A 110133-nucleotide genomic window follows, 5' to 3' on the forward strand; every position below is an offset into this window, starting at 1 on the left:
CGTGTGCGACCAGGCGTCCGGCGGCGCACCGAAGACGGTGTGCACCTCCAGCTGCCGCACGACGAGGTCGGTCGGGTCGAGACCGTCGGCGCCCGGCGCCGGGATCCCGGTCAGGACCAGGCGTCCGCCGCGCCTGAGCAGGGAGGCGGCGGTCCGCGCGGCGGACGCGGAGCCGGCGGTCTCGATGACGACGTCGAAGTCGTCCGGGAGCTCCTCGTCCTTCAGCCGGAAGTCGGTCGCGCCGAACTGCCTCGACAGCGCCTCCCGGTCCCCCCGGGTGCCGACGACCAGCAGCTCGGCGGGGGAGACCGCCTTCAGGAACTGCACGGCGAACATCCCGAGGGTGCCGGTGCCGACGACGGCCATCCGCTCGCCCGGCTGGGCGTTCCCCTTCAGGGCGGCGGCCGCGATGCAGGCGGCCGGCTCCAGCAGGGCGGCGGCGGTCAGGTCGGCTTCGTCCGGCAGCGCGTGCAGCAGCCGGGCCGGGAGTGTGAGCGTGGTGGCCATCGCGCCCGGCTGGGTGAAGCCGGTCTCCTCGTATCCCGCGCTGCACAGGGTGGTCTCGCCCGCGTGGCAGCGGTCGCACACCTGGCAGTTGCGGAACCCCTCCCCGACGACCTTGCGGCCGACCAGGGAGGAGGGGACCCCGGCGCCCACCGCCCGCACGGTCCCGGACCACTCGTGGCCGGGCGTCAGTGGGTAGCGGACGTACCCCTCGGGCCGGTTGCCCTGGTACACCTCGCGGTCGCTTCCGCAAATGCCCACGGCGTGCACGGCGACCAGCGCCTCGCCGGGACCCGGCTCGCGCGGCTCGTGCGGGACGACCCGATGGGTGCCCGGTGCCTCGATCAGGACAGCGGAGCTCACTTGGTGCCCTTCGGCTTGCGCTGTTCCCAGCCCTCGGCCCACAGGTCGAACCGGGCCTGCTGCTGCGGGAACTCGGCCGCCGCGTCGGTGTCCAGCTCGACACCGAGGCCGGGCTTGTCGGAGAGGTGGAAGTAGCCGTCGACGACCTCGGGAGCGCCCTTGACCACCTTCTTGATCTCCGCGTCGGCGAAGTCGTTGAAGTGCTCCAGGATCTTGAAGTTCGGGGAGGTGAAGCCGACCTGGAGGCTCGCGGCCGTCAGGACCGAGCCGCCCACGTTGTGCGGGGCCACCAGCATGTAGTGGGTCTCGGCGGTCGCGGCCAGCTTCCGGGTCTCCCAGATGCCGCCGATGTGGCCGACGTCCGGCTGGATGATGTCGACGGCCTGGCTGTCGAAGAGCTCGCGGAACTCGATGCGGTCGTGGATGCGCTCACCGGTGGCGACCGGGATGTCGACCTTGGCGGCGACCTTCTCCAGCGCCTTCAGGTTCTCCGGCGGGCAGGGCTCCTCCAGCCAGGCCGGCTTGAAGGGGGCCATCTCCTTGGCCAGACGGACGGCGGTGGCGGGGGAGAAGCGGCCGTGCATCTCCAGCATCAGCTCGGCGTCGGGGCCGATCGCGTCCCGTACGGCCTCGATGAGGGAGACGGCGTACAGGGTCTGCTCGTGGTCCAGCTCGAAGTGGCCGGTGCCGAAGGGGTCGATCTTGAGCGCCTTGTAACCGCGTTCCATGACGCCCTGGGCGGCCTTGTGGTAGGCCTCCGGGGTCCGCTCGGTCGTGTACCAGCCGTTGGCGTAGGCCTTCACCTTGTCGGTGACCTTGCCGCCCAGCAGCTGCCAGACGGGGACGCCGAGCGCCTTGCCCTTGATGTCCCAGCAGGCCATCTCGATGACCGCGATACCGGACATCACGATCTCACCGGCGCGGCCGTAGTCGCCGTACTTCATCCGGCGGGTGAGGTCCTCGACAGCGAACGGGTCGGAGCCGAGAATGTGATTGGCCTCGGCCTCCCTCAGGTAGCCGATCAGCGCGTCGGTGTGACCGAGCATCCGGGTCTCGCCGACTCCGGTGATCCCCTCGTCGGTGTGCACCTGGACGTAGGTCAGGTTGCGCCACGGCGTGCCGACCACGTGTGTGCTGATTCCGGTGATGCGCACGGCGATTGCCCCTCAGGTGTTCGAGATTTCGTCACACGTTCGAAATGCTGGCGTGACAGTAAGGATGGGGTGAGGTGAGTGTCAATGGGGCGCACAGGTAACGGTTTCGACAAGGCTTTCGAGAACTCTTTCGGTCCCCTACGAAACCTTCACAGAGGCGCCTAGGAACGTTACCGTCCGGGAACTTAGTCTTCCCGCGTCATGGACTACTGCGACCCGTGCCGACGGCACCTCAACGGCGCCCTCGCCTGCCCGGGGTGCGGCGCGCCGGCTCGGACCTCCCACACGTACGCGCCTCAGGGCACCGCGACGCCGTACGAGCCCCAGGGCGCCTACGAGCCCCATGAGGCCTACGAGGGCGCGGTGGACCGCCACGCGCGCGGGGACGCCGAGGAGTCCTCCGCGGACGGTGCGGACGCCGAGGCCGAGGGTGAAGCGCGGGGGCGGGCGGCGGCCCGGCGCCGCGGCGGGGACGACGAGGGGCCGGCGGGTACGGCCGCGAGCCGTCGCGACCGCAAGGCCGCGGCGCACCGCCGCCGACGGCGGCGCACCCTCCTGGTCGCGGTGGGCTTCGTCCTCGCGGCGGGCGGCCTGAGCCTCGCCGAGCTGGGCATCGACGCCCCCGGCTTCTCGAACCCGAACCCCGCGACGGCCGGCGGCGAGGCGCCGGACGGCGGTGCGTCGACCGCCGGTCCGGCACCGACGGCCCGCCCCCTGGGCGAGGCCTCGCGGGGCGGCACGAGCACCCCGACGCGGGACGCCTCCTCCTCGCCCTCCGCCTCCAAGTCCCCGAAGGACAAGGCCTCGCAATCCCCGGACGACGGCAGCACCGCCAGTGCGCGGCAGTCGGCGCAGCCCGGTTCGGCCGGAACCACCACGACCCCGACCTCCCCGGCGACGACCGGCCCGCCGGCCACCCCGACCACGGCCCCGACGACCTCCGGCCCGACTCCGCAACCGTCGCCTTCGCAGACATGCAAACGATTCCTGTGGTGGTGCTCCTGACCGAGGCGACCTGGCCACCGGACCCCACGCGTGCATGGCCGAAGGGGCCGCGGCCCCGCCCGCGCCGGCGTCCCCCGCTGGGAGCCTCACGGCGGCGCTCCTGGCGCCGGGTGCCGCTGCTTCGGGTTCCCTGCGTCGGGTGGGCGGTCCCCGTCGGGCGGTCTCCCGTCAGGCGTCCCCGTGCCGGGCATCCCCGGTCGGCGTTGCCGCGTAGGCGTTACCGCGCCGGTGGCTACGCCTGGGTCACCGCCACCACCACTCCCCGGTCGGCCGCCGGGCTGACCGCCGCCGACATGCGTACCGCCACCGCCCGGGCGGCGCGGCCCGTGTGGGAGGCGGTGGCCAGGAGCAGGGGCTGGAGTTGTTCCAGGCCCGCCACGAACAGTTCCTCGCCCGCGACCAGGGCCGGCCGGGCCGCCTTCGTCGCCGCTGCCGCCGCCTCCGTCAGGTCGGCGAGGGGCGGCAGTGTGGCCCGGGCGACGTCGGCGGCGACCGCGGCCGCGCGTTCGGCCAGGGCGACCTGGAGGGGCAGCGCGGGGGCGAGCGCGGCGGTCAGCGCGTCGGCGATGCGGCGCAGCTCGGGGGCGGAGTCCCGCATGACCTCGGCCGCCGCACGGAGCACCGGGATCAGGGCGAGCAGCAGACCCGCGGCGAGCCCCGCCGCCGCGGGCAGCAGCGGGGACAGCGCCTCGGCGAGCTCCCCGGCCACCGCCGCGCACTCCTCCACCGCCGGCTCCACCGCGTCCAGCACCGGCAGCAGACTGTCGCCGAGGGCGGCGAGCAGGACCTGGGCCGGTTCGCTGACCGGGTGCGTCGCCAGCGGGGCACCGGTCGTGCCCAGCCGGGTGAGGGTGTCCACGATGCGGTGGAACGTCTCCTGAGCCTGCGGTGAGGCACTGGCCTCGGCGAGTTCGGCGGTCGTCCGGCGCAGCACCCGCAGCAGCTCGGGGCCCGAACCCGCCCTCGGGTCGAGGGTGTTGACCGCGATCCGGGTGATGTTGCCGGCCGTGTCGAGGAGCTGGCCGGTGATGTCGGTCGTGCCCCGCAGCATGCGCAGCACGTCGTTCCCGCTGGGGAGCGAGGAAATCGTCGCCATGGCCCCTCCCGCCTGTCCGCTGCCCGCCCCGGGCCCGGCCGTCACCAGCATGCCCCCTGCCGGCCGTCCGCAGGAGACATCGCGGCGACAACGACGGCAACAGATGGGTGGGCCGTCCACCGGTTGAGTCGAAGGGACGCGTCGCGCCGTATTCGATCTAGGGAACCATCCCGGAGGAGGCACGCGGATGACGCAGGAGATCACCGTCCACGGCACGGTCGCCGACGGCTTCGAGGCGGTGCGCGAGGAGTTCGCCGCGTTCGTGGCGGCGGAACGCGACGACTACGAGGGTCAGTTGTGTGCGTACGTGAACGGACGGCGGGTCGTCGACCTGTGGGCGGGCGAGGGCGTCGACGGGAGCTCCCTGTACGGGGTCCACTCGTCGACCAAGGGAGCCGCCCATCTCGTCGTGGCGCTGCTCGTGCAGGACGGCACACTGGAACTGGACCGCAAAGTCACCTACTACTGGCCCGAGTTCGCCGCCGAGGGCAAGGGTGCACTGACCCTGCGCGACCTGCTGGCCCACCGGGCGGGCGTGGTCGGCACCGACACCGGCTTCAGCCGGGCGGAACTGGCCGACGACCGAGCGATGGCCGAACGCCTCGCCGACCAGCGGCCGTTCTGGCGGCCCGGCACCGGCTTCGGCTACCACGCCCTGGTCCTCGGCGCCCTGACCGGCGAGGTCGTACGGCGCGCGACCGGCCGCACGATCCAGGAACTGCACGAGGAACGGGTACGCGCCCCCCGCGCCCTGGACTTCCACCTGGGCCTGCCCCCCTCCCACGAACCCCGGTTCCGCAGCGCCCAGCCGATGCTGCCGACCCCGAAGCAGCAGGCACTGGTGGACGCGATGCCGACCGGGCCGCACACGCTGGTCTCCATAGCACTCAACCGGCACACTGCCGAGCCCACCGACGTGCAGGAGTTGCCCAACGACCCCGTGGTCCGCGCCAAGGGCCCGGCCTCGGTCGGCGGAGTCGCCTCGGCACGCGGGCTGGCGGGGCTGTACGCCGCGATGATCAGCGAGGTCGACGGCGAGGCACCGCTGCTGAAACCGGACACGGTGGCGGAGTTCGGGCAACTGCACTCCGTCGGGTACGACCTGGTGGCCCGCGCCCACAAGGCGTTCGGCCTGGGCTTCCAGGCGACCGCGGACGCCTGGCACCACTTCCTCGGCGCGGGGACTTTCGGGCACGCCGGCGCGGGCGGCTCCCAGGCCTTCGCGGACCCGCGCAGCGGCCTCGCCTACGGCTACACCCGCCGCCGGTGCGCCTTCCCGGGCGGTGCGGCCCCGGAGAACGACCGGCTGGCGGGGGTGGTGCACCGGGCGGCGCTCGCGCGCTGAGCGCAGGAGCCGGGAAGAGGCGGAGGCCGCACCCCACGTCCAGGGGTGCGGCCTCCGCCGTACGCAACGACCGCGGCCGGCGGGCGTCACGGCGACGACGTCAGAGCTTGACGATCATCTTCCCGGTGTTGTCGCCGCGCAGGACGCCGAGGAACGCCTCGAGGTTGTTCTCGATGCCCTCGACGACCGTCTCGCGGTACTTCAGCTCGCCGGAGCGGACCCAGGCGCCGACCTCCTGGACGAACTGCGGCTGCAGGTCGTAGTGGTCGCCGACCAGGAAGCCCTCGATGCGGCCGCGGGTCTGGATGAGGCGGGCGAGGTTCCTCGGGCCGGGGGCGGCCTCGGTGTTGTTGTAGACCGAGATCATGCCGCAGACCGCGATCCGGCCGCCCTGGTTGAGCTGGCCGATGGCCGCCTCGAGGTGGTCGCCGCCGACGTTGTCGAAGTAGACGTCGACGCCGTCCGGCGCGGCCTCCCGCAGTTGCTCGCTCACGGGGCCGTTCTTGTAGTTGAAGGCCGCGTCGAAGCCGTACTCCTCGACGAGCAGCTTCACCTTCTCGTCGGAGCCGGCCGAGCCGATGACCCGGGAGGCGCCCTTGAGCTTGGCGATCTGGCCGACCTGGCTGCCCACGGCGCCGGCCGCGCCCGACACGAAGACGGAGTCGCCCTCCTTGAAGGAGGCGGTGCGCAGCAGACCGGCGTAGGCGGTCAGACCGGTCATGCCGAGGACACCGAGGTACGTCGAAAGGGGAGCGGCCTCGGGGTCGACCTTGACGGCGTTCTTGGCGTCCAGGACCGCGTACTCCCGCCAGCCGAAGAAGTGCAGCACGTGGTCGCCGACGGAGATGCCCTCGGCGTTGGAGGCGACGACCTCGCCCACCGCCCCGCCCTGCATGACCTTGCCCAGCTCGAAGGGGGCGACGTACGACTTGGCGGCGCTCATCCTGCCGCGCATGTACGGGTCGACGGACAGGTACTCGTTCCGCACCAGCACCTGACCCTCGCCCGGCGTCGGGACCTCCGCCTCGACCAGGGCGAAGTCCTCGGGCTTCGGCCAGCCGACCGGACGGCTGAGCAGGTGCCACTCGCGGTTGATCATGACAGCGCCTCTCGCTTTCACTTCAGGATTTACTTCAGTACCTGAAACAACGATGCTCCTGAATATTTCAGGATGTCAAATAACGGGGGTACCCTGGAGGACATGTCCACCCCACCGAAGACCCGGCAGATCCGGCAGACCCGCCGGCCCGACGCTCTGACCATGGAGGTCGTCGAGCTCATCGGGGACGTCGTGGCCCGGTTCTACGCGGACTACGAGGAGGCGGCGGGCGAGCACACGCTCACCGGCGCGCAGGCCCGGCTACTCAGTCTGCTTTCCCTGGAGCCGCTGCCCATGCGCAAACTGGCGCAGAAGCTGAAGTGCGAGCCGTCGAACGTCACCGGGATCGTGGACCGGCTGGAGTCCCGCGGCCTGGTGGAGCGCCGCCCCGACCCGGCCGACCGCCGGGTGAAGCTGGCGGCGGCGACCGAGGACGGCCGCAGGGTCGCCCAGGACCTGCGCGAAGGCCTCCGCTTCGCCCGCGAACCGCTGGCCGGGCTGTCCGACGAGGAACGGCTGTCCCTGCGGGACCTGCTGCGCCGGATGCTGGACGCCTGAGGCACCCGCCCGGCCTCCGACATGCCCCGATAGGGTTCCCCCATGCGTGATCTCGGGGCGGGTTTCGGTTATCTCCTCAAGGGCCAGCGCTGGGTGGCCCGGCACGGCAGGAGCTACGGCTTCGGACTGCTCCCCGGCCTGATCACCCTGGTCCTGTACGCGGCCGCCCTGGTCGCCCTCGCCCTGTGGGGCGAGGACTTCGTGGCCTGGGCCACCCCGTTCGCCGACGACTGGTCCAGCCCCTGGCAGGGCCTGTTCCGCGGCTTCCTCACGGCGGTCCTGTTCGCCCTCGGCCTCCTGCTCTCCGTCGTCACCTTCACGGCCGTGACCCTGCTCGTCGGCCAGCCCTTCTACGAGAGCCTCTCCGAGAAGGTCGACCGGGACGTCTCACCCGACGGCACGGCCCCCGAATCCGGCCTCCCGCTCTGGCGCGAACTGTGGATGTCCGCCCGCGACAGCCTGCGGATCGTGGTCCGCGCCGCCGTGTGGGGCGTACTGCTGTTCGGCCTCGGCTTCCTGCCCTTCATCGGCCAGACCGTCGTCCCGGTGATCGGCTTCTTCGTCACCGGCTTCTTCCTCACCGAGGAACTCGCCGGCGTGGCCCTGCAGCGCCGCGGCGTCGAACTGCGCGCCCGCCTCGCCCTGCTCCGCTCCCGCAAGACCCTGGTCTGGGGCTTCGGCACGCCCCTGGGCCTGGCCTTCCTGGTTCCCTTCGTCGCGGTGTTCCTGATGCCGGGCGCGGTCGCGGGCGCCACGCTCCTCGCCCGCGATCTGCTGGGCGAGGAGAACGCCGGGGAACCGGACGGGTCCGGCACCGCTTCCGACGAGCAGAACGCCACTCCTTGACCCGGACACTCCCCGCCGGCGCCGGCCTCGCGCTCGCGGCGTCGCATCAGGCGGGCATCCGGGCCGCCGCTTCCCGCAGCGCCGCCAGGAACGCCCGGGCCGCCGGGGAGGCGGACCGCCCCCGTGCCGTCGCCGCGTACACCGCCCGGGCCGGGGCACCCTCGTCCAGCACCCGCAGCAGGGTGATGTCGGGCCGTACGGACTCGGCGGCCGGCGCCGGAACCAGGGCCACGCCGAGACCGGCGGCGACGTAGCCCTGCTTGGCGGTCCACTCGGCGACGACGTGCGCCACGCGGGGCCGGAAGCCGCGGCGCAGGGCGGCGTCCACCTCATCGACCGCACCTGAACCGCGCCCGAAGGAGCCCCGTGAAGATCACCCTGGACCACCCCGCCTCCGCGCCCCAGCCCCTCAGCCCCTACTACTCCCAGGTCGCCCGGGTCGAACAGGCCGACGGCGGCGTCCTGTTGTTCCTCTCCGGGCAGATCGCCGAGGGCGCGACCCTCGCCGAGCAGACCCGGGGCGTCTTCGAGGCGATCGCCGCGCTGCTGGAGGCGCACGGCGCGGGCCTCGCGGACGTCGTCAACATCCGCACGTACCTGACCGACATCTCCCGGCTCGACGAATACGGCGCCGTGCGCCGGGAGTTCCTCACCGGCGCCCCGCCCACCGGCATGACGTTCGAAGTCCCGCGGCTGTTCCGGCCGGAGGCGCAGGTCGAGATCGAAATCGTGGCGGCGGTGCCGGCCGGCAGGTGATACTGCCGACCATGAAGCCAGCCAATCTCGGCGTGTTGTTCCTCATCGAACTGGGCGCCCTGGCGGCCGTCGCTTACTGGGGGTTCACCCTCGACGTCGCCACTGTGCTCGCCTGGCTGCTCGGGCTCGGCGCGCCCGTCGTGCTGGTGGTGCTGTGGGCGCTGTTCGGGTCGCAGAAGGCCACGTACAAGACGCACGGCGCGGTCCGTGTCGGGTTCGAGCTGGTGTGGTTCGGCGCCGGTGTGGCCGCGCTCGCCGGCGCCGGGGCGTGGGGGTGGGCGGTGGCCTTCGCCCTGGTCTGTCTGCTGAGCAAGACGCTGGCCGTCGTCTGGGGGCAGTAGGACGGGGCTTCCAGACCTGGGGGGGGAGAACGGTCGGGCCTTTGTGAAGGGTTCGTACGAAATCCAGGCCGGCCGCCCGATCACCGGCCGCCGGCTCACCACGGCGGTTACCGTCTGATCCGGGACACCCCCCCACGAGCAGCCCCGGCCCGGGCCCTGACCTCCGGGCCGGGGCTCACCATGCCCGGTGCCGCTCGGCGAAGCCGTCTAGGCAGGGCCCTGGACCCGCACCCCGAAGGCGTACACCGTCTCCGAGCGGTACACCCCGCCCGGCCGCAGCTCCGTGCTGGGGAAGTCCGGCCGGTTGGGGGAGTCCGGGAAATGCTGGGTCTCCAGGGCGATGCCGGCGTTGGGCGTGAACGGGGCGCCCAGATGGTCGGCCGTGTACACCTGGAGGCCGGGTTCGGTGGTCGCGATCGTGAGCAGCCGCCCGGACACCGGGTCGTGCAGCTCGGCGACCTCCTCGGGGCTGTCCGTGACGCCTTTGTCGAGCACGAAGTTGTGGTCGTAGCCGGTGCCGACGTCACGGGCCGTACGGAAGTCGAAGCGCGAACCGGTGACGTTTTCCAGGGCGCCGGTCGGGATCAGGTCGGCGTCGACGGGGGTGTACCGGGAGGCGGCGAGGCGGAGTTCGTGGCCGGTCGGGCCCGTGCCGCCGCCGAGGTCGAAGTAGCTGTGGTTGGTCAGGTTGACCACGGTCGGCGCGTCCGTCACCGCCTCGTACGCGATCCGCAGCGCGCCGGACGCGTCCAGGGTGTACGTCGCCGAGACCTCCAGCCGGCCCGGGAAGCCCTCCTCGCCGTCCGGGCTGACCCGGGTCAGGCGCACCCCGTGCTCCACCGGCTGCGCGTCCCACACCCGCTTGTCGAAGCCGCGCTCGCCGCCGTGCAGGGAGTTCGGTCCGTTGTTCGCGGCGAGCGGGCGGGTGACGCCGTCGAGGGTGAACCGGGCGCCGCCGATCCGGTTGGCGTACCGGCCCACGAGGGCGCCCAGATACGGCTCCGGGTGGCTGAGATAGCCGTCGAGGCCGGCGAACCCCAGCACCACGTCCGCCGTCCGCCCCTCCCGGTCGGGGACCTCCACCGACTGCACGATCCCGCCGTACGTCAGGACCCTCACCCGCGTCCCGGCCCGCTCCAGCGTCCAGCGATGGACCCCGGTGCCGTCGGAAAGTGTGCCGAAAAGTTCGCTCATGTGGGAAACCCTAGGTCACGAAGCTGAGGGTAGGACCTAGGAGACCGGCTCCTTCCCCGTCACCGTCCGGTACGCGATCGCCGCCAGCCGGGCCTGGCCGTCCGTGCTCGGGTGGAACCAGTCCCAGCGGCTGAGCTGGCCGGTGCCGAACCGGTAGTCGAACACGGCGTTCCCGTCGAAACGGCACCGCTCGTCCTTGGCGCAGACCTCCGCGAGCACCTTGTTGTAGGCCCGCACCCGCTGCTGCACCGTGTCCCGGCGCAGGGTGGCCGCGCTGGTCAGGTCGTCGGCGTCACCCAGCATCGACGGGCAGATGCCCAGCTTCCACACCTGCTTGCCCAGCGGGCTCGTCCGGCCCTCGGACCACAGCCGCTTCAGGTTGGGCACGCTGGCCACGTACACCTGCGTCTTCGGCAGCGCCTCGCGCAGCGTGCTCATCGCCTTCTCGAAGGAGGCCCGGAAATCCGCCACCGAGGTCATGGCCGAGGTCGTCGTCCGGCAGGCGTCGTTCGCCCCGGCCATCACCGTCACCAGTTGCGGCTTCCGGGTGACCGCATGGGCCATCTGCCCGGGCAGGTCGGTCATCCGGGCGCCGGTCACCGCGTAGTTCCAGCTCCGCTCGGCCGCCCCGGCCCGCCCCAGCAGCCGGACCGCGAGGCTGTCGACCCGGGTGTTCGTGCCGGTCGCCCAGGACACCTCGGGGCAGTCGGAGAGCACCGTGCACGCGTCGAAGCCCCGGGTGATGGAGTCGCCGACGGCGGCGATCGAGGAGGGGCTCGAGTCCCACACCGGGACCGGCCGCGACGTCCTGCCGGACTTCGGCGCGGGGGAGGCGCCGCCCAGTGTGTCGCAGCCGGCCACGCCCAGGACCGCTGCCAGTACGACCGTGAGCGCCGTCCGTGCCCGCCGGCGTCGGTTTCGCATGCTTGAGGCCCATCCCCTCGTCGTGCCGTCAACGTCCCCAACCCATGACAACCCGCGAGGGTTCCCGACGGCCGGCATGGAACGGCTCACACCCGTACAAGCGTCCCCATGGGTGAATGGTGGGCGTTTCCTGGCACCGGGACAGACAGTACGTCACACTCCTTGCGCCGCCGCACGGTAGCCTCGCCATCAACGCGGCCGTCGCGTCACTGCCGCCAGCCAGCCAGCAAGATGTCCCGCTCTGCCCGGAGGTTCCGGTGACGACACGTGGAGTTCTGTACGTGCACTCCGCGCCGCGCGCGCTGTGCCCGCACGTCGAGTGGGCCGTCGCCGGGGTGCTCGGCACCCGGGTCAGCCTCGACTGGATCCGGCAGCCCGCCGCACCCGGCACCTGGCGGTCGGAGTTCTCCTGGCAGGGCGAGGCCGGCACCGCCTCCAAGCTCGCCTCGGCGCTGCGGGGCTGGCACCTGCTGCGCTTCGAGGTCACCGCCGAGCCCTGTCCCACCGCCGAGGGCGAACGCTACAGCTGCACCCCCGACCTGGGCATCTTCCATGCCGTCACCGGTATCCACGGCGACATCCTCATCCCGGAGGACCGGCTGCGGGCGGCGCTGACGCGTTCCCAGCGTGGCGAGACGGACCTGGAGGCCGAGATCGCCAAGCTGCTGGGCAAGCCGTGGGACGACGAACTGGAACCGTTCCGGTACGCGGGCGAGGGCGCCCCGGTGCGCTGGCTGCACCAGGTGGTCTGAGCGGCCCTGTCCTCCACGCCGAAAAGCGGCCCTGTCCTCCACGCCGAAAAGGGCCCCCACCAGCCGGTGGGGGCCCTTTCACGTGCCTGGTGGAAGGTCTCAGACCGTCCGGAACGCCAGGACCACGTTGTGGCCGCCGAAGCCGAACGAGTCGTTCAGCGCGGCGACGGGGCCCTCGGGAAGCTGCCGGGCCTCGCCGTGCACGACGTCCGCGTTCACCTCGGGGTCGAGCTGGTCGAGGTTGATCGTCGGCGGAGCCGTCCGCTTGGTCAGGGCGAGGATCGACGCGACCGTCTCGATACCGCCGGCGCCACCGAGCAGGTGACCGGTCATCGACTTGGTCGCGGAGATCGCCATGTGGTCGACGTCGTCGCCGAACACCTTGCGCAGCGCCTTGACCTCGGCGACGTCACCCTGCGGGGTGGACGTGGCGTGCGCGTTGACGTGCACGATCTCGGCCGGCTTGAGGTCGGTGTTGTCCAGCAGGTTCTGCAGCGCGTGAGCGATGCCGTTGCCGGACGGCTCGGGCTGCGTGATGTGGTGGCTGTCGGACGAGATGCCCTGGCCGACGGCCTCCACGTAGATCCGGGCGCCGCGGGCCTTCGCGTGCTCCTCGGACTCCAGGACGATCACGCCCGCGCCCTCGCCCATGACGAAGCCGTCACGGCCGGAGTCGTAGGGACGCGAGGCGCCCTGCGGGTCGTCGTTGTTCTTGGACATCGCCATCATGTTGCCGAACGCGACGATCGGCAGCGGGTGGATGGCCGCCTCCGTGCCACCGGCGACGACGACGTCGGCGCGGCCGGTGCGGATCATCTCGATGGCGTAGCCGATGGCCTCCGCACCCGAGGCACACGCCGAGACCGGGGTGTGCACGCCGGCGCGGGCGCCCAGCTCGATGCCGACGTTGGCCGCCGGGGAGTTGGGCATCAGCATCGGCACGGTGTGCGGGGAGACCCGGCGCACGCCCTTGTCCCTCAGGACGTCGTACTGGTCGAGCAGGGTCGTCACGCCGCCGATGCCGGAGGCGATGACCGTTCCCAGCCGGTCGGGGTTCACGGACGGGTCCTCGCCGGCCTTGGCGGTGAAACCGGCGTCCTTCCAGGCCTCCTGGGCGGCGATCAGCGCGAACTGCGCGGACCGGTCCAGCTTGCGGGCCTGCGGGCGGGGGATGATCTCACCCGGTTCGACGGCGATCTGCGCGGCGATCCTGACCGGCAGTTCGGCCGCCCAGTCCTGTTCCAGCAGGCTGACGCCGGACTGGCCGGCGACCAGGGCCTCCCAGAACGAGGCTGCGTCGCCACCCAGCGGTGTGGTTGCGCCGATACCGGTGACGACCACGGTGCGATTGGTCGGGCTCACGGGAATTCTTTCTCCAACGGAATGGGGATTCAGCGGCGCCACCGCCGGGTGGCGGGGCTTTGCAGCCTGACGGCCTAAGCGGTGACTCAGGCCTGGTGCGTGAGGATGTAGTTGGTCGCGTCGCCGACGGTCTTGAGGTTCTTGACGTCCTCGTCGGGGATCTTGACGTCGAAGCGCTCCTCGGCGGCGACGACGACCTCGACCATGGACAGCGAGTCGACGTCCAGGTCGTCGGTGAAGGACTTGTCCAGCTGGACGTCCTCGACCGGGATGCCGGCGATCTCGTTCACGATCTCGGCGAGACCGGCGACGATCTCCTTCTCAGTGGCGGCCATGTCAGGCGCTCCTTCGTAGTAATCCAGAGGGTGTGGCGGTGTTTCGTGTTTCCGCACCGGACCCGATGATGATCCGGCACGGAGTGCCTAGGGGAGGGTAACGACCGTCGCGGCGTACACGAGACCCGCCCCGAATCCGATGACGAGTGCGGTGTCGCCGCTCTTCGCCTCGCCGGTCGCCAGGAGCCGCTCCATCGCGAGCGGGATCGAGGCGGCCGAGGTGTTGCCGGTGGTACGCACGTCACGCGCGACCGTGACGTGCTCCGGCAGTTTCAGCGTCTTCACCATCGAGTCGATGATCCGCTCGTTGGCCTGGTGCGGAATGAAGACGTCCAGGTCGTCCGCGCTGATCCCGGCCGCGTCCAGCGCCTGCTGGGCGACCTTCGCCATCTCGAACACGGCCCAGCGGAACACCGCCTGGCCTTCCTGCGTGATCGCGGGGAACTTGACGGTGCCCGCGCTGTCCAGCGGGAGCTGGGAGACGTCGCCGATCCGGAAACGATCCCACGGCACCGTCTGCTTGATGGTCCCGGCCTTGTCGCCCTCGGAGCCCCACACGGTCGGGCCGATGTGCGGTTCCTGCGACGGGCCCACGACGACCGCGCCCGCGCCGTCACCGAACAGGAAGGCCGTCGCCCGGTCCTCCAGGTCGGTCAGGTCGGACAGCCGCTCGACACCGATGACGAGTACGTACTCCGCCGAGCCCTCGACGACCATGCCCTTGGCGAGCGTCAGGCCGTACCCGAAGCCCGCGCAGCCCGCCGAGATGTCGAACGCGGCGGCCTTGCCCGTGCCCAGCCTGTCGGCGATCTCCGTGGCGATCGCGGGCGTCTGGCTGAAGTGCGAGACGGTGGAGACGACCACGGCGCCGATCTGCTCGGCGGAGATCCCCGCGTCGGCGATGGCCTTGCCGGACGCCTCGATCGACATCGCGGCGACGGTCTCCTCGTCGTTCGCCCAGTGCCGGGTCTCGATGCCGGAGCGCGAGCGGATCCACTCGTCGGAGGAGTCGATCTTCTCGAGGATCACCTCGTTGGGCACCACCCGGGTCGGGCGGTAGCCGCCCACACCGAGGATGCGCGCGTACGGGGCGCCCTTGCTGGGCTTGATCTTCGCCATCAGGGCTCCTTAGGCGGCGTGCTCGGCGACGAGCTCGCGGGCCGCGTCGAGGTCGGCGGGGGTCTTCAGCGCGAGCGTCTGCACGCCCGGCAGGGCGCGCTTGGCCAGGCCGGTCAGCGTGCCGCCGGGGCACACCTCGATCAGCGCGGTGACGCCGAGTTCCTTGAAGGTCTCCATGCACAGGTCCCAGCGGACCGGGTTGGCGACCTGGCCGACCAGCCGTTCGAGCACCTCGGGGCCGGAGGCGACGGTGCGCCCGTCCTTGTTGGAGACGTAGGTGACCTTCGGGTCGGCCGGCGTCAGGGCCGCGGCGGCCTTGGCGAGGGCGTCGACCGCGGGGGCCATGTGGTGCGTGTGGAAGGCGCCGGCGACCTTCAGCGGAACGACCTTGCGGACGCCCTCGGGCTTGTCGTCGTTCAGCACGGCCAGCTGCTCCAGCGTGCCCGCGGCGACGATCTGGCCCGCGCCGTTGACGTTCGCCGGGGTCAGCCCGAGCTTCTCCAGGTGCGCGACGGACACCTCGGGGTCGCCGCCGAGCAGCGCCGACATACCGGTCTCGGTGATCGCCGCGGCCTCGGCCATGGCCAGCCCGCGCCTGCGTACGAGACCCAGCGCGGCGGTGTCGTCCAGCACTCCCGCGAACGCGGCGGCGGTGATCTCACCGACGCTGTGGCCGGCGACCGCGCCCGGCAGTACGTCTCCGAGTGCCGCGGCGGACAGCAGTCCGGCGGCGACCAGCAGCGGCTGGGCCACCGCGGTGTCGCGGATGGCGTCCGCGTCGGCCTGCGTGCCGTAGTGGGCGAGATCCAGCCCGAGGGCCTCCGACCAGGCGGCCACGCGGTCGGCGGCGCCTGGCAGTTCGAGCCAGGGAGTCAGGAAGCCGGGCGTCTGGGCGCCTTGGCCGGGAGCGACGAGTACGAGCACTCTCACACTCTCTCTTGGGTACGGGCACGGCCGCCCGTGAGGACAGGGACGAAGAACGGAAGGGGGTTTTGTGGACCTCCGACAAAAGCCTAGGGCTGAGTATCCCCATCGGCCAGACGCCCCAGGATCAGTGCGATCCGCAGCGTGAAGGCGGATCGTACATCGGAGGGCGACCAACCGGTGACGTCAGTCACACGTCGGAGCCGGTAGCGAACGGTGTTGGGGTGAACGAAGAGCATCCGCGCGGCTCCTTCCAGACTGCTGGCCTGCTCCAGATACACGCTCAGGGTCTCCAGGAGAGCGGACCCGGCCTCCTCCAGCGGTCTGTAGATCTCCTCCACCAGTTGCTCGCGCGCCCCCGGATCACCGGCGATGGCGCGCTCCGGCAGCAGATCGTCCGCCAGGACCGGCCGCGGCGCGTCCTGCCAGGCGGTGCAGGCCTTCAGCCCGGCCGCCGCGGCCTGCGCGGACCGGGTCGCGGCCAGCAGGTCGGGCACCACCGGCCCCGCGACGACCGGCCCGGCGGCGAACGGGCCGATGAGCGAACGGGCCACGGCCAGCGGATTGTCGCTGCCGCCCGCGATGACGACCAGCCGTTCCCCGAGAACTCCCGTGAGCACCTGCAGCTTGGCGTGTCGCGCGGCCCGCCGGATGGCCTCGACGGTCAGCTCGCTGTCCCCGTCGGGGGCGGTGCCCAGCACCACGCACACATGTTCGGGCGAGTTCCACCCGAGCGCCGCGGCCCGGCTGACGGCGCCCTCGTCGGCCTCGCCGCTCAGCACGGCGTTCACCACCAGCGACTCCAGCCGCGCGTCCCAGGCACCGCGTGCCTCGGCGGCCTGGGCGTACACCTGGGCGGTGGCGAAGGCGATCTCCCGGGCGTAGACGAGCAGCGCCTCCCTCAGCACCCCCTCGTCACCGGGCGCCGCGACCTCGTCGATCGCGGACTCCATGACCTCGATGGTGGTCCGCACCATCTCCACGGTCTGACGCAGCGTGATGGCCCGGGTCAGCTCGCGCGGCGCGGTCCCGAACACGTCCGTGGAGATCGCCTGCGGCGCGTCCGGGTGCCGGAACCACTCGGTGAAGGCGGCGATGCCCGCCTGGGCCACGAGTCCGATCCAGGAACGGTTCTCCGGGGGCATCGCCCGGTACCACGGCAGGGTCTCGTCCATCCGCGCGATGGCCTGTGCGGCGAGGTTCCCGGAGGACTTCTCCAACCGCCTCAGGGTCGCGTGGTGCCGGTGGACGTCGGGCGCTGCGTGTTCGGACTTGCCGGTTTCTGGTTCGGGCACGGGACAAGACTGCCTTATCGGGACGGGCCCCTGCGCCGCCGGGTCTACGGTGGTCCACGTGATGGACGTACGGCGCGCGGCGGAGCGCTACCGCGGAGGGGATCCGGAGGCCGGGATCGACTCCCGCCACGCCTTCTCCTTCGGCCCGCACTACGACCCCGACAACCTCCGCTTCGGCGCGGTCATCGCCTGCAACGAGGAACGGCTCGCGCCCGGCGCCGGTTTCGACGAACACCCGCACAGCCACACCGAGATCGTGACCTGGGTGGTGGAGGGCGAGCTGACCCACCGCGACTCCACCGGCCACGAGACGGTCGTCCGCCCCGGGGACGTCCAGCGCCTCAGCTCGGCGTCCGGGGTCCGCCACATGGAGCGCAACGCCGGCGCCGGGCCGCTGACCTTCGTCCAGATGTGGCTGGCCCCTCTCCGCCCCGGCGGCACCCCGTCCTACGAGATCGTCCGCGGCATCGCCGACTCCACCCCCTACGCCGTCCCGGAGGCCGGCGCCCTGCTCCACGTACGCCGTCTGGCGGCGGGGGAGCGGACGCCGGTGCCGGACGGCGGGTACGTGTACGTGCACGTGGTGCGCGGCGACGTGCGGCTGGAGCGGGAGCGGCTGGGGCCGGGGGACGCGGCGCGCATCTCGGACGCCAAGGACATGGAGGCGGTCGGGGTGACGGGGGCGGAAGTGCTGATGTGGGAGATGACCGCCGGGTGAGCGGGCGCGGCGGCCTCGGCCGGGCTGCCACCTGCGGCCCCGGCCGCGTTGCCCGCGGCTCCCGGTCCCGGCCGGCTCAGCGGCGTTCGCGGTCGGCCCTGCGCTCCCTGGCCGCTGCCCGGCGGACCTCCTCCTGGTCCCACAGCGCCTTCAGTTCAAGCGTCCGTTCGTCCAGTTCGACCGGCGCGTCCTCGTCCTCCTCCTTCCACAGCCCCTGCTCCTTCAGTTGCCGCACATGGACCTCCACCGGCGGCTCCGGGTCGAAGTCGCTGGGCCGGGGCCCCTCCGGGCCTTCGGGCCCGACCCGGACCAGCCGCTCGACGCGGGTGACGCGGAACCGGATCCCGTCGACGCTCAGGCTGTTGCCGCGCTTCTCGTCCAGCCTGTCGGCCGCTCGCGCGTATTCCGCCTTCTTCTCGTCCGACAGCCGCAGCGTGAACGGCGCCATCACCCGCAGCCATGCCGCCAGGGCGTCACGTGCTCCCTGCGGTGTGGCGTGCGACGCTCCGGGGTTGTGCGACCGCCACTCCCCGTCCACCCGCTCGGAGACGGTGAACACCGCCGGCAGCAGCACACCGCCCGGGTAGGCCTGAGCGGCCCGCCGTGCGTCGTCCCGTACGTCGTCCGGTGTGCCGGAGGCGGCCCCGACGAGCCGCAGGAGATCCAGCTTCAGCAGGCTGTCGGACAGCCCGGTGCTGGTGTACGGATCGACGACGAAGCCCTTGGTCCGCGACCGCTCACGGTGCGCCTCGCCCACCTCCGCGGGATCGGGATCGGAGGGCCGGGGCGGTTCGGGTCCGCTGCGCCCCATACGGATGAACTTGCAGGCCCGCACGATCCGGAACCGCTCGCCGCGGACCCGGAGGTCGTCGACGACCTCCCGGTCCATGCGCAGGGCCGCCGACATCCACGCCTTGTGCGCCTCCGCGTCCCCGGCGTCCTCGGCTTCCCTGGCACGCATCCGGAAGTGGGACCCGAGCGAGTCCCTGGCGCCCTGCGGGGTGTCGGAGCCGTACTCGGACAGCTCCCAGCCGCCCGCGTCACGCTCCCGTGCGTGGAAGAACTCCGCCAGGCCCATCCCCATCAGTTCGGGATACCGCTCCCGCGCCTGCCACGCCTCCTGCTCGGCGAAGGCCGCGATGGGCCCTTCCTGCGGGGCCACCCGGAAGGTCAGATAGCCGGGGACCCTGTCTTCGTAACCGGTCACGTACCGAATGTGCCCGATCACGGGGTGTCTTCGTAGCGGAACGCGAAATCACACCGAATCGGCGAGTACCGCGTCCGTGAACACGGGCCACGCCTCGACCGCCCAGGGCCCGAACGCCCGGTCGGTCAGTGCCACGCACGCCGTCCGCGCGTCGGGATCCACCCACAGGAACGTGCCGGCCTGGCCGAAGTGGCCGAACGTCCGCGGTGACGACGAACTCCCTGTCCAGTGCGGGGATTTACCGTCGCGGATCTCGAAACCCAGCCCCCAGTCGTTGGGGTTCTGATGCCCGTATCCCGGCAGCACGCCCTTGGTCCCCGGGTAGTGGACGGTCAGCGTCGCCTCCGCGACCGTCCGGGGGTCCAGCAGCCGCGGCGCCTGCACCTCCGCCGCGAACCGCAGCAGGTCCTCCACCGTCGACACCCCGTCCTTCGCGGGGGAACGGCTGCCCTCCAGCGACGTCGACGCCATCCCCAGCGGCTCCAGCACGGCCTGCCGCAGATACTCGGCGAAGGCGATGTCCGTCGCCTTGGCGACATGGTCCCCCAACTGTTCGAACCCGGCGTTGGAGTACAGCCGCCGCTCCCCGGGCGGAGCCGTCACCCGGTGCTCGTCGAACGCCAACCCGGAGGTGTGCGCCAGCAGATGACGGACCGTCGAGCCGGCCGGCCCCGCCGGTTCGTCCAGCTCGATCGCCCCCTCCTCGTACGCGACGAGCACCGCGTACGCCGCCAGCGGCTTGGTGACCGAGGCCAGCGGAAAGCGCTGCCCGGCCGGTCCATGGGTCCCCAGGACCGTCCCGTCGGCCCGCACGACACCCGCCGCGGCGGTCGGCACGGGCCAGTTCTCGATCGACGCCAAGCTGCTCAAAGCCATGCCCCGAGCCTATGCGGCTCAGAGCGCCAGCCGCATCGAGGGGTCGGGCTTGCGCACGAAGCCCAGCGCCGCGTACAGCGGCTCGGCCTCGGCGGACGCGTTCAGGTCGACGTGCCGGGCACCCCGCTCCCGGAACCACTCCAGCAGCTCCTCCATGCACGCGCGCGCGTACCCCCGGCGTCGCGCGTCGGGGTCGGTGGCGACACTGAAGACGTGCCCGACCCGCCCGTGCGGGTTGTCGGCCCGCCCGATCCGGTACTCCAGCGTTCCCGCCACCAGCGCGGCCAGCGCCCCCGGCCGCTCGGGGTGGTCCACCACGAAGGCCGCGAAGTCCCCGTCGGACCCGGCGAGTCGGGCGCGCAGGGTGGGCAGGGACTCCGTGTGCCAGTCGGCGGCGCCGCCGGCCGCTCCGGCGAACACGGAGTCGATCATCACCTGGCGCAGCCGCAGCACTTCGGCGGCGTCCTCGGGCGTGGCACGGCGCACGAGACTCATGGTCGGCACGCTAACGACCGCGCCCCGGTCCGTCCTCCGGATTTCTTACCGCCATCCGCTTGCTTGGAGTGCACTCCAAGGTCATAGCGTGGGGGCCATGACGGTGATGCAGACCACGCCAGCGGCCATCGAGCAGGAAGCGAACGCCCCAGCCGACATCTGCTCCGCCCCACCCCGCCGGCATCCTCGTCCCGACGGCCAGGACAGATACACGATCAGCGAGGTCGTGGCCTTCACCGGCCTCACCGCCCACACCCTGCGCTGGTACGAGCGGATCGGCCTGATGTCCCACATCGACCGCTCGCACACCGGCCAGCGCCGCTACTGCAACCGCGACCTGGACTGGCTGGACTTCGTGAGCAAGCTCCGGCTGACCGGTATGCCGGTCGCCGACATGGTGCGGTACGCGGAACTGGTGCGCGAGGGCGACACCACCTACGGGGAGCGGCGGGACCTGCTGGAGGCGACCCGCCAGGACGTGCTGGCCCGGATCGCCGAACTGCGGGACACGCTCGCCGTGCTCGACCGGAAGATCAGTTTCTACGCTCAGGAGGAGACCACTCGATGACCGACGCCAGGATTCCGACGGTACGGCTCGGCGAAGGCGGACCGGAGGTGGGTGTCCAGGGCCTCGGCTGCATGGGCATGAGCTTCGCCTACGGTCCCGCCGACGCGGGGGAGTCCCGTGCCACGCTGGAGCGGGCGCTGGAGCTCGGCGTCACCCTGTACGACACGGCGGACGCGTACGGCGCCGGGGAGAACGAGAAGTTCCTCGCCCTCTTCTTCAAGGCGCACCGCGACGAGGTCGTCATCGCCACCAAGTTCGCCCTGTCGATCCCGCCGGACGATCCGACCAAGCGGATCATCCGCAACGACCCGCCCTACATCCGCCAGGCCGTCGAGGCGAGCCTGAAGCGGCTGGACGTCGACGTCATCGACCTCTACTACATGCACCGCCGCGATGTGAACGTCCCCATCGAGGAGAGCGTCGGGACGATGGCCGAGCTGGTGCGCGAGGGCAAGGTCAAGCACCTCGGCCTGAGCGAGATCACCGCCGACGAACTGCGCGCGGCCCAGGCCGTGCACCCGATCGCGGCCGTCCAGTCGGAGTGGTCGCTGTTCAGCCGTGACATCGAGGCCAAGGTGGTGCCGGCGGTCCGTGAGGCGGGCGCGGCCCTGATCCCGTACTCGCCGCTCGGCCGCGGCTTCCTGACCGGCTCCTTCGCCAACGCCGAACAGGACCTCACGGACGGTGACTTCCGCCGCCAGCAGCCCCGCTTCACCGGCGACAACGCGGCGGCCAACGCGGCCCTCCTGGAGCCGATCCGCGAGATCGCGCAGGCCCACGGCGTCTCCGTCGGCCAGATCGCCCTCGCCTGGGTCCAGCAGCAGGCGACGGTCCACACCCTCCCGGTCATCCCGATCCCGGGCACCCGCAAGGCCACGAGGGTGGAGGAGAACACGGCGGCCACCCGGGTGGTCCTGACCGAGGAGGAACTGTCCCTCCTGGAGCCGATAGCGGCCAAGGTCGCGGGAGACCGCTACGCGGACATGAGCTTCACTTCTGCCGGCCGGGAGTAAGGAGCGCCCCGCAGGGACGCGGGGCTGTGTCGATATGCGGCTCCGCCGCGGGGGCGCGAACAACCCCCACCGACCCGCGGCCGACAAAGAACCGCATTCGGCAGACGCGCACTCGCCCCCGCTAGAGCTCCGCCAGGAGCTCCGCCTTCTTGGACGAGAACTCCTCGTCCGTAACCAGCCCAGCCTGATGCAACTCCCCGAGGTGCCGGATCCGCTCAGCGACATCCGCAGGATCCCGCCGCCCCGCCGCGGCAGGCGCCGCAATGGGTACAGCGGCCCCCGGCCGCCGATCCCGCACCGCCGCCAACACGGCCGCAGCGAACGGCAGGGACTCGTGGACCGGCCCGTAACCGAGCCCGAGCACCACCGCCGCCGGATCCTGGTCCGGCGGCGCCGGCCGCTCCGACACCGGTTCGCGGGGCACGAGGTGGAGATGGCCGTCGAGGCCCTCGGGTGAGCGCCACTCGATCCCGTCGAGGCCGGCGACCGGGAAGTTCTGGTCGCCGGCCTTCCACTTGGCCGAGGACGCGCGGGTCGAGAACCAACGGAACCCCACCGAGGTGCCGTCGAAGTACGCCTTGCCGTCGTACCCCTTGAACTGCAGCGGCCCCGAGGGTGGCGCCACCAGGTGCCGGTCGGCCGGCCCGGACTCGGTCAGCAGGGCTCGCAGCTCGTCCGCGTAGTACTGCGCCCGCGTCTCCCGCTCGGCGGGCAGCACCAGCCGGTAGGGGTCGTAGGCCTCCTTCAGCTGCCCGGCCGCCGCCTCGATCAGCGGATCGGCGCCGGGGCGGGGTTCGGCCCGCAGGACGACGGTCCCGCGTCTGCCGGGCGTCAGCGTCACGCCTTCGAGCGCCGCCAGGGGGATGCGTCTCCCACCCAGCGACTGGAACAGCTTCGGTGTCCGGATCCCCCGCTCGTAACGGATGAGCACGGAGTCGGACTCGAACTCCCAGGCGGCATGAAATCCGGCCAGTACGTCACCCATGCGGCTCATCGTATGCGGCACAGACTCCTCACGTCCCTCCCCGTGCGGACCGCACTTCCTGCTGTCTCTACGCGCGTCCGGCCGTCGTCACACCGGACAAACCCACCCGGCACCCGTCATCGCCATGGGCGCACCGCACCGCGTCGTACGCGCCGACCCCGATGTCGGCGAAGTTGCGCAGGCTGTCCGTGCCCGGCTCGAAATAACCGGCGTGGCCCTTGGCGTCCCGCGCCGACAGCACCCGCGCGCCGAACGCCCGGGAGACCGGGTCGGCGCCGTGCCCGAGCCCGCCGACCTCGAGGTACGGCACGTCCTGGATCCAGTCGTCGGCGTCCCGCATGGCCCACACCCGCGCGGGGGTGCCCAGGTTCGCGGCCTGGGAGGCGTGCATGCCGGGGCTGGCGGCCACCGCTATGTCGGTCACCCGGCGCGGCATCGCGCGCGCGGCCACCCCGCACAGCACGGAACCGTAGCTGTGGCAGAACACGGAGACGGGCGCGTTGCCGGGCAGCGCCCACAGCAGCGCGTTCAGGCGTACGGCGCCCTCCTCGGCCCGCATCGCGGTGGCCGCGTCCACGCCGAGTCCGCTGGGCGCGGTGTAGTCGGCCCAGGCGATCACGGCCGTACGGGTCGTCCGGCTCGCCGCGCGCTCGGCCCCGTACAGGGCCTTGGCCATGCCGACCGGCGCGGTGTACTGGCGGTTCGTCTTCTGGAAGGTGAGCAGGTCGGTGTCGACACCGGGGACGACTACGGAGATCCGCTCGGCCTTGTCGAGGTCGCCGAACACCTCGGCGACCCGGCCGGAGCCGTCGGGGTCGAAGGCGAGGATGTGACGGTCCCCGCGCAGGAGCGACTCGAAGCGGTGCATACGGCGGCCCGCCTGCTGCTGCCCGGCCGCGGAGAGCCGGGTGTCGTGCATGCGTCCGAGGTCCGCCCTGCGCGCCTTCTCCAGGGCGACGCGGTTGGCGCGGTAGCGCAGCTCGACGGGAGCGCCGTTCATGTTGCCGACCGCGAGCGGATAGCGGTGGGCGAGGCCGGCGCTCTGCCGTGCGGTGAGCGAGGCGAAGAAACGCGCGAGCCGGGTGGGGCTCTCGTCGGGGTCCGGCAGCCGGTGCCCGTCGACGCGGCCGTGCTGCCAGGCGGCCAGCGAGGCCTGCAGCGGGGTCGTCCTCCGGTGACCGTGCAGGGCGGTCCAGCCGGTGGTCGCGAGCATCACGAACACGACGGCCAGCGCGAGCAGCGCGCGCCAGACATTGAGTTGCGGGGAGGAGTCGAAGGAAGTCACTGGGAGGACACACTAAGAGAACGAGAGGGTCTCGCGGTAACCGAGTGACAGGGATCACGTTTCGCCGGGTGTGACGGGGAACTCAGACGGGTCGCCAGTTTCCGGCCAACGCCGGGCCCACCTGGTCGAGGTGGCGTGCGGTGAGTTCGCGGATCGCCTCGATGCTGCACTCCTCGCCCACCGACCAGGTCCGTTGGGTGACCCGCATCACTCCGCCGAACAGGGCCACCAGGAGCCGGGGGCGCGGGTCGGCGTCCACGTCGAGGCCCTCGCGCTCGGCCACGATCCGGGCGATCTCCTCCTCCAGTTCCTCCTGGCGCCGCAGATGGGCGGCGAGCAGCGCGGGCGTGGCCTCGATCATCTTGTGGGCGCGCAGGTGCAGTTCGACCGGTGCGACCTGCTCGATGGCCTCCCCGATGGTGTCCCAGCTCCCCAGGACGGCCTGCCGCAGCGCTTCCAAGGGAGCCTCTCCCGGCGGGCGTTCACGCAGCGCCCGGACGTAGTGCGACTCCGCGAGCCGGGTGACGAAAAAGGCCGCGTCCTCCTTGCCGGCGAAGTAGCGGAAGAAGGTGCGCTGGGAGACGCCGACGACCTCGGCGATCTCGTCGACGGTCGTCCGCTCGTACCCCCCTGCGACGAACAGTTCGAGCGCGGCTCGCACCAGCGCGTCCCGGGTGCGCTGTTTCTTGCGCTCGCGCAGCCCCGTTTCACTCATGTGCTTCTCCGTGTAACTGGAATGTTTTGTCAATTGTCAGCGACTGACATTAGCCTCGCACGTATGACTAGTCAGACCATCGACTCGACGGGGCCGGGGGACAAGGCGCCGGAAGCCCCGTCGGACCCGACCGCGGCCGGAGGGCTGCGCGGTCACCCGTGGTTCACCCTCATCACCGTGGCCGTGGGCGTCATGATGGTGGCCCTCGACGGCACCATCGTGGCGATCGCCAACCCGGCGATCCAGAAGGACCTCGGCGCCACCTTCGCGCAGGTCCAGTGGATCACCAACGGCTACTTCCTCGCCCTCGCGGTCTCCCTGATCACCGCGGGCAAGCTCGGTGACCGGTTCGGCCACCGGCAGACCTTCCTGATCGGCGTGGTCGGCTTCGCCGGCGCCTCCGGCGCGATCGGCCTGTCCAGCAGCATCGCCGCGGTCGTCACCTTCCGCGTCTTCCAGGGCCTGTTCGGCGCGCTGCTGATGCCGGCCGCCCTCGGTCTGCTGCGGGCCACCTTCCCGGCCGAGAAGCTGAACATGGCGATCGGCCTCTGGGGCATGGTGATCGGCGCGTCCACCGCGGGCGGCCCGATCCTCGGCGGTGTCCTGGTCGAGCACGTCGACTGGCAGTCGGTGTTCTTCATCAACGTGCCGGTCGGTCTGCTCGCCCTCGTCCTCGGCGTGCTGATCCTGAAGGACCACCGTGCGGCCCTCGGGCGGAGCCCGCTCGATGAACACAGCGCGCCCCGGTCCTTCGACATCGCCGGCATCGTCCTGCTCTCCGGCGCGATGTTCTGCCTGGTCTGGGCGCTCATCAAGGCCCCCGCCTGGGGCTGGGGCGATGGTAGGACCTGGGCCTTCATCGGCGGGTCCGTGCTGCTCTTCGCCGCCTTCTCCGTCTGGGAGACCAAGGTGAAGGAGCCGCTGATCCCGCTGGGCCTGTTCCGCTCGGTGCCGCTGTCGGCGGGCGTGGTCCTGATGGTCCTGATGGCCATCGCGTTCATGGGCGGCCTGTTCTTCGTCACGTTCTACCTGCAGAACGTGCACGGGATGAGCCCGATCGACGCCGGCCTCCACCTGCTCCCGCTCACCGGGATGATGATCGTCGGCTCACCGCTGGCCGGCGCCATGATCACCAAGCTGGGCCCGCGCATCCCGCTCGCCGGCGGCATGGCGGCCACCGCGATCGCCATGTACGGCATGTCGACCCTGGAGACGGACACCGGCAGCGCCCTGATGTCCCTCTGGTTCGGCCTGCTGGGCCTCGGCCTGGCGCCCGTCATGGTCGGCGCGACCGAGGTCATCGTCGGCAACGCCCCGATGGAGCTCTCCGGTGTGGCCGGTGGTCTGCAGCAGGCCGCGATGCAGATCGGCGGCAGCCTCGGCACGGCCGTGCTGGGCGCGGTGATGGCCTCCAAGGTCGACAGCGACCTGCCGGGCAACTGGGCCGACGCCGGCCTGCCGGGGCTCACCCCCGCCCAACTGGGGCAGGCCTCCGAGGCCGTTCAGGTCGGTGTGGCACCGGTGGCCAAGGGCACGCCCCAGCCGCTGGTCGAGAAGATCACCGGCGTGGCGCACGACACCTTCATCTCCGGCATGAGCCTGGCGTCCCTGGTCGCCGCGGGCGTGGCGGCGGTGGCCATCCTGGTCGCCCTGCTCACCAAGCGCGGCGAGAACGCGGAGGCGGGCGCGGGCGTCGGCCACATCTAGACCACCCTCGCCGCCGGGCGGAGTTCCCTCTTCAGGGTGACTCCGCTCAAGATTCCTCGCCCCCGGCACGCGCCGCAGGTCACAGTGGGTCAAGTCCTCCGCAGGGCATGGGAGGACGCCCGGGACCGCGGCGCGCTGCCGGAGGGGGGCAGCGCGCAGGTCTGCGGACGCGGAACCGGGGTACCCGCACTTCCGAACCCGAATTGTCCAAGAGAATCAAGGAGTTGATGATGGCGGGCTTCGGGCACGGAACGCGCGGGTACCCCCGTTCACGCGGCCGGACGTGGCAGCGGAGCGGGCCGGACCGCGCCACGCTCGGGATCATCGGCTGTATCTGCGCGATCGCCGGTTTCTTCGTCCTGGGCATCATCCTGGGCCCGGTCGCAGTCGTCTGCGGCTGGCTCTCCATGGGCCGTCAGTGGTCCTCCGACCGCAACATCCCGGCCCTGGTGGCCGTTGTCCTGGGCGCCATCGACACCCTGCTGGCCCTCGTCTGGCTGGCCGGGCCGGCATCGATGGGCAACGGGTTCTTCTGAGGGTACGAGGGTACTGGGGGCACCGCCCCCAGGCCCCCGCCCCCAGGCCCCCGCCTAAAAGCGCCGCTGCTCCTCCCGCGAGACCAGCGCCGCCACCTCGGCCCGCAGCAGCCGCACCTCCTCCGCCAGATGGGTGATGGCCTCCGTCTGGCGCCGCTCCTCCACGTCGTCCTTCTCGAAGCGCGAGATGAACCACGCCGCGATGTTCGCGGTGACGACACCGAGCAGCGCGATCCCGGACAGCATCAGCCCGACCGCGATCATCCGCCCCAGCCCGGTCGTCGGCGCGTGATCCCCGTACCCCACGGTCGTCATCGTGGTGAAGGACCACCAGACGGCGTCACCCAGCGTCCGGATGTTCCCCCGCGGTGACTCCCGCTCCACGGACAGCACCGCGAGCGAGCCGAACATCAGCAGCCCCACCACCGCACCGCCGACATACGTCGTCAGCCGGATCTGCGAGGCCATCCGCGCCCGCCGCCCCACCAGCAGCAGCGTCGCCACCATCCTGAGCAGCCGGAGCGGCTGCAGCATGGGCAGGACGACCGCGCACAGGTCTATCCAGTGGGACCGTACGAACTCCCGGCGGTGCCGGGTGAGCGCGAGCCGCATCAGGTAGTCGACGGCGAACGCTCCCCACACCACCCACTCCGTCAGCGTGCACAGGGACGTCAGGAGCTGATCGGCGGGATTGTCCACGATCGGCACGGCGTAGGCGACGGCGAACGCCACCGCGAGCACCAGCAACGGCCGTTGCGTGCGTCGTTCCCAACAGGCCTGCCCCGACTGTTCGTTCATGGCGCAATAGTAAAGAACAGGTAAGGGCGGCGGGGCCGAGCCCCGCCGCCCGTCACCCGGTCAAGCCGTGCGCCGACCGTGCGCCGACTACGCGTCGCCCCCGGCCGCTCCCGGATCCGCCGCCGACACGTCGAGCAGCTGGTACCGGTCGATGGCCTGCTTCAGCACCGAACGGTCGACCTTGCCCTCACGCGCCAGCTCGGTCAGCACGGCCACCACGATCGACTCCGCGTCGATGTGGAAGAACCGCCGGGCCGCACCCCGGGTGTCGGCGAAGCCGAAGCCGTCCGCGCCCAGCGACTGGTACGTGCCCGGCACCCACCGCGCGATCTGGTCCGGAACCGACCGCATCCAGTCGGACACGGCCACGAACGGACCCTCGGACCCGCTCAGCTTCCGGGTCACGTACGGCACCCGCTGCTCCTCCTCCGGGTGCAGCAGGTTGTGCTCCTCCACCGCAACGGCCTCGCGGCGCAGCTCGTTCCAGGAGGTCGCCGACCACACGTCGGCCTTGACGTTCCACTCCTCGCCGAGGATCCGCTGCGCCTCGATCGCCCACGGCACGGCCACCCCCGAGGCCATGATCTGCGCCGGGATCGAACCCGAGGTGCCCGTGCCGATCCGGTGGATGCCCTTGAGGATGCCCTCCACGTCCACGTTCGCCGGCTCGGCCGGGTGCTGGATGGGCTCGTTGTAGACGGTGAGGTAGTAGAAGACGTCCTCGCCGTGCGGGTGCTCCGCGTCACCGCCGTACATCCGGCGCAACCCGTCCTGCACGATGTGCGCGATCTCGTACGAGTACGCCGGGTCGTAGGCGACACAGGCCGGGTTCGTCGAGGCGAGCAGCTGCGAATGGCCGTCCGCGTGCTGCAGGCCCTCACCGGTCAGGGTCGTACGCCCGGCGGTCGCGCCGAGGACGAAGCCGCGCGCGAGCTGGTCGGCCATCTGCCAGAACTGGTCGCCGGTGCGCTGGAAGCCGAACATCGAGTAGAAGACGTACACCGGGATCAGCGGCTCGCCGTGCGTGGCGTACGCCGAGCCCGCCGCGATCAGCGAGGCCGTGCAGCCCGCCTCCGAGATGCCGTCGTGCAGCATCTGCCCGGTCGGCGACTCCTTGTAGGCAAGGAGCAGCTCCCGGTCCACCGACTCGTACTGCTGGCCCAGCGGGTTGTAGATCTTCGCACTCGGGAAGAAGGAGTCCATGCCGAACGTGCGGTACTCGTCCGGCGCGATCAGCACGAACCGCTTGCCGATCTCCTTGTCCCGCATGAGGTCCTTCAGGAGCCGGACGAAGGCCATGGTCGTCGCGATGGACTGCTGGCCCGAGCCCTTCTTCACCGTCGCGTACGTCTTGTCGTCCGGCAGCGCGAGCGGCTTGGAGCGCACGACGCGCGTCGGGACGTACCCGCCGCACTTCTTGCGCTGGTCGTGCATGTACTGGATCTCCTCGGAGTTGCGGCCCGGGTGGTAGTAGGGCGGCGCGCCGGACTCCAGGTCCTTGTCCGAGATCGGCAGGTGCAGACGGTCGCGGAAGCGCTTGAGGTCGTCGACCGTCAGCTTCTTCATCTGGTGCGTGGCGTTGCGGCCCTCGAAGTTCGGGCCCAGCGTCCAGCCCTTGATCGTCTTGGCCAGGATGACCGTCGGCTGGCCCTTGTGCTCCTGGGCCGCCTTGAACGCCGCGTAGATCTTCCGGTGGTCGTGACCGCCGCGGCCCAGGTGCAGAATCTGGTCGTCGGTCATGTTCTCGACCATCGCGCGCAGCCGGTGGTCGTCGCCGAAGAAGTGCTCGCGGATGTAGGCGCCGGTCTCGGTGGCGTACGTCTGGAACTGGCCGTCCGGCGTGGTGTTCATCCTGTTGACCAGGATCCCGTCCCGGTCCTGGGCGAGCAGCGGGTCCCAGGTGCGGTCCCAGACCAGCTTGATCACGTTCCAGCCGGCGCCGCGGAACTGCGACTCCAGCTCCTGGATGATCTTGCCGTTGCCGCGCACCGGGCCGTCGAGCCGCTGGAGGTTGCAGTTGACCACGAAGGTCAGGTTGTCCAGGCCCTCGCGGGCGGCGATGCTCAGCTGGCCGAGCGACTCCGGCTCGTCCATCTCGCCGTCGCCGAGGAACGCCCACACGTGCGACTTGGAGGTGTCCGCGATGCCGCGTGCCTCCATGTAGCGGTTCATCCGCGCCTGGTAGATCGCGCCGAGGGGGCCGAGGCCCATGGAGACCGTCGGGAACTCCCAGAAGTCCGGCATGGAGCGCGGGTGCGGGTAGCTGGAGAGGCCGTTCGGGTACTTCGACTTCTCCTGGCGGAAGCCGTCCAGCTGCTCCTCGGTGAGCCGGTCGAGCAGGTACGCGCGGGCGTAGATGCCCGGGGAGGCGTGGCCCTGGAAGAAGACCTGGTCGCCGCCGTCGCCCTCGTCCTTGCCGCGGAAGAAGTGGTTGAAGCCCACGTCGTAGAGGGAGGCGGAGGAGGCGAAGGTCGCGATGTGCCCGCCGACGCCGATGCCGGGGCGCTGGGCGCGCGAGACCATCACGGCCGCGTTCCAGCGGGTCGCGTTGAGGATCTTGCGCTCGATCTCCTCGTTGCCGGGGAAGAACGGCTCGCTCTTGGTGGGGATCGTGTTGACGTAGTCCGTGCTGCGCATCTCGGGCACGGCCACGCGCTTCTCGCGGGCCCGCTCGATCAGGCGCAGCATGAGGTAGCGGGCCCGTTCCCGGCCTCGCTCGTCGACGGCGGCGTCCAGGGAGTCGAGCCACTCCTGGGTCTCTTCGGGATCGAAGTCAGGAACCTGACTCGGAAGGCCGCCAATGATGATCGGGTTGCGATCGGATCCGGAAGCCACGCTGTTCCTTACCTGTCAGAGGGCCACTTCTTGTTGCTCGTGTCTACACCGTTCCCCATCGTGTACCTCGGAAAGGCGTACGTCATCTCTACCGCGAGGTAACCGAGGCGTCCGTACGGCCCCTTCGGGCGGCACTCGGGCAGGCCCGGCCAAAACGCAACGATACGCCCGAGGGCCTGACAGGCTTGGCAAACTCGTTCGAGGCTCGTAACGACGGATGATTTTGAATGATTTCATTCCTCGCAAACCGGGCACAAAGGTGAGGTGTACGTCCGCCGGGCTCGCGATACGGTGCCATGAGTTGCGGCGACACGGCCGGGATCGTCACTGTTTCGGCGGTCTGGACGGCCGGGTACTTGCGCGATCCGCCCCGCCCGTGTGGACTACGGCCAATGCTTCGCGCACGCGCGTGGCTGAGATACTCAACAAGACATGATCAGGAGGCAACCCGTGAGCGCGACCGCGGACCACGCGGAGGAGCGGACGAGCCCTGCCGTCAGGCTGGGGTTCCAGCCCGAGCAGGTGGTCCAGGAGATCGGCTACGACGACGACGTCGACCAGGAGCTCCGCGAGTCCATCGAAGAAGTCATCGGCAGCGAGCTGATGGACGAGGACTACGACGACGTGGCCGATGCCGTCGTGCTGTGGTTCCGCGACGACGACGGCGACCTGACGGATGCGCTGGTCGATGCCACCACGTACATCGAGGAGGGCGGCGCCATCCTGCTCCTCACGCCGAAGACCGGCCGTTCGGGGTACGTGGAGCCGAGTGACATCTCGGAAGCCGCGACCACCGCCGGACTGACGGCGTCCAAGAGCGTCAGCGTCGGCAAGGACTGGAGCGGCTCGCGCCTGGCGACGCCGAAGGCCGCGAAGTCCAGGAAGTAGATCTCGTCGAAGTAGATCTCGTCGCGGACGGCGGGCGGGCACGGGCCGACTCGGCCCGTGGCGCCCGCCCGCCGCCCGTGGTGGGCGCTGCGTAGGGTGTTCCCACCCGAACAGCCCCACCGAAGGGATGCAGGACGATGGCGATCCAGGTCGGCGACAAGGCCCCCGACTTCGAGCTGAAGGACAACCACGGCAGGTCCGTGAAACTGTCGGACTTCCGCGGTGAGAAGAACGTGGTGCTGCTCTTCTACCCCTTCGCCTTCACCGGCGTGTGCACCGGCGAGCTGTGCGAGGTGCGGGACAACCTGCCGCAGTTCGACGACCGCGACACCCAGGTGCTCGCCGTCTCCAACGACTCCATCCACACACTGCGCGTCTTCGCCGAGCAGGAGGGCCTGGAGTACCCGCTGCTGAGCGACTTCTGGCCGCACGGCGAGGTCTCCCGCGCCTACGGCGTCTTCGCCGAGGACAAGGGCTGCGCCGTGCGCGGCACCTTCGTCATCGACAAGGACGGTGTGGTCCGCTGGACGGTCGTCAACGCGCTGCCGGACGCCCGCGACCTGAACGAGTACGTCAAGGCGCTCGACACCCTCCGGTCCTGAACCCCCCGTTCCTCAACCCTCCGGTCCTGACCGACACCCTGCGATTCTTCGGTTGCAGGGACTGCGTGGGGCGGGAACCCGTCACTAGGATCGACTCGTTGATCCGGTATCCGACGCACGCGACGGGGCTCCCCGCCCCAGGACACCAATGGAGGACTCGTGGGAGTCAGCCTCAGCAAGGGCGGCAACGTATCGCTGACGAAGGAGGCCCCGGGCCTGACCGCCGTCATCGTCGGTCTGGGGTGGGACGTCCGCACCACGACCGGCACCGACTTCGACCTCGACGCCAGCGCGCTGCTGCTGAACAACTCGGGAAAGGTCGCCAGCGACCAGCACTTCGTCTTCTTCAACAACCTCAAGAGCCCGGACGGCTCGGTCGAGCACACCGGTGACAACCTCACCGGTGAGGGCGAGGGCGACGACGAGCAGATCAAGGTCAACCTCGCCGGCGTCCCGGCCGACGTCGACAAGATCGTCTTCCCGGTGTCGATCTACGACGCCGAGAACCGCCAGCAGTCCTTCGGCCAGGTGCGCAACGCGTTCATCCGCGTGGTCAACCAGGCCGGCGGACAGGAGATCGCCCGGTACGACCTGAGCGAGGACGCCTCCACCGAGACGGCGATGGTCTTCGGCGAGCTGTACCGCAACGGCGCGGAGTGGAAGTTCCGCGCCATCGGCCAGGGCTACGCCTCCGGCCTGCGCGGGATCGCCCAGGACTTCGGCGTCAACGTCTGAGGCACCCCGCCCGCTTCCTCCGGCGCCGCACCGTTTACGGTCGGCGCCGGACGTGCAGGACAACCGAAGAAGCAGCACCGGGCCGGGCAGGCCCCAAGGGGAGGACCAGCAACATGGGCGTCACGCTCGCCAAGGGAGGCAACGTCTCCCTTTCCAAGGCCGCACCGAACCTCACGAACGTCATGATCGGACTCGGCTGGGACGCCCGCTCCACCACCGGCGCCCCCTTCGACCTCGACGCCAGCGCGCTGCTCTGCAGCGGTGGGCGGGTGCTCGGCGACGAGTGGTTCGTCTTCTACAACCAGCTCAAGAGCCCCGACGGCTCGGTCGAGCACACCGGTGACAACCTCACCGGTGAGGGCGAGGGCGACGACGAGTCGATCCTCGTCGACCTGCCGAAGGTGCCCGCCCACTGCGACAAGATCGTCTTCCCTGTCTCCATCCACCTGGCGGACGAGCGCGGCCAGACCTTCGGCCAGGTCTCCAACGCCTTCATCCGGGTCGTCAACCAGGCCGACGGCCAGGAACTGGCCCGCTACGACCTGAGCGAGGACGCCTCCACCGAAACCGCCATGATCTTCGGCGAGCTCTACCGCTACGGCGGCGAGTGGAAGTTCAGGGCCGTGGGTCAGGGGTATGCGTCGGGACTGCGGGGCATCGCTCTGGACTTCGGGGTCAACGTCTCCTAGGCCTGGCCGGAACGCCCCTCCTGGCCCGGCTTGAGGGCCACGTTCTAGACTTCGTGGTCAACAGTTAGTAAAGCCGAGTACGGCCCGGGGCGGACTCGTACCGACACGATGGGGTAAGCAGTGCTTCTCAAAACCTTCGGCTGGTCGTTCGCGGTCACCGCGCTCGGTCTGGTCGCGGCGATCTTCTACGGGGGGTGGGAAGCCTTCGGCATCGTGGCGATCCTCGCCATCCTGGAGATCTCGCTGTCCTTCGACAACGCGGTGGTCAACGCCGGGATCCTGAAGAAGATGAACGCCTTCTGGCAGAAGATCTTCCTCACGGTCGGCGTCCTCATCGCGGTCTTCGGCATGCGGCTGGTCTTCCCGGTCGTGATCGTCGCGATCAGCGCCAAGATGGGACCCGTCGAGGCCGTCGACCTCGCGCTCAACAACAAGGACCACTACCAGCAGCTCGTCACCGACGCCCACCCGGCGATCGCGGCCTTCGGCGGCATGTTCCTGCTGATGATCTTCCTCGACTTCATCTTCGAGGACCGCGACATCCAGTGGCTGCGCTGGATCGAACGCCCCCTCGCCAAGCTCGGCAAGGTCGACATGCTGTCGGTCTGCATCGCGCTGATCGTCCTGCTGATCACCGCCTTCACCTTCGCCACCCACGCCCACCAGCACGGCGGCGCGCACGTCGACAAGGCGCAGACCGTCCTGATCGCCGGCATCGCCGGCCTGATCACCTACATGGTCGTCGGCGGGCTCTCCGGCTACTTCGAGGACAAGCTGGAGGAAGAGGAGGAGCGCGAGCACGAGGAGGAGGAAGAGGCCGCCCGCACCGGCAAGAAGAAGTCGGCGGTGGTCCTGGCCGGCCAGGCCGCGTTCTTCATGTTCCTCTACCTGGAGGTCCTGGACGCGTCCTTCTCCTTCGACGGCGTGATCGGCGCGTTCGCCATCACCAACGACATCGTGCTGATGGCACTGGGCCTGGGCATCGGCGCGATGTACGTCCGGTCGCTCACCGTCTACCTGGTCCGCCAGGGCACCCTCGACGACTACGTCTACCTGGAGCACGGCGCCCACTACGCGATCGGCGCGCTGGCCGTGATCCTCATGGTCACCATCCAGTACGAGATCAACGAGGTCATTACCGGTCTCGTCGGCGTGGTCCTGATCGCCTGGTCCTTCTGGTCCTCCGTCCGCCGCAACCGCGCCCTGGCGGCCGCGGAGGGAAAAGCGGACGACAAGGCTGAGGTCTCGTCCGGGGTGTGACACCGCCCCGAGTGAGGAACGCTCTGAGCGGGGCGGCCGTCGATGGCGGCCGCCCCGCTCACCTATGTGACCCGAGGACCTGGGGGCGGGAATGGGTTTCTTCGACGGGCTGCTGGGAGCCCGTGCCGACGACTTCGACTCCGGCAGTGCCGCGAGCGGCTCCATCAAGCTCACCAAACGGCATCACCAGGTGTCCCTCACCAAACAGGGAGCGGCCACCGGCCATCTGCGCGTCAACCTGACCTGGCGGATGCGGACGTCCGACCTGGACGGCGCCGGACCGCGCACGAGCCTGTTCCGCGACCCCTTCAAGGCGCTCAAACCGGCGGAGGTCCTCGGGCACGGCCAGAGCATGGTCAACGTCGACCTCGACCTGGGCTGCCTGTACGAGCTGATGGATGGCACCAAGGGCGTCGTCCAGCCCCTCGGCGGCTACCTCGGGGACGTCAACGCCCCGCCGTACGTGAAGCTCAGCGGCGACGACCGGTTCGGCTCGGCGTCGGGAGAGACGATGTACGTCAATCTCGACCACCGGGAGGACATCAAACGGCTGCTGGTCTTCGTCTACATCTACGACCAGACCCCGGCGTTCGACCGCACGCACGCGATCGTCACCCTCTACCCGAGCAACGGCCCCCGGATCGAGATCGGCCTGGACGAACGCCACCAGCAGGCCCGCTCCTGCGCGGTGGTGATGATCGAGAACGTCAAGGGCGAGCTGGTCGTCCGGCGCGAGGTGAAGTTCGTGTACGGGTTCCAGGCCGAGCTCGACCGGCTGTACGGGTGGGGGCTGCAGTGGGGGCGCGGCTACAAGACCAAGGTGGAGAAGTGACCCGCGCCGCGCCCGGTCAGCGCCCGACGAACTGCGGTCCCTGCGGCGGCAGCCGGAAGTCCGGGTTCAGGTCCGGGAGGGCCGTCGCCGCGGGCGGGTAGCCGTACGTCGGCCTGCTCGCGGACTGCGGGTACCCGTAGGCCGGCTGTGTGGTGGCGGGCTGCGCCTGCGGATAGCCGTACGCGGGCCGGGACGGTCCCGGGTTCGTCGGCTGCTCCGGTGGCAGCGGCTGGGACGGGGAGGGATCCTCCTCGTCCGCCGCCTCCGACTCGTCCACCGAGATGCCGAAGTCCGTCGCCAGGCCCTTCAGGCCGTTGGAGTAGCCCTCGCCCAGCGCGCGGAACTTCCAGCCCTCGCCGCGCCGGTACAGCTCACCGCAGATCAGCGCCGTCTCGGCGCCGGTCTCCGGCTTGATGTCGAAGTGGGCCAGCGGCTCCCCTTCGGGGACGGCGGCGTCGTACAGCAGGATGCGCAGCGCCTGTACGTGGTCGAAGGGGACGCCGTCCGCCGAAGCGACCAGCAGAATCCGGCCGACACCGGACTCGACACCGGCGAGATCCGTCTGGATCGTGTCGGTGAGGCCCTCGGTGACACGCTTCTTGCCGAGCCGCCACACCTTCCCCGAGGGGTGCCGGGGCTGGTTGTAGAAGACGAAGTCCTCGTCGGAGCGCACACGACCGTCGGGGCCGAGGAGCAGCGCCGAGGCATCGACGTCCGGGACCCCCTGCCCGGGCGCCCAGCGCAGCACGGCGCGCACCGTCGTGGCTTCGAGCGGGACGTTCGACCCCTTCAGCATCGCGTGCGTCATGCGGTCATCCTGCCCTCTCGGTCCTGGTCACGACAATGCGGGGTCCGACTGCGGAAATGAACGCGCACGCCCGCCGTAACTTGAAATTCATGGCCCGGGGGAACTCGGGCCATGGAGAACTACGTACTATTACCGGCCACCTGTTCGCCAGATCACAGGTTCACCTTGCGCCACGGGGGAGTTCCATGCGTCATTTCGGGCACATCGCCCCTGAGGTGCGGCAGCGCCTCTTCCACCAGGAGCCCTGCGAGTTCACCGCCGACTCGCCGGCCCGGCTGCTGTCGGCCGCCCTGGGCGCCACGCTGTACAGCCCGGCCACGCGGCCGCGGCTCGCCGACGACATCGTCAAGCAGGCCGGCAACGGCGTGGTCTCGATGGTGCTGTGCCTGGAGGACTCGATCGACGACGCGGACGTCGGGGCGGGCGAGGAGAACCTCGTACGGCAGTTCGCCGACCTGGCCGCCCGGGACGGCGCCGAGCCGCCCCTGCTCTTCATCAGGGTGCGGGCACCCGAGCAGATCCCCGACCTGGTCCGCCGCCTCGGGCCCGCCGTCCGGCTGCTGTCCGGCTTCGTCATGCCCAAGTTCACCGAGGAACGCGGCATCCCCTTCCTGGAGGCGCTGGCCACCGCCGAGACGGCGAGCGGACGGCGGCTGTTCGCCATGCCGGTGCTGGAGTCGCCCGAGCTGCTCTACCTGGAGTCACGGGTGGACGTTCTGGCGGGGATCTTCCGCGCGGTCGACAAGTACCGCGACCGGGTGCTCGCCCTGCGCCTCGGTGTCACCGACTTCTGCTCCTCCTACGGGCTGCGCCGGGCCCCCGACATGACCGCGTACGACGTGCAGATCGTCGCCTCCGTGATCGCCGACGTGGTGAACATGCTGGGGCGGGCCGACGGCACCGGGTTCACGGTGACCGGGCCGGTGTGGGAGTACTTCCGGGTGCCCGAGCGGATGTTCAAGCCGATGCTGCGGCACAGCCCCTTCCTGGAGGGGCAGGCCGTGGAGCTGCGCGAGCGGCTCATCGAGCACGCGATGGACGGGCTGCTGCGGGAGATCTCCCTGGACCAGGCCAACGGGCTGCTCGGCAAGACCTGCATCCACCCCTCCCACGTACTTCCCGTGCACGCGCTGTCCGTGGTCAGCCACGAGGAGTTCAGCGACGCGGCGGACATCCTGCGGCCGGAACGGGACGGCGGGGGTGTCCTCCGGTCGGCGTACACGAACAAGATGAACGAGGTGAAGCCGCACCGCGCCTGGGCCGAACGGGTCATGCTGCGCGCCGAGGTGTTCGGCGTCGCCAACGAGGACGTCGGCTTCGTGGAGCTGCTCGCCGCCGGGATCCCCGGCTGAACACAAGGGACGCATGAACAAGCCAGTGAACGACGAGGTCTGGTCCGGCGCCTGGGTCACCGAGCGGCTCGGGGTCGAGCTCAGGGGCGACGACGCGCTGAGGGGCCTGCTGGGGCTCGCCCTGCGCCGCAACCCCAAGCGGGCCCACCTGCTGGTCTCCCATGTGCTGGGCAAGCACATACCGCAGTCGCCCGCGGTGGTGTACGGCCACGGGGTCGCCCTGGGCCGCCGGGTCCGGGACCTGCTCGGGGACGAGGAGGCGGCCCGGGCGGTCGTGCTCGGTTACGCGGAGACCGCCACCGGCCTCGGCCACTCGGTCGCCGACGGGCTTGGCCTCGCGCCCTACCTGCACTCCACCCGTCGCCCGGTACCCGGCGTCGCCCCGGCGGGCGGCTTCGAGGAGGCCCACTCGCACGCCACGTCGCACCTGCTGCTGCCCGAGGACCCGGCCCTGCTGGCCGGCGACGGCCCGCTGGTCCTCGTCGACGACGAGTTCTCCACCGGCAACACGGTCCTGAACACCATCCGCGAGCTGCACGAACGTCACCCCCGGGGGCGGTACGTCGTGGTCGCGCTGGTCGACATGCGCTCCCCGCGGGACACGGCCCGCCTGGCCGCCTTCGCCGACGAGATCGGCGCCCGCGTGGACCTGGTGGCCGCCGCCTCGGGCACGGTGCTCCTGCCGGAGGGGGTACTGGAGAAGGGCCAGGCCCTGGTGACGCGCTACGAGTCGGCTGCGCCGGGGGTGTCCGGCGGGGCCGGTGCCGACGGTCTGCCGGACGGCCTTCCGGCCGGCGGGGACGAGGCGGGTGCGCCGGGTGAGGCCGCAGTGCCGGGCCTTCCGGCGCGTCCCGGAGCGGCCGTGGCGGGCCGGCGGGCTGAGCCGGTCGCACCCGGGGTGGGTGCTGGGGCGGCGGAGCGGGTGGCCCGGGTCGCCGCGGCGGCGGACCGTGGGGCGGCGGCCGCGGGGATCGCGCCGCAGGCGCCGGTTCCGGGGGGCCGGGCGGTCGGCGCTGCGGGCCTCGGTGACGTGACCGGCGGGGCTGGGACGGTCGACGCCCCGGGGACCGGGCCGGCCGGCCCTGAAGCGGGTGCCCGAGTGGCCGGCGCGGGGCCGTGCGGTCGCGTCCGGCGCGTGCCGCTCGGGTGGCCCGTCGGGCTGCCCGACGGGGGTCGGCACGGGTTCACTCCCGCGCACCGGGACCGGCTGGAGGAGGCGCTGCCCGCCATGGCCGCCCGGGTCGCCGAGGCGCTGCCCGGTGACGCACGCCGGGTGCTCGTGCTCGGGTTCGAGGAACTGATGTACGCCCCGCTGCGGCTGGCCGAGGCGCTGGAGCGGACGGCGGAGGGCGAGGTGCGGTACTCCACCACCACCCGCTCGCCCGTCCTCGCGGTCGACGACCCCGGCTACGCGATACGCAGCCGAATCGTCTTCCCCGCCCATGACGACCCCGCCGACGGCCCCGGCGAGCGCTACGCCTACAACGTCGCGGGCGCCGGCTTCGACGCGGTCGTCGCCGTCGTCGACTCGGCCGCCGACACCCCCGCACTGCACGCCCCGCAGGGCCTGCTGGCCCGGCTGGCCGAGCACGCCCCGCACGTCCTGCTCGCCGTCGTACCGTCGTACGCCCCCGAAAGGCACCCCATGCTGCCCGAGCCCCTCCGCGGCCCCGCCTTCTCCTCGTACGCGCCGGAGGAGGTCGGCTGGCTGTTGCAGGACCTCTCGGACGTGACGCTGGAGGCGCCGACCGAGGAACGCGAGGAGGCGATCCAGAGCGGCGGGGCGCACTACGCCGAGTCGCTGCCGGTGGAGTACCAGCCGAGCGAGCAGTACCAGGCCCTCTTCCACGCCGCCCTGGAGACCTCGGCCGCCCGGATCGCCCACGCGGTCGGGGTCGTGACCGAGACCGTGATCGCCGAGCGCTCACCGCGGCCCGTCCTGGTCTCCCTGGCCCGCGCGGGCACGCCCGTCGGCGTGCTGATGCGCCGCTGGGCGCAGTTCCGGCACGGCCTGGAGCTGCCGCACTACGCCGTCTCGATCGTGCGCGGCCGGGGCATCGACGCCAACGCCCTGCGCTGGCTGGCCGCCCACCACGACCCCCGGGACGTCGTCTTCGTCGACGGCTGGACCGGCAAGGGCGCCATCACCCGCGAGCTGGCCGACGCGCTGGCCGCGTTCGAGGCCTCCGACGGGATCACCGGCTTCGACCCGGAGATCGCGGTGCTGGCCGACCCGGGCTCGTGCGTGCGGACGTACGGCACCCGCGAGGACTTCCTCATCCCCTCCGCCTGCCTCAACTCGACCGTCTCCGGTCTGATCTCCCGCACCGTGCTGCGCGCCGACCTGGTCGGACCGCACGACTTCCACGGCGCGAAGTTCTACCGCGAGCTCGCCGGCGTGGACGTGTCCGTGGCCTTCCTGGACGCGGTGTCCGCCCGCTTCCAGGCCGTCGCCGACCGCGTGGACGAGGCCGTCAAGGACCTGGCGGCCGGTGACCGCACGCCCAGCTGGGAGGGCTGGAAGGCGGTGGAGCGCATCAGCGAGGAGTACGGCATCCACGACGTGAACCTCGTCAAGCCCGGCGTCGGCGAGACCACCCGCGTGCTGCTGCGCCGCGTGCCGTGGAAGATCCTCGCCCGGGCCGGGGCGGGCGCCGACCTGGACCACGTACGCCTGCTGGCCGAGCAGCGGGGCGTGCCCGTCGAGGAGGTCGACGAGCTGCCGTACACCTGCGTCGGCCTGATCCACCCCAAGTACACGCGCGGTGCGACCGGCGCCGACGGCAGGGCGGTGAACGTCTGATGCCGGTGCTGGTGGCGAGCGACCTCGACCGGACCCTGATCTACTCCGCGGCGGCCCTGGCGCTGACCATGCCGGACGCCCGGGCGCCCCGTCTGCTGTGCGTGGAGGTGCACGAGAGCAGACCGCTGTCGTACATGACGGAGACGGCGGCCGGACTGCTCACCGAGCTCGGGGACACGGCGGTGTTCGCGCCGACGACCACCCGTACCCGGAAGCAGTACCAGCGCATCAATCTGCCGGGCCCGGAGCCCGAGTACGCGATCTGCGCCAACGGCGGCCATCTGCTGGTGGACGGCGTCTCGGACACCGACTGGCACCGGCAGGTCACCGACCGGCTGGCCGGCGAGTGCGCGCCGCTCGACGAGGTCCAGGAGCATCTGCTGAGGACCGCCGACCCGGTGTGGCTGCGCAAGCACCGCGTCGCCGAGGATCTCTTCGCCTACCTGGTCGTGGAGCGCGAGCTGCTCCCCGAGGAGTGGGTGAAGGAGCTCGCCGCCTGGGCGGAGAACCGCGGCTGGACGGTCTCCCTGCAGGGGCGGAAGCTCTACGCCGTGCCGGGGCCGCTCACCAAGAGCGCCGCCGTCCGGGAGGTCGCCCGCCGCACCGGCGCCGACCTCGTCCTCGGCGCGGGCGACTCGCTCCTCGACGCCGACCTGCTGCTCGCCGTGGACCGGGGCTGGCGCCCGGGCCACGGCGAGCTGGCCGACACCGACTGGACGGCCCCCGGGATCACCGCACTGCCCGAGCGCGGGGTGCTGGCGGGGGAGCGGATCACCCGGGAGTTCCTCAGGACGGCCAGGGCTCACCGCTAGGTCGGCTCAGCCGCAGCAGCCGCCGCCGCAGCACCCGCCGCCACCGCCGCCCGCGCGGGGCGCGGGTGCCGGGGCGGCCGCCGATCCGCCGACCGCGACGGTGGACAGCAGCTTGACCGTGTCGTCGTGCCCGGCGGGGCAGGTGGCCGGCGCGGCCGACTCGGCCATGGGGCGGCTCATTTCGAAGGTGTCTCCACAACTGCGGCAGCGGTACTCGTAACGAGGCATGCGGCTAGGCTAACCGGCAGCAGCGTGACATTCGCAGCTCAGAGTTTCATGAGTGTTGGTTTCCGTCCCGCACTTGTGAGGAGATTCTGCGAAGATCGCTGCTAATTTGTGAGTGCCGCGAGGAGCCGCAAGACCGGAGCAAGACCGGGGGAAGAGGGGGGCCGGACGTCGCGTGAGCGGCGGTCAAGTCCACACCCGCTGAGTCTCACCCGCGCGCAAGAACGTAGTGCGGAGGGAGACAGGAGTGACCCAGGCAGGTCAGGGGGAGGGCGTCCCGGGGCAGGGCCGTCGCCCCCGGGGGCGCCGGGCCGCGCCGGACGTACGGCCGTCGGCCGACCGGGCGATGCCGCCCGACGAAACCATGCAGCTCAACGTGGACGCCCTGCGCAGGAACACCCCCGGTGAGGACGCCGGCGCCCCCGCGCCGCCGAAGCCGGACCAGACCATGGCGTTGCGTGTGCTCCGGTCCAACGACCTCCCCCGCACGCCCGGCCGGCGGGCCGACCGCCGCAAGCCGCGCGGCAAGGCCGCCCCGCCCCCGGCCGTTGCCCGTGCCACCGCCACCGCCGCACGGCACCTCGCACCGCTCGCCGCCCGAATATCCCCGTACGCCCGGAAACTGAGGCCGGTCTACCCGCGCCCGGGCCGCACCGGCTGGCGCCGCTGGACGCCCTCCTGGCGGCAGTGGCTGGGAGCGTGGCTGACGGCCTTCGGCCTGACCGGTGTGTTCATGGTCGCCGCCTACGCCACCACCGACATACCGGAGAACCTCAACACGTACGCCACCCAGCAGGACAACGTCTACTTCTGGTCCGACGGCACGCCCATGGCCCGCACCGGCTGGGTGCAGCGGCAGGCGATGCCCCTGAAGGACATACCCGAGGACGTCCGCTGGGCGGTGCTCGCCGCGGAGAACGAGAACTTCTACACCGACCCCGGCATCTCCTTCAAGGGCATCACCCGGGCCCTGTGGCGCACGGTGGGCGAAGGGGACACCGAGGGCGGCTCCACGATCACCCAGCAGTACGTGAAGAACGTCTACCTGACCCAGAACCAGACGGTCAGCCGCAAGTTCACCGAGGCGATGATCGCCCTCAAGCTCGACAACAGGATGAGCAAGGACGACATCCTCGAGGGCTACCTCAACACCAGCTGGTTCGGCCGCGGCACCTACGGCATCCAGCGCGCGGCCCAGGCCTACTACGGCAAGGACGTCAGCAAGCTCAACGCCTCCGAGGCCGCCTGCCTCGCCGGCCTGCTCAAGGGCGCCGGCCTGTACGACCCCACGCTCAGCAAGGCCAACCACCAGCGCGCCGTGGAGCGCTGGTCCTGGATCCTCGACCGGATGGTCAAGATCGGCAAGCTGTCGCCGCAGGAACGGGCGAAGTACACGAAGTTCCCCGACCCGCTGAAGAGCAACCCGCTGTACGACACCGGTGAGCAGAGCGACTACCTGGTGGAGCTCGCGTCCCAGTACGCCAAGAAGGCCGCGCACATCACGGACAAGCAGTTCGACCTCGGCGGCTACCAGATCTATACGACCTTCGACCGCAAGCGGGAGAACGCGCTCACCAAGGCCGTCACCCAGGCCCGCGAGCAGGCGAAGAAGGACCACCCCGCAGAGGCGAAGGCCGCGCACTACGGAGCCGCCTCGGTCTCCGCCGACGGCCGGATACTCGCCGTCTACGGCGGCCCCGACCACCGCACCCAGGGCTACAACGAGTCCAACGCGACCACCGTGCAGGCCGGTTCGGCGTTCCAGCCGTTCGTCTACGCCGCCGGCCTGGAGCACGGCGTCGTCAAGGAACGCAACGGAATCCCGGCCCCCATCACACCCGAGACGGTCTACGACGGCGACGACGGCCACATCGTCACCACGCCCGAGGGTCCCTACTGGGACCGCAGCGGCAAGCGGGTCAAGGCCCACAACGACGGCGGCAAGTCCTATGGCGACATCACCCTGGACCAGGCGCTCGCCCGGTCGGTGAACGCACCCTTCATGCAACTCGGCATGGACGCCGGCCTGGCCAAGGTGACCCGGACCGCCGAGGCGGCCGGGCTGCTCCCCTCCAGCATCGGCCCGCAGGTGCCCGCCCTGTCCATGGGCAACTCCACGCCCAGCGCCATCCGGATGGCCGGCGGGTACGCCACGTTCGCCGCCTCCGGCAAGCACACCGAGCCGTACTCGGTGCGCCGGATCACCCGCAACGGCGCCGAGGTCGCCGTGGCCACCCCGCGCGCACACCTCGCGGTCGGCACGGAGGTGGCCGACGACGTCAGCCGGGCGCTCAGGGAGTCCTTCCGCATCGCGCACCCGAACGGTGCGCCCGCCACGGCCCAGGTGGCAGGGAAGGCCGGCACCACCGGGAACGACACCGCCTCCTGGTACGCGGGCACCGCCTCCTCCGTGTCCACCGCGGTCGTCGTCTACCGCATCGACCTCGCCAAGTCCCTCGAACCGCTGCCGCTCAAGGGACTCGCCGGCACCACGACCGACAGCGTCCCCTACACCGTCTGGTCGGGCGCCATGGGATTCGGCTGACCCGTCGGTCGCCTCCCGCAACCCCGCCGCCCCGCTGCCCCGCGCCACGCCGTCCCCCGCGTTCCGCGGTCCCCCGCGTTCCGTGGTCCCCCGCGCCCCGCCGTCCCCCGCGCCCCGCCGTCCCCGCCTCGCAGAATGAGCCCGCGCATGACCCGCACGAAGTCGTCGACCGGCCACCGCCGCAAAGCCCGCCCCCGCCGCACCCCACGGGCCACCCGCCCGCAGGTCATCACCCTCGCCGCCCTCCTCGTCGTGGCGTCCGTGGTCGCGGGCTTCCTGGTCCTGACCCGGCCGGACGACACCACGCCCACCGCCGCCACGGGGCCGAGCAAGAACGGCAAGGCCGCCCCCAAGAGCACCCCGGAGCCCGAGTGGGACGGCAAGACCAAGATCCTCGGGGACGGCTCCACCTCCTACACCGGCCCGCAGAAAGGGCAGTTGAAGCCGGTTCCGCTCAAGCCCGGTGAGCGGCCGCCCCAGTTCGTCGTCTTCTCCTGGGACGGCGCGCTGGAGGGCAGCGACCACCTCTTCTCCCACTACCGGGAGCTCGCCAAGGAGTACAACGCCCACATGACCTTCTTCCTCACGGGCATCTACCTGCTGCCCAAGAGCAAGAAGGACCTCTACCAGGGCCCGATGCACCAGCCCGGCGACGCGGCGATCGACTACGCCACCGACGAGCACATACGCACCACGCTGGAGCAGCTCCGGCAGGCCTACAACCAGGGCAACGAGATCGGCACCCACTTCAACGGCCACTTCTGCGGGGCCAAGGGCGGCGGCGACTGGAGCGTCCAGCAGTGGAAGAGCGAGATCGACCAGTTCTACTCCTTCGTGGAGAAATGGAAGACCAACACCGGCTTCAAGGACATCCCCGCGCTGCCCTTCGACTTCCGAAAGGAGGTCACCGGCGGACGCGCGCCCTGTCTGGAGGGCCAGCCGAACCTGCTGAAGGCCATGAAGAGCTACGGCTGGCGCTATGACGCCAGTTCTCCCGGCAACTTCCAGATATGGCCGACGAAGAAGAACGGCGTATGGGACTTCCCGCTCCAGATGCTCCCGTACTCGGCGAACAACCAGGGCCTGTCGATGGACTTCAACTTCCTCTACAACCAGTCCGAAGGAGAGGTCCACGGAGACCCGGCGCAGTACGCCAAGTGGGAACAGCAGACCGTCGACTCGTACATGAACGGCTTCAACCGCGTCTACTACGGCAGCCGCGCACCGCTGTTCGTCGGCAACCACTTCGAGGACTGGAACGGCGGCATCTATATGAAGTCCGTCGACCAGGTCATCAAGAACGTCTGCACCAAAAAGGGCGTCAAATGCGTCTCCTTCAAGGAACTGGCCGACTGGATGGATGTACAGAAGCCCTCGACCCTGGCCAACCTGCGCGCCCTGGATCCGGCACAGAACCCGGACTGGTCGACGGTCGTCAAGTGACGCCTGTAACCGCTTGATTCCACTTGTGCATCCCCCTTCACAACCGGCTCGCATGCCGTGCGAAGATGCCATCTCCCGGTAGGAGTACCGGTGTAGAGGGGAACTTCATTGAAATCCAGAAAACTGAGCCGTAAGCGGAGCCGCGCCGCCATAGTGGGGGCCGCGGCCGCTTCGGTGGTCGCCGGAGTGGCCCTGGTGCCCAACTGGAGCGCCGGCGCGGCGGTCGTCGACGACCCGACCGTGGACGCGGCGACCAAGGCGACCTTCCAGCGGCTGGCCGACGCGGTCTTCACCGACCGCACGGAAGCCCTGGTGCAGGGTGCCGGCACGAAGCAGGCCACGTCCGGATTCACCGGCGACGTGAAGATGTCCGCTTCGCAGTCCCGCTCGGAGAGCTCGGCGCTGACCGAGCTGCGCGGCCGCAAGACCCGCCTGTCGAAGCTCGGCGAGAAGTACAGCGCCGGCAGCACCCGGGTCACGCTGGACGCGACGCGCGTGACCGGCCGCACCGCCAAGGCCGACGTCACCGAGACCACTACGCTGACGTACGCGAAGGTCAAGGGCACCGAGCCGAAGACCACCGGCTTCCAGGCCCACCACGAGCTGACCTTCAAGGCCGACCGGCAGGGCACCTGGCAGCTCACCAAGGTCCAGGACACCGACAACGGCTACATCGCGGTGAACCAGGTCGCCAAGCAGCCGACCGTCGCCGTCAAGGCCAGCCCCGCCCCCGCCGACGACGGCCCGCCCGAGGCGGCCAGGGCGGCCACCACGTGGCCGGCGCCGGCCAACGCCAAGAACATGACCGCCAGTGGCTACGACTACAAGGCCATGGTGGCGTACGCGACGAAGTACTGGAACAACTACAACAAGGACTACCCGGACTTCAACGGAGCCGGTGCCGGCGGCGACTGCACCAACTTCGTCAGCCAGGTCCTCAAGGCGGGCGGCTGGAAGCACGTGCCCGGTGACGGCACGGACTTCCACAAGTGGTTCGGCAACTCCGAGATCCAGTCGGACTCGTTCGTCGGCGTCAACGAGTTCTCGTGGTTCGCCCTGTCCTCCAAGCGGGTCACCAGCCTCGCCAACGTCTACCAGGCGGACCTCGGCGATGTGATCCAGATGGACTTCAACAAGGACGGGTCCAAGGACCACACCATGATCGTCACGAACCGCAGCCAGGGCGTGCCGTACGTGTCGTACCACTCCACCAACACCTTCAACAGGTCGGTGGCGAGCCTCGTCGCCTCCTACCCGAACGCGGCGTTCTACGCCTACCGCACCTGATCCTGCGGTCCCTCCCGGTCCCGCTGCTCCAGCGTCAACCGCTCCTCCTGCGGCGACGGTTCGGCGTGGCGGGCCCGCCAGTAGGGGTTGTCGTGCGGCAGGGACGTACCGACCCTGCCGTACATCCCGAACACCATCAGCAGCAGCCCGACCACGAAGCTGAACAACACGTTCTGGATCCTGAAGGCCAGGAAGTTGTAGTCGGTGTCCAGCAGGCCGAGGTTCAGGAAGCCGTTCAGGAGGAACAGCACACCGAGGACCATGTTGAGCGTCGACGCGAAGTTCCCGCCGACCACCATGCCGACCAACAGCACCAGCCCCACGACGATCGACAGGACGCTCAGCGTGCCGTTGGTGTTCAGGCCGAGGACGGAGTTCCCGCCGGTGTCGAAGAACCCGATGTGGTGGACGACGCCGAAGACGCCGAAGACCAGCAGGAAGAGGCCCATCAGACCGGCGCCGATCCGGTAGACGGTGTTCAGCCGGTGGTCGACCGGCAGGTGCTCGTCAAAGCTGATCCGCCGGCGGCTCCCCGGGCGCACTGTGTGGGGCGAGGCCATCTCCGCCTCCCTGTGGTGCGGGCGCAGAACGTACGTATCTCCCAATATCCGCCCGCCCGGCCCCGGCGGCAACGGCTCAGTGGCCGGCGCCCCGCTCCTCGCGGATCTGGGCGACCACCCGGGCCACCGTCTGCCGGACCGCCTCGGTCTCGGTCAGGAAGTGCCAGTAGTCGGGGTGGCGGCCCTCCAGCGTGGCGACCGCGCGGTCCAGGCGGCCCACGGCGTCGTCCAGCGGCCGGGCGTGCCGGGGGTCGGGCGTCGTGCGGCCCGTCATGGCCAGCCGCTGCGCGTCCCGGATCGCGAACCGGGTCCGCTCGATCTCCGCCTGCGGGTCCTTCTGCACGGCGTTCAGCCGGGCCAGCCGGTCCCCGGCCGCCGACACGGCCTCGTCGGTGGCGTTCAGCAGCGCCCGCACGGTCGACAGCAGCGAGGTGGCGTCCGGCCAGCGCTGGGCGTCCCGGGCGGCCTGCGCCTCGGACAGCTTCCGCTCGGCCTGCCGCACGTTCTCGGCGGCCTGCCCGGGCACCTGCTGCAGGTCCTGCCAGCAGGCCGCGGCGAACCGGCGCCGCAGCTCACTGAGCACCGGCTCCACCTGACCCGCCCGGGTCGTCAGGGCCTGCGCGCGGGTCCGCAGACTCACCAGCCGGTGGTCGATCTCGGCGGCCCGCTCCGGCAGCCGCGCGGCCTCCGCGCGGATCGCCTCCGCCTCCCGCTGCACCCGCTCGGCCCGCTCCAGCGTCTGGGGCACGCCGTGCTGCCCGGCGCCCTGGTTGAGCCTGGTCAGCTCGGGCGAGAGGGCGGCGAGCCGGGCCGCGAGGTCGTCGGCCCCGAGCCCGGACTCCCGTACGGCGTCGAGGGCGTTGGACGCGGCCAGCAGCGCCTGCCGGGCCCGTTCGACGGCGGGTGCCAGCCGGGCCAGCTGGGTCTCGGCCTTGCCGAGCAGCGGCCCGAGCGAGCCGCCGAAACGGTCCAGTTCCTGCTTGACCCGCACCAGCTCGTCCTTGGCGGCGCTCAGCTCGGCACGGGCCCGGCCGGCCGCGGACGCCTCCAGGTCGTCACGGTCGAGATCGTGGGCGTCGACCGCCTGGATGTAGCGCTGACTGACCTCGTCGATACGCCGCCCGAGCGCCTCGAAATCGGCGGCCACGCGACGGGCCGCCGGGGAGTCGTCCACGGCGCCGATCGTCTCGATCGAGATCCGCAGGTCACGCTGGGCGGTGTCCAGCTCGTAGAACGCGGCGGCGGCGTCGTCCTTGGCGGCCTGCGCCTCCGCCCGCTGTGCCTCGGACCGGCCACCGAACCAGCCACGGACCGGACCAGCAGTCCTTCGGGGTGTCGCCGCCACATCCCTCTCCCGTGCCGTGGTTCGCCCTGCGGGGTGCCATTGTCCCACCCCTTGAGGACGAACACACGGGCCGGTCAGTTCGCCGTTCGCACCGTGATTCTCCCGTCCGCGGTGGTGGCGGAGACCACGTGGGGGCTGCCGTCGCCCGCCGAGGCCCCGCGGGCGGAGAGCGCGGCGGTGAGCGGGACGAGACCGCCCCGGGCGGCCCGTACGGCGGAGGCCACCGGAACGGGTTTGCGGGAGAGGGCTCCCGGCAAGGTAGGCTGTCGACTCGTCGCGGGTGCGTAGCTCAGGGGTAGAGCGCCTGCCTTACAAGCAGGATGTCGGCGGTTCGAAACCGTCCGCGCCCACCGTGAGAGGACCCCGGCCGCCGCGGCCGGGGTCCTCTGCTTGTCAGTCCTCTTCTTTCTCTTCCGCTTGTGTCTCGCGTTGGGTCTCGCGCGCGTGCTTGAGCTGGGTGCGGGCGTCCACGCGGTCGCTCGCGGCCACCTCCGCCCAGAAGCGGTGGCAGGTGACGAAGACCGCGAGTTCGTGCTCGCGGCGGCGGAGCTTCTCCACCTCGGCCTGTTCGTCGGCCGACCAGCCCGGGGAGGCCGGGCGTTCCACCTTGCGCCAGCCACCCTCGTCACTGAAGCCGTCCAGCGGCTCCACCGACCAGGGCAGCCGCTTCAGCAGGGCCGACAGCTCGGCCCTGACCTGGTGCAGCTCCTCCTGACCGGCGAGAAGGTCACTCGGAAAGTCATAGGTCGCAGCCACAAGCCAATGATACGCCTGTTCGATTTTGGGTGGTGAGTTCGTTTGAGGGATTCAAGTGAAGGCGTGAACGCGTGAACGGGTCAGTGACCGCGGGCCGCCTCCTGCTCACCCAACTCCCGTACCAGCCCGGCCGTCACGGGCACGGCGATGTCGTACCGGTCCGCCGCGCGCAGCAGCGCACCGCCGATGGCGTCCAATTCCATCGGTCGGCCCGCCTCGGCGTCGCGCTGCATCGACGACTTGGTCAGGGGCGGGAAGGAGTCGTACCGGGCGAGTGCCTGGACCGGGTCGGCGGGACCGCCGCAGGCACGGCTGACGGCGGCCGTCTCCGCGACCAGGGCTGTCAGCTCGGCGCGGTGGCGGGTCCGGGCCTCGCCGATCGGAACGGCGTAGCGGGTGGTCAGCAGCGCGAAGGGGGCGAGGAAGGACATCTTCGCCCAGAGGGTCGCGGACTCGTCGGCGGTGACCCGGGCGTTCGGGCCGGCGGCGGTGAGGGTTTCGGCGAGGGCGTCGAGGCGGGGGCGGGGGACCTGGTCACCGGACAGGTCGATCTCGGTGAAGGGGGTGCCGTGCTCGATCACGCCGGGAGCGAGGCGGGTGGACTCCACGCGGATCACCGCCGGGGCGACGAGTTCGGGGCGGTGGTGCGCGCGGAGCAGGGCGGGGTGTTCCACGCCGTTGAGGAACGGTACGAGGAGGGCGTCGCCGAGGACGGTGGCCGGGACGCGGGTGAGGGCCGCGTCGAGGGCGGTGTGCTTGACCGTGACCAGGCAGGCGTCGACGGGTTCGCGGAGCCGCGTGTCCGCTTCCACCGGGGCGGTGAAGTCGCCGAACTGGGCACTGCGGACGCGGATGCCGGTGGTGCGCAGGGCGCGGGCCGTGTCGGTCCCGGCCAGGCAGATCACACGGTGGCCGGCGCGGGACAGGAGGGCGGCGAGCAGGCCGCCGGTCCCTCCGGGGCCCAGGACGGCCACGGTGAGCTTCTTCGCCATGTCAGGTTGTTCCTCTCGTCGGTCGGCCCCGGAAAGGTGGCCGCCTCGGTGGGATCATCGCAGACAGGGAGCGCGGGCTGAGGGACACTGGTGACATGTGCCGGAGTATCAAGACGCTGCGTCCGCCCGCGCTGGCCGAGGAGGCCACGGAGGACGAGATTCGGGCCGCCGCGCTGCAGTACGTGCGGAAGGTTTCCGGGTTCCGGGCGCCCGCCGCCCACAACCGGGAGGTGTTCGAGCGGGCCGTCGAGGCGGTGACGGAGGCCACCGCCCACCTGCTCGACGGGCTGGAGGTGCGCGGGCGGCGGCCCCCGGTCGACGTGCCCTGACCGGATTACGCCGGCTGCCGCCGCATCACGTACGCCGCTCCGGCGCCCGCGAGGAACAGCGCCGCCAGGGACACCCCCGTCGCCAGCCAGGTGGCGCCCAGCCACTGCGCGCCGAAGTAGCCGAGGGCGACGCTGTAGACGGCCCAGGAGAGGCCGGCCAGGGCGGACCAGGGGAGGAAGTCACGGGCGCGGCGGTGGGCGGCGCCCGCGCAGAAGGAGACGACCGAGCGGCCGGCGGGGGCGAAGCGGGCCAGGACCACCAGGGCTCCACCGCCCCGGGAGAGGGCCGCGCCGAGACGTTCCTGCGCCGTGGTCAGGCGCCGGGAGCGGGCGATCGCACGGTCCAGGCGGTCCCCGCCGCGCCAGGCCAGCCGGTAGGCCACCAGGTCGCCCACGAGTGAGGCGGTGGCCGCGGAGACGATCAGGGTCAGGATGTCCGGCACGTCGTGGGGCACGCCTCCCGCGGCCGCGTTCGAGCCGGCCGCCGCCGCGGTGGCCGCGCTGATCACCAGCACACCGCTCGGCAGTACCGGCAGGAAGACGTCGAGCAGGACCGACAGGGCCACCATCGCGTAGATCCATGGCCCGGCGGCCGCCACGGCTGCCAGTGACCCCACGCTCTCGAACACGACGACTCCCGTTGCTCCCCCGATGACAGCCATACAGCGTACGCCGAGGCTGTGACAGCGGGGGCATAAGGGGTCGTTGTGGCCGGCTTGTTACCCGGACGCCCGCGGCGCCCGGGTAATGGACGAGGTCAGGCCGCCACCGTGGCCCGCTCCGGCGTGCGCTGCTCCGTGCCGGCCGTGCGCCGTGCCAGCAGCCGGTCGAGGCCGAAGGCGCCCGAGCCGGTGAAGACGAGCAGCAGGAACGACCAGCAGAACAGCACCGCCAGCTCGCCGCCGTTCTGGATCGGCCACAGGGCGTGCTTCTGGTGGATGTCGAAGTACGCGAACGCCATGGAGCCCGAGGCGAGCAGCGCCGCGCCGCGGGTGCCGAGGCCGAGCAGGGCCAGGCTGCCGCAGACGAGCTGGATGACGGCCGCGTACCAGCCGGGCCAGGTGCCGGCGGAGATCGTGCCGCCGTTGGTGCCCATCGCGCCGCCGAGGACTCCGAAGAGCGAGGCGGCGCCGTGCACGGCGAAGAGCAGGCCGACGACTATCCGGAACAGGCCGAGGGCGTAGGGCTGAGCGGTGTTGAGACGTGCGGACATGGGGGGTTGCTCCTTCGGTTTCGATCGGACCGGCGGGGGAGCGACCGGTCGGTGGGGGAGGCGGTACCGAATGAGGGACCCAGGTTAGGAGGGCCTAAGGGGTGCTTGCAAGTTCAACATTTGGCCATGGTTCCGCTTCCGTTTGCGGTTCCGTTTCGGCCTCCGCCCCATGTGGGGCGGCTGCCGCGGTCGCTCCGGGGGCTGGGAGCGTGACGCGATACACACCCGGCCGGACCCCGTGGGAGATCATCCGATGTCCACCCTCGGTGGTCACGGACAAGTCCAATTGCCTTGTACATGACTAAAGTTGACGGCTCATCAGAAAGCAATACCTCCTGCGCCGCCCCTTTCGGTACGGGGGGGCGCAGGAGGTGGCTGGGTGGCGGGCCGGCGGGAGGTTCCGTCAGCAGTTCGCGAGGTAGTTCGTGAGCGCGGTCTTCTCGGCGGAGTCGACGGAGAGGCCGTAGTAGTACTTCACCTGGACCCAGGCGCGTACGTAGGTGCAGCGGTAGGAGGTCAGCGAAGGCATCCAGGTGGCCGGATCCTGGTCGCCCTTGGCCTGGTTGACGTTGTCGGTGACGGCGAGGAGCTGGGGCCGGGTGACGTCGTTGGCGAAGGCCTGCCGCTGGGCGGTGGTCCACTTGCTCGCGCCGGAGTCCCAGGCCTCGGCGAGCGGGACGAGGTGGTCGATGTCGACGTCGGAGGCGGCGGTCCAGGTCGCGCCGTCGTACGGGGAGTACCAGCTGCCGCTGGTGGCGGTGCAGGCGGAGTCGGTGACGACGTTCGTACCGTCCCGCTTGAGGATGTACTCGCGGGTGTTGCAGGTGCCGCTGATGGTGATCCAGGTCGGGAAGAGGTCGCGGCTGTAGCCCGTGCGGTTCTCGGTGGCCACGGTGAGCGAGGCGAGGTAGCCGCGGGCGGTGGCGGCGCTGACCGGGGTGGGGAGGGCGGCCGAGGCGCTCGGGGAGTCGAAGAGGGCGGCGGAGGCTATCAGGCCTATGAGGGCCGCGAGTGTGCTCAGGCGTCGACGCGCGTAGACCTTTGAGCGGCGGGTCATGTGAACTCCCTGGTGGGGTGGGGGTGTTGGGGCGCGAGCGAGGGAATGCTCGCGGCACCGCGTTGCGGGGAGGTGTGCGCCCGGTAAGAAGTTAATGACGTGTGCATGACACGACAAGGTGCGGGGCGGAACTTTCGCGTCCCGTACGATGGGGGACGCAGAAGGGGAGTAGCTCTCCGCCGGACCGTCGACATACTGCTCAGCCAGCCTGAGCCGGCGCCCGGAGGCGGATCCCGCGCGGACCGCCCAGCGAGACCTTCGGCAAGCAGTGCACGCCCGTGCTCCATGGCACGGGCGCCGATTGCGCTGCCGTGCCGAGGTGTCTCATGTGAGGTTCAGCACCCTCGGCGGGGCGGCCCCGACCGATTGAGGGACTTTGATCAGCATCACCGTGACGGCGCTCGTGTTCGGCGTCATCTTCCTCGCCGAACTGCCGGACAAGACGGCGCTCGCCGGGCTCGTCCTCGGCGCCCGCTACCGCGCGTCGTACGTCTTCGTGGGCGTCGCCGCAGCCTTCCTCCTGCATGTCGTGCTCGCCGTCGCGGCGGGCAGCGTGCTCACCCTGCTGCCCCAGCGGATCGTGCACGCCCTGACGGGCCTGCTCTTCCTCGGCGGAGCCGCCGTGCTGCTGCTGAAGAAGGACGACGACGAGGAGGAGATCCGGAGGCCCGCCGACCAGTCCTTCTGGAAGGTCGCCGGCACGGGCTTCACGCTCATCCTGGTCGCCGAGTTCGGCGACCTCACCCAGATCATGACCGCCAACCTCGCCGCCCGGTACGACGACGCGCTGTCCGTCGGTCTCGGCGCGGTGCTGGGACTGTGGGCGGTGGCCGGACTGGGCATCGTCGGCGGGCAGGCGCTGATGCGGCGGGTGCCGCTGCGGCTGATCACGAAGGTCGCGGCGGTGCTGATGCTGGGGCTCGGCGCGTGGAGCCTGTACGAAGCGGTGGCCGGCTGAGTTGAACGCGCGGTGAATCCTCACCGCGGCGGTGGCGGGAGCGGCACATGTTTTGTACCGTAGAGAAACAAAGTGGCTCCCGCCCGCTTCCCCTGACCGGCGGGCGGGGCGCTTTGTCTTCTTCGTCGCGTCCTGGAGCTGCCGATGCCGGCCACCGTCCTCACCGCCCGCGCCCTCCTGCTCGACATGGACGGCACCCTCGTCAACTCGGACGCCGTCGTCGAGCGGATCTGGCGGCGCTGGGCCGAGCGGCACGGACTGGACGGGGACGAGGTGCTCCAGGTCGCCCACGGGCGGCAGGGGCACGCCTCGATGGCCCTGCTGCTGCCCGGCCGGCCGGCCGAGCAGAACCTCGCCGAGAACGCCCGCATGCTCGCGGAGGAGACCGCGGACATGGACGGCGTCGTCGCCGTGCCGGGCGCCGTGGAGTTCATGGCCGCACTGCGGACCGCGGGGCTGGCGCACGCACTGGTGACCTCCGCCGACGTTCCGCTGTCCACGGCACGGATGGCCGCCGCCGGACTGCCGCTTCCGAACGTGCGGATCACCGCCGAGTCGGTGGGCGCGAGCAAGCCCGACCCCGAGGGTTTCCTCAAGGGCGCCGCCGAGCTGGGTGTCGACCCCGCCGACTGTGTGGTGTTCGAGGACTCCGGGGCGGGCATCACCGCCGGGCGCGCCGCCGGGATGCGGGTGGTGGGAGTCGGACCGCGAGCCGGGCACCACCGGCCCGACGCGACCGTCCGGGACCTGCGGGACGTCCGGGTGGAGGCGCTCGGGAGCGGGGGGATCCGGCTGTACGCCGGCGCGTAGGGGCCGTACGGGCCCCTACGGCTGCGACGTCTCCGACTCGAGCTTCGCTCGCGTCGGGGCGTCGTACACGCCGGGTTCGTCGGCCTGGATGCCCCGGGTCCACTGGTAGGTGCTGACGGACGTCTGCACCTGGGCGGTGTAGTCACCGTCGATCTTGCCGGCGTAGAGACCGAGCTGGCGCAGCCGGAGCTGCAGTTCGGTGACCTCGGCGCCCCGGTCGCCGGGGCGCAGCACCGGACTCGGGGACGCACTCGCCGGGACGGGGGCGTGGGCCGCCGTGACGGTCTCGGTCGGCTCGGCGGAGCGGCTGGGGCCGGGGGACCGCGTGGGCGTGGACGAGGCCGGGGCGGACGGGGACGAGGACGGGCTCGCGCTACGGGACGGGGTCGCCGGCGCGGACGTCCGGGCGGACGCGGAGGCGGTCGCCGGACTCGGCCTCACCGGGGCGCTCGACGACACGTCCGGGACCTTCTCCCGCACCTCCTCGGGGGCCGCCCCGTCCCGCGACGGGGTCGCGTGGGAGAGCAGGCCACTGGCGAAACCGGCCGCCGCGACGAGCGCGACCAGCGCGGCGGCCCCGGCCAGGAGCACGGTGCGGCGGCGGCGCACCGGCTCCTCCCCACCGTCCACGGCCCCGGGCCGGTCGAGCCGGTCCTCCGGCCCGTCGGACTCCTCCGGCCGGCCCGGCTCCCGCGGAGGCTGCCCGGCCCGCGGCGGCACCGGAGCCGAGGCGGCCTCCGTCAGGCGCAGCGGCATCGTGGAGTCGGCCGGGGCGTCCAGGTCGACATACGGCCGTATCCGCAGCGGATCGAAGTCCTCCGCCGCGGCCGCCTCCGCGGTCCGCGTGTCACGCAGGGCTTCGGACGCCCGCTGGGCGCAGCCGCACGACGGGGCGTTGCGTGGCCCCTTCGGCGCGCCGCATTCCGGGCATGAGTGGCCCTTCGGTCCTGCCACGTGTTCGGTCCCTCCCCGTACGAATCACCGGCCCCAGGGCTCCACAGATTATGCAGACCTTCACCACAACTTCGGTCGGCGGCCCCCGGCAATGTCGGCGACCCCCGGCGATACCGTCCCCGAGAGGACTCAACGGGCCATAACGGGTGACACCGTTGACGATGGAAGGTGTCACACGAGCCCCGGGAGGTCTCCATGGCCCTGGATGCGCACGGCACGACGAGGAAACCGGAGAGCCCCGAGGACGCCGAGCACGTCCCCGGCAACGTCCTCGTCTCGATCGGGGCCCTGCTCCTCGGCCTGCTGCTCGCCGCCCTCGACCAGACGATCGTGTCGACCGCGCTGCCCACCATCGTCAGCGACCTCGGCGGGCTGGAACACCTGTCGTGGGTGGTCACCGCCTACCTGCTGGCCTCCACCGCCGCGACCCCGCTGTGGGGCAAGCTCGGTGACCAGTACGGACGCAAGAAGCTGTTCCAGACCGCGATCGTGATCTTCCTGATCGGCTCGGCGCTGTGCGGCATGGCGCAGAACATGCCCCAGCTCATCGGTTTCCGCGCGCTGCAGGGACTGGGCGGCGGCGGGCTGATGGTGCTGTCGATGGCGATCGTCGGCGACATCGTCCCGCCGCGCGAGCGCGGACGCTACCAGGGGCTGTTCGGGGCCGTCTTCGGCGCGACCAGCGTGCTGGGACCGCTGCTCGGCGGGCTGTTCACCGAACACCTGAGCTGGCGCTGGGTGTTCTACGTCAACCTGCCCGTCGGCGTCGTCGCCCTCGCCGTGATCGCCACCGCCCTGCGCATCCCGCGCAAGGGCGCCCGCCACGTCATCGACTACCTGGGCACCTTCCTGATCGCCGCGGTCGCCACCTGTCTGGTGCTGGTCGCCTCGCTGGGCGGCACCACCTGGCGCTGGGCCTCACCGCAGATCATCGGGCTCGCGGCGCTGGGCGTCGTCCTGGCCGTGGCCTTCGTCGCCGTGGAACGCCGGGCCGCCGAACCCGTACTGCCGCTGAAGCTGTTCGGCATCCGCACCTTCACCCTCGCCGCCGTGATCAGCTTCATCGTCGGCTTCGCCATGTTCGGCGCGATGACCTACCTGCCGACCTTCCTCCAGGTCGTGCACGGTGTCTCACCGACCATGTCCGGCGTGCACATGCTGCCGATGGTGTTCGGTCTGCTGCTGTCCTCGACCGTCTCCGGGCAGATCGTCAGCCGTACCGGCCGCTGGAAGGTGTTCCCGGTCGCGGGCACCGGCGTGACCGTGCTGGGGCTGCTCCTGCTGCACCGCCTCGACGAGCACAGCTCCACCGCCGTGATGAGCGTGTACTTCTTCGTCTTCGGCCTCGGTCTCGGCCTGGTCATGCAGGTCCTCGTCCTCATCGTGCAGAACGCCGTCTCGTACGAGGACCTCGGCGTCGCGACGTCCGGTGCCACCTTCTTCCGGTCCATCGGGGCGTCCTTCGGCGTCGCCATCTTCGGCACGGTGTTCGCGAGCCGGCTCGGCGACAAGCTCACCGACGCCTTCCGGGGCGCCCGGCTGCCCGCCGGCCTGTCCGCGGACGCGCTGAAGTCCGACCCGCGCGGCATCGCCGCCCTGCCGCCCGCGCTGCGGCCGGCCGCCCTGCACGCCTACGCGTCGTCGATCACCGACGTGTTCCTCTACGCGGCGCCGGTCGCCCTGCTCGGTTTCGTGCTGGCGTGGTTCCTGAAGGAGGACCGGCTGCGCGGCTCGGTCACGGCCCCCGACGTGTCGGAGACCATCGCCCCCAACCCGGTCGAGCGGTCCTCGTACGACGAGGTGTGCCGGGCGCTGTCCCTGCTCGGCACCCGCGAGGGGCGGCGGGAGATCTACCGGACCATCACCGAACGGGCCGGATACGACCTGTTGCCCGGGGCGAGCTGGCTGCTGCTGCGGATCAGGCGGTACGGCTCGGTGGAGCCGGGCATGCTCGCCGAACGCAGCTCGGTGCCGCTGAACGTGATCCTCGAGGCCGCCCGGCAGGTCGAGGAGCGCCGGCTCGCCCTGCGCCAGGGCCCCGACCTCGTCCTGACCGAGGGGGGCCGCCTGGTCGCCGAACGGCTGGCCCGGGCCCGCGAGGAGTCGCTGGCCGAACTGCTCGGCGACTGGTGGGGCCCCGAGCGGCCCACCGACCTCGACCGGCTGGTGAAGGAGCTGACCGGCGAGCTGTGCGGCTCGGAGCGGGAGCGGCCGCACAACGGAACCGCCGTCAGGGCCGGTTGAGGTCCTTGCGGAACCAGTGCTCGGCGTACACGTCGTCGTTGTGGGGCTCGGACTCCGCGTAGCCCAGCCGGGCGTACAGGGCGCGGGCCTCCACCAGGTCGGTACGGGTGTCGAGGACCATCCGCCCGGCGCCGAGCGAGCGCGCCGCCTCCTCGGCGGCGGCCACGAGGAGCGCCGCGCCGCCCCGGCCGCGCAGCCCCTCCCGCACGAACACCCGGGTGAGCTCGGCGGTGGCGGGGTCCAGGAGCCGTACGCCCGCGCTGCCGACCGGTTCACCGTCGTACCGCGCCACCAGCAACCGCCCGTCGGGAGGCGCGAGTTCGGCACCGGTACGGGCGGCGATCTCCCTCTCCAGCTCCTCCGCCGCGGTCCGCCGTCCCTCGTGCAGCAGGTACCAGCGGTCGCTGACCTCCGTGTAGTACGCACGCCAGAGCGCCGCGGCCACCGGGGAGTCGAAGGGTTCGGGAGCGATGGTCCAGGTCATGCCCGCATTGTCGGGAGACGGCGGGCATCCGGCGCAAGCGAATATGCGGGGCCCCGGTGACCGGCGCGCGTCGCTTCGCTGACTGAGCGTCGTTTGTGGGCTCCCTTCCGGGCAACCCGGGCATAGAACCGGCCCACGGGGCCGACACACCGGAAGGCAGACATGTCCACAGGCTTGATCATTGCCCTGATCGTGATCGTGGCGGCCGTGGTCGTTGTCGGGGCCGCCATGACCCTGCGCGCCCGCGGCGGAAACGGCGGGCGGAACCTGCGGCGGCGCTTCGGGCCCGAGTACGACCACGTGCTGGCCCGGCACGACGGCGACACCAAGGCCGCCGAGCGCGAGCTGACCGAGAGGCTGGAGCGGCACGGCGGGCTGCACGAGCGGCCCCTGGAACCCGCGGAGCGCGAACGGTTCGAGGCCCGCTGGGCGGCCGCCCAGGAGCACTTCGTCGACTCGCCGCGCGAGGCGGTCGCCGAGGTCGACCGGCTGATCTCCGAAGTGGCCGGCGCGCGCGGCTTCCCGGACGGCGGGCAGTACGAGGAGCAGCTCGCCGCGCTGTCCGTGCACCACGCCGGTCATGTGCAGGGCTACCGGCGCGTCCACCGTGCCGTCGCCCCGACGACCGGTACCGGCACCTCCGCCGACGGCACTCCCGGCGCCGACACCGAGGAGCTGCGCGCGGCGATGCTGGAGGCGCGGGCGCTGTTCGAGGAACTGACGCGTTCCGAGCCGCGTACCCCCGTCTCCCACAAGGCACAGCACGCCCACCGGCCCAACCGCTTCTTCCACCGCCACCAGGTGGCGGGGAGGTGACAGACATGACCGATGCGAGCCGACGTGACACGACGACACCCGCGACCGCGACGCCCGGGACCGAGAATCCCGGATCCGCATCCGAGACGCCCCTGACCGAGACCACCGGAACCCGGGCACCCTGGGACGCCGAGTCCGGCACCGCGAGGCCCGGGACCGGGGCATCCGGCATGGGGAGGACCGACACCGGGACCGCCGGCATCGGGAGGACCGGCACCGGCGAGACCGACACCGGGGCTGCCGGCATCGGCGAGACCGACACCAGGACTGCCGGTATCGGCACGCCCCACACCGGGAAGACCGGACCCACCGCGACGGCGACCCGGACCACTCCCGCCGCCTCCACCCCCGCCTCCGCCTCCTCGGTCTCCTCGACCTCCTCGCCGCTCGTCGCGCACGAGGAGAGCGACAAGCTCGGGCTGCGGCTGCAGCAGGCGGTCTCCGGGTTCGTCGACGGACCCCGGGACGCCGTCGAGGAGGCCGACCGGGTGATGGAGGAGGTCGCCGCCCGCTTCACGGAGGCGATCACCCAGCGGCGCCGCACGCTGCGCCAGTCCTGGCACTCCACCGACGGCAAGGCCGGCGCCAAGGCCGACACCGAGCAACTCCGGCTGGCCCTGCGGGACTACCGCGAACTGGCGGAGCGCCTGCTACACCTCTGAGACCCCGGCCGTACCCGTCCTGTCCGCAGTCCTGTCAGCCGCCGCCCGGCGCTCCCGCCACTCACGTACGACCTCCTCGACGTCGTACGGCTTCTTGCCCAGCGGGGGGCCGGGCGGCGGCTTGTACATCATGTCGCGGATCTTGACGTTGACGTCGTCGATGATCTTCCGTGCGATCCGTTCCGAGGGCGCCGCGTACGCCGCCGCGAGCGCGTCCTCGGCCTCCTTGCGCAGGGCCAGCGCCGGCGGCAGGACCGCCAGGCCCTCGCGGGCCAACTTGCGCTTCACCCACCACAGTTCGTCGTAGGAGGTCTCCAGGTCCCTCGGCAGCGGCTTGCCCGCGCCGGGCAGATGGTCGAACTCGCCGCGCCCCTCGGCGTCATGGATCTGCTTGTCGACCCAGGACTCGAACGGCACACCCGGTGGCTTTCGCTCGGTCATGAGGCCATTGTGCCGGACGCGGCCCGGCCGGGCGTTTTATCATGCGGCGGCGGAGGGCCGTCCGGCCGCCGTACCAGCACAGTCCAGGGGGAACGCACGTGCTCGAACTCACCATGGCCACCGTCTCAGCGGCGGACGCGGGCGCCACGGCCGGCATGACGATGGCCGACGCGCCCAGCGAACCGGGCGCCGTGCTGCGGGTGGGCCGGGACGGGGCCGTGTGCCGCCTGGTGACGCCCGAGGACTGGCTGTTCGTCTCCCGGGTCCACCTGGAGTTCCTGTGCGGGCCCGACGGCGGCTGGCAGGTGTCCTGGCTGCGCGGCTCACAGGCGGACCCGTCCTCCGAGGTGCGGCTGACCGTCGGCGAGTACGCGCAGACCATCGCCTACGGAGGCACCGTACGGCTGCCCCGGGGCGGCTCCGGCGAGATCATCATCCAGGACCGCACCGAGCCGCGCAGCGTGAACGTGGGCTTCTTCCACGAGGAGTGAAGCCGGGGGCGGGGTGGCCCGGGCCGGAGATGACCTAGGCCAGCACCCGGGCCATGGCGAAGCCGTCGTACCCCTTGCTGCCGACCGTCTGGACCGCCGTGCCGCTCAGCCTCGGGTGGGCGGCGATCAGCTCGATGGCCGCGCGGGTGCCGCGTACGTCGGGCTCGATGCTCTCGGCGTCCACGACCCGCCCGCCGCGTACGACGTTGTCGACGATGATCAGGCTGCCCGCGCGGGTGAGCCGCAGCGCCCATTCGACGTAGTGGGCGTTGTTGGACTTGTCGGCGTCGATGAAGACCAGGTCGAAGGGGGCCGGGTTCTCGTCGGCCAGCTTGGGCAGCGACTCCAGGGCCGGGCCCACCCGGACCTCGACGATCTTGTCCAGACCCGCTCGGGCGATGTTGCGGACGGCGACCTCGGCGTGCCTCGCGCTGTACTCCAGCGAGATCAGACGCCCGTCGGCGGGCAGGGCGCGGCCCAGCCAGATCGTGCTGTAACCGCCGAGCGTGCCGATCTCCAGGATGGTGCGGGCGTTGTGGATCTCGGCGAGGAGCTGGAGCAGCTTGCCCTGGTTCGCCGTGACGTTGACGTGCGGGAGCTGGGCCGCCTCGCTGTCGCGCAGCGCCGCCTGGAGCACCTCGTCGTCGGGCGAGAGGTGGCTGGAGAAGTAGAAGTCGACGTCGTCCCAGAGCTGTGACCCGCTCATGCTGCGTCCACTGCCTTTCCGTGTCCCGGTACTGACTCGCATACCCCGGCGGCACCTGGAACAGCCGCCGTGACCGCCGTACGGCGAACACGGTCGCCCCCGCCACGGCCACCGCCAGCATGCCACCGATGCCCACCGCCCACGCCGCCCCCGGCCCCGGCGAGCCCCAGAACCGGACACGGGGAGTGGGGACCGGAGACCGCGATGCCGGGGCGCCGGGGTCTGCCCCGGGCTCAGGACGCAGCCCCACCGGGGCGTGGAGGTTCTGTGCCCGGTTCGGACGCAGCCCCACCGGGGTGCAGGGGCGGAGCCCCGCCGGGGGGCCGGGGGTCTGCCCCCGGCTCAGGACGCAGCCCCACCGGGGTGCAGGGGCGGAGCCCCGCGGGGGGTTCAGGGGGCGGAGCCCCCTGGTGGGGGCCGCCCCTACCCGTTCCCGTCCCCAGGGGCTCCGCCCCTTCGCGGGGGCGAGGAAACCCGTACAGCTCCCACCGCCACCGCCCCCTGGGGCCCGGGGCAGGGTGGAGGGGCCGAGCCCTGGGGGCAGCGAGCGGGGCACTGCCCACCCGCCGGAGGCAATCAGCCCTGTTCCACCGACGGCGCAGACCCTGGCAGCGGCCGCCCCGCGGACTCCGTCATCCGCCACACCGCGAACCCGCCGACGACGGCCGCGGCCATCATGTAGTACGCGGGCATCATCATGTTCCCGGTCGCCCCGATCAGCGCCGTGACCACCAGCGGAGTCGTACCGCCGAACAGCGACACCGACACGTTGAACCCGATGGACAGGGAGCCGTACCGCACCCGGGTCGGGAAGAGCGCGGGCAGCGCGGACGGCATGGCCGCCGTGAAACAGACCAGCAGCAGCCCCAGCGCCCCCATGCCGAGCCCGACCGCGAGCAGGCTGCCCTGCCGGATCAGCAGCAGCGCGGGGATGGAGAGGAACAGGAAGCCCGCACACCCCGCGGCGATCACCGGCCGACGGCCGACGCGGTCGGACAGCGCACCCGCGAGCGGCTGGACGATCATCATCAGCGCCATCACGCCGAGCACCACGAGCAGCCCGTGCGTCTCGTCGTACTTCAGCTCGCTGGTGAGGTAGCTCGGCATGTACGACAGCAGCATGTAGTCCGTGACGTTGAAGACCAGCACCAGACCCATGCACAGCAGCAGCGCCTTCCACTGCCCGGCCACCATCTCGCGCAGCGGCACCCGCGGGCGGCTCGCCTCGGCCTTCTCGGCCTCGGCCGCGAACGCCGGCGTCTCCTCCAGCCGCAGCCGCAGATACAGGCCGATGATGCCCATCGGGCCCGCGACCAGGAACGGGATCCGCCAGCCCCAGGTCAGCAGGTCGTGCGTCGACAGCAGCGCCGTCATCACCGTGACCAGACCCGCACCGCCGATGTAACCCGCCAGCGTGCCGAACTCCAGCCAGCTCCCGAAGAACCCGCGCTTCTTGTCCGGCGCGTACTCGGCGATGAACGTCGACGCGCCCGCGTACTCACCGCCGGTGGAGAAGCCCTGCACCAGCCGCGCGGCCAGGAGCAGCAGCGGCGCGCCGACGCCGATCGTGGAGTACGACGGGATCAGGCCGATCGCGAAAGTGCCGGCCGCCATCATGATCATGGTGACCGCGAGGACCTTCTGCCGGCCCACACGGTCGCCGAGTGGGCCGAAGACCAGGCCGCCGAGCGGCCGGACCAGGAAGGCCGCGGCGAAGGCGCCGAAGGTGGACAGGAGCTGGGCGGTCGCGTTCCCGGAGGGGAAGAAGACCTTGCCCAGGGTCACCGCGATGTAGCTGTAGACACCGAAGTCGAACCATTCCATGGCGTTGCCCAGCGCGGCGGCCTTCACGGCACGCTTGACCAGCGCGGGTTCGGTCACGGTGGCCTTGGGGGCCCGGGAGGTCTGCACAGGGGTGGACAAAGAGGCGGCTGTGGCACTGGCCAAAGCTTCGCTCGCCTGCCTTTCGACGGGGACTGGGACACGGTCCGCACGTCGGCGGGCGGGCCGAAAACCGACCCTAGGGGCATCAGTGCACGTCACGGGGCGTACGCATCTCGATGCATGCAGCATCTAAATGCGCCGTGTACAGGCACGTCCCGTCGCTGGTCAGCCGGTTTCCGGCCACCCGAATGTGATCCTTCTCGCGCCCGGTCCAAGGAACCGCACCGCCGGTCTCCCGCTTTCGCGCCGTGAACAGGGCGGGAGACCAGGGTGGCCGGCCCTTGCTCACTCGGTGCGCAACACCCGGGCGATGGTCTGCCGTGCCGCCATGCGTGCCGGGATCACCGCGCCCAGTGCCGCGATCGCCACCCCGGCCAGCACCATCAATGTCATCGACCCGGGGTGCCAGACGTCCAGCATGCGTGCCGGGAAGGTGAGCTGGGCTGCGTGTTCGGTCATCGGGATCACCACGTGGTACGCCGCGACTCCGAGGGGCAGCCCCAGGATCCCGCCGAGCAGGCCGAGCCCGGCCATGGACACCACCATCATCACCGTGACCTGGCGTGGCGTCATGCCGATCGACTTGAGCATGCCGAGGTCGCGTCGGCGCTCCCGGGCGCTGAGCACGACGGTGTTGAACACGCCCATGGTGGCGACCAGCGTCAGCATCAGGGTCAGTGCGGAGGCGGAGCCGACGGCGGTCACGGCGTCCGCGCTGAGCGTGGTGTTCCTTTCCGGGTAGAGCCCCGGGTCGGCGGCTCGTACGGCCCTGGTGTAGGCGTCGAGGTCGGCGCCGCGGCTGAGCCGCACCCAGTACTGGTTGGCCTGCGCGTCCGGTGCCAGCGCCGTCACCGTCGCCCAGTCCGCGCGCATCCAGTTCTCCGGCGTGCCCAGGATCTCCCCGACCAGGGTCGCGCGCTCCTGCCGGCCGTCCGCCGCGGTCACGCTGAAGGAGTCACCCAGCCGCAGTCCCTGCTTGGCGAGGAACCTGCCGGAGGCCACCACCTCGCCGGGCCTGTGCGGCCAGTGCCCCCGGGCCAGGCTGTCCGGGAAAGTCGACCGTCCCCCGCGTACGCCTTGGATGGCCACTCCTTCGCTCCGGCCGGGGATCCGTGCGTTGGTGAAGCCCACCGCGGCCACGTCCGCGACATGCGGCAGTGAGCGCAGGAGCCTCTGTGTCGCGGCGTCGTCGTGGTGCGGGGCGGTCTGACCGACCCTGGTCTGTCCTCGCCAGACGGTCGACTGTGCCTTGCCGAAGTCCTGTGCCGCGTGGCCGTAGCGGACCATGGTGGCCGACAGCCCGGTGGCGAAGGTCACCGTCGCCACTCCGAGCAGCACCGAGGCGACGGTGAGCAGGGCCCGTCCAGGCCGGGCGAGGGGCAGGCCGAGGCCGAGGGTGACCGGGCGGGGCAGCCGGACGCCGGTCAGCCACCGCTGGACGGCAGGTGCCCGTCCGGTGTGCGGTGCGCTGCCCGCGCTGACGGCGCGCGCCGCGGAGAGCCGGTGGGCGCGCAGGGCCGGGATCAGCGCGGCCAGCAGCACGGTGACGGGCGTGCCGAGGGCGGCGGTCGCGTACGCCCAGGAGCCGACCGTCGGCGCCACGTTCGCGGTGCCGAGCTGTGCGCCCTGGAAGACCTGGTGCAGCAGCGGCCGTGCCACCACCCCGCCCAGGGCCGTGCCGACCACGGTGCCCGCCGTGGCCGGGACGCAGACCATCACCAGGTAGACGGCGAGGACCTGCCGCGGCGTGAAGCCCAGGGACTTGAGCACGCCGATGTGCCGGAAGCCGGAGACCACGGCACCGCTCACCACATTGCCCACGATCAGGATCGCCACCAGCAGGCCGAGGATCCCGAAGGCCGTCAGGAACGGCACGAAGGTGTTGGGATCGGCCGCGATCTGCGCCTTCAAGGTCAGGTACGACTGGTGGGCGACCATCGCCCCGGACGGCAGGCCGGCGCTGACCACCGCGGTGTCCGCCGCGACCTGACGGGGTGTCGTGGCCCGGTCGAACCGGTACAGCATCTGGTACGCCGTGGGGTGCAGGGCCGTGATCTGCCGCGGGGAGACCCAGCCTTGCGCGGTCCCGCTCAGGCTGGACGCGAGCCCCACCACGGTCAACGGCCGCTGCCCGGGCAGTCGGATCCGCTTGCCGAGCGGCGAGTGCGGCCCGCTGCCCATCCCGGGCGCGTCCGGCAGCGACAGCACGATCTGGCCGGGTCCGGTGGCCCAGTGCCCGGCGAACAGGTCCAGCCGGTCGACCGGGCCACCGGGGTCCGCGCGCCCCACGACCGTCAGCGGGCCCGGCGCCATCCCGGGCATCTCGGACGCCGCGTTCTCCGGCATCCGGATCACCGCTTGCGGAAACGGCCCGGCCGAGGCACGTACACCGGGACGGTGCGCGGTCCGGGCCAGTTGTGCGCCGGAGACCTTCGTCGCGTCGAAGGTGGCGATGACGTGCGCGCCGTGCACCCGGCCGAAGAGCTGGTCGAAGGGCCCGGACACGACGTCCAGCAGCCCGAGCGCGACCACCAGAGCCATGCTGGAGACCAGCGCCACCACCGCGATCACCGAGGTCTGCAGCCGGCGGCGGCGCACGGCCGCGAGGGAGGCCCGCCACACCGCGGTCATGCCGTCCGCTCCGTCAAGGGCGCCGGCCCGGTCTGGTTGATCACGCCCATGACACCCCGTTCAGGGCAACGGTGTCCCCGTGCTCCTTGGGTGATCCGCTCCCCCGGACAGCCGCCTCCCGCATGGCGACCGCCCCGGCCTCTGTTCCCGTGCCGCTGATCTCTTCGCTGGTCATGACAGGGACGCTAGGCGCTGCCGCCCGGCCCGGTCGTCAGCCCGCGGATGTAACCCGGGGCGGTGCTCATCCCGGGGATGTACCTGACGCCGCACATCCCCCGGGGCAGGCAGGAACAGGGCGTAGGGGCGTTCCTGCCTCCCCGGGTCGGGCCGGCGGCGCCGGGAGCCGCCGGCCCGGGCATGTGGGGGGTCAGGCCGTGGTGACCCGGAGTTCCTTCACACCGTTGATCCAGGCGGAGCGCAGCCGGCGGGGGTCGGCGGCGAGGCGGAGGTCCGGCATCGCGTCGGCTATGGCGTTGAAGATCAGGTCTATCTCCAGGACCGCCAGGGACTTGCCGAGGCAGTAGTGGGGGCCACCGCCGCCGAAGCCGAGGTGGGGGTTGGGGTCGCGGGTGATGTCGAAGGCGCCGGGGTCGGTGAAGACCTCGGGGTCGTGGTTGGCGGAGGCGTAGAAGAGGCCGACGCGGTCGCCCTTCCTGATCTGCTTGCCGCCCAGTTCGGTGTCCTGGGCCGCCGTGCGCTGGAAGGAGTTGACCGGGGTGGCCCAGCGGACGATCTCCTCGGCGGCGGTCGACGGGCGCTCGCGCTTGTAGAGGTCCCACTGCTCGGGGTGGGTGAGGAAGGCGTGCATGCCGTGGGTGATGGCGTTGCGGGTCGTCTCGTTGCCGGCCACCGCCAGCATCAGCACGAAGAAGCCGAACTCGTCGGAGTTGAGGTTCCCCTCGTGCTCCGCCGCCACCAGCGTGGTCACGATGTCCTGCGCCGGGCACCGCTTGCGGTCCGTGGCCATGTTCATCGCGTAGGCGATCAGTTCGGCGGCGGACTCCTGGCCGATCTCCTCCGTGATCGCGTACTCCGGGTCGTCGTACGCGATCATCTTGTTCGACCAGTCGAAGATTTTCGCCCGGTCGTCCTGCGGGATGCCGATCAGCTCGGCGATGGCCTGCAGGGGCAGTTCGCAGGCGACCTGGGTGACGAAGTCGAAGGGGCCGGAGCGGGCGCCGGCAGCCGCGACGATCGCCTCGGCGCGGGCGCGCAGCCGGTCCTCCAGGGCGCGGATCGAACGCGGGGTGAAGCCGCGCTGGATGATCTGGCGGACCCGGGTGTGCTCCGGCGGGTCCATGTTCAGCAGGATCAGGCGCTGCGCGTCGATCGCCTCGCGCCGCATGTGCTCGGTGAACCGGATGATCGCCGTGTTGAGGTAGGAGGAGAAGATCTCCGGGTGGGTGGAGACGTACTTGACGTCCGCGTGCCGGGTTACGGCCCAGTAGCCGTCGTCCGCGAACCCGGCCAGGCCGTGCCGCTGCGGGATCCAGCGGACCGGTTCGGCCTGCCGGAGTTCGGCGAACTCCGGGAGCGGGACACGGTGGTGCAGCAGGTCGGGGTCGGTGAAGTCGAAGCCGTCGGGCAGCGCGGGACAGGGCATGAGCGACTCACTCCCACCATTCTGACGGTTCATCAGGAAATCACGGTTGCCGTGAAGGTAGTAACGGGTTCTACAAGTAGCAAGGGGCGTGGCCACCTCAATTGCTTGCATCCCCCTTGCGGTTGCGGACCCCCTGTCCGCAGACTGCACACAGAACTAGAACGCGTACTAGTTCTGCGTGGCGGGCGGCCGGGACGCCCGCGCCGCGCGGGTTGACCGGGCCTGCCCGCCGGGCAGGCCCCAGGGAGAGGACGCATCCCATGGCCTCGGAGCCCGTGATCGTCGAAGCCGTACGCACGCCCATCGGCAAGCGCGGCGGCGCGCTCGCCAATCTCCACCCCGCCTATCTCCTGGGCGAGACCTACCGTGAGCTCCTCGGCCGCACCGGCATCCCCGCCGACGCGGTCGAGCAGATCGTCGGCGGCACCGTCACCCACGCCGGTGAGCAGTCCATGAACCCCGCGCGCACCGCCTGGCTGGCCATGGGGCTGCCGTACGAGACCGCGGCCACGACCGTCGACTGCCAGTGCGGCTCGTCGCAGCAGGCGAGTCACATGGTCGCCAACATGGTGGCGGCCGGCGTCATCGATGTGGGCATCAGCTGCGGCGTGGAGGCCATGTCACGCGTGCCGCTCGGCTCCGGGTCCAAGCACGGGCCCGGCAAACCCTTCCCCGACGAGTGGAACGTCGACCTGCCCAACCAGTTCGAGGCCGCCGAGCGCATCGCCCGCCACCGCGGCCTGACCCGCGCGGACGTCGACGCCCTCGGGCTCCGCTCTCAGGAACGCGCCGCCGCCGCCTGGTCCGAGGAGCGCTTCAAACGGGAGACGTTCGCCGTCCAGGTCCCGACCACCGAGGAGGAACAGCGCGCCGGGCAGGGCATGTGGCGCCTGGTCGACAGGGACGAGGGCCTGCGGGACACCTCCCTGGAGGCGCTGGCCCGGCTGAAGCCGGTGATGCCGACGGCCGTGCACACGGCGGGCAACTCCTCGCAGATCTCCGACGGTGCGGCGGCCGTCATGTGGGCGTCGAAGCGGATGGCCCGCGCGCTGAAGCTGAAGCCCCGGGCGCGGATCGTCGCCCAGGCCCTCGTCGGCGCCGACCCGCACTTCCATCTCGACGGCCCCATCGACGCCACGCGCGCCGTGCTGGGCAAGGCCGGGATGTCCCTGAAGGACATCGACCTCGTCGAGATCAACGAGGCGTTCGCGTCCGTGGTGCTGAGCTGGGCGAAGGTCTTCGAGCAGAACCTCGAGAAGGTCAACGTCAACGGCGGCGCCATCGCCCTCGGACACCCGGTGGGCGCGACCGGGGCCCGCCTCATCACCACCGCCCTGCACGAACTGGAGCGCGCCGACAAGGAGTTCGCGCTGGTGACCATGTGCGCCGGGGGCGGACTGGCCACCGGGACGATCATCCAGCGGCTCTGACCTACTCTGGTCTTCTCTGATCTGTTCTGACTGACCAGGACCGGATCTGACCGGCCCTGTGTCGACCGCCCGGCCGGGGCGGGCACCGGTCACCCGCCCGCCCGGCCGCCGAACCAGCCCATACGGCCTCGTATCGAACGTCTGACCCACTCGACCTGTTTCCCGGACATCCCCGCCAACCCGCCGCTATCGTCACCGCAACGGTACGGCGGTCGGGGGAACAGGCATGGCACGGCGATCGATCACACCCGGCCGCGGATGCGGTGGCTGCCTCGGGCTGCTCTTCGGCTGGCCGTTCGTCGGCTACCTGCTGCTGCTGCCGATCACCCTGCCCGCGCTGCTCGCCGACCAGAAGCACGGCCCGCGCACCACGACGCCCGCCCAGGAAGCCGTCCTGTGGCTGGTCTCCGCGCTGGTGGTACTCGCCCTCGCCTGGGCCGCCCAGGGGCGCCGCCGCCCGAAGCCGCTTCTGCTGCTGACGCACACCGCGTTGCTCTCCTGCGCCGCCGCCCTGGCGGCCTGGGGTGCCACGCGGGTCAACCGGTCGATCACCGCCAACCTCAGGGCGCACCCCTCCGGCGGCGCCGGTTCGCCCACCGAGCTGCCGTGGTCGTTCACCGCCACGCTGGAGACGGTGGCCGCCGCCTTCGCCGTGGCGATGACCTTCCACGCCATCCGCTGGTGGTGCCGTCGCGACGATCCGCCGCCGCGGGTGGTGATCCATGGCCCGCGCCCCGGCACGGATCGCCCCGGCAGCACGGAGCGGGAGGTGCGCCGCCCGCGGCCCGGCGAGATCTGGCTGGCCCACATCCCGAAGCGCGAGGACGAGAGCGACACGCTCCGGCACTACTGCGTCATCGTGCGCAATCGTGCCTCGTACGCCGAGGTCATGCAGATCACCAGCCAGGACAAGACCGGTTGGCGGGACTTCATCCCGTTCCCGAACGACGGTTGGGACCACACGGAGCGCGAGCACTGGCTGGAGGTCGCCCTGCCGCCCCGCCGTGTTCCCTACGGCAGCTTCCTCAAGCCGACGCCGCAGGGCGACTGTCCGGAAGGGGCGTGGGAGGCCATCACCCAGATCATGAGCCGAGCCGAAGGACGTCACCGGACCACCAAGAACCGCGCGGGCCGCTCCACCGGCGGGCAGCGGCAGAAGCAACAGGGCGCGGGCGGCAACCGCAAGACCCGGCGACCGCCGCGACCGCCCCAGGGTTCCGGACGGAGTGCAAAGCCCGGGTGAGGTTCCGCCGACGGCACGAGCGCCTACACGGCGGGCTGATTCGCGGTGGCGTGGAGGGAGCCGAGCAGGCTCAGGGCCTGGGCGCTGGGGCTGCCGGGTTCGGCCTGGTAGACGACGAGTTGCTGGCCCGGAGCGTCGCGTACGTCGAAGGACTGGTAGGTGAGCGTCAGGGGACCGACCTCCGGGTGGAGCACGTGCTTGGCGTCCTGGGTCTTGCCATGTACGGCGTGGGCGTTCCACAAGCAGGTGAAGTCGGCGCTGTGTTCGCAGAGGGCGCGGACGACGTCCCGCAGCCGGGGGTCGTCGGGATCGAGACCGGCCGCCTGACGCAGGTGGCCCACGGTGGCCTGCGCCGTGTCGCCCCACCGGGTGTAGAACTGCCGGCCCGCCGGGTCGAGGAAGGTCATGCGGGCCAGGTTGTCCGCCTGCTCGAACGGTGAATGCAGTGCCTCGGCCAGGGCGTTGCCCGCCAGGACGTCCAAGGTCCGGTTGACGACGAACGCGGGGGAGCCCGGGCAGCCGTCCATCAGTCGGCGCAGGGCGGGGCTGACGTGGTCCGTGGTGTGGGTGAACCGGTTGCCCGGCGCCGACCCCGCCAGCCGGTGCAGATGCGCTTGGGCGTCCGGGTCCAACCGCAGGGCGCGGCCGAGCGCGTCGAGCACCTGGGCCGAGGGGTGGCGTTCGCGCCCCTGTTCCAGACGGGTGTAGTAATCCACGTTCACCCCGGCCAGGACGGCCACCTCTTCACGGCGCAGCCCGCTGACCCGGCGCACGCCGCAGCTCACCATGCCGACGTCCTGCGGCCGCAGGCCCGCCCGACGTGCGCGCAGGAACTCTCCCAGGTGGTTGGCGATCATGCCCACAGGCTAGGCCGCAGCGGCGGCGGCTGCCTGGGTGTGGTGCACCCAGGCAGCACACACCCTGGTCGGCGGTCTCCGGCCTGCACAGACTCGGTCGGGCCGACAGACGGTCGGCATGCTCCACCGAGAGGAAACACGGGCATGACAGACGCAGCAAAGGTCGTGGCGGTCACCGGAGCGAGCAGCGGGATCGGAGAGGCGACCGCCCGCCGACTGGCCGCAGACGGCCACCGCCTGCTCCTGGGGGCGCGGCGCACCGATCGTCTCGAAGCGCTGGCCAAGGAGATCACCACCGCGGGCGGCACCGCGGCCTTCCAGCGGCTGGACGTCACGGACGCCGACGACGTCGGGGCCTTCGTGTCCACCGCCCGCGAGCGCTACGGCCGGGTGGACGTGCTCGTCAACAACGCCGGAGTGATGCCGCTCTCGCCGCTGGAGGCGCTGAAGACCGACGAGTGGCACCGGATGATCGACGTCAACGTGCGGGGAGTCCTGCACGGCATCGCCGCCGCACTGCCCGCGATGCGCGCTCAGGGCGGAGGCCACTTCGTGAACATCGCCTCCGTCGGGGCGTACGAGGTCTCGCCCACCGCCGCCGTCTACTGCGCCACCAAGTTCGCCGTCCGCGCGATCTCCGAAGGACTGCGTCAGGAGTCCGGCGGAGACATCCGGGTCACCCTCGTCTCCCCGGGCGTCACCGAGTCCGAACTCGCCGACGGCATCTCCGACCCTGCCGCGAGGGAGGCCATGAAGACCTACCGCGCCGTGGCACTCCCCGCCTCCGCCATCGCGGAGGCCATCGCCTACGCCGTTGCCCAGCCTCCGCAGGTCGACGTCAACGAGATCGTCGTCCGTCCCACGGCAAGCGCCCAGTAGAACGCGCGACGGGAGCGGAGGGCCTCAGCCCTACTCCCGCCCCGATGTCACCACCGCCAGCACCCCCGCCGTCAGCGCCGCGACCAGCAGTGGCACGCCCAGCCCGTGATGGAGGACCAGCGAGGCGCCCAGTGCGGCGCCCACGGCCATGGCGACGACGGCGGCGATGCGGCGCGGGTGGCGCTGACTCGAACCGTCGCCGACGGGGGAGTCGGAGGCCAGGCTGGTGAGGGTCATGGTCAGGACGGTGGTCGTGAGGTCGGGCACGCCCAGCTTGCGGACGGTCGCGTTGCGCAGGCCCATGGCGAAGGCGGTGAGGGCGATCAGCGCGTACGCGGTGCGGAACGGCGCGAAGAAGGCGACCGCCGCCGAGACGCCCATCAGCACCGCCTCGCCGCCGAGCATCACCCGGGCCCAGGTCCGGCGGGAGCCGCCGCCGTGGCGCGCCGCGACCCGGCCGCCCACCACGGCTCCCGCCAGGTAGCAGGTCAGGGATGTCGCCGCGTGCGCCACGGAGAAGCCGGGCGCTCCGGCCGCGGCGAAGCCCAGTACCACCACGTTGCCGGTCATGTTGGCCGTGAAGACCCGGCCGAGGCCGAGGTAACTCACCGCGTCGATCAGGCCGCTGACCACGGTCAGCACCAACAGCACGACCACCAGGCGCACTCCGCGCCGCTCGGGGTCGTCGAGGTTCTCGCTGTCCTCTCTCCGGCTCTCCGCCGTCATGTGCTCTCCGGTCGGTGCGACGGGCAGGGCGGCTCCCAGTCCACCACGACTGCCCGGAAACGTGGCACAGCCGCGCGCACCCCCGCCCGTCGTTGGACGTAGGGTGCGCGCGGCTGCCGGACCGGGTTGGCCGGGTCAGTACCAGCCGTTGGCCTGCCAGAACTTCCAGGCGGCGGCCGGGCTGCCGTAGCGGGACTTCATGTAGTCCAGGCCCCACTTGATCTGGGTGGCGGCGTTGGTCTTCCAGTCCGAGCCGGCCGAGGCCATCTTCGAGCCCGGCAGGGCCTGGACGAGGCCGTAGGCGCCGGAGGAGGCGTTGGTGGCGGCGATGTTCCAGCCGCTCTCCCGCTCGACGATCTTGCTGAACGCGGTGAACTGGGCGGCGTCCGGGATCATCTTGTGCGCGATCGCCTGGGCCTGCGCGGGCGCCGTGGTGTTCGCGGCGTGCGCCGGGGCCGAGGCCAGCACCATGCCGGCGGTGGCGGCGGCCACGGCGGCGGAGGTGAGGGCCTTCTTGGGGGAAGCGATGCGACGGATGACAGAGACGGACACGGAAAACCTCTTCGTACGGGGACAGGGCTGCGAGGGCTCGTCGGCGCCTGGCGACCGCTCCACGGAAACAGGCGGAAGAGATGTCCGCAATCGCCCCCTTTACTAGTTGTGGCCGGATGCGAGGGGAAAGTCTCGGATGTGAGCCGGCTCTCGAAGCGCAGGTCCGAGGGGGTGCGGGTGCCGACATATCGGACAAGTCGCGCTACGGTGTCGCCTCGTAGGTGACGTGCGTCATGTGGGGCGCTTCACCGCGGTCCTGACGGGCCGCGTACGAGTGGTCACGTGGCGGGTGGCTCGAAGGTGACGGCCGTCTCGAAGGCCGCCCGGCGGGTGGCCCGGCGCAGCGCCCTGAGAAGCGTCGGCCCGAGCGTCAGGGTCAGGACGACCGTGCAGACCGCCCGGCCCAGGTCCCAGCCGAGGGAGGTGGCCAGGCAGTACGCGAGGAAGCGGGCCAGGTTCGCCGGGAGCGCCGCGTGCGGGTCGAAGGCGATGCCCGAGGCCAGGGCACCCATGAAGGGCCAGCCCGCCAGGTTCATCACCGTGCCGTAGGCGAAGGCGGCCAGGAATCCGTACGCGGCCAGCAGCACCGGCTCCGCCCGGCCACGCAGCCGGTCGGGGCCGGGGAGCAGGCCCGCGCCCATCGTGAACCACCCCATGGCGAGCATCTGGAACGGCATCCACGGCCCCACCCCGCCCGTGAGTAGTGCGGACGCGAACATGGTGACCGAACCGAGCACGAACCCGAAGCCCGGGCCGAGGACACGCCCGCTGAGCACCATGAGGAAGAACATCGGCTCGATACCGGCGGTGCCCGCGCCGACCGGCCGCAGCGCCGCACCGGTCGCGGCCAGCACCCCGAGCATGGCCACCGCCTTCGGCCCGAGCCCCGACTCGGAGATCGTCGCGGCCACGACGGCGACGAGAAGCAGGAGCAGTCCCGCGAAGAGCCAGGGCGCGTCCTGCGCGTGGGCGCCGAGCTGGGAGCCGGGCGGAGCCAGGAAGGGCCAGCCGAAGGCGACGACACCGATCGCGCCGACCAGGACGAGCGCGGCCAGCGAGCGCGGGCCGAGGCGGACGGGGCGGACGGGGCGGGGCCGACGCGTCATGCGAGCGCCTCGCGGACCTGGGCGACCGTGAGCCACGACTGCGGGGCCAGGATCTTGGTGACCTGGGGTGCGAAGGACGGGGACGACACGACGATGCCGGCCGTCGGTCCGTCGGCGATCACCTCGCCGTCGGCGAGCAGCACGACCCGGTGGGCGATCTCGGCCGCCAGCTCCACGTCGTGCGTGGCCAGGACGATCGCGTGCCCGTCGGCAGCCAGGCCCCGCACCACCGTGACCAGGCGTGCCTTCGCCGCGTAGTCCAGACCCCGGGTCGGCTCGTCCAGCAGGAGCAGCGGCGGGCGCGCGGCCAGTACGACCGCCAGGGCGAGCGCCAGCCGCTGCCCCTCGGAGAGGTCCCGGGGATGCGTGTCGTCGCCGATGCCCGGCAGCAGCTCCGACACCAGCGCACGGCACGTGCCCGGCGCGGCCCCCGCGTCCCGGTCGGCCGCCGTGCACTCCGCGCCGACCGTGTCGGCGTACAGCAGGTCCCGTGGCTCCTGCGGGACCAGTCCGACCCGGCGCACCAGCTCGCGGGGCGGGGTGCGGTGCGGCACGGCGCCGCCGACCTGCACCGATCCGGCGGACGGTGCGACCAGGCCCACCAGCGCGGAGAGGAGGGTGGACTTTCCGGCGCCGTTGCGGCCCATGAGGGCGACCGTCTCGCCGGGGGCGACGGTGAGGTCCACGTGCCGGAGCGCGTCGACGCCGGCCCGGCGGACGGTCAGGGAGCGGACTTCGGCGGCCGTGGGCGGCGCGGGCTGCTCGGGGGCACGCCGGAACAGGCGGCGGGCTGCGCGCGGCGGGGGAGCGGGGGCCGTGGCGGCCGGTGCCGCGTCGGTCGGTGTTACGTCGGGTGGTGTCGTGCGGGTGGGTGCCGCGTCGGTCGGTGTGTCCCGCCCGGTGAGCCGGTCCCGCAGCCCGTCCGCCCGCCGTCGCGCGTCCCGCACCGTCAGCGGCAGCGGGCACCAGCCCGCCAGTCGGCCCAGGTCCACGACCGGCGGGTACACCGGGGACACCGCCATCATCTCGGCCGGGGTTCCCAGGAGGGGAGCGGCGCCAGGAGCGGGAAGCAGCGCGACCTTGTCGGCGTACTGGACCACGCGTTCCAGCCGGTGCTCCGCCATCAGCACCGTCGTACCGAGGTCGTGCACGAGCCGCTGGAGGACGGCGAGGACCTCCTCCGCGGCGGCCGGGTCGAGCGCCGACGTCGGCTCGTCCAGCACGAGCACCCGGGGGTGCGGGGTGAGGACCGAGCCGATGGCGACCCGCTGCCGCTGGCCGCCGGAGAGCGTGGCGATCGGCCGGTCCCGCAGGCCGGCCAGGCCCAGCAGGTCGAGGGTCTCCTCGACACGGCGCCGCATCACCTCCGGAGCGAGCCCCAACGACTCCATCCCGTAGGCGAGTTCGTCCTCCACGGTGTCCGTCACGAAGTGCGCGAGCGGGTCCTGGCCCACCGTGCCCACCACGTCGGCGAGTTCACGCGGCCGGTGGGTACGGGTGTCCCGGCCGGCGACCGTGACCCGGCCGCGCAGGGTGCCGCCGGTGAAGTGCGGGACCAGCCCGCTGACCGCCCCCAGCACGGTGGACTTGCCCACCCCCGACGGGCCGACGAGAAGCACGAGTTCGCCCTCCGGCACCTCGAAGTCCACTCCCCGCACGGCCGGTTCGGCCGCCCCGTCGTACGTCACGGAGACATCCTCGAAACGGATCACGACGACTCCTCGGGAACGACGAAGGCGGGGAGCAGAGCCAGGAGTACCGCGGCCGCGGGCCACAGCGGAAGCCCGGGTGCGGTCAGTGGTACGACACCGGGGTGCAGCGCGTCGGGGGCCCGTACGGAGGCGAGGGCCAGCAGCGCGGCGACGGCCGCGCCGGACCCGGCGACCAGCCAGGCCCGCGCGTTCCAGGCGTCCGGGCGGTAACGGGTGCGCAGGGTACGGCGGCCTCCGAGGCGCAGGCCCAGGAGGGCCAGGGCGACCGAGGCCGGCAGGACCGGCAGCCCGTACGTGCCGCCCTCGGCGGTGAGCAGGCCGTACGTGCCCGCGCAGACGCCGAGCAGACCGCCCAGGGTGAGGGCGGCGGTGGTACGGCGGATCCGGGCGGGGACGTCGGCGCTGCGGCCGTAACCGCGGGCGTCCATCGCGGCGGCGAGCGCGACGGACCGCTCCAACGCACCCTCCAGCACCGGCAGTCCGACCTGCAGCAGACCCCGGACGCCGCGGTCCGGTCGGCCGCGCAGCCGGCGGGCGGCACGCAGCCGCTGGGCGTCGGCGATCAGGTTCGGCGCGAAGGTGAGGGCGACGACCACGGCCACACCCGTCTCGTACAGCGCGCCGGGCAGGGACTTGAGGAGGCGGGCCGGGTTCGCCAGGGCGTTCGCCGCGCCGACGCAGATCAGCAGCGTGGCCAGCCGCAGGCCGTCGTACACCGCGAACAGAACTCCCTCGGCGGTGACCTCGCCACCCAGACGGATGCCCTGCGCCCAGTGCGGGAGCGGGACTTCGGGGAGGCCGACGAGTACGTGCGTGCCGGGAACGGGGGAGCCGAGCGCCACCGCGAACACCAGACGGATGACGAGGACGGCGAGAGCGAGCCTGGCGAAGGCGCCGTAGGAGCGGGCCCAGGGAGCGGTGCCGCGGTGGGTGGCCACCACATAACCGGACGCCGCCACGAGGAGCGCGAGGAGCAGGGGGTTGGTGGTGCGGGTCGCCGCCGTGCCCAGGCCCAGCGCCCAGAGCCACCAGGCACCAGCGTGCAGCGCGGGTGCGCTACGCGCGGCCACGGCGCCTGGCCCGCCATATCGCCGCCACGCCCAGCAGCACGACCACGCCCACGCCCACCGGCAGACCCACCGACGGGCCTTCCTGCGGTGTGCTCCCGGCCGGCTTCCCGGCGGATTTCCCGGCAGGCTTGCCGGCGGTCACCTGCTCCCCGCACCCCTTGCGGGGATACCCGGCGATCGCACACAGCAGCGCGTTCGCGTCGTACCGCAGCGGTCCGGCCGCGGCGGCCAGCGCGTCCGCCGTCGTCCCGTCGGCGGAGACCGCCGCGCAGACCGTCCGGCGGGCCGGCGGGGTCTGGCCGGAGGGGGCGTCGGAGGACGTGCCGAAGTCCAGGACCAGGGCGATGCGCTTCTTGCCCGGCCGGGCGGGCGACTTGCCGCAGATCGCGTCGAAGTCCGCGGTGCCGCGCGGACGCCGCGCGGAGGCGGAGTCCTCGCTCACCGCGAACCGGAAGCCCTGCACGTCGCCGTCGGCGGGACGCGCGGTCGACGGGCCCTGCGTGGCGTACGTCCAGTGGTCGCCGGTGCGCTCCCAGAAGGACCAGTAGCGGTAGCCGGTGGCCCGGGCCTGCCCCGCCGACGCCACGCACAGGAGGGCGGCCAGGAGCAGCGCCCCGGCACGGCGGACGCCGGTCACAGCCCCTGCTTCCTCTTGCGGCCGCTGAGCAGGAAGCCGATGCCGATGCCCGCGACGAGGCCGGTGCCGACGATCCACCACAGGCTGGTGCCCGAGTCGTGCTTCGCCGGCTTGGTCTCGCCACCGGTCGTCCGTGCCTTCGCCGTCTGCGGCGCCGGTCCCGTCGCGTCGAGCGCCCGCACCAGGTCCGTACCGCCGAAGTCGCGCGGGTCGGCGCCCATCGCGTGCGCGGCGAGGATCAGCTCGGCGTAGGCGGCGGGACCGGACTGCTTCGCCCACTGCGCGGCGTTCTTCTCCAACCAGGCGTAGGGCTTGCGCGCCTGCCTCGTCCAGCCCTGTGCGGCCAGGGCGACGACCGCGTCGGCGGTGTTGCCGTAGTCGGGCTGTGGCTTGGCGCCGGGGAGGCTGGAGGTGAGGTGGCCGGTGTCGTGCGTCTGGTCCGACAGGTACGCGGCGCCGTTGCGGGCTGTCTCCGGCGGGGTCAGCGGCTTGTCCGAGTTGGCGCAGACGTAGCCCTCCTCCGGCGCCTTCCCGGCCTCCGTCGCGAAGCCCTTGCCGAGCGCGCCCAGCACGCCGGCCGCCGTCGCGTCCGCGTTGGCCGACAACCTGCCCTTCTTGTCCGGCTGGTAGGCGAGGGCGCCGCCGCCGTCCTCGTCGCAGGGGATGGACCACTTGGCGAGCAGTTCGGCCGGCGTGCTGCCCCCGGTGCGCGGCTGCAGAGGGTCCTCGCCGGCCGCCGCGAGCGCGCCGACGACGACGGAGGTGGAGTTGGTGTCGCTGGGCGAGCCCGGCGCGTAGGGCCAGCCGCCGTCCTTGTTCTGCGTCTTCTTCAGCCAGACGACGGCCCTTTGGACCTCGCCGCCGTGCCCGCCGAGCGCGTGCAGGGCCTGGACGGCGGCGGCCGTGCTGTTGGTGTCGGCCTGAGCCTTGGTCGCCTCGCACGACTTGGCGGGATCCGGACGGTAGGTGGCGAAGCCTCCGTCGGCGCACTGCTGCCCGACCAGCCAGTCGACGGCCTCGGCGGCGGGCCGGACGCCGACCGTGCGCTGGGCGAGCAGCGCGAGGGACTGCCGCCACACGCCGTCGTACTTGGGGTCCGTGCTGCCGTACAGCCCCTTCGGGCGCGCACTCGACGGGGAGGGCGACGGCGACGCGGCCGTGGCGGGCGCGGCTGCGGCCATGACACCGACGGCGGCGATGGCCGCGGCGCTGCGGCGGACGTTCATGGGCGGTTGCTGCCTCTCCCTGGGGAGCGCGGGCAGCACGGGACACCCCGGGCGGCTCGGCTCCGTAGACCTCGACGGTGCCGTGCGCGCGGCGGGCCGCCGACGCACGTGAGTTGGTCAACGTCCGTACGGGGGAGTCCGGCTCACCGCCGACGGCGGCTCACGGTTGCGGGTCAGCGCCGGAATTGCACCGGCTTCCCCCCGTACGGGTGTGATGACGACCGGGTCACTCTACCTGGCGGTGGGCGAGGCCCGAGAGGAGCCTGTGGGCCGGGGAGGCCGGCACGGTCGGTAAGGTCGCGCCATGCTGTCAACGGGGAGACTGCTGGGTTCGGGCCGGTCGGCCGATGTGTACGAGATCGACGAGGCGTGGGTGCTGCGCCGCGACCGGGAGGGCTGGGGCGACGCGGCCGCCGAGGCGGGGGTGATGACGTACGTGCGCGAGCACGGCTACCCGGTGCCCCGCGTCCGGCCGTCCGGCTCCCGCACCGACCTGGTGATGGAGCGGCTGTCCGGGCCCACGATGCTGGCCGCCCTCCTGGACGGCTCGCTGGGCGCGGCGGAGGCCGGGACCGAACTCGCCGCGCTGCTGCGGCGGCTGCACGCCGTTCCCGGCCGGGACGCGGCCGACCCGGGCACCCGCGTCCTGCACCTGGACCTGCACCCCGACAACGTGATGCTCACCCCGGACGGCCCCCGGGTGATCGACTGGACCAACGCCGAGGACGGCCCGCCCGGCCTCGACTGGGGCATGTCCGCGGTGATCCTCGCCCAGGTCGCCGTCGGCGACGAATTGCTCGCCGAGCCGGCCCGCGCCATGCTGGCCGCGCTGCTCGCCGACCCGTCCGGGCTCACCGAGCCGGGCCTGACGGAGGCGCGGCGACGCCGCGCGGCCAACCCGACCATGAGCGCGCGTGAGGTGGAACTCCTGGGGGACGCTGAGGAGTTGGTGCGAGCGTTCGGCCGTTGACGCCCCCGGATGCCGCTCGGCTGTTCACCCGTCGCGCACTGAGGAGAAGGGCGTATGAGAGCGTTGCCCGCCGTCACCGGCCGTGACGAGTTCGACGCCCTGGTCGTCAGGACCGACTACCACGACGACCAGGCCTGGCGGGACGTGACGGCGGCGCTGACACGACCCTCGGGAGACAGGCCCCCCGAGGCAAGCGTCCACCTCGTGGACGATCCGGCCTGGGCAGGTGCGACCGTTGACGAGGTGCTGGACGCGGTCCGCGCCGACGAGAACCTGCCCGTGGTCTTCGTCGCTGACGGGACGACCATGCGGGCCGAGACCCAGGCGTTGCTGGCGGTCACCACGCTGACGCCGGAGGAGTGCGTGGACGAGGAGGACTACGAGCAACTGACCGAGTTCGGCCGTGAGTTCCGCACCGTTCCCGCAGGGGTCCACGACGTCCATGCCAACCTGAGCATCGGCAATCTGGGCTTCGAGGAGTACGCCGCATGGGCCAACGATGATCCCGAGGGGATCTACCGGGCCTGAACAGGGCTCAGGAACGACGGGTCCGGAGCCTGGTCATGCGCGCCCCGCGCATGACGCGGTGGCGGATGCGGACGCGGACACCGGTGCCGCCAGGGTCTCGGACCAGGCGGCCGGTTCAGCCGACCGCCCGGGGCGTCGGACCCCCGAAGGACAGCACGAGGACCCGGCGCTCCAGCAGCCACTCGCCCCCGACCCTGCGGAAGGTGTCCTCGTAGTTGCCGACCTGGACCGGAGGCCCGGCCGGGACGATGCCGCCGGTGTGCCCGTCGACCCGGTACGTCGAGAAGTACGAGACGCCGGTCGCGGTGTCCGGGGAGGTGACGGTGACGAGGACGTTCGACATCAGCCGGCGGGAGAGCCGGTCGGCGGGCCGTGAGCCGAAGTACTCCCGCAGCGCCTGACGGCCCACGGACCGCCGCCCGTCCCCGGGCGGGGGCCACTCCCAGCTGCCGTCCTCGGTGAACAGCTCGGCGACGGAAGCGGGTTCACCGAGGTCGAGACGGTGGACGAAGGTGTGGATGACGCGCTCGCAGGCGCGCTCGGCGAGGAGGATCTCCAAAGGGCCCATGGGCCTGTCTACCATCAGCGCCCTCGACCGGACGACCGAAATCAGACCGCCACGTACGCCACCGGCTCACTCCCCGCCACAGCCTCCGCCCGTCCCTGCTTCACCAGCCGCCGCAGGTGGGCCTCCGCCTCGGAGACCGCGATGTTCCTCGATCCGTACGGGATCTGGTCCCAAGGACGGTTCCACTCCATGCGCTCGGCCACCTGCCAGGGCGTGAGCGGCTCGGCGAGGAGGGTGAGCAGTCCGGCGAGCCGCTCCTCGTGGTGCGCGAGCAACTGCCGTACGCGGGAGGGCGCGTCGGGGAAGGCGTACTGATGGGCGGGGAGAACCTCGGCCGGGGCGAGCTCGCCGACCCGCTCCAGCGAGGCCAGGTAGTCGCCCAGCGGGTCCGTGACGGTGGCGTCGTCGGGGTCCTCGTACAGACCGATGTGCGGGGTGATCTCCGGGAGCAGATGGTCCCCGGAGAAGAGCCGGCCGCGGCCGGGGAGCCGGGCCGGGTGGTCCTCTTCCAGGTGCAGGCAGACGTGGCCCGGCGTGTGGCCCGGCGTCCACAGGGCGCGCAGGCGGCGGCCGGGTAGGTCGAGGAGCTCACCGGGCACGATCTCCCGGTCGGGAAGGGCGGGGGAGAGACCCGGCAGGGTCCGGCGGTGGGCGGTCCGAAGCGGGGCCACGTGCTCTTCCGGTGCTCCGGCGGCCGTGAGCTTGGCGGCCATGTACGTGTACCAGCGCTCGGGGCGGGTCCCCCGCGTACGGCGGACGATCGCCGCGTCGGCCTCGTGCATCGCGACCCACGCGCCGGAGACCTCCCGCACCTGTCCCGACAGTCCGTGGTGGTCGGGGTGGTGGTGGGTGATGACGACCCCGTACACCTCCGCGACCGGGACGCCCAGCGCCGCCAGGCCCGCCACCAGGGTGTCCCAGGACGCCGGGTCGTCCCATCCGGTGTCGATCAGCACCGGGCCGCGGTCGGTGCCGACCGCATACACCAGCGTGTGGCCGAGGGGGTTGTCCGGAATCGGCACCGCTATCGACCACACACCGCCGCCGTGCTCGAACGTCTTCGTCATCCGCCCTCCGCCCACCACACCGCCCACGGCCACCGCCCACTATAACTAGAACTGGTTTCAGCGAGTGCTCAAGTCGACTGACTCTGGTGGACTTTGGGCTGGCTTACGCTGATCTTCGTGCTACGGGGGCAGCTACCTCTTGCAGTGCTGACAGGCTGTGAGTCCCTGTTGCCTGGCCTGCTCCTCGGGCATCGACTCCTGGCCCAAGTAGGTTTCCCGCTTGCCGTTCAACGATGGGCAGTTGGTGTCAGTGTGGTACTTGGTTCTGTTGTCGCCGATGCGTACGTGGACAGTGCTCATGAGACCTCTCGAGTCGATTCCTGACGCCGTGTGAGCCGGGACTGCCGGGAAGCGGCACATCTTGCCGTACCGCCGCCCCTGGGCGGAAGCGCGACCACACCTTCCGAACCCGCCCCTGATCGCCGGGAAACCCCTGGTCAGGGGCATTCTCGTCTTCTTCCGTGGACTAGTTTGACCAGAACTGATATCAGTTTCTGAAACAGCGTCAGATACGGTGCGGCGGGAGGCAGTCGGCCATGACCGAGCTCGTGGAACACGGACAGCTGTTCATCGGCGGGGAGTTGACCGATCCCCTCGGCAAGGACGTCATCGAGGTCGTCTCCCCGCACACCGAGGAGGTCATCGGGCGTGTGCCGCACGCCTCGCGTGCGGACGTGGACCGGGCCGTCGCCGTGGCGCGCCGGGCGTTCGACGAGGGGCCCTGGCCGCGGGCGACGCTCCAGGAGCGGATCGAGGTCGTCACCCGTATCAAGGACGCGATCGCCGCCCGGCACGAGGAGATCGCCCGGGTGATCTCCTCCGAGAACGGCTCCCCGTACTCGTGGAGCGTCCTCGCCCAGGCGCTCGGCGCGATGATGGTGTGGGACGCGGCGATCAGGGTCGCGCGGGACTTCACGTACGAGGAGACCCGCGACGGGGTGCTCGGGAAGATCCTGGTGCGCCGCGAGCCGGTCGGGGTCGTCGCGGCCGTCGTCCCCTGGAACGTCCCGCAGTTCGTCGCCGCCGCCAAGCTCGCGCCCGCCCTGCTCACCGGCTGCACGGTGGTGCTCAAGCCGTCGCCCGAGTCGCCCCTGGACGCCTACATCCTCGGCGAGATCGCCAAGGAGGCCGGGCTGCCGGACGGTGTGCTGTCCATTCTCCCGGCCGACCGTGAGGTCAGCGAGTACCTGGTCGGGCACCCCGGGATCGACAAGGTCTCCTTCACGGGCTCGGTCGCCGCCGGCAAGCGGGTGATGGAGGTCGCCGCGCGCAACCTGACCCGGGTGACGCTGGAGCTGGGCGGCAAGTCGGCGGCGGTCGTCCTGCCCGACGCGGACATCGCGACGGCGGTGCCCGGGATCGTCTCGGCGGCCTGGATGAACAACGGCCAGGCCTGTGTCGCGCAGACCCGCATCCTCGTACCCCGCTCCCGCTACGACGAGTTCGCCGACGCCTTCGCGCAGGCGGCGAGCGCGCTCGCGGTCGGCGACCCGCTGGACCCGGCGACGCAGGTGGGCCCGCTGGTGGCCGAACGCCAGCAGCGCAGGAACCTCGACTACATCCGCATCGGCCAGGAGGAGGGCGCCAAGATCCTCACCGGTGGCGGGCGGCCGGCAGGCCTGGAGCGCGGCTGGTACGTCGAGCCCACCCTCTTCGGCGATGTCGACAACTCCATGCGCATCGCGCGCGAGGAGATCTTCGGCCCGGTGATCTGCCTCCTGCCGTACGGCGACGAGCCCGAGGCACTGAAGATCGCCAACGACTCGGACTACGGGCTCAGCGGCAGCGTGTGGACCGGCGACGTGGAGCACGGCATCGAGGTGGCCCGACAGGTCCGTACCGGCACCTACTCGGTCAACACCTTCAGCCTCGACATGCTCGGCCCGTTCGGCGGCTACAAGAACTCCGGTCTGGGGCGGGAGTTCGGCCCCGAGGGGTACGGCGAGTTCCTGGAACACAAGATGATCCACCTGCCGGCCGGCTGGGAGGCGTAGGACACCATGGGCGACCGCTGGCACATCGAGGTCGACCGGTCCGTCTGCATCGGCTCCGCCCAGTGCGTCCACCACGCCCCCGGCGGCTTCCGCCTCGACACCGCCCGCCAGTCCCACCCCGCCGAGGCGGACACCGACGCGAACGAGAAGGTACTGGCGGCGGCGGAGAACTGCCCCGTGGAGGCCATCGCGATCACCCTCGTGGGCAGCGGGGAGGCGGTGTACCCGCCGGAGGAGTAGGGGGCTGGCGGTGGCGACAGGAGTGCGGTGTCCGCACGGGCGCCCAGGGCGACACCTCTCACCGTATTGCCCTAAAAAATCATCCTTCAGGGGGTTTCATTCTGCTTGGGGCGTTTTATCCTGAAAGCAGCCTACGGGGCGAGTGAGGGAGCTCGACCGGAGTAGCCGACTTTGGCGCGACGTCGATCAGCGGTCGACATCCGCCGGGGCCGACAGCGACGGTCGGCTGAGAGGCCGAACGGCAGCAGTCGAGCCGGGAAGCGACCCCCAGTACCTGCCGGGTAATGCCGGAAGGGAACCCGTCTCGTAGGTTTCCGCTGTGCGTTCACATGCCCGTGCGGTCAGGTGCGTCCCGGCGATCGCACGTCCGGGGGCAGATGGGTCACCACCAGCGCCACCGCCTCTTCAGGGGTCGCGGTCTCACCGAGGTGGCCGTGGTCGATCGTGTGCACCTGGTGCGGCGGCCCGGAGCAGATGACGTAGGGCATGTCCCTGTCCTCTTCGCCCTCGAACGGCGGTCCATCGCGCAGCAGCTTCAGCGTGCCGTGGGTGGGAAAGGGGTAGAGGCCGCGCAGGCGCGGCTCTGCGTGCGCGGCGGCCACGACCGCGAACCACTCGTCGTCCAAGTACTGGCCCCGGGTGCCCGGCCGCCGCTCCAGCAGCCACTGCCACGCGGTCTCCGCGTCCGGGGCCTCAGCCATGCGAGGACACGCCCCCCTGCGCCGGATCCGTGAGGTCGATCAGGCGGCACACCGTCTCGATGTCGATCTTCACCTGGGCGATGGAGGCGCGGCCCGACAGCCAGGTGATCAGGGCCGAGTGCCAGGTGTGCTCGATCACGCGGACGGCGGAGAGCTGCTCGGGGGTGGGGTTCTCCAGGCCCATCGCGTCCAGGATGATCGCGGTGGTCTGCCGGGACACCTGGTCGACCTCGGGCGAGACGCTGCGGTCGGCGAAGGTGAGCGCACGGACCATGGCGTCGGCCAGGTGCGGCTCCCGCTGGAGGGCGCGGAAGGCCCGCATCAGGGTCTCCGCCACCCGTTCGGCCGCCGTGTCGCCCGCCGGGGGCTTCTTCCGCAGCGTGCCGTGCATGTGATCCAGCTGGTCCTGCATCGTGGCGACCAGCAGATGCACCTTGGACGGGAAGTAGCGGTACAGCGTGCCGAGCGCCACCTGGGAGGACTCGGCGACCTCCCGCATCTGCACCGCGTCGAAACCGCCCCGGCTGGCCAGTTGCGCGCTGGCGCGCAGTATCCGGCGGCGCCGGGCCTCCTGCCGCTCCGTCAGGGGGGCGGAGGCGGGGTGCGCGGTACTGGATTCCACCTTGGCGTGCGCAGGCATCGGTCCCGTTCCGTGACAGTCGGTGAGGCGGCCGGTGAGGGCGAGTGATCACCTAGCATGGCAGGGGCCCGGCCGTGGCGCGAATCACCTGATCCACTGCTCACAGCGCCCCTACCTGCCGGTAGATTCGGAGCCTCTTGAACGATCAAGTCTGAAACTTGTTCTAGATTAGCGTCCCGGCGTAGTCTCGCGGGACCGTGCAGGAAGAAGGGGGCTCAGAGTGACCGCTGAGGCCAGGGAGGCGGGTGTCCGGCAGGACTCCGCAGCCGACGGCGAGCGACCGCTCCACATAGGGCTCCTCACCTATAAAGGGAACCCGTTCTGCGGCGGCCAGGGCGTCTACGTACGGCACCTCTCCCGCGAGCTGGCCCGCCTCGGCCACCGGGTGGAGGTCATCGGCTCCCAGCCGTACCCCGTGCTCGACGACGGGTACCAGGGCCTGACCCTGACGGAACTGCCGAGCCTCGACCTGTACCGCCAGCCCGACCCCTTCCGCACCCCGAAGCGCGACGAGTACCGGGACTGGATCGACGCCCTCGAGGTCGCCACCATGTGGACCGGCGGATTCCCCGAGCCCCTCACCTTCTCGCTGCGCGCCCGCCGCCATCTGCGCGCCCGGCGCGGGCAGTTCGACGTCGTGCACGACAACCAGACCCTCGGCTACGGCCTGCTGGGCGACATCGGCGCCCCCCTGGTCACCACCATCCACCACCCCATCACGGTGGACCGCCAGTTGGAGCTGGACGCCGCCGAAGGCCGGCGGCGCCGCTACTCGGTCCGCCGCTGGTACGCCTTCACCCGGATGCAGAAGCGGGTCGCCCGCCGGCTGCCCTCCGTCCTCACCGTCTCCGGCACCTCCCGCCAGGAGATCGTCGACCACCTCGGCGTCCGCGACGACCGCATCCACGTCGTCCACATCGGCGCCGACACCGACCTCTTCTCGCCGAATCCGGCGGTGCCCGTCGTGCGGGGCCGGATCGTCACCACCTCCAGCGCCGACGTGCCACTCAAGGGTCTGGTCTTCCTCGTCGAGGCGCTCGCCAAGGTACGCACCGAGCACCCCGACGCCCACCTCGTCGTCGTCGGCAAGCGCGCCGAGGACGGACCCGTCGCCCAGGCCATCGAACGCTACGGCCTCGAAGGCGCCGTCGAGTTCGTGAAGGGCATCAGCGACGCCGAACTGGTCGACCTCGTCCGCTCCGCCGAGGTCGCCTGCGTGCCGTCGCTGTACGAGGGCTTCTCCCTGCCGGCCGCCGAGGCCATGGCCACCGGCACCCCGCTGGTCGCCACCACCGGCGGCGCGATCCCCGAGGTCGCCGGCCGCGACGGGGAGACCTGCCTGGCGGTGCCGCCCGGCGACGCGGGGGCGCTGGCCGCCGGGCTGGGCCGGCTGCTGGGCGACGCGGAACTGCGGGCGCGGCTGGGCGCGGCCGGGCGCGAACGGGTGCTGCGGCACTTCACCTGGGCGCGGGCCGCCGAAGGCACGGTGGCCCGCTACCGGGAGGCCATCGCCCGCTCCGGCGGCCCGGGCAGCGGTCCCGTGCGCCCACCGGCCGCACAGACGGCCGCAGAGACCGCCGCAGGGACGGCCGCCGACACAGCCGCACTCGATGAACCACCCGCCTCCGACCGCGAAAGCAGGGCCACGTGCTGACCGTCGACTTCTCCCGGTTCCCGCTCGCCCCGGGCGACCGAGTCCTGGACCTCGGCTGCGGGGCGGGCCGGCACGCCTTCGAGTGCTACCGGCGCGGCGCCCAGGTCGTGGCCCTCGACCAGAACGCCGAGGAGATCCGCGAGGTCGCCAAGTGGTTCGCGGCGATGAAGGAGGCGGGCGAGGCCCCGGCCGGCGCCACCGCCACGGCGATGGAGGGGGACGCCCTCGCGCTGCCCTTCCCGGACGAGTCCTTCGACGTCGTCATCATCTCCGAGGTGATGGAACACATCCCCGACGACAAGGGCGTACTCGCCGAGATGGTACGGGTGCTCAAGCCCGGTGGCCGCATCGCGATCACCGTGCCGCGCTACGGCCCCGAGAAGGTCTGCTGGACGCTGTCCGACGCCTACCACGAGGTCGAGGGCGGCCACATACGCATCTACAAGGCGGACGAACTGCTGGCGAAGATCCGCGAGGCCGGCCTGAAGCCCTACGGCACGCACCACGCGCACGCCCTGCACTCGCCGTACTGGTGGCTGAAGTGCGCGTTCGGCGTCGACAACGACAAGGCGCTGCCCGTGCGGGCGTACCACCAGCTGCTGGTCTGGGACATCATGAAGAAACCGCTGGCCACCCGGATCGCCGAGCAGGCCCTCAACCCGCTGATCGGCAAGAGCTTCGTGGCCTACGCGACCAAGCCGCACCTGCCCCGGCTCTCCGAGACCTCCGAGACCTCCGAGACCTCCAAGACCTCCAAGACCTCCAAGACCTCCGAGGCGGCCGCCAAGTGACGACCCCCCGGACAGAACACCTGGTCCTGCCCGGGGTCCTCACCGCCGAGCAGGCTGCCGAGACGGTACGCGGCATCCTCGCCGTGCAGCGGGAGGACGGCGCGATCCCGTGGTTCCGGGGGCACCACCTCGACCCCTGGGACCACACCGAGGCGGCCATGGCCCTCGACGCGGCCGGCGAACACGAGGCCGCCGAGCGGGCGTACACCTGGCTGGCCCGGCACCAGAACGAGGACGGCTCCTGGTACGCGGCCTACGCGGACGGGGCGCACGACGACGTCACGGACCGCGCCCGCGAGACGAACTTCGTCGCCTACATAGCCGTCGGCGTCTGGCACCACTACCTCTCCACCGGCGACGACACGTTCCTGGACCGCATGTGGCCCTGCGTGTACGCGGCGATGGAATGGGTGCTGCGCTGCCAGCAGCCCGGCGGGCAGATCGGCTGGCGGCGTGACGACGACGGCACCGGCACGACGGACGCGCTGCTGACCGGCAGCTCCTCCATCCACCACGCCCTGCGCTGCGCCCTCGCCATCGCAGAGCAGCGTGAAGAGCCTCAGCCCGACTGGGAGTTGGCGGTCGGCGCGCTGCGCCACGCGATCCGCCGCCACCCGGAGCGGTTCCTGAACAAGGACCGCTACTCGATGGACTGGTACTACCCGGTGCTCGGCGGCGCCCTCACCGGCGCGGAGGCCAAGGAGCGCATCGAGGCCGACTGGGACCGCTTCGTCGTCCCCGGCCTCGGTGTCCGCTGCGTCGTCCCCAACGCCTGGGTGACGGGCGGGGAGTCCGCCGAACTAGCCCTGGCCCTGTGGGCGACGGGCGAGTCCGACCGCGCCCTGGACGTCCTGCAGTCGATCCAGCACCTGCGCGACACGGAGACCGGCCTCTACTGGACGGGCTACGTCTTCGACGACGACGCCGTCTGGCCCCGGGAGCTGACCAGCTGGACGGCAGGCTCCCTGCTCCTCGCGGTAGCCGCCCTCGGCGGCCACGAGGCGACCTGCGCGGTGTTCGGCGGAGAGTTTCTGCCGTGGGGCCTGGATCCGGACTGCTGCGGCTAGCCGTCCGGCGGTTCGCACGGGGAAACGGGGCCAGGGGGTGTCTTGTGGATCAGGCCGGTTGAGACCGACGGCGCCTTCCAGCCGACCCGAGCGGGGGCGATGGGGGTGCCCCCGCGCGAGTCTGTTCGAGCGTGGGGGAGCGTGCAGCTGCAAGGCGGAGGAGGGAGTCGACGCGGAGCGTCGGGGACCGACGACAACGCCGGTGGGGGCCCCTCCCGCTCGAGCGAAGTCGAGAGTGGGGGAGTGCGTGCCAGACCCCGCGACCCCGGCGTGATCCACAAGACACCCCCTAGGGCCCCGGCCCGCGTTGCCGGCGTGCCTGCGCCGACCTGCCGTGTGCCCGCTCGGCTACGGCACGGTGCTGTGCCTTCAGGGCCCCGGACCTCCGGACTCCCGGGCGTTCGACCGGAGTGCCCGGGGGTCCAGGGGCGTGTGCCCGGCGGTGACCCGGAGGGGTTGCGAACTGCTGCCCCGTGACAGTGCTTGGGCGCGTTCTGGTGCGCATGAGTGAGCGTCTGGGACGGATCAGCCGCCGAACTCGGCATCCCCCTGGTCGCCGTCGACCCCGCCTACACCAGCCGCTGGGGCGCCCAGCACTGGCAGAAGCCCCTGACCACCACAACCAGGAAGACCACACGCCACGAGGCTGCCGCCGTGGCGATCGGAAGGCGCGCCCTGGGACACCCGATCCGGCTGGGGGCACCTCCCAGGCCCTTAAGGCACTGGGGGAGGACGGCACCGCCCCCTGCTCACCGGAGCGATGAGCAGGGGCGTCGGACCGTCCAGGCCGGACCAGGGGTCCCGGGGCGTGAGGGAACCCGCCCCGCACCCCAGGACCACGGACACGATCCATGTGTGCCGGACGCGGAGCGAAAGCGGGCGATCAGCGTGCCCACAACCGTTCGGGACACGCGACTGAGCACGAGTCCTGGCACCAGGACTCACTCCCACTCAGTCTCTAGGAACGGTCAGTGACGGTGCATGCGGTTGGCGACCGCGTGGCCGACGAAGAGGTAGACCACGGCAGCCAGACCGTAGCCGGCGACGACACGGGCCCAGGCCGCGTCGAAGGTGAACAGGTCGCGCGACCAGCCGGCCAGCCAGTTGGCCGCGTCGTGGATGAACTGGACCAGGTCATTGGCCCGGTTCGCGTCCAGCAGGTACATCAGGATCCACAGTCCGAGGATCACGGCCATGATGTCCGCGACCACCGCGACGACTGTCCCAGCGGAGTTGGAGCCACTGCGATATCGAGACATACTCTCCGTCTGGCCCCGCAAGCCCGATTGAAACCGCCTAGGAGTTCAACTCCGCGAGCACCCGGAGCGACCGCGGATCCGGTGACACCGCCAGCAGGTCGGTCACCGGACCCTTGCGCCACAACTCCAGGCGTTCGGCGATGCGTTCGCGCGGGCCGACCAGGGAGATCTCGTCGGCGAAGGCGTCCGGGACCGCTCGGACGGCCTCCTCGCGGCGCCCGGAGAGGAACAGGTGCTGGATGCGGCGGGCCTCGTCCTCGTACCCCATGCGCGCCATCAGGTCGGCGTGGAAGTTGCGGGCCGCGTGGCCCATGCCGCCGATGTAGAAGCCGAGCATGATCTTGACCGGGAGCAGGCCCTCGGCCACGTCGTCGCAGACCCGCACCTGGGCCATGGGGGCGACGAGGAAGCCCTCCGGGAGACCGGTCAGTGCGGGTCCGTGGACCTCGGGGCGGGTCGGCGCCCAGTACAGCGGGAGCCAGCCGTCCGCGATGCGGGTCGTCTGGGCGACGTTCTTCGGGCCCTCCGCGCCGAGCAGGACGGGGAGGTCCGGGCGCAGGGGGTGGGTGATGGGCTTGAGGGGTTTGCCGAGCCCCGTCGCGTCCGGGCCCCGGTAGGGATGGGCGTGGAAGCGTCCGGCCAGCTCGACCGGCGCCTCACGGCGCAGCACCTGCCGGACGACGTCCACGTACTCCCGGGTCGCGGTCAGCGGTGACTTCGGGAACGGCCTTCCGTACCAGCCCTCGACGACCTGCGGCCCGGACAGTCCGAGGCCCAGCATCACCCGCCCGCCGGAGAGGTGGTCGAGCGTCAACGCGTGCATCGCGGTCGTGGTCGGCGGGCGTGCCGCCATCTGGGCGACCGCCGTGCCCAGCATGATCCTCGAGGTCCGCGCGGCGATCCAGGTCAGCGGCGTGAAGACGTCCGAGCCCCAGGACTCCGCCGTCCACACGGAGTGGTACCCGAGCCGTTCGGCCTCCTGAGCCAGCGACAGGTGGCCGGAGTTCGGGCCGCGTCCCCAGTAGCCGAGTGCCAGACCGAGCCGCATCGCCACCTCCTGACGCCACGTCAGATACGCGGGTGACTGTACGGCAACGGCCCCCCGCCCGGAAGAGCGAGGGGCCGTGCGCGACGGTCGCGGTGGACTCAGCCGCGCTGGATCCCGGAGGTGTCCTGCAGCACGCCACGGCGGCCGTCCTGGGTCTGCGCGACCAGGTGGGCGCCGCGCTGCTCGACCGCCAGGTACCAGGTGCCCGGCGCCAGCTCGGCGATCGGCGCCTGCGAACCGTCCTCCGCGAACAGCGGACGCGGCACGGGCACGGCGAACCAGAACGGCGAGAAGTCCGCGGCCGGCTGGGCCTGCGGCTGGGGCTGATCCTGCGGCTGGGCCTGCCCCTGCGGTTGCGGGGCCGCCGACTGCTGCCCGAAGGGCTGACCCGGCTGCGGCTGAGCACCGTACGGCTGCTGCGGGGCACCCGGGTAGCCGTAGCCGCCGGGGGGCTGGGCGCCGTAGGGCTGGGGGGCGGCGGGCTTGGGCGCCGGGACGAGGGCGACCTGGAGGGCGGGGACCAGGGGGGTGGCGATGGCGGCGCCGGCGATGACGAGGGCGGCGATGAGGCCGAGGATGAGGCCGATGCCGGCGTCGACGTTGTCGGGAACGTCCACCAGCGTCCAGAAGAGCGTCCAGGCGGACAGGATCGCGAAGCCCGTGCCGACCGTGCCGAGGTCCAGACCGGCCACCTTGCGCTGCTGCGGCAGGCAGCGGTTGAGGACGATCAGTGCGGCACCGATGACGGCCCCCATGTACGTGCCGAGGCCCGTCCCGAGGTCATCCCACGCGTTCCGGGTGTCCGAGTAGCCCGCGACGGAGTAGGAGTAGAAGGTAAGGAACGACGCGATGAACAGCAACACCGCTGCTCCGATCACCACGCCGTCGCCTCTAGTGAGGGAGCGGATATTCACTTCAGGTCCTTCGTAGGTCGTCTCGTCGTCGGTAGAGGCGTCGCGGGGGTGGCCCCTGATCGTAGGAACACTATCGTTCGAACGATCAGCCTGTACGCCGGGACCGACCGCCGATCACTACCCGCGCAGGAAACTCACGATTCCCTCAGAGATTCCCTGCGCCGCCTTCTGCCGCCAGGCGCCGCTGGTGAGCAGTGCCGCGTCCTTGCTATCGCGCATGTTGCCGCACTCGATGAACACCTTGGGAACCGTTGACAGATTGAGACCGCCCAGGTCCTTACGCGTGACGAGACCGGTGCCGCCCCCGAGGTAGTTGGACGGCGGTTCACCCGTGACCCGCAGGAAGTTGCCCGCGATCCGCTCGCCGAGGGACTTCGAGGAGGCCACGATCGGGCGGGTGTCGGCGCCGCCGGCGTGGACGGACCCCGGGAGGATGACGTGGAAGCCGCGGTTGCCCTCGGCCGAGCCGTCGGCGTGGATGGAGATGGCCGCGTCCGCGTGCGCGGCGTTCCCGATCCGTGCGCGTTCGTCCACGCACGGCCCCCAGGGCGGTGAGTCGCCCTCGTGGGTCAGCTTCACCGTGGCACCCTGCCGCTGCAGGATCGCGCGCAGCCGTTCGGCGACGTCCTGCGTGAAACGGGCCTCGGTGTAACCGGAGTTGGTGGACGTGCCGGTGGTGTCGCACTCCTTGCGGTTCGTGCCGATGTCCACCTGACGGTTGATCTCGGCCGTGTGCCGGAAGTTGCCCGGGTTGTGCCCGGGGTCGATGACGATCACCTTGCCCCTGAGGGGGCCGGAGGCGGCGGGCGCGGCGGCCGAAGTCGACTCGGACGCCCCGGCCGTGGGCGCCGGGCTCGCCTTGGCGTCGTCGGTGGGTGACCCGGTCAGGGTCGTGGGCGGTGCCGCGGAGAGCGGGCGCGAGACGGACGCCGACGACGCGGCGGGGCCCGCCTGGCCGGAACCGCCGGGGGCGCCCACCGCCTCGTACACCAGCCAGCCGAGCAGGGCACCGGGCACCAGCGCGGCGAGCGCCACGGTCAACGGGCCGCGGCGGGACCGGCGCGGCTGCGGGGGATCGAAGTCCGGACCTACGTAAGACACGTCTGCGACTCTAACGGGGAGCCAGGGACTCCGCCTCCGCTCGCCGCAGCACGCGCAGCGACCCGGTCGCCGAGACCTCCGTGAACTCGCCCGATTGCAGGGCCCGGAGGTAGACGCGGTACGGAGCCTGGCCGGTGAACTCGTCCTCCGGGTGGGGGAATACGTCGTGGATGACGAGCAGCCCGCCGTGGGCCACATGGGGGGCCCAGCCCTCGTAGTCGGCGCCCGCGTGCTCGTCGGTGTGGCCGCCGTCGACGAACACCAGGCCGAGCGGGGAGTTCCAGAGCGCGGCGATCTGCGGGGAGCGGCCGACCAGCGCCACCACGTGCTCCTCCAGGCCCGCCCTGTGCAGGGTCCGGCGGAAGGTGGGCAGCGTGTCCATCAGGCCGATCTCGGGGTCGACCGTCTCCGGGTCGTGGTAGTCCCAGCCGGGCTGCTGCTCCTCGCTGCCCCGGTGGTGGTCGACGGTGAGCGCGGTGACGCCGGCCTGCCGGGCCGCGTCGGCGAGCAGGACGGTCGAACGCCCGCAGTACGTGCCGACCTCCAGCAGCGGCAGCCCCAGCCGCCCGGCGTCCACGGCTGCCGCGTACAGCGCCAGCCCCTCGTCCACGGGCATGAACCCCTTCGCCGCCTCGAACGCGGCCAGGATCTCGGGCTTGGGTGCCGCGGGCATGGGGCCTGCCTTTCCATGGGGTCGTACGTGTGTTCCGGTGTGTGTTCCGGGGCCCCATGCTGTCGTACCCCCGGCCGCAGGAGCGACAGGGGGTACGAGGAGGTGCGTGATCCGGGCGGCGGTCAGGCCGGGACGGTCTCGCCCGGCAGGGCCAGGTCCAGTTCGACCGGCCGTTCGTCACCCGCGTGGGTCGCCGACGAGGCGTGCGGGCCGTGTCCGGCGGCCTTCGCGGCCAGGACGTAGGCGCCCTGGGCGGGGACCGCGAGGGCGTAGCTGCCGTCCTCCGCGGAGACGGCGGCACCCGCCTGGCGGCCCCGCTGGTCGATCAGGGTGACCTTGGCGCGGGCGACCGGGGCGCCGTCGGCGTCCAGGACCCGGCCGTGGAAGCCCCGCAGGACCTCCTCGGCGCGCTCCAGGTTGGCGTCCTCCTCGCTGCTGGCGCGCAGCTGCGGGTGGGCGGCGGGCCGGCGGCCGGGCAGGAGGAGGGCGAGCACGAGGCCGACCAGGACGGCGGCCGTGGCGATCAGGAAGGAGACGCGGAAGCCGTGCATGGTCGGGATCGCGACACCGTGCACGTTGTTCGCGGTGTTGGCCAGCACCATGCCGATGACGGCGCTGGAGACCGACGTGCCGATGGAGCGCATCAGGGTGTTGAGGCCGTTGGCGGCGCCGGTCTCGGAGGCCGGGACGGCGCTGACGATCAGCGCGGGCAGGGAGGAGTAGGCCAGGCCGATGCCGGCGCCCAGGACCACCGCGATGACCAGGCTCTGCCAGGCGGCGCTCATCAGGCCGAGCCCGGCGCCGTAGCCGATCGCGATGATCAGCATGCCGAGGATCAGGGTGAGCTTGGGGCCGTACTTGGCGGACAGCCGGGCGTAGACGGGCGCGGTGAACATCATCGTCAGGCCGAGGGGCGCGACGAGCAGTCCGGCGACCACCATGGACTGGCCGAGGCCGTAGCCGGTGGCCTTGGGCAGCTGGAGGAGCTGGGGCAGGACCAGTGAGACGACGTAGAACGAGACACCGACCATGATCGAGGCCAGGTTGGTGAAGAGCACGGCGGGGCGGGCAGTGGTGCGCAGGTCCACCAGGGGGGCCTTGACACGCAGTTCCATCACGCCCCACAGGACGAGCACGACCGCCGCCGCGGCGAACAGGCCGAGGGTGGTGCCCGAGGTCCAGCCCCAGTCGCTGCCCTTGGTGATCGGCAGCAGGAAGAGGACCAGGCCGGCGGACAGGCCGAGCGCGCCCAGCACGTCGAAGGAGCCCTCGGCGCGCATCGTGGACTCCGGTACGACGAGAAGGGTGAGCGCGATGCAGAGCACGCCGAGGCCGGCGGCGCCGTAGAACAGGGCGTGCCAGTCGGTGTGCTGGGCGACCAGGGCCGCGGCGGGCAGGGCGAGGCCGCCGCCGACGCCGATCGAGGAGCTCATCAGGGCCATCGCCGAGCCGAGCTTCTCGCGCGGCAGCGTGTCCCGCATCAGGCCGATGCCGAGCGGGATCGCGCCCATGGCGAAGCCCTGGAGGGTACGGCCGACGATCATGGTGAGCAGTTCGCTGGTCAGGGCGCTGACCAGCGCGCCGGCCACCATCACCGCGAGGCTGGCTATGAGCATGCGGCGCTTGCCGTAGAGGTCACCGAGCCGGCCCATGATCGGCGTGGCCACGGCGCCCGACAGGAGAGTCGAGGTCAGGACCCAGGTGGCGTTGCTGGGCGCGGTGTCCAGCAGCTGCGGCAGGTCCTTGATGACCGGGACGAGCAGGGTCTGCATCACCGCGACCACGATGCCCGCGAAGGCGAGCACCGGGACCACGGCCCCGCTCGCGCTCCGGGCGGGCTGGTCGGTCGTCGTGTGCGTCATTGAGTGAGGCCTCCAGTGAGATAAGTACTGGCTAAACCCCGTATGCACAGGCAACTATTCCGTTGCTTCGTGCCTCTAATGAATTCTTGACCTTGTCATGGTTTTCTGATCGGGCATCAGGTTTCTGGGTGAGGCAACGATCCGGGGGGCTCCTGGACTCCTTTTGTTGTCTAGGAGGTGCCCATGGGGGATCGGAAGAGGGCTCGGGACGATGAGTTCCAGAGCTTCGTCGTCGGCCGCTGGCCGCGGCTGATGCGTACGGCATTTCTCCTCACGGGGGAGCAGCACGCGGCCGAGGACCTGGTCCAGTCGACGCTGGAACAGGTCTACGCGGCCTGGCGCAAGGTCGGGTCGGCGGACGACCCGGAGGCGTACGTACGGCGCGTGATGATCAACGCGCATGCGCGCAGACACCGCAGAAGGCTGAAGGAGTTCCTGGCGCCGAGGGACGACTCGGGCCTGGTGCACGAGGTGGCCGACACCGGTGACCGCATCGCCCAGGCCGACGACCGCAGCGCCCTGCTCAAGGCGCTCGCCGAGCTGCCCGCGCGGCAACGTGAGGCGGTGGTCCTGCGGTACTGGGAGGACCTGACGGAGACCCAGACGGCGGAGGCGATGGGCTGCTCGGTCGGCACGGTCAAGAGCAACGCGGCCAAGGGGATCGCGAAACTCCGCGCCATACCGGCGCTGGCCGAGATGGTGACGCAGGGATGGCGTGACTGATGAGCGCGGACAAGGAGACGAGGCACGACATGACGCAGACGGACATCGCCCTCCTCCTCGCGGACGCCGCGGACGAGGTCGAGATCGGTATAGCCCCGGTGCAGGCGGTCATCCGCGGCGGCAGGCGGCGCAGGGCCCGGCGCTGGGCGGTCGCGGCGGCCACGGCGGTGGTGCTGGCGGGGTCCACGGGAGCGACCCTGGCGGTGACGGGGCTGCCGGGTGGGCATGGCGACCGGGGGGCGACGGTGGCGACGCTGCCGAAGTCGCCCGAGGAACGGTACGTCTACGCGCCGCAGCGGACCACGTTGGCCAGGGGCGTCTACGCCGGCAAGGAGTGGCGGATCGCCGTCGAACTGTGGGGAGCGCCGCGCAACGAGGAGGAGGCGAGCAGACAGTTCCAGGCCATGACCGAGCTGGGCCTCGAGCCGGCTGGCGTCCACAAGCCGGCCGCCCTGATCGGCAAGAGCTCGTTCTTCGTCACCCGCGCCTACGGCACGCACCGCCCTCAGCAGCTGATGTACAACACGGCCGAGGAGCGGGAGAGCTTCGCGGGTACGGACATGGAGGCCGCCGCGACCCGCCTGGGCGACACGCCCGAGAGCTCGGGCCGTCTGGTGGTCGGCCAGGTCGCCGACACCGCCTGGCAGGTCAAGTGCACCTGGAAGAACGGCACGAGCAGCGTGGACCTGACCCGGGCGGCCGTCGGGTTCCGGACGAAGTGGTTCGTGTGCGTGGCGCCGAAGGGGACCACCTACCAGTCCGCGGAGGTGATCCCCTACCCGTGAAGGTGAGGTGATCCGGTACCGGGAGACGGGCCGGCGGGACTCACAACCACCCCTGCTGCCGGGCCTCCCGCACAGCCTCCGCACGGTTCCGGGTGCCGGTCTTGCCGATCGCCGACGACAGGTAGTTGCGCACGGTGGACTCGGACAGATGGAGCCTGCCGGCGATGTCGGCGACGGTCGCCCCGTCCGCCGACGCCTTCAGCACATCGCACTCGCGGGCCGTCAGCGGACTCGGTCCGGCGCTGAGCGCGGCCGCGGCCAGCGCCGGGTCGACGACGGTCTCCCCGGCGAGCACGCGCCGGACGGCCACCGCCAGTTCCTCCACCGGCCCGTCTTTGACCAGGAAGCCGGACGCCCCCGCCTCCATGGCCCGGCGCAGATAGCCGGGCCGGCCGAAGGTGGTCAGTATCAGCACCCGGCAGCCCGGCACCTGTTCGCGCAGGTCTGCCGCCGCGTCCAGTCCGCTGCGCCCCGGCAGCTCGATGTCCAGCAGGGCCACGTCGGGCCGGTGCAGGAGCGCCGCGTCCACGATCGCGTCCCCGGTCGGGACCTGGGCGACCACCTCGATGTCGTCCTCCATGCCGAGGAGTAAAGCCAGGGCGCCGCGCATCATGCCCTGGTCCTCGGCGAGCAGGACCCGGATGCCGTTCACGCCCCAAGAGTAGGGCGAGCGGCCGGCCGACGACTCGTCGGTCTTCGGGTCGGCGCCGACGTGGGCCGGGCGCTCAGCTCGCCTTGGGCGCCGTGGCCGCCCCCACGGGCGCCAGTTCCGTCGGCTCCACCGGGAGTTCGGCGGTGACCGTGAAGCCGCCGCGCGGGGACGGGCCGGCCTTCAGCGAGCCGCCCGCCGCCGCGAGGCGTTCGGTCAGGCCCTTCAGGCCGGTGCCGCCGATGCCCTCCGCGGGGCGGGTGACGGCCTTGCCGGTGCCGTTGTCGGTGACGGTGAGCCGGGCCTGCTCGGCGTCGCTGCCGACGGTGATCTCGCAGCGGGTGGCGTCGCTGTGCCGGACGACGTTGGTGACCGCCTCGCGCACCACCCAGCCGAGCAGTGCCTCGGTCTGCGGGGCGAGCGGCGTTCCCGACTGGCGGACCACCGGTTCCACGCTCGCCGCGGACAGCGCCGAGCGGGCCCGGGCCAGTTCGGTGGCGAGAGAGCCCTCGCGGTAGCCGGTCACCGCCTCGCGGATCTCGGTCAGCGCCTGCCGGCCGACCGACTCGATGTCGCCGATCTGCGTCAGCGCGGCCGCCAGGTCGCGGTCGGCCAGGCGCCGGGCCGCCTCCGACTTCACCACGATCACCGACAGGGTGTGCCCGAGCAGGTCGTGCAGGTCGCGGGAGAAGCGCAGCCGCTCCTGCTCCACCGCCCGCCGGGCCAGTTCCTCACGGGCGGCGCGCAGATCCCGTACGGCCTCGGAGAGGGAGAGGATCGCGGCGGTCACCATGGTGGACAGGAACGTGCCGTAGGCGATGTTCACCGCGTCCCCACCGTCCCGGAAGGCGGAGACGGCGCCCGCGAAGGCGGCAAGCGCGATCCCCGTCCTGCCGAGCCACGGACCCCGCACGATCGCGCCGGTCGCCAGGCCCAGCAGCGGGAAGAACAACAGCCAGTTGCCGCCGTAGCCGAGGGCCAGACCGGTGGTCACCAGTCCCATCAGCACCAGCGCCACACGGGTTGAGGTCGCCTCGCGCGCTTCCTTGTGGAAGGCGCGGAAGGCCACGTAGATGTACAGCGAGTTGAAGGCGAACAGGCCCAGGCCGCCGACCCACGGGTTGGGGGTCTTGCCCTGGAGGAGGTTGGAGAAGGAGCCCATGCCCATCAGCAGCCAGGGCACCAGGGCGAATCCGGTGGGCGGTGGGCCCGGGTGCTCGGGTACGTGTCCGCCCTTCCGGGCGGCCTTCTGCTGGGCCTTGTAGCGGGCCATGTCCGCCTTCCACTGCACCCGCGACTCCGCCCAGGCTTTCACCTGGCACCCCACCGTCCGCCGCCACGACTTGATCCCGCTCATCCGATGTCCCCCGATCAGATGTTCCCCGCGCCCCGGCGGTACGACAGCACGGCGTACGAGCCGAAAGCCAACAGCCAACTGGTCAGTACGAGGATCGCAGCAGGCGCCGGGGCGTGTCCCCCGGCCACCGAGGTACCGAGCTCGGCGAAGCGGTTGGTGGGTGTGTACGCCGACAGGGAGCGCAGCCAGTGCGGGAACAGGCTCACCGGGAACCACAGGCCGCCGACCACGGCCAGGCCCAGATTGCACATCATGTTGGCCACGCCCGTGGCCGGACCGGTGAGCCGGTAGCCGTTGCCGAGGCCGAGCAGGGTGAAGGGGACCGAGCCGAGCCACAGCAGCAGCGCGGTCGCCGCCCACTGCACGGCCGACAGCCGTACGCCGTTCACCAGGCCGCCCGCCGTGAGCACCGCGACGATCGCGGGCAGTACGGTCACCGCGCCGGTCAGCGCCCGGCCGGTCACCACCTCGCGCGGGGTCATCGGCGTCACCCGCAGCTGCCGCAGCCAGCCGACCGCCCGGTCCTCCGCGACCGCGCCGCCGGTGTTCAGCGCCGAGCCGACGGCGCCGTAGGCGGCCATGCCGATCATGGACGCCGTTCTCCACGTCCCGTCGTTCTCACCGATGTTGGTGAACAGGAGGTACATCATCACCGGCATGGCGATGCCGCCGATCACAAAACCCGTGTCGCGCAGCGTCCGGCGCACCTCGAGGCGCAGATAGTCCCACATCACACCGTCTCCATCTCAGTGGCAGCGTCGGAAGAACCGGAGGTCAGTGCCAGGAAGGCGTCCTCCAGCGAGGCCGGGGCGACCTCCAGACCGCGTATCGCGCCCAGTTCGGCGAGTGCGATCACCGTCGCGTCGGAGTCGTCGGAGCGCAGCCGCGCCCGGTCCCCGCGCACCTCCACCGACCGCACACCGGGCAGCAGGGCGAGGTCGTCCGTGCCGCGTCCGGCCAGGTCGAACGAGACCAGGTTGCCGCCCGCCGCCCGGCGCAGCGTCTCGCCGGTGCCGTCCGCGACGATCCGGCCGCGGTCGATCACGAGGATCCGGTCGGCATGGGCGTCGGCCTCCTCCAGGTAGTGCGTGGAGAACAGCACGGTGTGGCCCTGCCGGGCGTACGCACGCATCGACTGCCAGAAGGCGCGTCGCGCCTCCACGTCCAGAGCCGCCGTCGGCTCGTCCAGGACCAGCAGCGAGGGGTCCCCGGCGAGCGCGACCGCGAACCGCACGCGCTGCGTCTGTCCGCCGGACAGCCGGTCCACCCGCCGCCCCGCGAGCTCCGCGATCCCGGCGAGTTCCAGGGCTCGGGTCACCGGCAGCGGGTCCGGATAGCGGGAGGCCACGAAGGAGACCAGTTCACCGACGGTGACCCGGGGCACCGCGCGCGCCTCCTGCAGCATGGCGCCCACCCGGCCCGCGCGCACGGCCCGCTCCGGGGCGGCGCCGAACAGCTCGACCCGGCCCGCGTCCGCCTCCAGCAGGCCGAGCAGCAGGGCGATGGTCGTGGACTTCCCGGCGCCGTTGCGGCCCAGGAGCGCGACCGTCTCGCCGTGCGTGATCTCCAGGTCGACGCCGTCGACGGCACGGAGCTCGCCGTAGGCCTTGACCGCTCCCCGGAAGGAGACCGCGGGTGATGTCTGTGTCATGCCTATGACGCTACGGGCGTGGGCTGCCCGCCCGGCAGAGGCTCATGTACGGACTCGGGCATTACAAATGTCATGTCCGGTGTTGCGAACTGACGCACCGTCAGTAGCCTTCACAACTACGGAGCCCTGGGCTATACAGAGGGCGCCGGACTGGAACGCGTTCTAGATCGGCCCGTGACGACCTCGGTGCGGCCGACGGTGCGGACGGCCGTGCCGGGGTCTTGAAGCCGCCAGTCCGGAAGCCGCCAGTCCGGAAGCCGTCAGACCCGAAGCCGTCAGACCCGAAGCCGTCAGACCCGAAGCCGCCAGACCCGAAGCCGTCAGTGTCGATCCGCCAGTCCGGAAGCCGTCCGTGTCGAGCCGCCGGTCCCCAAGCCGTCCGTGCCAAGCCGCCAGTGTCAGGAGCCGTATGCCCATCGACGCAGCCAAGGCCCTCGGGGCCACGCCCCGAACCGGCCGGATCGCCTGGGACACCAAGGACGTCCAGCTCTACCACCTCGGCATCGGCGCCGGCGCGAACCCCGACCGGAACGGCCCGGCCACCGACCCCGACGAGCTGCGCTACACCCTCGAATCCCGGCTGCACGTCCTGCCGAGCTTCGCCACCGTCGCGGGCGCCGGCTCACCGGGCGTGATCAACAGCCTGTCCATGCCCGGCATCGACGTCGACCTCGCCCGCGTCCTGCACGGCGGCCAGTCGCTGACCGTGCACCGGCCCCTCCCGGCCAGGGGCACCGCGACCGCCACCGGTCGCATCGCCGCCGTGTACGACAAGGGCAAGGCGGCCGTGCTCGTCATGCGCACCGAGGTCGCGGACGACGAGGGCCCGCTGTGGACCAGCGACGCCCAGATCTTCGTACGCGGCGAGGGCGGCTGGGGCGGCGACCGCGGGCCCTCCGCCGGACTCGCCCCGCCGGGCGGTGAGCCGGACCGGACCGTCGAGCGGCCGGTCCGCGAGGACCAGGCCCTGCTCTACCGGCTCTCCGGCGACCTCAACCCGCTGCACGCCGACCCGGAGTTCGCCAAGCGCGCCGGGTTCGACCGGCCCATCCTGCACGGGCTGTGCACCTACGGGATCACGCTCAAGGCCGTCGTCGACACACTGCTCGGCGGTGACGTGACCCGGGTCCGCGCCTACAGCACCCGCTTCGCCGGAGTCGTGTACCCGGGGGAGACCCTGCGGATCCGGATGTGGCGGCTGGAGGGTTCGGTGCGGGTCGCCGTGAGCGCCGTCGAGAGGGACGACGCGCCCGTCCTGGCCGACACGGTCGTCGAACACTCCTGAGCCCACCGACAGCCCGCCGACAGCCCACCGAGCTTTCACGAGGGGAGCCGCACCATGCGCGCAGCCGTACTGCACGAGATCGGCCAGGACAAGCTGGAGGTCTTCGACGACGTCGAGGCGGTGGGCTTCGGCCCGGGCAGGGTGCGGGTCCGGGTGCACGCCACCGGGCTGTGCCACTCGGACCTGTCCGCGATGAGCGGGGTGCTGCCCCAGCCGGCGCCCTTCGTGCCCGGCCACGAGGGGGCGGGGGAGATCCTCGAGGTGGGGGAGGGCGTACGCGGTCTGAAGCCCGGGGACCGGGTGGTGCTCTGCTGGCTGCCCGCCTGCGGTTCGTGTCCCGCCTGCAAGCGCGGGCAGACCGAGCTGTGTCTGGCCGGGTTCATGAACGCGGGCACCCCCAACTTCAAACGCCCCGGCGGGGACGTCTTCGGCTTCGCGGGCACCGGCACCTTCGCCGAGGAGGTCGTCGTCGACGCCGGCTGCGCCGTCCCGATCCCGGACGACGTGCCCTTCGACATCGCCGCCCTCATCGGCTGCGGGGTGACCACGGGACTGGGCGCCGCGCTCAACACCGCCGACGTCGAGGCCGGTTCGTCGGTCGCCGTCATCGGCTGCGGGGGTGTCGGCATCTCCGCCGTCCAGGGGGCCCGGCTGAAGGGCGCCGCCGAGATCGTCGCCGTCGACCCGGTCGCCTCCCGCCGTGAGTCGGCCCTGCGGTTCGGCGCCACGAAGGCGGTGTCCCCGGACGAACTGGCCGACGCGAAGCAGCAGGTCACCGGTGGCGAGGGCTTCGACTACGTCTTCGAGGTCGTCGGAAAGTCGGCCACCGCCCGGACCGCCTACGAGAACACCCGGCGCGGCGGCACCCTCGTCATCGTCGGCGCGGGCGCCATGGACGACTTCCTGCAGCTCAACATGTTCGAGCTGTTCTTCGACGAGAAGCGGATCCTGCCGTCGATGTACGGCGGCGGCGACGTGCTGCGCTCCTACGAGCGCACGATCGCCCTGTGGCGGGCGGGCCGCATCGACCTGGCGGGCCTGATCACCCACCGGGTGCCGCTCACCGACATCAACGAGGCGCTGGACCAGATGCGTACCGGGACCGCCCTGCGTACGTGCATCCAGATCTGAGAGACCTGCCGACCATCGCGAGACCTGACGGGAGTGCGCATGTCGCTGCCACTGGAGGGGCTGTCCGCCGTCGTCACCGGTGCCGGGCGCGGTCTCGGCCGGGCCGAGGCGCTCGAACTCGCCCGGCTCGGCGCGTCCGTCGTCGTCAACGACTACGGACGGCCCGGCCGCGACGGTTCGGGCGAGTCGTCCACCGGCCCCGCCGAGGAGGTCGCCACCGAGATACGCGCGGCGGGCGGCCGGGCCGTGGCGCACACCGGGGACGTCGCCGACTTCGAGCAGGCCCGAGCCCTGGTCGACCTGGCCGTCGCGGAGTTCGGCAAGCTGGACATCCTGGTCAACAACGCGGGCATCCTGCGTGACCGCATGGTCTTCTCCATGACGGAGGAGGAGTGGGACGCCGTGATCCGTGTCCACCTCAAGGGCCACTTCAACACCACCCGCTTCGCGTCCGCGCACTGGCGGCAGCGGTCCAAGGCGGCCGGGGGGCCGGTGTACGGGCGGATCGTGAACACCTCCTCGGAGGCCTACCTGGCCGGTTCGGCGGGGCAGCCCAACTACGCGGCGGCGAAGGGCGGCATCGTGGGCCTGACCACGTCGACCGCGCTCGCGCTCGCCAAGTACGGCGTGACGGCCAACGTCATCTGTCCGCGCGCCCGGACCCGGATGACCGAGGACGTCTTCGCCGGGCAGGCCGCGCCCGCCGAGGGCCTCGATCCGCTCGCCCCCGAGCACGTCGCCCCGCTCGTCGGCTATCTGGCCTCACCCGCCGCCGCCCGGGTCAACGGACAGCTGCTCGTGGTGCACGGCGGCATGGTGGCGGTGGTCGAACGGCCACGGGTGCAGGCCCGGTTCGACAGCAAGCAGGACACCTTCACCTACGACGAGCTCGACGCGCTCCTCTCCCCGCACTACGCGCGGCGTCCGGAGGGGGAGACGTTCGCGGCGGCGGAGGTGCTGGCACTCAAGCGGCGCTGAGGGCGATGAACAGGCGGAGATGAACACACCGAGATGAACACACCGAGATGAACAGGCCGAGATCAACAGGCCGAGACGAACATGCGGAAGGGCCCGCCCCCCGGTCGGGGACGGGCCCTTCCTGCGGACCGTCAGGCGGCCGCGCTCTCCGCCGGCTCCGGCTTGCGGTGCCGACCGCGTGGCGCCGTCTCGCCGTCTTGGACGGAGACCGGGCCTCGGTGCTTGCCGTGACCCTTGGACTCCTGAATGTCCTCTTGCAGCGGCTGGGACGTGCTGGCGTCGCTCATCGGAAGAATTCACCCCGTCAACATGATCTTTCGTACAGCCGGGCGAGTCTAACCGGCACACCTCGGGTCGAATCCAGGCGGGCACGCCAACCGGCACTAGTTCGTTACAACACGTCCCAACGGCGCTTGCTGCAACGGCACCGGACGGGCGACAACCGGTTTCTCGGGCTCCGGTTCCGCCGGCTGCAGGGCCGGGGCGACGGCGGTTCTCGGCGGTGCCGCGAACCCCGCCACCCCGCACGGCACGTCCCGGGTGACGTACGGCAGCCGCAGCACCCCCTGAGCCGTCCACAGCCCGGTCCCCGTCAGCCAGCCCTCCGGCGCCCGCAGATGGTGCACCCGCCGTTCCGCGGGCCGCCACACGCCGACCCAGCTGCCCAGCGGCCCGTCCATCCGCAGCGCCACCGCGCACTGCTCCGGCGTCAGCACCTGCCCCGGCTGGATCGAGAACGGCGTCACGGCGCAGTCGGGCACCCGCAGGCACTCCGGGAAGCGCACCGGCAGCGTGCTGCCCAGGACGCCCCAGGCCAACCGTTCCTGCCCGGGGGACGGTGCGTCCGAGGAGATCAGCAGCAGCCCGCTGTCGGGGTCGGCGAGCAGCAGCCGGTCGTCGCTCTCGGCGGTGATCTGCAGCAGCGGCGACACCTCGCCGCCCCGCTCCAGGTCCACCACCACCGCCTTGGTCCGCCCCCCCGATCTCCCGGTCCACGGCCAGCAGGCGCCCGGTGCGGTCCAGCCAGACACCGCCCGAGCAGCGCCCGGGGACCTCGGCGAGCTGCTCGGGCCCGTGGGCGCCGCCCGCCACCAGCCACACCGCCGTCGTGTACCGGCCCACCGCCAGGGCGTACGCCCGCTCGCCGCCCGGCGCCGGGGACAGCAGCCGCACCCGGGTGCCCTGCTCGGGGCACTCCACCGCGCCGAGCGGCAGCTCACCGGTGCCGGGCCCGGTCGGGTACAGCAGCGAGAAGGCGTGCCGCCGCTCCACCAGCCGGTGGACGAGCACCCGCCCGTCACCCATCGGCTGCACCTCCGTGCCGGGCTCCTCCGGCTGGTTGCCGGGCAGCGGCACCGCGTACGGCTCGGCCCCGTCCAGTGTCCAGCGCTCCGGGAACCAGCAGTCACCGGCGACCGCGAGCCGGGCGGCGTAGACACCGTCCACGGTGATGGCGCAGTCCGTCCGGGACGACGCGTCCCGCGCCCCGGTCGCCGAAGGTTCGATCGCACAGGCAGTCATCGTTCGGTCACCTCCGGTGACGAAGCTAGTTTTCGTACGCGCAGACGGGGGACCGGCAGGCGCTCGCTTCACACGTACGGGGTACGGCGCGCCGGTTCCGCTGAGCGGGCGGCGACCGATGTGCTGTCCGGGACCGCCGGGGCGGAAGGCGGTACACCCGTACCGAACAGCCAGGTAGCCTTTTCTCCGTGCCCCGTCTGTCTGAAGTCATCGCCGCGCTGGAGAACCTGTGGCCCGCCGAGCGGGCCGAGTCCTGGGACGCGGTCGGCACCGTGGTGGGCGACCCCGACCAGGAGGTCACCCGGGTCCTGTTCGCCGTCGACCCGGTCCAGGAGGTCGTCGACGAGGCGGTGAAGCTGGGCGCCGACCTGCTGGTCACCCACCACCCGCTCTATCTGCGCGGTACGACCACGGTCGCGGCCTCCACCTTCAAGGGCCGGGTCGTGCACACCCTGATCAAGAACGACATCGCGCTGCACGTCGCCCACACCAACGCCGACACGGCCGACCCGGGCGTCAGCGACGCACTCGCCGGGGCGCTGGACCTGCGGGTCGTACGGCCCCTCGTACCGGACCCGGCCGACCCGGAGGGCCGCCGGGGCCTCGGCCGGATCTGCGCACTCGACCACCCCGTCACCGTCCGTGAGTTCGCGGCCCGCGCCGCCGAACGGCTGCCCGCCACCGCGCAGGGCATCCGGGTGGCCGGCGACCCCGAGGCGACCGTGCGCACGGTCGCGGTGAGCGGCGGCTCCGGCGACAGCCTCTTCGACCACGTCCGGGCGGCCGGCGTGGACGCCTTCCTCACCGCGGACCTGCGCCACCACCCGGCCTCGGAGTTCACGGCGGCCCTCGCCCCCGCTCCGCTCGCGCTGCTCGACGCGGCACACTGGGCCACCGAATGGCCCTGGTGCGAGCTGGCCGCCGCCCAGCTCGACGAAATCTCCGACCGTCACGACTGGGACCTGCGCGTCCACGTCTCCAAGACGGTCACCGACCCCTGGACCGCCCACGCGGCGTCCGTCACGACCTCTAGCACCATGGGAGCCCCCAACTGAACGCCGCGCCCGCCGACCAGATCCGTCTCCTCGACGTCCAGGCCCTCGACGTCCGCCTCCAGCAGCTCGCGCACAAGCGCCGGACGCTGCCCGAGCACGCCGAGATCGAGTCGCTGACCAAGGACCTGACCCAGCTCCGCGACCTTCTCGTGGCCGCGCAGACCGAGGAGAGCGACACCGCCCGCGAGCAGACCAAGGCCGAGCAGGACGTGGACCAGGTGCGCCAGCGTGCCGCCCGCGACCAGCAGCGCCTGGACTCCGGGGCGGTGACCAGCCCCAAGGACCTGGAGAACCTCCAGCGGGAGATCGTCTCGCTGGGCAAGCGACAGAGCGACCTGGAGGACGTCGTCCTGGAGGTCATGGAGCGCCGTGAGGCCGCGCAGGAGCGGGTCGGCGAGCTGACCGAGCGGGTGGCCTCCGTCCAGGCCAAGGCCGACGACGCGACCGCGCGCCGGGACGCCGCCGCTCAGGAGATCGACGCCGAGGTGGCCTCGGTGACCAAGGAGCGCGGGGTCGTCGCGGCCTCGGTCCCCGCGGACCTGCTCAAGCTGTACGACAAGCTCCGCGAGCAGCAGGGCGGGATCGGTGCGGCCAAGCTGTACCAGCGCACCTGCCAGGGCTGCCGGCAGGAGCTCGCGATCACCGAGCTCAGCGAGATCCGCTCGGCCGCGCCCGACACGGTGGTGCGCTGCGAGAACTGCCGCCGCATCCTGGTGCGCACCGCCGAGTCCGGCCTGTAGGAGCCTGTCCGGTGCGGGAGTTCACAGTCGAGGCCGACGGCGGGTCGCGGGGCAACCCCGGCCCGGCCGGTTACGGGGCCGTGGTCAGTGACGCCTCGACGGGGGAGACCCTGGCCGAGGCGGCGGAGTACCTCGGCACCGCCACCAACAACGTGGCCGAGTACCGGGGCCTCCTGGCGGGCCTGCGCGCCGCCCACGCCCTCGACCCCACCGCCCGGGTCAACGTCCGCATGGACTCCAAGCTCGTCGTCGAGCAGATGTCGGGGCGCTGGAAGATCAAGCACCCCGACATGAAGCCCCTGGCGGCTCAGGCGGCCCGGGTCTTCCCGCCCGGCCGGGTCACCTACGAGTGGATCCCCCGCGAACGCAACAAGCACGCCGACCGCCTGGCCAACGAGGCGATGGACGCGGGCGCCCGGGGCGAGCAGTGGTCCCCGTCCACGTCCCGCGCGGCGCTGGACACCGGCCCCCGGCTCCCGGAAGGGCCGCCCGGGGACGCGGCGGCGGGGGCGGCACGCGCCCGCGCGGCACTGGCGGCGGGCCGGGACGCGGCCCCGCCGGCACCGGACGCGGCACCCGCCGACGCCGACGTGGACGCCGCCCGCACCCTCGCCTCCGGCGACCGCACCCCAGGCCTCGAGGAGCCCCGCCCGGACCCGGTCGGGCCGGTTCGGGCCGAAGGGGCCGGTGTTCCGGCGGCCGGCCCGGGCGGGACCGCCGCGGGCACCGCCCCTGACGCTTCCGGCGCGACTACTGCTCCTGACGCTTCCGGCGGGACCGCTCCTGACGCTTCCGGCGGACCCGCCCCCGCCGCTTCCGGCGGCACAGCCCCGGCAACCGGCGCCACGCCCGCCACCGGCTGGTCGGCGCCCGCTGATCTCGGTGCGCCCGCGACCTTCGTGCTGTTGCGGCACGGGGAGACGCCGTTGACCCCGCAGAAGCGGTTCTCCGGCAGCGGCGGCACCGATCCCTCCCTCTCCGCGGCCGGGCGCGAGCAGGCCGAGCGGGTCGCGACCGCCCTCGCGCGGCGTGGCACGATCCAGGCGATCGTCGCCTCCCCGCTCGCCCGCACCCGCGAGACCGCGGGGATCGTCGCCGCCCGGCTCGGGCTCGAGGTGACGGTCGACGACGGGCTGCGCGAGACCGACTTCGGCGCCTGGGAGGGCCTCACCTTCGGCGAGGTGCGGGAGCGCTACCCGGACGACCTGAACGCCTGGCTCGCCGATCCGGACGCCGAACCGACCGGTGGCGGCGAGAGCTTCGCGGCCACCGCCGCCCGGATCGCCGCCGCCCGCGACAAGCTGGTCGCGGCCCACGCCGGCCGCACGGTCCTGCTGGTCACGCACGTCACCCCGATCAAGACGTTCGTACGCCTCGCCCTCGGTGCCCCGCCGGAGTCCCTGTTCCGCATGGAACTGTCGGCGGCGTCGCTGTCGGCGGTGGCGTACTACGCGGACGGCAACGCGAGCGTACGGCTGTTCAACGACACGTCCCACTTGCGTCCCTGAGCCCGGCGGCGCCCCGCGCCAGCTCTTCGACCCGCGCCCAGTCACGGGCCGCGACGGCGTCCGCCGGGACCATCCAGGTGCCGCCGACGCAGCCGACGTTGGGCAGGGACAGATACTCCCGGGCGTTGTCCGGCCCGATGCCGCCCGTGGGGCAGAACCGCGCCTGCGGCAACGGACCGGCCAGCGACCGCAGATACGCCGTGCCGCCCGCCGCCTGCGCCGGGAAGAACTTCATCTCCCGCACCCCG

General features: G+C 71.8%; 110 protein-coding genes, 1 tRNA gene, 3 pseudogenes and 1 riboswitch (2 of these 115 cut by a window edge). Of the genes and pseudogenes, 51 read left to right on the top strand and 63 right to left on the bottom strand.

All coding sequences use genetic code 11. The annotated features are described in order from the left end of the window. Both ACFY0F_RS02485 and ACFY0F_RS02490 read right to left on the bottom strand, forming a co-directional pair. Window positions 1-867: the 5' portion of a zinc-binding dehydrogenase gene (locus tag ACFY0F_RS02485; RefSeq protein ID WP_388787693.1), read on the bottom strand. The gene continues 138 nt to the left of window position 1, outside the view; 867 of the gene's 1005 nt are visible here — the first part of the coding sequence; the start codon lies at window positions 865-867; the stop codon falls past the left edge of the window. After that, entirely contained in the window at window positions 864-2021 is a 1158-nt protein-coding gene (locus tag ACFY0F_RS02490) for a mandelate racemase/muconate lactonizing enzyme family protein (RefSeq protein ID WP_388787696.1), read from the bottom strand. Before ACFY0F_RS02490 ends, ACFY0F_RS02485 begins: the two co-directional genes overlap by 4 nt. A 201-nt stretch (window positions 2022-2222) precedes the next feature. On the opposite strand from ACFY0F_RS02490, the gene ACFY0F_RS02495 reads away from it, so the two are divergent. Further along, the gene (locus ACFY0F_RS02495) at window positions 2223-3026 is read left to right on the top strand and encodes a hypothetical protein (protein WP_388787699.1); all 804 of its coding nucleotides are present in this window, start codon (window positions 2223-2225) and stop codon (window positions 3024-3026) included. A gap of 232 nt (window positions 3027-3258) precedes the next feature. Here ACFY0F_RS02495 and ACFY0F_RS02500 read toward each other — a convergent pair whose 3' ends face one another. Beyond that, complete coding sequence (locus ACFY0F_RS02500; protein WP_388787702.1) at window positions 3259-4122, bottom strand: hypothetical protein; 864 nt, start codon at window positions 4120-4122, stop codon at window positions 3259-3261. 187 nt (window positions 4123-4309) lie between these two features. Between ACFY0F_RS02500 and ACFY0F_RS02505 the strand changes: the two genes are divergently transcribed. Beyond that, complete coding sequence (locus ACFY0F_RS02505; protein ID WP_388787704.1) at window positions 4310-5467, top strand: serine hydrolase domain-containing protein; 1158 nt, start codon at window positions 4310-4312, stop codon at window positions 5465-5467. Between the two features lie 100 nt (window positions 5468-5567). Here ACFY0F_RS02505 and ACFY0F_RS02510 read toward each other — a convergent pair whose 3' ends face one another. Next, complete coding sequence (locus tag ACFY0F_RS02510) at window positions 5568-6566, bottom strand: NADP-dependent oxidoreductase (protein WP_388787707.1); 999 nt, start codon at window positions 6564-6566, stop codon at window positions 5568-5570. Window positions 6567-6668: 102 nt separating this feature from the next. Between ACFY0F_RS02510 and ACFY0F_RS02515 the strand changes: the two genes are divergently transcribed. Further along, window positions 6669-7124 (top strand): MarR family winged helix-turn-helix transcriptional regulator, encoded by a 456-nt coding sequence (locus ACFY0F_RS02515; protein WP_388787709.1) that lies wholly within the window; start codon window positions 6669-6671, stop codon window positions 7122-7124. Between the two features lie 42 nt (window positions 7125-7166). Then, window positions 7167-7970, top strand: coding sequence for an EI24 domain-containing protein (locus tag ACFY0F_RS02520; protein WP_388787712.1), 804 nt, complete (start codon window positions 7167-7169; stop codon window positions 7968-7970). Window positions 7971-8016: 46 nt separating this feature from the next. Here ACFY0F_RS02520 and ACFY0F_RS02525 read toward each other — a convergent pair. Then, a pseudogene (locus ACFY0F_RS02525) lies at window positions 8017-8313 on the bottom strand (LysR substrate-binding domain-containing protein); the annotation flags it as partial. Window positions 8314-8336: 23 nt separating this feature from the next. On the opposite strand from ACFY0F_RS02525, the gene ACFY0F_RS02530 reads away from it, so the two are divergent. Then, entirely contained in the window at window positions 8337-8726 is a 390-nt protein-coding gene (locus ACFY0F_RS02530) for a RidA family protein (protein WP_388787715.1), read from the top strand. Window positions 8727-8737: 11 nt separating this feature from the next. Further along, window positions 8738-9067, top strand: a complete 330-nt coding sequence (locus tag ACFY0F_RS02535; RefSeq protein ID WP_388787717.1) for a YrdB family protein — start codon at window positions 8738-8740, stop codon at window positions 9065-9067. 207 nt (window positions 9068-9274) lie between these two features. Here ACFY0F_RS02535 and ACFY0F_RS02540 read toward each other — a convergent pair whose 3' ends face one another. Then, window positions 9275-10261, bottom strand: a complete 987-nt coding sequence (locus tag ACFY0F_RS02540; RefSeq protein WP_388787720.1) for an aldose epimerase family protein — start codon at window positions 10259-10261, stop codon at window positions 9275-9277. A gap of 36 nt (window positions 10262-10297) precedes the next feature. Then, complete coding sequence (locus ACFY0F_RS02545) at window positions 10298-11185, bottom strand: SGNH/GDSL hydrolase family protein (RefSeq protein WP_388787723.1); 888 nt, start codon at window positions 11183-11185, stop codon at window positions 10298-10300. 257 nt (window positions 11186-11442) lie between these two features. Here ACFY0F_RS02545 and ACFY0F_RS02550 point away from each other — a divergent pair, with 257 nt between their 5' ends. Then, on the top strand, window positions 11443-11937 hold the full coding sequence (locus ACFY0F_RS02550) for a DUF3145 domain-containing protein (RefSeq protein ID WP_330340336.1): 495 nt from the start codon (window positions 11443-11445) through the stop codon (window positions 11935-11937). 99 nt (window positions 11938-12036) lie between these two features. On the opposite strand, the gene fabF is transcribed toward ACFY0F_RS02550, so the two are convergent. The 5 genes from fabF to fasR form a co-directional block, all read right to left on the bottom strand. Beyond that, window positions 12037-13299, bottom strand: coding sequence for a beta-ketoacyl-ACP synthase II (fabF, locus tag ACFY0F_RS02555; protein WP_388787726.1), 1263 nt, complete (start codon window positions 13297-13299; stop codon window positions 12037-12039). 86 nt (window positions 13300-13385) lie between these two features. Beyond that, window positions 13386-13634: an acyl carrier protein gene (locus ACFY0F_RS02560; RefSeq protein WP_388787728.1), complete on the bottom strand. Its 249-nt coding sequence runs from the start codon at window positions 13632-13634 to the stop codon at window positions 13386-13388. An 87-nt stretch (window positions 13635-13721) separates the two neighbouring features. Further along, window positions 13722-14753 (bottom strand): ketoacyl-ACP synthase III, encoded by a 1032-nt coding sequence (locus ACFY0F_RS02565; protein ID WP_388787731.1) that lies wholly within the window; start codon window positions 14751-14753, stop codon window positions 13722-13724. A gap of 9 nt (window positions 14754-14762) precedes the next feature. Further along, complete coding sequence (locus ACFY0F_RS02570) at window positions 14763-15677, bottom strand: ACP S-malonyltransferase (RefSeq protein WP_388787734.1); 915 nt, start codon at window positions 15675-15677, stop codon at window positions 14763-14765. A gap of 89 nt (window positions 15678-15766) precedes the next feature. After that, on the bottom strand, window positions 15767-16972 hold the full coding sequence (fasR, locus tag ACFY0F_RS02575; RefSeq protein WP_388787737.1) for a fatty acid biosynthesis transcriptional regulator FasR: 1206 nt from the start codon (window positions 16970-16972) through the stop codon (window positions 15767-15769). Window positions 16973-17033: 61 nt separating this feature from the next. On the opposite strand from fasR, the gene ACFY0F_RS02580 reads away from it, so the two are divergent. Continuing rightward, entirely contained in the window at window positions 17034-17690 is a 657-nt protein-coding gene (locus ACFY0F_RS02580) for a pirin family protein (protein ID WP_388789153.1), read from the top strand. 76 nt (window positions 17691-17766) lie between these two features. On the opposite strand, the gene ACFY0F_RS02585 is transcribed toward ACFY0F_RS02580, so the two are convergent. The 3 genes from ACFY0F_RS02585 to ACFY0F_RS02595 are packed head-to-tail and all read right to left on the bottom strand — an operon-like array spanning window position 17767 to window position 20268. Further along, a complete protein-coding gene (locus ACFY0F_RS02585) occupies window positions 17767-18897 on the bottom strand; it encodes a DUF5954 family protein (RefSeq protein WP_388787740.1) in 1131 nt (376 codons plus the stop codon). 48 nt (window positions 18898-18945) lie between these two features. Next, the gene (locus ACFY0F_RS02590; protein WP_388787742.1) at window positions 18946-19773 is read right to left on the bottom strand and encodes a serine hydrolase domain-containing protein; all 828 of its coding nucleotides are present in this window, start codon (window positions 19771-19773) and stop codon (window positions 18946-18948) included. A gap of 18 nt (window positions 19774-19791) precedes the next feature. After that, window positions 19792-20268 (bottom strand): GNAT family N-acetyltransferase, encoded by a 477-nt coding sequence (locus ACFY0F_RS02595; protein WP_388787745.1) that lies wholly within the window; start codon window positions 20266-20268, stop codon window positions 19792-19794. 97 nt (window positions 20269-20365) lie between these two features. Between ACFY0F_RS02595 and ACFY0F_RS02600 the strand changes: the two genes are divergently transcribed. Together ACFY0F_RS02600 and ACFY0F_RS02605 are read left to right on the top strand one after the other, a co-directional pair. Continuing rightward, the gene (locus ACFY0F_RS02600; RefSeq protein WP_388787748.1) at window positions 20366-20836 is read left to right on the top strand and encodes a MerR family transcriptional regulator; all 471 of its coding nucleotides are present in this window, start codon (window positions 20366-20368) and stop codon (window positions 20834-20836) included. Beyond that, window positions 20833-21849, top strand: a complete 1017-nt coding sequence (locus tag ACFY0F_RS02605; RefSeq protein ID WP_388787751.1) for an aldo/keto reductase — start codon at window positions 20833-20835, stop codon at window positions 21847-21849. The genes ACFY0F_RS02600 and ACFY0F_RS02605 overlap by 4 nt, the downstream gene beginning before the upstream one ends. A 121-nt stretch (window positions 21850-21970) precedes the next feature. Here the strand turns inward: ACFY0F_RS02605 and ACFY0F_RS02610 are convergent, their stop codons facing one another. From ACFY0F_RS02610 to ACFY0F_RS02620, 3 genes are all read right to left on the bottom strand, one after another. Then, a complete protein-coding gene (locus tag ACFY0F_RS02610) occupies window positions 21971-22834 on the bottom strand; it encodes a DUF4429 domain-containing protein (protein ID WP_388787754.1) in 864 nt (287 codons plus the stop codon). A 67-nt stretch (window positions 22835-22901) separates the two neighbouring features. After that, window positions 22902-24119: an alpha/beta hydrolase gene (locus ACFY0F_RS02615; RefSeq protein WP_388787756.1), complete on the bottom strand. Its 1218-nt coding sequence runs from the start codon at window positions 24117-24119 to the stop codon at window positions 22902-22904. Window positions 24120-24201: 82 nt separating this feature from the next. Beyond that, window positions 24202-24834, bottom strand: a complete 633-nt coding sequence (locus ACFY0F_RS02620; protein WP_388787759.1) for a TetR family transcriptional regulator — start codon at window positions 24832-24834, stop codon at window positions 24202-24204. Window positions 24835-24897: 63 nt separating this feature from the next. Between ACFY0F_RS02620 and ACFY0F_RS02625 the strand changes: the two genes are divergently transcribed. Continuing rightward, window positions 24898-26541 carry an MFS transporter gene (locus ACFY0F_RS02625; RefSeq protein ID WP_388787762.1) on the top strand — a complete coding sequence of 548 codons (1644 nt, stop codon included), beginning with the start codon at window positions 24898-24900 and terminating at the stop codon, window positions 26539-26541. 230 nt (window positions 26542-26771) lie between these two features. Continuing rightward, window positions 26772-27077, top strand: coding sequence for a small hydrophobic protein (locus ACFY0F_RS02630; RefSeq protein WP_388789156.1), 306 nt, complete (start codon window positions 26772-26774; stop codon window positions 27075-27077). 54 nt (window positions 27078-27131) lie between these two features. Here ACFY0F_RS02630 and ACFY0F_RS02635 read toward each other — a convergent pair whose 3' ends face one another. After that, entirely contained in the window at window positions 27132-27875 is a 744-nt protein-coding gene (locus tag ACFY0F_RS02635) for a potassium channel family protein (RefSeq protein WP_388787765.1), read from the bottom strand. Window positions 27876-27962: 87 nt separating this feature from the next. Further along, the gene (gene aceE / locus ACFY0F_RS02640) at window positions 27963-30710 is read right to left on the bottom strand and encodes a pyruvate dehydrogenase (acetyl-transferring), homodimeric type (protein ID WP_388787768.1); all 2748 of its coding nucleotides are present in this window, start codon (window positions 30708-30710) and stop codon (window positions 27963-27965) included. Window positions 30711-31160: 450 nt separating this feature from the next. On the opposite strand from aceE, the gene ACFY0F_RS02645 reads away from it, so the two are divergent. From ACFY0F_RS02645 to ACFY0F_RS02670, 6 genes are all read left to right on the top strand, one after another. Further along, window positions 31161-31598: a DUF3052 domain-containing protein gene (locus ACFY0F_RS02645; RefSeq protein WP_388787770.1), complete on the top strand. Its 438-nt coding sequence runs from the start codon at window positions 31161-31163 to the stop codon at window positions 31596-31598. A gap of 137 nt (window positions 31599-31735) precedes the next feature. Beyond that, window positions 31736-32200 (top strand): peroxiredoxin, encoded by a 465-nt coding sequence (locus ACFY0F_RS02650; RefSeq protein ID WP_388787773.1) that lies wholly within the window; start codon window positions 31736-31738, stop codon window positions 32198-32200. 159 nt (window positions 32201-32359) lie between these two features. Continuing rightward, window positions 32360-32935 carry a TerD family protein gene (locus ACFY0F_RS02655; RefSeq protein ID WP_388787776.1) on the top strand — a complete coding sequence of 192 codons (576 nt, stop codon included), beginning with the start codon at window positions 32360-32362 and terminating at the stop codon, window positions 32933-32935. Between the two features lie 113 nt (window positions 32936-33048). After that, window positions 33049-33624 carry a TerD family protein gene (locus tag ACFY0F_RS02660; protein ID WP_388787779.1) on the top strand — a complete coding sequence of 192 codons (576 nt, stop codon included), beginning with the start codon at window positions 33049-33051 and terminating at the stop codon, window positions 33622-33624. 120 nt (window positions 33625-33744) lie between these two features. Next, window positions 33745-34884: a DUF475 domain-containing protein gene (locus ACFY0F_RS02665; RefSeq protein WP_388787782.1), complete on the top strand. Its 1140-nt coding sequence runs from the start codon at window positions 33745-33747 to the stop codon at window positions 34882-34884. A gap of 91 nt (window positions 34885-34975) precedes the next feature. Next, window positions 34976-35716, top strand: coding sequence for a Tellurium resistance (locus tag ACFY0F_RS02670; RefSeq protein WP_388787784.1), 741 nt, complete (start codon window positions 34976-34978; stop codon window positions 35714-35716). 16 nt (window positions 35717-35732) lie between these two features. Here ACFY0F_RS02670 and ACFY0F_RS02675 read toward each other — a convergent pair whose 3' ends face one another. After that, window positions 35733-36524 (bottom strand): TerD family protein, encoded by a 792-nt coding sequence (locus ACFY0F_RS02675; protein WP_388787787.1) that lies wholly within the window; start codon window positions 36522-36524, stop codon window positions 35733-35735. Between the two features lie 185 nt (window positions 36525-36709). Between ACFY0F_RS02675 and ACFY0F_RS02680 the strand changes: the two genes are divergently transcribed. The 3 genes from ACFY0F_RS02680 to ACFY0F_RS02690 are packed head-to-tail and all read left to right on the top strand — an operon-like array spanning window position 36710 to window position 41491. After that, complete coding sequence (locus ACFY0F_RS02680; protein ID WP_388787790.1) at window positions 36710-37876, top strand: HpcH/HpaI aldolase/citrate lyase family protein; 1167 nt, start codon at window positions 36710-36712, stop codon at window positions 37874-37876. A gap of 13 nt (window positions 37877-37889) precedes the next feature. Further along, a complete protein-coding gene (locus ACFY0F_RS02685) occupies window positions 37890-40679 on the top strand; it encodes a phosphoribosyltransferase domain-containing protein (protein WP_388787793.1) in 2790 nt (929 codons plus the stop codon). Continuing rightward, window positions 40679-41491 carry an HAD family hydrolase gene (locus tag ACFY0F_RS02690; RefSeq protein ID WP_388787796.1) on the top strand — a complete coding sequence of 271 codons (813 nt, stop codon included), beginning with the start codon at window positions 40679-40681 and terminating at the stop codon, window positions 41489-41491. The genes ACFY0F_RS02685 and ACFY0F_RS02690 overlap by 1 nt, the downstream gene beginning before the upstream one ends. 6 nt (window positions 41492-41497) lie before the next feature. On the opposite strand, the gene ACFY0F_RS02695 is transcribed toward ACFY0F_RS02690, so the two are convergent. Beyond that, window positions 41498-41719, bottom strand: coding sequence for a zinc ribbon domain-containing protein (locus ACFY0F_RS02695; protein WP_388787798.1), 222 nt, complete (start codon window positions 41717-41719; stop codon window positions 41498-41500). A gap of 343 nt (window positions 41720-42062) precedes the next feature. Here ACFY0F_RS02695 and ACFY0F_RS02700 point away from each other — a divergent pair, with 343 nt between their 5' ends. The 3 genes from ACFY0F_RS02700 to ACFY0F_RS02710 all read left to right on the top strand — a co-directional run bounded on the left by ACFY0F_RS02700 (window position 42063) and on the right by ACFY0F_RS02710 (window position 46991). Beyond that, entirely contained in the window at window positions 42063-44261 is a 2199-nt protein-coding gene (locus tag ACFY0F_RS02700; RefSeq protein WP_388789159.1) for a transglycosylase domain-containing protein, read from the top strand. Window positions 44262-44408: 147 nt separating this feature from the next. Then, window positions 44409-45704, top strand: coding sequence for a hypothetical protein (locus ACFY0F_RS02705; protein WP_388787801.1), 1296 nt, complete (start codon window positions 44409-44411; stop codon window positions 45702-45704). Between the two features lie 174 nt (window positions 45705-45878). Then, window positions 45879-46991, top strand: a complete 1113-nt coding sequence (locus ACFY0F_RS02710) for an amidase domain-containing protein (RefSeq protein WP_388789162.1) — start codon at window positions 45879-45881, stop codon at window positions 46989-46991. Here the strand turns inward: ACFY0F_RS02710 and ACFY0F_RS02715 are convergent. The 3 genes from ACFY0F_RS02715 to ACFY0F_RS02725 form a co-directional block, all read right to left on the bottom strand. Beyond that, window positions 46979-47551 (bottom strand): DUF4383 domain-containing protein, encoded by a 573-nt coding sequence (locus tag ACFY0F_RS02715; protein ID WP_388787804.1) that lies wholly within the window; start codon window positions 47549-47551, stop codon window positions 46979-46981. The genes ACFY0F_RS02710 and ACFY0F_RS02715 overlap by 13 nt on opposite strands. A gap of 76 nt (window positions 47552-47627) precedes the next feature. After that, window positions 47628-48896, bottom strand: a complete 1269-nt coding sequence (locus ACFY0F_RS02720) for a hypothetical protein (RefSeq protein ID WP_388787806.1) — start codon at window positions 48894-48896, stop codon at window positions 47628-47630. Window positions 48897-48970: 74 nt separating this feature from the next. After that, on the bottom strand, window positions 48971-49153 hold the full coding sequence (locus ACFY0F_RS02725) for a hypothetical protein (RefSeq protein ID WP_388787809.1): 183 nt from the start codon (window positions 49151-49153) through the stop codon (window positions 48971-48973). A gap of 21 nt (window positions 49154-49174) precedes the next feature. On the opposite strand from ACFY0F_RS02725, the gene ACFY0F_RS02730 reads away from it, so the two are divergent. Continuing rightward, window positions 49175-49246, top strand: a tRNA-Val gene (locus ACFY0F_RS02730). Window positions 49247-49289: 43 nt separating this feature from the next. On the opposite strand, the gene ACFY0F_RS02735 is transcribed toward ACFY0F_RS02730, so the two are convergent. Together ACFY0F_RS02735 and ACFY0F_RS02740 are read right to left on the bottom strand one after the other, a co-directional pair. Further along, window positions 49290-49652, bottom strand: a complete 363-nt coding sequence (locus ACFY0F_RS02735) for a hypothetical protein (RefSeq protein ID WP_388787812.1) — start codon at window positions 49650-49652, stop codon at window positions 49290-49292. An 80-nt stretch (window positions 49653-49732) separates the two neighbouring features. Next, entirely contained in the window at window positions 49733-50644 is a 912-nt protein-coding gene (locus ACFY0F_RS02740; protein ID WP_388787815.1) for a ketopantoate reductase family protein, read from the bottom strand. Window positions 50645-50739: 95 nt separating this feature from the next. Here ACFY0F_RS02740 and ACFY0F_RS02745 point away from each other — a divergent pair, with 95 nt between their 5' ends. Then, entirely contained in the window at window positions 50740-50973 is a 234-nt protein-coding gene (locus ACFY0F_RS02745) for a DUF2277 domain-containing protein (protein WP_388787818.1), read from the top strand. Between the two features lie 5 nt (window positions 50974-50978). Here the strand turns inward: ACFY0F_RS02745 and ACFY0F_RS02750 are convergent, their stop codons facing one another. The 3 genes from ACFY0F_RS02750 to ACFY0F_RS02760 all read right to left on the bottom strand — a co-directional run bounded on the left by ACFY0F_RS02750 (window position 50979) and on the right by ACFY0F_RS02760 (window position 53243). Then, complete coding sequence (locus ACFY0F_RS02750; protein ID WP_388787820.1) at window positions 50979-51602, bottom strand: DedA family protein; 624 nt, start codon at window positions 51600-51602, stop codon at window positions 50979-50981. Window positions 51603-51730: 128 nt separating this feature from the next. Next, on the bottom strand, window positions 51731-52186 hold the full coding sequence (locus tag ACFY0F_RS02755; protein ID WP_388787823.1) for a DoxX family protein: 456 nt from the start codon (window positions 52184-52186) through the stop codon (window positions 51731-51733). A 403-nt stretch (window positions 52187-52589) separates the two neighbouring features. After that, window positions 52590-53243, bottom strand: coding sequence for an HNH endonuclease family protein (locus ACFY0F_RS02760; protein WP_388787825.1), 654 nt, complete (start codon window positions 53241-53243; stop codon window positions 52590-52592). A 376-nt stretch (window positions 53244-53619) separates the two neighbouring features. Here ACFY0F_RS02760 and ACFY0F_RS02765 point away from each other — a divergent pair, with 376 nt between their 5' ends. Both ACFY0F_RS02765 and ACFY0F_RS02770 read left to right on the top strand, forming a co-directional pair. Beyond that, window positions 53620-54201 carry a TMEM165/GDT1 family protein gene (locus ACFY0F_RS02765; RefSeq protein ID WP_388787828.1) on the top strand — a complete coding sequence of 194 codons (582 nt, stop codon included), beginning with the start codon at window positions 53620-53622 and terminating at the stop codon, window positions 54199-54201. Window positions 54202-54345: 144 nt separating this feature from the next. Next, window positions 54346-55011, top strand: coding sequence for an HAD family hydrolase (locus ACFY0F_RS02770; protein ID WP_388787831.1), 666 nt, complete (start codon window positions 54346-54348; stop codon window positions 55009-55011). Window positions 55012-55026: 15 nt separating this feature from the next. On the opposite strand, the gene ACFY0F_RS02775 is transcribed toward ACFY0F_RS02770, so the two are convergent. After that, window positions 55027-55965, bottom strand: coding sequence for a peptidoglycan-binding protein (locus tag ACFY0F_RS02775; protein ID WP_388787834.1), 939 nt, complete (start codon window positions 55963-55965; stop codon window positions 55027-55029). Window positions 55966-56160: 195 nt separating this feature from the next. Between ACFY0F_RS02775 and ACFY0F_RS02780 the strand changes: the two genes are divergently transcribed. Then, a complete protein-coding gene (locus ACFY0F_RS02780) occupies window positions 56161-58209 on the top strand; it encodes a DHA2 family efflux MFS transporter permease subunit (protein WP_388787837.1) in 2049 nt (682 codons plus the stop codon). Here the strand turns inward: ACFY0F_RS02780 and ACFY0F_RS02785 are convergent. Beyond that, on the bottom strand, window positions 58196-58693 hold the full coding sequence (locus tag ACFY0F_RS02785; RefSeq protein WP_388787840.1) for a GNAT family N-acetyltransferase: 498 nt from the start codon (window positions 58691-58693) through the stop codon (window positions 58196-58198). The genes ACFY0F_RS02780 and ACFY0F_RS02785 overlap by 14 nt on opposite strands. A gap of 162 nt (window positions 58694-58855) precedes the next feature. Between ACFY0F_RS02785 and ACFY0F_RS02790 the strand changes: the two genes are divergently transcribed. Beyond that, window positions 58856-59509 carry a hypothetical protein gene (locus ACFY0F_RS02790; RefSeq protein WP_388787843.1) on the top strand — a complete coding sequence of 218 codons (654 nt, stop codon included), beginning with the start codon at window positions 58856-58858 and terminating at the stop codon, window positions 59507-59509. Window positions 59510-59514: 5 nt separating this feature from the next. Then, window positions 59515-60171: a hypothetical protein gene (locus ACFY0F_RS02795; RefSeq protein ID WP_388787846.1), complete on the top strand. Its 657-nt coding sequence runs from the start codon at window positions 59515-59517 to the stop codon at window positions 60169-60171. Here the strand turns inward: ACFY0F_RS02795 and ACFY0F_RS02800 are convergent. After that, on the bottom strand, window positions 60160-60612 hold the full coding sequence (locus ACFY0F_RS02800) for a DUF1992 domain-containing protein (protein WP_388787849.1): 453 nt from the start codon (window positions 60610-60612) through the stop codon (window positions 60160-60162). The genes ACFY0F_RS02795 and ACFY0F_RS02800 overlap by 12 nt on opposite strands. Window positions 60613-60710: 98 nt before the next feature. Between ACFY0F_RS02800 and ACFY0F_RS02805 the strand changes: the two genes are divergently transcribed. Further along, a complete protein-coding gene (locus ACFY0F_RS02805) occupies window positions 60711-61103 on the top strand; it encodes a hypothetical protein (protein WP_388787852.1) in 393 nt (130 codons plus the stop codon). Between the two features lie 34 nt (window positions 61104-61137). On the opposite strand, the gene ACFY0F_RS02810 is transcribed toward ACFY0F_RS02805, so the two are convergent. The 5 genes from ACFY0F_RS02810 to ACFY0F_RS02830 all read right to left on the bottom strand — a co-directional run bounded on the left by ACFY0F_RS02810 (window position 61138) and on the right by ACFY0F_RS02830 (window position 67987). Next, on the bottom strand, window positions 61138-61809 hold the full coding sequence (locus ACFY0F_RS02810; RefSeq protein WP_388787855.1) for an O-methyltransferase: 672 nt from the start codon (window positions 61807-61809) through the stop codon (window positions 61138-61140). 576 nt (window positions 61810-62385) lie between these two features. Further along, window positions 62386-63756, bottom strand: a complete 1371-nt coding sequence (locus tag ACFY0F_RS02815; RefSeq protein ID WP_388787858.1) for an MFS transporter — start codon at window positions 63754-63756, stop codon at window positions 62386-62388. Between the two features lie 282 nt (window positions 63757-64038). Beyond that, complete coding sequence (locus ACFY0F_RS02820) at window positions 64039-66384, bottom strand: ABC transporter permease (RefSeq protein ID WP_388787860.1); 2346 nt, start codon at window positions 66382-66384, stop codon at window positions 64039-64041. Between the two features lie 40 nt (window positions 66385-66424). Further along, the gene (locus ACFY0F_RS02825) at window positions 66425-66559 is read right to left on the bottom strand and encodes a hypothetical protein (RefSeq protein WP_388787863.1); all 135 of its coding nucleotides are present in this window, start codon (window positions 66557-66559) and stop codon (window positions 66425-66427) included. 192 nt (window positions 66560-66751) lie between these two features. Further along, window positions 66752-67987: a cytochrome P450 gene (locus ACFY0F_RS02830; protein ID WP_388787866.1), complete on the bottom strand. Its 1236-nt coding sequence runs from the start codon at window positions 67985-67987 to the stop codon at window positions 66752-66754. 260 nt (window positions 67988-68247) lie between these two features. Between ACFY0F_RS02830 and ACFY0F_RS02835 the strand changes: the two genes are divergently transcribed. Together ACFY0F_RS02835 and ACFY0F_RS02840 are read left to right on the top strand one after the other, a co-directional pair. Beyond that, complete coding sequence (locus ACFY0F_RS02835) at window positions 68248-69417, top strand: steroid 3-ketoacyl-CoA thiolase (protein ID WP_388787869.1); 1170 nt, start codon at window positions 68248-68250, stop codon at window positions 69415-69417. A 226-nt stretch (window positions 69418-69643) separates the two neighbouring features. Continuing rightward, a complete protein-coding gene (locus ACFY0F_RS02840) occupies window positions 69644-70660 on the top strand; it encodes a hypothetical protein (RefSeq protein WP_388787871.1) in 1017 nt (338 codons plus the stop codon). 23 nt (window positions 70661-70683) lie between these two features. On the opposite strand, the gene ACFY0F_RS02845 is transcribed toward ACFY0F_RS02840, so the two are convergent. After that, window positions 70684-71517: a helix-turn-helix transcriptional regulator gene (locus tag ACFY0F_RS02845; protein ID WP_388787874.1), complete on the bottom strand. Its 834-nt coding sequence runs from the start codon at window positions 71515-71517 to the stop codon at window positions 70684-70686. A 144-nt stretch (window positions 71518-71661) separates the two neighbouring features. On the opposite strand from ACFY0F_RS02845, the gene ACFY0F_RS02850 reads away from it, so the two are divergent. Then, window positions 71662-72396 carry an SDR family oxidoreductase gene (locus tag ACFY0F_RS02850; protein ID WP_388787876.1) on the top strand — a complete coding sequence of 245 codons (735 nt, stop codon included), beginning with the start codon at window positions 71662-71664 and terminating at the stop codon, window positions 72394-72396. Window positions 72397-72426: 30 nt separating this feature from the next. On the opposite strand, the gene ACFY0F_RS02855 is transcribed toward ACFY0F_RS02850, so the two are convergent. The 7 genes from ACFY0F_RS02855 to ACFY0F_RS02885 all read right to left on the bottom strand — a co-directional run bounded on the left by ACFY0F_RS02855 (window position 72427) and on the right by ACFY0F_RS02885 (window position 79425). After that, window positions 72427-73122 (bottom strand): YoaK family protein, encoded by a 696-nt coding sequence (locus tag ACFY0F_RS02855; RefSeq protein ID WP_388787879.1) that lies wholly within the window; start codon window positions 73120-73122, stop codon window positions 72427-72429. A gap of 135 nt (window positions 73123-73257) precedes the next feature. Further along, on the bottom strand, window positions 73258-73674 hold the full coding sequence (locus tag ACFY0F_RS02860; protein ID WP_388787881.1) for a lytic transglycosylase domain-containing protein: 417 nt from the start codon (window positions 73672-73674) through the stop codon (window positions 73258-73260). A gap of 278 nt (window positions 73675-73952) precedes the next feature. Then, window positions 73953-74780 (bottom strand): ECF transporter S component, encoded by an 828-nt coding sequence (locus tag ACFY0F_RS02865; RefSeq protein WP_388787884.1) that lies wholly within the window; start codon window positions 74778-74780, stop codon window positions 73953-73955. Next, window positions 74777-76492, bottom strand: a complete 1716-nt coding sequence (locus ACFY0F_RS02870) for an ABC transporter ATP-binding protein (protein WP_388787886.1) — start codon at window positions 76490-76492, stop codon at window positions 74777-74779. Before ACFY0F_RS02870 ends, ACFY0F_RS02865 begins: the two co-directional genes overlap by 4 nt. Continuing rightward, window positions 76489-77562, bottom strand: coding sequence for a CbiQ family ECF transporter T component (locus tag ACFY0F_RS02875; protein WP_388787889.1), 1074 nt, complete (start codon window positions 77560-77562; stop codon window positions 76489-76491). Before ACFY0F_RS02875 ends, ACFY0F_RS02870 begins: the two co-directional genes overlap by 4 nt. Continuing rightward, the gene (locus ACFY0F_RS02880) at window positions 77549-78199 is read right to left on the bottom strand and encodes an SCO2322 family protein (RefSeq protein ID WP_388787891.1); all 651 of its coding nucleotides are present in this window, start codon (window positions 78197-78199) and stop codon (window positions 77549-77551) included. The genes ACFY0F_RS02875 and ACFY0F_RS02880 overlap by 14 nt, the downstream gene beginning before the upstream one ends. Beyond that, a complete protein-coding gene (locus ACFY0F_RS02885; protein ID WP_388787893.1) occupies window positions 78196-79425 on the bottom strand; it encodes a prenyltransferase/squalene oxidase repeat-containing protein in 1230 nt (409 codons plus the stop codon). Before ACFY0F_RS02885 ends, ACFY0F_RS02880 begins: the two co-directional genes overlap by 4 nt. A gap of 111 nt (window positions 79426-79536) precedes the next feature. Next, window positions 79537-79667, bottom strand: a riboswitch (cobalamin riboswitch). 62 nt (window positions 79668-79729) lie between these two features. On the opposite strand from ACFY0F_RS02885, the gene ACFY0F_RS02890 reads away from it, so the two are divergent. Both ACFY0F_RS02890 and ACFY0F_RS02895 read left to right on the top strand, forming a co-directional pair. After that, window positions 79730-80395, top strand: a complete 666-nt coding sequence (locus tag ACFY0F_RS02890; RefSeq protein ID WP_388787896.1) for a phosphotransferase — start codon at window positions 79730-79732, stop codon at window positions 80393-80395. Between the two features lie 54 nt (window positions 80396-80449). Next, the gene (locus ACFY0F_RS02895; protein WP_388787899.1) at window positions 80450-80923 is read left to right on the top strand and encodes a DUF6924 domain-containing protein; all 474 of its coding nucleotides are present in this window, start codon (window positions 80450-80452) and stop codon (window positions 80921-80923) included. Between the two features lie 115 nt (window positions 80924-81038). On the opposite strand, the gene ACFY0F_RS02900 is transcribed toward ACFY0F_RS02895, so the two are convergent. Together ACFY0F_RS02900 and ACFY0F_RS02905 are read right to left on the bottom strand one after the other, a co-directional pair. Further along, window positions 81039-81491, bottom strand: coding sequence for a nuclear transport factor 2 family protein (locus ACFY0F_RS02900; RefSeq protein ID WP_388787901.1), 453 nt, complete (start codon window positions 81489-81491; stop codon window positions 81039-81041). Window positions 81492-81532: 41 nt separating this feature from the next. After that, window positions 81533-82558 (bottom strand): MBL fold metallo-hydrolase, encoded by a 1026-nt coding sequence (locus ACFY0F_RS02905; RefSeq protein WP_388787904.1) that lies wholly within the window; start codon window positions 82556-82558, stop codon window positions 81533-81535. A gap of 536 nt (window positions 82559-83094) precedes the next feature. On the opposite strand from ACFY0F_RS02905, the gene ACFY0F_RS02910 reads away from it, so the two are divergent. Both ACFY0F_RS02910 and ACFY0F_RS02915 read left to right on the top strand, forming a co-directional pair. Beyond that, the gene (locus tag ACFY0F_RS02910) at window positions 83095-84552 is read left to right on the top strand and encodes an aldehyde dehydrogenase (RefSeq protein ID WP_388787906.1); all 1458 of its coding nucleotides are present in this window, start codon (window positions 83095-83097) and stop codon (window positions 84550-84552) included. Between the two features lie 6 nt (window positions 84553-84558). After that, the gene (locus ACFY0F_RS02915; protein ID WP_388787908.1) at window positions 84559-84792 is read left to right on the top strand and encodes a ferredoxin; all 234 of its coding nucleotides are present in this window, start codon (window positions 84559-84561) and stop codon (window positions 84790-84792) included. A 341-nt stretch (window positions 84793-85133) separates the two neighbouring features. Here ACFY0F_RS02915 and ACFY0F_RS02920 read toward each other — a convergent pair whose 3' ends face one another. Together ACFY0F_RS02920 and ACFY0F_RS02925 are read right to left on the bottom strand one after the other, a co-directional pair. Further along, entirely contained in the window at window positions 85134-85493 is a 360-nt protein-coding gene (locus ACFY0F_RS02920; protein ID WP_388787910.1) for a DUF6193 family natural product biosynthesis protein, read from the bottom strand. Beyond that, complete coding sequence (locus ACFY0F_RS02925) at window positions 85486-86133, bottom strand: TetR family transcriptional regulator (protein WP_388787912.1); 648 nt, start codon at window positions 86131-86133, stop codon at window positions 85486-85488. Before ACFY0F_RS02925 ends, ACFY0F_RS02920 begins: the two co-directional genes overlap by 8 nt. Before the next feature lie 220 nt (window positions 86134-86353). Here ACFY0F_RS02925 and ACFY0F_RS02930 point away from each other — a divergent pair, with 220 nt between their 5' ends. The 4 genes and pseudogenes from ACFY0F_RS02930 to ACFY0F_RS02945 all read left to right on the top strand — a co-directional run. Then, entirely contained in the window at window positions 86354-87787 is a 1434-nt protein-coding gene (locus tag ACFY0F_RS02930) for a glycosyltransferase family 4 protein (RefSeq protein WP_388787914.1), read from the top strand. After that, complete coding sequence (locus ACFY0F_RS02935; protein WP_388787916.1) at window positions 87781-88578, top strand: class I SAM-dependent methyltransferase; 798 nt, start codon at window positions 87781-87783, stop codon at window positions 88576-88578. Before ACFY0F_RS02930 ends, ACFY0F_RS02935 begins: the two co-directional genes overlap by 7 nt. Then, the gene (locus ACFY0F_RS02940) at window positions 88575-89645 is read left to right on the top strand and encodes a prenyltransferase/squalene oxidase repeat-containing protein (RefSeq protein WP_388787918.1); all 1071 of its coding nucleotides are present in this window, start codon (window positions 88575-88577) and stop codon (window positions 89643-89645) included. The genes ACFY0F_RS02935 and ACFY0F_RS02940 overlap by 4 nt, the downstream gene beginning before the upstream one ends. A 528-nt stretch (window positions 89646-90173) precedes the next feature. Then, window positions 90174-90607 (top strand): annotated as a pseudogene (locus ACFY0F_RS02945) (IS200/IS605 family accessory protein TnpB-related protein); the annotation flags it as partial. Between the two features lie 6 nt (window positions 90608-90613). Here ACFY0F_RS02945 and ACFY0F_RS02950 read toward each other — a convergent pair. From ACFY0F_RS02950 to ACFY0F_RS02975, 6 genes are all read right to left on the bottom strand, one after another. Beyond that, window positions 90614-90904, bottom strand: coding sequence for a hypothetical protein (locus ACFY0F_RS02950; protein ID WP_388787920.1), 291 nt, complete (start codon window positions 90902-90904; stop codon window positions 90614-90616). 37 nt (window positions 90905-90941) lie between these two features. Then, entirely contained in the window at window positions 90942-91952 is a 1011-nt protein-coding gene (locus tag ACFY0F_RS02955) for an LLM class F420-dependent oxidoreductase (RefSeq protein ID WP_388787923.1), read from the bottom strand. 98 nt (window positions 91953-92050) lie between these two features. After that, window positions 92051-92833, bottom strand: a complete 783-nt coding sequence (locus ACFY0F_RS02960) for a DUF5336 domain-containing protein (protein ID WP_388787926.1) — start codon at window positions 92831-92833, stop codon at window positions 92051-92053. 150 nt (window positions 92834-92983) lie between these two features. Next, on the bottom strand, window positions 92984-93967 hold the full coding sequence (locus ACFY0F_RS02965) for an N-acetylmuramoyl-L-alanine amidase (RefSeq protein ID WP_388787929.1): 984 nt from the start codon (window positions 93965-93967) through the stop codon (window positions 92984-92986). 10 nt (window positions 93968-93977) lie between these two features. Next, complete coding sequence (locus ACFY0F_RS02970) at window positions 93978-94640, bottom strand: class I SAM-dependent methyltransferase (RefSeq protein WP_388787932.1); 663 nt, start codon at window positions 94638-94640, stop codon at window positions 93978-93980. Window positions 94641-94762: 122 nt separating this feature from the next. Continuing rightward, complete coding sequence (locus tag ACFY0F_RS02975; RefSeq protein WP_388787935.1) at window positions 94763-96502, bottom strand: MFS transporter; 1740 nt, start codon at window positions 96500-96502, stop codon at window positions 94763-94765. Between the two features lie 183 nt (window positions 96503-96685). Here ACFY0F_RS02975 and ACFY0F_RS02980 point away from each other — a divergent pair, with 183 nt between their 5' ends. Then, window positions 96686-97225 carry a SigE family RNA polymerase sigma factor gene (locus tag ACFY0F_RS02980; RefSeq protein WP_388787938.1) on the top strand — a complete coding sequence of 180 codons (540 nt, stop codon included), beginning with the start codon at window positions 96686-96688 and terminating at the stop codon, window positions 97223-97225. Between the two features lie 29 nt (window positions 97226-97254). Continuing rightward, window positions 97255-98010 carry a hypothetical protein gene (locus ACFY0F_RS02985; RefSeq protein ID WP_388787941.1) on the top strand — a complete coding sequence of 252 codons (756 nt, stop codon included), beginning with the start codon at window positions 97255-97257 and terminating at the stop codon, window positions 98008-98010. Between the two features lie 40 nt (window positions 98011-98050). On the opposite strand, the gene ACFY0F_RS02990 is transcribed toward ACFY0F_RS02985, so the two are convergent. The 4 genes from ACFY0F_RS02990 to ACFY0F_RS03005 all read right to left on the bottom strand — a co-directional run bounded on the left by ACFY0F_RS02990 (window position 98051) and on the right by ACFY0F_RS03005 (window position 101667). Then, window positions 98051-98662, bottom strand: a complete 612-nt coding sequence (locus ACFY0F_RS02990; RefSeq protein WP_388787944.1) for a response regulator — start codon at window positions 98660-98662, stop codon at window positions 98051-98053. A 73-nt stretch (window positions 98663-98735) separates the two neighbouring features. After that, complete coding sequence (locus tag ACFY0F_RS02995) at window positions 98736-100016, bottom strand: sensor histidine kinase (protein ID WP_388787948.1); 1281 nt, start codon at window positions 100014-100016, stop codon at window positions 98736-98738. A 14-nt stretch (window positions 100017-100030) separates the two neighbouring features. Further along, complete coding sequence (locus tag ACFY0F_RS03000) at window positions 100031-100747, bottom strand: ABC transporter permease (protein WP_388789165.1); 717 nt, start codon at window positions 100745-100747, stop codon at window positions 100031-100033. Continuing rightward, complete coding sequence (locus tag ACFY0F_RS03005; RefSeq protein ID WP_388787950.1) at window positions 100747-101667, bottom strand: ABC transporter ATP-binding protein; 921 nt, start codon at window positions 101665-101667, stop codon at window positions 100747-100749. The genes ACFY0F_RS03000 and ACFY0F_RS03005 overlap by 1 nt, the downstream gene beginning before the upstream one ends. Window positions 101668-102076: 409 nt before the next feature. On the opposite strand from ACFY0F_RS03005, the gene ACFY0F_RS03010 reads away from it, so the two are divergent. From ACFY0F_RS03010 to ACFY0F_RS03020, 3 genes are read left to right on the top strand one after another with little or no spacing between them, the layout of a single operon-like run. Next, complete coding sequence (locus ACFY0F_RS03010) at window positions 102077-102952, top strand: MaoC/PaaZ C-terminal domain-containing protein (RefSeq protein WP_388787952.1); 876 nt, start codon at window positions 102077-102079, stop codon at window positions 102950-102952. 54 nt (window positions 102953-103006) lie between these two features. Continuing rightward, window positions 103007-104083, top strand: a complete 1077-nt coding sequence (locus tag ACFY0F_RS03015) for a Zn-dependent alcohol dehydrogenase (protein WP_388787955.1) — start codon at window positions 103007-103009, stop codon at window positions 104081-104083. A 39-nt stretch (window positions 104084-104122) separates the two neighbouring features. After that, complete coding sequence (locus tag ACFY0F_RS03020; protein ID WP_388787958.1) at window positions 104123-105061, top strand: 3-oxoacyl-ACP reductase; 939 nt, start codon at window positions 104123-104125, stop codon at window positions 105059-105061. A 131-nt stretch (window positions 105062-105192) separates the two neighbouring features. On the opposite strand, the gene ACFY0F_RS03025 is transcribed toward ACFY0F_RS03020, so the two are convergent. Next, complete coding sequence (locus tag ACFY0F_RS03025) at window positions 105193-105348, bottom strand: hypothetical protein (protein WP_388787960.1); 156 nt, start codon at window positions 105346-105348, stop codon at window positions 105193-105195. Between the two features lie 96 nt (window positions 105349-105444). Further along, a pseudogene (locus ACFY0F_RS03030) lies at window positions 105445-106582 on the bottom strand (hypothetical protein). Window positions 106583-106770: 188 nt separating this feature from the next. Here ACFY0F_RS03030 and ACFY0F_RS03035 point away from each other — a divergent pair. The 3 genes from ACFY0F_RS03035 to ACFY0F_RS03045 are packed head-to-tail and all read left to right on the top strand — an operon-like array spanning window position 106771 to window position 109885. Beyond that, entirely contained in the window at window positions 106771-107637 is an 867-nt protein-coding gene (locus ACFY0F_RS03035) for a Nif3-like dinuclear metal center hexameric protein (RefSeq protein WP_388787963.1), read from the top strand. Continuing rightward, the gene (locus ACFY0F_RS03040; RefSeq protein WP_388789168.1) at window positions 107634-108377 is read left to right on the top strand and encodes a zinc ribbon domain-containing protein; all 744 of its coding nucleotides are present in this window, start codon (window positions 107634-107636) and stop codon (window positions 108375-108377) included. The genes ACFY0F_RS03035 and ACFY0F_RS03040 overlap by 4 nt, the downstream gene beginning before the upstream one ends. Window positions 108378-108388: 11 nt before the next feature. Next, window positions 108389-109885 carry a bifunctional RNase H/acid phosphatase gene (locus tag ACFY0F_RS03045; RefSeq protein ID WP_388787966.1) on the top strand — a complete coding sequence of 499 codons (1497 nt, stop codon included), beginning with the start codon at window positions 108389-108391 and terminating at the stop codon, window positions 109883-109885. On the opposite strand, the gene eda is transcribed toward ACFY0F_RS03045, so the two are convergent. Continuing rightward, window positions 109857-110133, bottom strand: partial view of a bifunctional 4-hydroxy-2-oxoglutarate aldolase/2-dehydro-3-deoxy-phosphogluconate aldolase gene (gene eda / locus ACFY0F_RS03050; protein WP_388787968.1) — the 3' portion only. 386 nt of this gene lie beyond the right edge of the window; only the last 277 of its 663 coding nucleotides appear in the window; its start codon lies off the right edge, out of view; the stop codon is at window positions 109857-109859. The two genes, ACFY0F_RS03045 and eda, sit on opposite strands and share 29 nt — an antisense overlap.

The organism is Streptomyces sp. NPDC001544 (assembly GCF_042894285.1).
Lineage (GTDB): Bacteria > Actinomycetota > Actinomycetes > Streptomycetales > Streptomycetaceae > Streptomyces.

Coding starts and splice junctions, on each gene's coding strand:
- ACFY0F_RS03005 (WP_388787950.1), bottom strand. CDS start 101,667: ATGACACAGACATCACCCGCGGTCTCCTTCCGGGGAGCGGTCAAGGCC.
- ACFY0F_RS02760 (WP_388787825.1), bottom strand. CDS start 53,243: ATGACCCGCCGCTCAAAGGTCTACGCGCGTCGACGCCTGAGCACACTC.
- ACFY0F_RS02600 (WP_388787748.1), top strand. CDS start 20,366: ATGACGGTGATGCAGACCACGCCAGCGGCCATCGAGCAGGAAGCGAAC.
- ACFY0F_RS02840 (WP_388787871.1), top strand. CDS start 69,644: ATGGCACGGCGATCGATCACACCCGGCCGCGGATGCGGTGGCTGCCTC.
- ACFY0F_RS02855 (WP_388787879.1), bottom strand. CDS start 73,122: ATGACGGCGGAGAGCCGGAGAGAGGACAGCGAGAACCTCGACGACCCC.
- ACFY0F_RS02890 (WP_388787896.1), top strand. CDS start 79,730: ATGCTGTCAACGGGGAGACTGCTGGGTTCGGGCCGGTCGGCCGATGTG.
- ACFY0F_RS02620 (WP_388787759.1), bottom strand. CDS start 24,834: ATGAGTGAAACGGGGCTGCGCGAGCGCAAGAAACAGCGCACCCGGGAC.
- ACFY0F_RS02595 (WP_388787745.1), bottom strand. CDS start 20,268: ATGAGTCTCGTGCGCCGTGCCACGCCCGAGGACGCCGCCGAAGTGCTG.
- ACFY0F_RS02515 (WP_388787709.1), top strand. CDS start 6,669: ATGTCCACCCCACCGAAGACCCGGCAGATCCGGCAGACCCGCCGGCCC.
- ACFY0F_RS02820 (WP_388787860.1), bottom strand. CDS start 66,384: ATGACCGCGGTGTGGCGGGCCTCCCTCGCGGCCGTGCGCCGCCGCCGG.
- ACFY0F_RS03025 (WP_388787960.1), bottom strand. CDS start 105,348: ATGAGCGACGCCAGCACGTCCCAGCCGCTGCAAGAGGACATTCAGGAG.
- ACFY0F_RS02835 (WP_388787869.1), top strand. CDS start 68,248: ATGGCCTCGGAGCCCGTGATCGTCGAAGCCGTACGCACGCCCATCGGC.
- ACFY0F_RS03010 (WP_388787952.1), top strand. CDS start 102,077: ATGCCCATCGACGCAGCCAAGGCCCTCGGGGCCACGCCCCGAACCGGC.
- ACFY0F_RS02905 (WP_388787904.1), bottom strand. CDS start 82,558: ATGACGAAGACGTTCGAGCACGGCGGCGGTGTGTGGTCGATAGCGGTG.
- ACFY0F_RS02785 (WP_388787840.1), bottom strand. CDS start 58,693: ATGACCTGGACCATCGCTCCCGAACCCTTCGACTCCCCGGTGGCCGCG.
- ACFY0F_RS02885 (WP_388787893.1), bottom strand. CDS start 79,425: ATGAACGTCCGCCGCAGCGCCGCGGCCATCGCCGCCGTCGGTGTCATG.
- ACFY0F_RS02680 (WP_388787790.1), top strand. CDS start 36,710: ATGCGTCATTTCGGGCACATCGCCCCTGAGGTGCGGCAGCGCCTCTTC.
- ACFY0F_RS02695 (WP_388787798.1), bottom strand. CDS start 41,719: ATGCCTCGTTACGAGTACCGCTGCCGCAGTTGTGGAGACACCTTCGAA.
- ACFY0F_RS02675 (WP_388787787.1), bottom strand. CDS start 36,524: ATGACGCACGCGATGCTGAAGGGGTCGAACGTCCCGCTCGAAGCCACG.
- ACFY0F_RS02740 (WP_388787815.1), bottom strand. CDS start 50,644: ATGGCGAAGAAGCTCACCGTGGCCGTCCTGGGCCCCGGAGGGACCGGC.
- ACFY0F_RS02500 (WP_388787702.1), bottom strand. CDS start 4,122: ATGGCGACGATTTCCTCGCTCCCCAGCGGGAACGACGTGCTGCGCATG.
- ACFY0F_RS02845 (WP_388787874.1), bottom strand. CDS start 71,517: ATGATCGCCAACCACCTGGGAGAGTTCCTGCGCGCACGTCGGGCGGGC.
- ACFY0F_RS02715 (WP_388787804.1), bottom strand. CDS start 47,551: ATGGCCTCGCCCCACACAGTGCGCCCGGGGAGCCGCCGGCGGATCAGC.
- ACFY0F_RS02580 (WP_388789153.1), top strand. CDS start 17,034: ATGGACGTACGGCGCGCGGCGGAGCGCTACCGCGGAGGGGATCCGGAG.
- ACFY0F_RS02540 (WP_388787720.1), bottom strand. CDS start 10,261: ATGAGCGAACTTTTCGGCACACTTTCCGACGGCACCGGGGTCCATCGC.
- ACFY0F_RS02690 (WP_388787796.1), top strand. CDS start 40,679: ATGCCGGTGCTGGTGGCGAGCGACCTCGACCGGACCCTGATCTACTCC.
- ACFY0F_RS02970 (WP_388787932.1), bottom strand. CDS start 94,640: ATGCCCGCGGCACCCAAGCCCGAGATCCTGGCCGCGTTCGAGGCGGCG.
- ACFY0F_RS02995 (WP_388787948.1), bottom strand. CDS start 100,016: ATGAGCGGGATCAAGTCGTGGCGGCGGACGGTGGGGTGCCAGGTGAAA.
- ACFY0F_RS02630 (WP_388789156.1), top strand. CDS start 26,772: ATGGCGGGCTTCGGGCACGGAACGCGCGGGTACCCCCGTTCACGCGGC.
- ACFY0F_RS02865 (WP_388787884.1), bottom strand. CDS start 74,780: ATGACGCGTCGGCCCCGCCCCGTCCGCCCCGTCCGCCTCGGCCCGCGC.
- ACFY0F_RS02770 (WP_388787831.1), top strand. CDS start 54,346: ATGCCGGCCACCGTCCTCACCGCCCGCGCCCTCCTGCTCGACATGGAC.
- ACFY0F_RS02920 (WP_388787910.1), bottom strand. CDS start 85,493: ATGGCTGAGGCCCCGGACGCGGAGACCGCGTGGCAGTGGCTGCTGGAG.
- ACFY0F_RS02795 (WP_388787846.1), top strand. CDS start 59,515: ATGACCGATGCGAGCCGACGTGACACGACGACACCCGCGACCGCGACG.
- ACFY0F_RS02800 (WP_388787849.1), bottom strand. CDS start 60,612: ATGACCGAGCGAAAGCCACCGGGTGTGCCGTTCGAGTCCTGGGTCGAC.
- ACFY0F_RS03020 (WP_388787958.1), top strand. CDS start 104,123: ATGTCGCTGCCACTGGAGGGGCTGTCCGCCGTCGTCACCGGTGCCGGG.
- ACFY0F_RS02705 (WP_388787801.1), top strand. CDS start 44,409: ATGACCCGCACGAAGTCGTCGACCGGCCACCGCCGCAAAGCCCGCCCC.
- ACFY0F_RS02925 (WP_388787912.1), bottom strand. CDS start 86,133: ATGCCTGCGCACGCCAAGGTGGAATCCAGTACCGCGCACCCCGCCTCC.
- ACFY0F_RS02830 (WP_388787866.1), bottom strand. CDS start 67,987: ATGCCCTGTCCCGCGCTGCCCGACGGCTTCGACTTCACCGACCCCGAC.
- ACFY0F_RS02565 (WP_388787731.1), bottom strand. CDS start 14,753: ATGGCGAAGATCAAGCCCAGCAAGGGCGCCCCGTACGCGCGCATCCTC.
- ACFY0F_RS02510 (WP_388787707.1), bottom strand. CDS start 6,566: ATGATCAACCGCGAGTGGCACCTGCTCAGCCGTCCGGTCGGCTGGCCG.
- ACFY0F_RS02980 (WP_388787938.1), top strand. CDS start 96,686: ATGGGGGATCGGAAGAGGGCTCGGGACGATGAGTTCCAGAGCTTCGTC.
- ACFY0F_RS02605 (WP_388787751.1), top strand. CDS start 20,833: ATGACCGACGCCAGGATTCCGACGGTACGGCTCGGCGAAGGCGGACCG.
- ACFY0F_RS02755 (WP_388787823.1), bottom strand. CDS start 52,186: ATGTCCGCACGTCTCAACACCGCTCAGCCCTACGCCCTCGGCCTGTTC.
- ACFY0F_RS02700 (WP_388789159.1), top strand. CDS start 42,063: ATGCCGCCCGACGAAACCATGCAGCTCAACGTGGACGCCCTGCGCAGG.
- ACFY0F_RS02670 (WP_388787784.1), top strand. CDS start 34,976: ATGGGTTTCTTCGACGGGCTGCTGGGAGCCCGTGCCGACGACTTCGAC.
- ACFY0F_RS02610 (WP_388787754.1), bottom strand. CDS start 22,834: ATGGGTGACGTACTGGCCGGATTTCATGCCGCCTGGGAGTTCGAGTCC.
- ACFY0F_RS02685 (WP_388787793.1), top strand. CDS start 37,890: ATGAACAAGCCAGTGAACGACGAGGTCTGGTCCGGCGCCTGGGTCACC.
- ACFY0F_RS02560 (WP_388787728.1), bottom strand. CDS start 13,634: ATGGCCGCCACTGAGAAGGAGATCGTCGCCGGTCTCGCCGAGATCGTG.
- ACFY0F_RS02495 (WP_388787699.1), top strand. CDS start 2,223: ATGGACTACTGCGACCCGTGCCGACGGCACCTCAACGGCGCCCTCGCC.
- ACFY0F_RS03015 (WP_388787955.1), top strand. CDS start 103,007: ATGCGCGCAGCCGTACTGCACGAGATCGGCCAGGACAAGCTGGAGGTC.
- ACFY0F_RS02635 (WP_388787765.1), bottom strand. CDS start 27,875: ATGAACGAACAGTCGGGGCAGGCCTGTTGGGAACGACGCACGCAACGG.
- ACFY0F_RS03000 (WP_388789165.1), bottom strand. CDS start 100,747: ATGTGGGACTATCTGCGCCTCGAGGTGCGCCGGACGCTGCGCGACACG.
- ACFY0F_RS02985 (WP_388787941.1), top strand. CDS start 97,255: ATGACGCAGACGGACATCGCCCTCCTCCTCGCGGACGCCGCGGACGAG.
- ACFY0F_RS02810 (WP_388787855.1), bottom strand. CDS start 61,809: ATGAGCGGGTCACAGCTCTGGGACGACGTCGACTTCTACTTCTCCAGC.
- ACFY0F_RS02545 (WP_388787723.1), bottom strand. CDS start 11,185: ATGCGAAACCGACGCCGGCGGGCACGGACGGCGCTCACGGTCGTACTG.
- ACFY0F_RS02520 (WP_388787712.1), top strand. CDS start 7,167: ATGCGTGATCTCGGGGCGGGTTTCGGTTATCTCCTCAAGGGCCAGCGC.
- ACFY0F_RS02625 (WP_388787762.1), top strand. CDS start 24,898: ATGACTAGTCAGACCATCGACTCGACGGGGCCGGGGGACAAGGCGCCG.
- ACFY0F_RS02975 (WP_388787935.1), bottom strand. CDS start 96,502: ATGACGCACACGACGACCGACCAGCCCGCCCGGAGCGCGAGCGGGGCC.
- ACFY0F_RS02590 (WP_388787742.1), bottom strand. CDS start 19,773: ATGGCTTTGAGCAGCTTGGCGTCGATCGAGAACTGGCCCGTGCCGACC.
- ACFY0F_RS02910 (WP_388787906.1), top strand. CDS start 83,095: ATGACCGAGCTCGTGGAACACGGACAGCTGTTCATCGGCGGGGAGTTG.
- ACFY0F_RS02900 (WP_388787901.1), bottom strand. CDS start 81,491: ATGGGCCCTTTGGAGATCCTCCTCGCCGAGCGCGCCTGCGAGCGCGTC.
- ACFY0F_RS02955 (WP_388787923.1), bottom strand. CDS start 91,952: ATGCGGCTCGGTCTGGCACTCGGCTACTGGGGACGCGGCCCGAACTCC.
- ACFY0F_RS02650 (WP_388787773.1), top strand. CDS start 31,736: ATGGCGATCCAGGTCGGCGACAAGGCCCCCGACTTCGAGCTGAAGGAC.
- ACFY0F_RS02745 (WP_388787818.1), top strand. CDS start 50,740: ATGTGCCGGAGTATCAAGACGCTGCGTCCGCCCGCGCTGGCCGAGGAG.
- ACFY0F_RS02780 (WP_388787837.1), top strand. CDS start 56,161: ATGGCCCTGGATGCGCACGGCACGACGAGGAAACCGGAGAGCCCCGAG.
- ACFY0F_RS02850 (WP_388787876.1), top strand. CDS start 71,662: ATGACAGACGCAGCAAAGGTCGTGGCGGTCACCGGAGCGAGCAGCGGG.
- ACFY0F_RS02825 (WP_388787863.1), bottom strand. CDS start 66,559: ATGACCAGCGAAGAGATCAGCGGCACGGGAACAGAGGCCGGGGCGGTC.
- ACFY0F_RS02790 (WP_388787843.1), top strand. CDS start 58,856: ATGTCCACAGGCTTGATCATTGCCCTGATCGTGATCGTGGCGGCCGTG.
- ACFY0F_RS02915 (WP_388787908.1), top strand. CDS start 84,559: ATGGGCGACCGCTGGCACATCGAGGTCGACCGGTCCGTCTGCATCGGC.
- ACFY0F_RS02535 (WP_388787717.1), top strand. CDS start 8,738: ATGAAGCCAGCCAATCTCGGCGTGTTGTTCCTCATCGAACTGGGCGCC.
- ACFY0F_RS02895 (WP_388787899.1), top strand. CDS start 80,450: ATGAGAGCGTTGCCCGCCGTCACCGGCCGTGACGAGTTCGACGCCCTG.
- ACFY0F_RS02950 (WP_388787920.1), bottom strand. CDS start 90,904: ATGTCTCGATATCGCAGTGGCTCCAACTCCGCTGGGACAGTCGTCGCG.
- ACFY0F_RS02660 (WP_388787779.1), top strand. CDS start 33,049: ATGGGCGTCACGCTCGCCAAGGGAGGCAACGTCTCCCTTTCCAAGGCC.
- ACFY0F_RS02505 (WP_388787704.1), top strand. CDS start 4,310: ATGACGCAGGAGATCACCGTCCACGGCACGGTCGCCGACGGCTTCGAG.